The organism is Candidatus Pantoea floridensis (assembly GCF_900215435.1).
GTDB lineage: Bacteria > Pseudomonadota > Gammaproteobacteria > Enterobacterales > Enterobacteriaceae > Pantoea > Pantoea floridensis.
Genome location: NZ_OCMY01000001.1, coordinates 3,622,182 through 3,735,931, shown reverse-complemented (window position 1 = coordinate 3,735,931; position 113,750 = coordinate 3,622,182). Strand labels below are relative to the sequence as shown.

Sequence of the window (113,750 nt, the reverse complement as noted above, 5' to 3'; positions counted from 1 at the left end):
TCCGAGATGCCGGAAAGGAAAATGGCGCCAGGCAGCCCCATCAATAACCAGCCGCTCATATCGGAAGCGCCCGCCGAAAGTGCGGTTACCACGCTGCCTAAACTGCGGCCACCGAGAATATAATCATCGAAGCTTTTGGTTGATCGCCAGGCGATGAAACCGATTAACACCATCCCAAGGATATATACTACAAAGGTCACCAACATCGGTGTACTTACACTCATCTGTCTCTCCACTTATTATTTGATCCATCAAGAGAAATCTTGTTAATCAGCGCTGTCGGAACGGGACAGCAGCATGATTTCACCGCATCCAGAGAAAGCGATTTCTCTTAAGGCGCGGTATCCTGCCGCAAAGGACCAGTAGGCACAATGCATTTAACACAGCCGTCACAATGATGACACTAATGCTGCGTTTTTTCTGATGGGAGGTTGCACCGGATCACACTATGGTTGCACCCCGGTCGCCATGAATGGCGACCCTACGAAGCCAGACATTGTATGTAGGGTCGTCATTCATGGCGGCCTGCTGGCAACATAGGTTGCACAAAGTTGCAACATGAGTGATATTGCTGCCATGCAAGCGTTGAATCACTATTCGAGGACGAGGAAAGCATGGCAACCACCACCATGGGCGTGAAGCTGGATGAAGCCACCCGCGACCGCATTAAACTGGCAGCACAGAAGCTTGACCGCACATCACACTGGCTGATCAAGCAGGCGATTTTTAACTATCTGGAGCAGTTGGAAGCTGGTGAATCGGTGCCAGAAATTCCCCAGCTGCTGATCGATGCCGCCGCTGATGAAGGCGTGCCAGAAGAGGCGCTGCAGCCTTTCCTCGATTTCGCTGAACATATTTTACCGCAGTCGGTGAGCCGCTCCGCGATCACCGCCGCATGGCGCCGTCCGGAAACCGATGCGGTGCCGATGCTGTTGGAACAGGCGCGCCTCCCTGCGCCGCTGGCGGAGAAAACGCATCAGCTGGCTTACAGCCTCGCCGATAAGCTGCGCCATCAGAAAGGGGCAACCGGTCGCGCGGGCATGGTACAAAGCCTGCTGCAGGAGTTTTCCCTCTCCTCACAGGAAGGCGTGGCGCTGATGTGCCTGGCAGAAGCGCTGTTGCGCATCCCTGACAAGCCGACGCGCGATGCGTTAATCCGCGACAAAATCAGCAACGGAAACTGGCAATCACACCTTGGCCGCAGCCCGTCGATGTTTGTCAACGCGGCAACCTGGGGTCTGCTGTTTACCGGGCGTCTGGTGTCCACCCATAACGAAGCCAACTTGTCGCGCTCCCTCAACCGCATCATCGGCAAGAGCGGCGAGCCGCTGATCCGTAAAGGCGTGGATATGGCGATGCGCCTGATGGGCGAGCAGTTTGTGACCGGCGAAACCATCGCTGAAGCGCTGGCCAATGCGCGCAAGCTGGAAGAGAAAGGCTTCCGCTACTCCTACGACATGCTGGGTGAAGCGGCGCTGACTGCCAGCGATGCCAAAGCCTATCTGGTGTCGTACCAGCAGGCGATTCACGCCATAGGCAAAGCCTCCAACGGGCGCGGTATTTATGAAGGTCCAGGCATCTCAATTAAGCTGTCGGCACTGCATCCGCGCTACAGCCGCGCACAGTATGAGCGCGTGATGGACGAACTCTATCCGATCCTCAAATCGTTAACCTTGCTGGCGCGCTCCTATGACATCGGTATCAACATCGATGCCGAAGAGGCGGATCGTCTGGAACTGTCGCTCGATCTGCTGGAGAAACTCTGTTTTGAGCCGGAACTGGAAGGCTGGAACGGTATCGGCTTCGTGATTCAGGCGTATCAAAAACGCTGCCCGTTTGTGATTGATGCGCTGATCGACCTGGCACAGCGCAGTCGTCGCCGCCTGATGATCCGCCTGGTGAAGGGCGCGTACTGGGATAGCGAAATTAAACGCGCGCAGGTTGATGGGCTGGAAGGCTATCCGGTCTACACCCGCAAGGTTTACACCGATATTTCCTATCTGGCGTGCGCACGTAAACTGCTGGCGGTGCCAAACCTGATCTATCCGCAGTTTGCTACTCACAACGCGCATACGCTGGCGGCGATTTATCAGCTGGCAGGTAATAACTACTATCCAGGCCAATACGAATTCCAGTGCCTGCACGGCATGGGTGAACCGCTGTATGAGCAGGTAGTGGGGAAAGTGGCGGACGGCAAACTGAATCGTCCGTGCCGCATTTACGCGCCGGTGGGTACGCATGAAACGCTGCTGGCCTATCTGGTGCGTCGTCTGCTGGAGAACGGGGCCAATACCTCATTCGTTAACCGCATCGCCGATAACACCTTGCCGCTGGATGAGCTGGTGGCCGATCCGGTTGCCGCCGTAGAGAAGATGGGCGTTGCCGAAGGCGCGATCGGTCTGCCGCATCCGAAAATTCCGCTGCCGCGCGATCTGTATGGCGCGAAGCGTGTTAACTCAGCGGGTCTCGATCTGGCTAACGAACATCGCCTGGCATCGCTGTCCAGCGCCCTGCTCAACAGCGCCAGCCAGCCGTGGATCGCGCAGCCGCTGGTGGCAGGTGAATTAGGTGCAGGCGTTAGCCGTCCGGTGCTTAATCCTGCCGCACCGGCGGACGTGGTCGGCAGCGTGCGAGAAGCCAGCGAAGCCGAAGTGTCGGACGCGCTGGATGCGGCGGTGAATGCCGGTCCGATCTGGTTCGCCACGCCACCGCAGGAGCGCGCCGCCATTCTTGAGCGTGCCGCCGAAGCGATGGAGGGCCAGATGCAGCAGCTGATTGGTTTGCTGGTGCGTGAAGCCGGTAAAACCTACAACAACGCCATCGCCGAAGTGCGTGAAGCGGTCGATTTCCTCTACTACTACGCCGGCATGGTGCGTGACGATTTCGATAATGAAACCCATCGACCGCTCGGCCCGGTAGTGTGCATCAGCCCGTGGAACTTCCCGCTGGCCATCTTCACCGGACAAATTGCCGCCGCGCTCGCCGCCGGTAACAGCGTGCTGGCAAAACCGGCCGAACAAACACCGTTGATTGCCGCACAGGCGGTGCAAATCCTGCTGGATGCCGGCGTGCCTGCTGGCGTGCTGCAACTGCTGCCGGGCCAGGGCGAAACCGTTGGCGCGCAACTCACCGGCGACGAGCGCGTGCGCGGCGTGATGTTTACCGGCTCAACCGCCGTCGCCACGCTGCTGCAGCGCAATCTGGCAGGCCGTCTCGATCCGCAAGGCCGTCCAACCCCGCTGATTGCTGAAACCGGCGGCATGAACGCCATGATCGTCGATTCGTCGGCGCTGACCGAACAGGTAGTGGTAGATATCGTTGCCTCGGCATTTGATAGCGCCGGTCAACGTTGCTCAGCGCTGCGCCTGTTGTGCATCCAGGATGATGTGGCCGACCACACGCTGAAAATGCTGCGTGGCGCGATGGCCGAGTGCCGCATGGGCAACCCGGAGCGCTTATCAACCGATATTGGTCCGGTCATTGATGCCGAAGCGAAAGCCAATATCGAACGCCATATTCAGGCGCTGCGCAGTAAAGGCTTCAAGGTTTATCAGGCGGCGCAGGAAAATCCGCAGGACACTAAAGAGTGGAACAGCGGCACCTTTATTAAGCCCACGCTGATTGAGCTGGATCAGGTAGGCGACCTGGATAAAGAAGTGTTTGGTCCGGTGCTGCACGTGGTGCGTTTCACGCGAAACGCCTTGCCGCAGTTGGTCGAACAGATTAACGCCTCGGGTTACGGCCTGACGCTCGGCGTGCACACCCGTATCGATGAAACTATCGCCCAGGTCACGGCCAACGCGAAGGTCGGCAACCTCTACGTGAACCGCAATATGGTGGGCGCGGTCGTGGGCGTGCAGCCGTTCGGCGGCGAAGGGTTATCCGGCACCGGTCCGAAAGCCGGCGGCCCGCTCTATCTCTATCGTCTACTGGCCAACCGTCCAGACGGTGCGCTACGCATCACCTTTGATCGTCAGGATGCTGAACGTCCGGTCGACAGTTCGGTGCGCGCGCAACTGATGCGCGCGCATCAGGCGCTGCAACAGTGGGCAAAAGACAAACCTGAACTGCTGGCGCTGTGCCAGCGTTACGACGAACTGGCGCAAGCGGGTACCGTGCGTCTGCTGCCGGGTCCAACCGGTGAACGCAATACCTTCACTCTGCTGCCGCGCGAACATGTGCTGTGCATCGCCGATAACGAGCAAGATGCGCTGACGCAGTTAGCGGCGGTCACCAGCGTTGGCAGTCACGCGCTGTGGCAGGATGATGAACTGCATCGTGCGTGGCGTAAATCATTGCCCACCGAGGTACAAGCGCACATCAAGCTGGTGAAGGAGGTGCTGGCGGCCGAGTTTGATGCCGTGATTTATCACGGTGATGCCGATCAACTGCGCAGCCTGTGTGAGCAGGTGGCGGCACGCGAGGGCGCGATTATTTCGGTGCAGGGCTTTGCTCGTGGTGAAACCAATCTGCTGCTGGAGCGTTTGTTGATTGAGCGTTCATTGAGCGTCAATACCGCCGCAGCGGGCGGTAATGCGAGTTTGATGACCATCGGTTGACGATAACAGCCAGGTGCGCATCAATGCGCACCCTACGTGTAGGGTCGCCATTCATGGCGACCCATTTTTACGCCGCCGACTTATTCCGCTTTAAGCCAATCAGCGTTGGGAACACAAACAGCGACTGCCCCAACCCACGATTGGTGACCTGCCATACCGCGACTGAACACAGCGAACAAATCCCAACGATCGCCAGCGGATAGAAACAGGCCCACAGGATGGAGAACCATGCCTGCTCGAACAGGTGATGACGCTGGGCAAACAGAATCGCTGACATGCCGAAAAACTCAATGAAGATGCGGTGTATCACGTAGATTTGCAGCGTGTTGCGCCCAACCCAGTTTAAGTAGCTCATCTTGAAATGCGCATTCAACCAGCGGCACGCCGCTACGCTACCCAGTACCGCGAGAATACACATGAACAGGCTCTTATCCAGGCCAAAGATCATGTGAATACCGGACAATGCCGCCAGCAGAGCCCACGGCACGATGTTTTCACGACGCCATTCGCTCATACGCAGCATCATTGGACTCCAGAAAGCGCCCAACAGGAAGAACAGGAAGTACTGCGCCACGCTTTGGGGTCCCCAGAAGGGGATAATCTTCTCCACCGCCAGGTAGTTAAGTGCAATCGCCACCACCAGCAGCGCCACTTTCTGCTGCTTAAATATTTTTGCGCACAGGAAATAGAGTGCCAGGCCGTACAGATACCACGAGGTGCTCATCGCCATGAACGTCAGCTTGAGGAACTCCAGCAGCGAACCGGCATACGCCGCGTTAAGGTTCTGCGAAATACGCTGCCCGGTGATTTCCGTCGAAATTCCCACAATCGACCACCACTGAATAAACCCCCATAAAATATAGAGATAAAACAGATTAGTGATGCGGCTGGTAAACACTTGTTTCCACTGCCGATTTAAAATACCGTTGGTTGCCAGTAAGCCGGAAACAAAGAAAAATGCCGGCATACGTAGCGGCGATAAAACCGTATTAAACTGCACCCATATTTCTGCCGGGATCCAGCCAGCTGACAATAATTTAACGGTACCTTCGAAGCCAGGTAATACGGTGTGATACAACACCACCAGCAATATGCATGCTCCTTTAAGCGTATTTATCCATGCAATATCTTCTTTTTGGGTGTTATTCATATCATTGACTCCCGCTGCTGTTGCTGTGTAGGTCTTAAGGGGAAATAGGTTCTAATAAGTCATGAAGCATTTATGATTATTAGACGATTATTCAACAGGCCGAGCGGGCATGATGTAGCGAAAGTCTTAAATATTTTTTTGTGGTCCTGATATAACAATACTTTACAGATCCAGACAAAAATAGAACCCTGAACACACTAAGGAAATTTGCCTTAATTAGAGTCACTAAAAGAATATTAACCAGAAGAGGTATAGAAAACATTATGAGAAGAAATTAAGAACAATCCGCCCTATCGCATACCAAATTATTATCAAATTCCGGAAAAAAGAATATTTAATGTGGCAAATGGATAAGCAGGAATATTAGCCGTGTGCTTGTAGGGTCGCCATTCATGGCGACCTGGGATAAAACATATTGAGGACCAGCGAACTGGCCCGGCAGGATTATTTTTACTGCGGTTCACTTTTCGTTGCTAATACCGGTTTGCGCAGCAGGCGGGGATAAAGGAACAGCATGCGGCCCGGACCACGGTTGAGCAGCGTCCACACCAGCAGCGAAATGCTGGTACAAAGTGCAACGCCGGTAATTGGCATCAGCAGCGCCCATGCCCAGCTGAAGGTGGCATTGCCAAACCAGCCGTAGTGCAACGCCAGAGCAATCGCGCTCAGCCCTAATAGCTCAATAAAGATGCGATGCAGCACGTAAATTTGCAGCGTGTTGCGGCCAATCCAGTTGAGCCACGCCATATTGAAACGTTCGTTCAGGAAGCGGCACAGCACGATGCCAAACACGATGGTCAGCACGCTGTAGAACGGGTTTTTGTAGATGCCGCCGACATGATGCAGCATGCCAATCATCGCAATGCCACCCAGCAGCAGCCAGTGCTGGCGCTTCAGTTCGCTTATCTCAATTAATGCCTGGCTAAAGAACACCCCGATCAGGAAATAGAGGTAGTTCTGCGCCACGCTGGCTGGGCCCCAGCCGGGAATCAGGCTGAACTGCGCCGCATAAGTGGCAACCACCCCTAACGCCAGCAGCGCGATCTTCTGCTTGTGGAACAGCTTGGTGAACAGGAAGAAACCGGCCAGCGCGTAGAGATACCACAGGCTGGTCATCGAGGTCATCAGCAGCTTAATGAACTCAAACGGCGTATCGGCATAGGCGGCGTTTTTGGTGCTGGAAAGCCGCTCCCCCAAATGGGTGGAGATATAATGAATGCTGAGCCACTGAATCACGCCCCACAGCAGATAGAGATAAACGATGTTGCTGAACTTCTTGGTGAAGACCTCTTTCCAGCTTTTTTTAGTAATTGAGCTGGCCGCAAGCAAACCGGAAACGAAGAAGAAAGCGGGCATGCGCAGCGGTGAGAGATAGGTATTGAACGCCACCCACCAATGCGCAGGCAGCAGTCCGGCTGTCAGGTGGTGAAGTGAGGGAGCGAAGGTAGTGATGATGGAGTGATGCAGCACCACCATCAAAATACAGCCTCCTTTCAGCGTGTTGATCCAGAGGACCTCTTTCCTGGCAGTACTCATTAATTTGTCCTAATTGCGCCATGAATTTGTAAAGAATTATTTATAATTACAAAGATGTCTCAATCGGGACTTTCCTAATCAGGAAACAGAGGCACACTTAAAACCCTTCAATAACCATATCGTCATAAAAATCATGACATTATAAAATTAGCATGCAGCTATTTTAGGAAAAAACTGAGAGGCATTATGGCGAGCGAATTGCAGATAAGCGCCGCCATTGCTGACGACGCTTAAGATTATTGGTTAAGAAATTTGTCGAGAAATTGCCGGGTACGCGCCTGCTGTGGATTGCTGAACAGCGCTTTAGCTGCGCCCTGCTCTACAATTCGTCCCTGATCCATAAAGATGGCGCGATCCGCCACGTCACGCGCGAAGCTCATCTCATGGGTAACGATCACCATGGTGCGTTTCTCCTGCGCCAGCGCGCGGATGGTGCTAAGCACTTCCCCCACCAGTTCCGGATCGAGCGCCGAAGTAGGTTCATCAAACAGAATCACCTCCGGACGCATCGCCAGCGCGCGGGCAATTGCCACACGCTGCTGCTGTCCGCCGGAAAGACGACGCGGGAAGCTCTGTTCCTTACCGTGCAATCCCACTTTCTCCAGCAAGCCACGTGCTCGTGCAACGGCTTCGGCTTTCGGCTCACCTTTGACGATCACCGGCCCCTCAATGATGTTCTCCAGCACCGAGCGATGCGGGAACAGATTGAAGTTCTGGAACACAAATCCCACCTGCTGCCGCAACTGGCGCACCAGCTGCTTCTGCTTGCTGAGGCCGAGCGCCGCATCAATGGCGATATCACCCACTTTAATATGCCCACTTTCCGGCACTTCCAGCAGATTGATACAGCGCAGCAGCGTAGTTTTACCCGAACCGCTCGGGCCAATAATCGCCACCACTTCACCAGGTGCCACATCGAGATCGATACCGTGCAGCACCGTCTGGCCGTGAAACTGTTTCACCAGCTGACGAACTTCAATTGCACTCATTTACCCTCCCGATCCTGACGATTCACATGCGCTTCCAGGCGATTTTGCAATGCCGACAGCACGGTTGCCATCACCCAGTAAATCAGCGAGGCCGCCAGATACATGGTGAACACTTCCAGCGTACGAGAGGTGATCAGCTGCGCCTGACGGAACAGCTCCGGCACCTGAATGGTGGCGGCCAGCGAGGTATCTTTCACCAGGCTGATGAAGCTGTTGCCCAGCGGCGGCAGCGCGGTGCGCGCGGCCTGCGGCAGAATCACGCGGCGCAGCGTTTGCCACGGCGTCATACCAATACTGGCGGCTGCTTCCCACTGCCCGCGTTCAATCGCAGCAATTGCGCCACGCAATGATTCAGAAGCATAGGCGGCGGTATTCAGCGACAAACCAATCATCGCCGAGGGGATTGGGTCCAGCTCGATACCAAATTGCGGCAGACCGTAATAGATCATAAACAGCTGGGCGATGAGCGGCGTGCCACGGAATATCGACACGTAAATACGCGCCAGCCAGTTAATCGGCCAGAAGTGCGACAGACGCATCAGCGCCAGCACAAAGCCGAGTATCAGGCCGAAGAACATCCCGCCGATACTCAGCTGCAGCGTAAACAGCGCGCCTTTTAAGAGAAATGGTGCTGAATCCAGCACCAGTTGTAAGCTTTCCTGCATTATTTAGTGACGTCCGCGCCGAACCATTTTTCAGACAGTTTGCTCAGTGAGCCATCTTTCTGCATATCGGCGATGGCCGCGTCGATTGCCTTCAGCAGATCGTCGTTGCCTTTGCGCAGCGCCACGCCGGATTCCAGACGGGAGAATGCTGGCCCCGCTACCGCCATGGTATCGCCGGTTTTCTTCACCAGATCCAGCGCCGCTAAGCGATCCACCAGAATGGCATCAATACGTTTTGAACGCAGGTCCTGATATTTGGTTGGGTCATCATCATAGGTGCGGATATCCACGCCTTTCACGTTGTCACGCAGCCACTGTTCGTAGTTAGAGCCCAGACCGACACCGACTTTCTTGCCTGACAGATCGTCCGGCTTGGTGATGCCCGCCGCGTTTTGCTTCAGCGTCAGCGCCTGCACGCCAGAAATGGTGTACGGCGTAGAGAAGTCATACTTCTTCTTGCGCTCTGGAGAAATGGTTACCTGATTGATCACCACGTCGATGCGCTTAGAGTCCAGCGACGCCAGCATGCCGTCCCATTTGGTCGGACGCAGATCGGCTTTCACGCCGAGGTGCTGTGCCAGCGCCTGCGCGAACTCAACTTCAAAGCCGGTCAGCTGGCCTTTTTCATCCTGGAAGCTGAACGGCGGATAGGTGCCTTCCAGACCGACGCGCAGCTCGCCTTTACTCTTTACTTTTGCCAGCAGATCTTCTGCGGCGAAGGATTTGACGTTAACGCCCGCCACCAGCGCGACCGCCATCATGCCCATCACCATCTGGCGACGAATTGGAGAGAAAGTCATGTTTACCCCATTTATTGTGATGTGTTGTGTGCTTTGTTGGTGAATCGGTCGCCATGAATGGCGACCCTACGAAAACCGAGCCAATCCGTTGTAGGGTCGCCATTCATGGCGACCGTTTCTTAATAACCGCCGGATTATAAACCGTTTTTAAAATCTTTCTCAGACCGAAGGGTGATAAGCAAATAACGCTGGCGATCCGCCGGTATGCACAAACAACAACGGGCCTTCGCGGCGGAAGCGGTTTTGTGCAATGCCATCAATTAATCCTGCCATCGCTTTGCCGGTGTAAACCGGATCGAGCATGATGCCTTCGAGGCGCGCCAGCAGCTTAACCGCCGCCATACCCTCTTCGTTCGGCTCGCCGTAACGCGGCGCGAAGTAGTCATCCCACAGGGTAATCGGCGCTTTCGCCTGCACGGCTAACTGCTCGGCCAGTGCGCTACGTATGCGCTCAACCACCGGCAGCTGCGCCTCAGCGCTGCGCGATACGGTCACGCCCACCAGTTCGGTATCCGGTAACAGCTGCTCCAAACCAATGGCCAGCCCGGCATGCGTTCCGGCGCTGCCGGATGCGACTATTACCGCGGCGAAATCCACCACGCCTTCGCTCTGATGGGCGATCTCTTGCGCGCATTCCACATAGCCAAGCGCGCCGAGCGCATTGGAGCCGCCAACCGGCACAATATAAGGGCGGAATCCCTGCGCCTCGAGGCGTTCGGCCTGTTCTGCCAGCTGTTGATGAGGATTGTGCAGCGCGTCGACCATGACGATTTCCACATCCATCAAATCGAGCAGCAGGCGGTTGCCGTTACTGAGATAGTTTTCGGCAGTGGTACCAATTGGATTCTCCAGCAGCGCCACGCACTTGAGGCCCAGCTTAGCGGCGACGGCCGCCGTTTGCCGCACATGATTGGATTGAATGGCCCCCGCCGTCAGCAGCACATCGGCGCCTTCGCGCAGCGCATCGGCCGCCAGGAATTCGAGCTTACGCAGCTTGTTGCCGCCCAGCGCCACCGGCGTAAAGTCATCGCGCTTGATGAAGATATCGCGACCCAGATAATCAGAAAGCCGGGGCAAATGCTCAAGCGGCGTAGGCGCACCGAGTAATTCAAGACGGGGGAACTGGTGCAGAAGATGTAAGGACAATGCAGCCTCCAGGCAATGTGCAATTATCCATACAGTGTTGCAGAAGATGAGAAAAGTCGCACCCGGAAATCATCGTGCGTGCCCTTGTTGCTGTCATGCTCGACAACAACAAGGGGCGGATCGCCATCAGCCCTGCTGCCAGCCTAAAAACTGGTCATATTTACGCAGTGCAATGCGGTAATTGTTGTTACCCGCATCGGGCAGATCGTTCTCCAGACATTCATGCCAGCTATTACCGCGCAAACGATCTGCCGGGAAGTTTTTCGCCTTCAGCATGTCATCAAGCCGACGCAAACGCACCACATACTCACGTATGGTACTGTGGCTCATCTCGGTCTGCTCGAACAGGTATTGCTTAAACGCCATAATGTCGAAGTAATTCGGATGGGTGTTACAAAAAATATCGCTACAGAAACGACACAAGGCGGTCAATTCTGGCTGGAGTTTCATCCACACCTGATCGTCAATCATTTGGTCCATGCGTGCGATGGCCTCTTTATTGATGATCTGGCCGCGAAAGACTAACGCCATACGGTCTAAAACTTTGCCACAGTGTGAACAATTGCTTTGGCTGTGCTTATAGTCTTTAAGATAGCGACTTAAAGGTCTGGCTTTAACTTTGGCTCCCATTGCTGAGTCCCCGGTTTTATTGTTTTTTTCGAACGCCAGGAACTGAGTCTGTTAGCGCGCCCCCGATAATCGGGCACGCAGGCGTTTGATCGCCTGACTGTGCAGTTGACTGACGCGGGATTCTCCCACTTCCAGCACCGCGCCAATCTCCTTCAGGTTCAGTTCTTCCTGGTAGTACAGTGTGAGCACGAGTTTTTCACGTTCAGGCAACGCCTCAATCGCTTCAATTACGCGGTCACGTAGGTTTCCTTCCATTAACTGATGAAGCGGGTTGGCTTCCTCGTGCCCCTCCGTCACCAGCTCCGCACTGTCGCCGTGTTCTTCCCGATACTCGTCGTAGGAGAAGAGTTGGCTGTTGTTGGTATCGAGCAGAATCTGCCGATACTCCTCCAGCGAAACATTCAGTCGCTCAGCCACTTCCTGCTCGGTAGCCGAGCGCCCCAACGCTTGTTCTACCTGATGCATGGCACCGGCTACTTCGCGCGCATTTCTGCGCACGCTGCGTGGCGCCCAGTCGCGACTGCGCAGCTCATCCAGCATTGCACCCCGGATACGCTGCACGGCGTAGGTGGTAAAGGCGGTGCCCTGTAGCGCGTCGTAGCGCTCCACGGCATTCAATAAGCCAATGCCACCGGCCTGCAGCAGATCGTCAAGCTCAACGCTGGCTGGCAAACGTACCTGCAAGCGCAACGCTTCATGCCGCACCAGAGGAACGTAGCGCTGCCAGAGCGAATGCTTATCCATCACGCCATCGGCGGTATAGAGATCGTTCACGTTGACTACCCTGCGTTAATAAAGTTATCGGCATGATTATCCAATTCTGTAGGGGTTTTGATTGGCAGAATAGGCGGGCAAAAGCGAGGTTATTTCAAATTTGTTATGGATGGCGGTGAATCGCTCCGCCATCCGCGCAAGCCTTAGCGCATGTTACGCAGCCGCTGCCGCGTGCCCGGCGGCACCGCGTCCCATAATGCGCAAACCTTGCCCTCAAGTGCCTGATAAAAAGGGGTAATGAACGCTTCAGTTTCCAGCGCTGGATTAAACAACACCTGCCCGGTTTCCGCGTTGATGCTTATCATTTTGTTGATAAATAGCCGCTGCAGGTCACTGCGCAGGAACAATCCGTTGTCGGCGCTGTTGTCCGCGAGAAAACCCTCTTCGTTCTCTTGCGTATCAATATGGCAGGCTTCTACCCACGGCCAGCTGTGCCGCTCAGTCAGGCGCGTACCGGTAATGATGCAGGCGCCGTAACGCGCTTTGACCGCCGAGGTGAACTCCGCCTGGCTGGCGCGCTGGAACACTTTAGCCTTCACGCGTCGCCCCACTTCGGTGCCCGGCATCACGCCACTCGGCACTTTCTGCTGTGGCGTACTCAGCACCACCACGAACTGAATTTTGCGCGACAGCGGAAAACACGGGTGTGCTTGCGCATCAAACAGCTGCCAATACTCCTCTTCTTCGGTTTGGCGCATCAGCACCAGCTTATAGCCGCGGCTATTGAGCAGGTTTTGCGCCGCTGCGGAGTTGGGATCGAGCATGGCAAACACCTGGGTTTCGCCCACCACCTTCCAGCGCCCCTCCTTACGGCTTTCCTCGTTACGCCGGAAGTAGAGAAACGCCTGCTGACTTTTCAAATAGTGTTCGAAGCGACGCAGATAATTTTTGCGCTCGTTATCGTCTGAGACGAACAGCAGATCCTCCATCGGACTGTTAATCTCTTCCTGCGCGAACACCGCGCGGATCACCAAATTGCGAAAACTGGTCGACGGGCTCAGCAAGCCGCGCGCGGTAAGTTCTTTCTCGTCTGGATGCTGCTGCGTGTAGCGCAGGGCAATCTCTTCGAAGGTCAGTAGCTCACCCGGTAACAAGTCATAATTGAAGCGCATAGACACCCCAGAAACGGAAAAAATGTGGCGAAAAAATGGAAATGATTCTGAGGGGGATTATCGGCAGAAGTGAGGCGGACTGTAACACAATGGTTACTTTTCTAAGGTTGCAAGCGTTAAAGCACCAGCGGCTCCATCGTGCCGCTTGCCATAAATGGCGTAATGCTCGTCAGTTAAGCGTGAATCGGTCACCATGAATGGTGACCCTACGTGGATATCGCCGGGTTTTCGTAGGGTGCGCATTCATGCGCACCTGGAATAAAAGCGTGATGTTTAACGCCCCTGGTACAAGCATTACTTCAATAAATAAACCAGCGAAAGATCATCATTCACTTTGGTATGTTCGATCTCTTGCAGGAATGCTGCGGTTGAGATTTGATCGTGCTTGGTTACCGCATGGAAGCTGTAGAGGATATTGATCATGTCGTTTTCATCAATCTTGCCGGTCAAATCTGCACTGGCTGCCATCAGCGACTTAATCAGGAACCATTCCGCCACCAGCAGGTAAAGATTCGCCAGCGGCGTGATGGTGCGATCGGCGGGAAAACCATCGGTGTAGATGCGGTACTTTAGATAATTACTCATGATATGCGGATGCGCGGAGAGCCATGGCATTACCTTCTCATGCCACGCGCAACGTAATCTCTGCATTGGCTGCAGCATATCGTTTTGTTTCAAGCCTTCACTCTGAATATAAGCCAGCCGATGAGCATAATGATTCAGTGCGCCCCAACCGCGAGAAGTGGGTCGCGCGCCCAGATAGCCCTGTAAGCGCACCAGTAATGACCACTGTAGCTGATGGTCAGGCTCAATTTCATTGATGCTATTTTTAATATCACCACGCTGAAGAGAGGCAATGATATCGTAATAATACGCTTCTAATTTTTCATATTTCTCTGCGTCATCATCGAGTTTTTCCAGATAAAGGAACAGTAGCGCAATGCCATATAATCCCTCTTCAACCTCTGTTCCACTGCTATTGATGATGGTGGAGCACATCAAATTAATCAGCTGCGCGCCCTGATCCAGGCTATCCGTATTATAGCCATGAGGCTTCACGATTTTGCTTTCATTAAAGAGCATGGCTTCTGGTCCCGAAAGCAGCTGACGTACGGCTTCCGGACAGGACAAGGTCAGGCTCTTCTGAATATGGTATTTGAAGATGTTCTCGGCGCGCGGATAGATGGCGCAGGTAGGGCTTAATGCTGCAGCCCCCATGCTACTGTGGATGCTACACAGGCGATTTTCATCCATAAACGCGCAGCTCTTATTATCACTGACGTTAATCAAGCCCCACTTTTTATAACTTTTTTTGGTGGTGATAATATTTTCTGCCGCAATAGCACGAATCGTGGCATCCCGGGTTTTCAAATAGCGATTAACGGTAGGTTTATCCAGATCGATATTCCATCCTTTGCAGCAGTGGTCGCGGCACGCTCCACCCGAGCATTTAAACTGCGTAAAAAAAACGGGTTCGACGATGGAAATCTCTTTCATAACCAATCCTGCTGAAATTCAGACAATCTGAAAATTAAAATGGCGGCTAGCATAGCAATATTCAGGCGTATTCAATTTTGTCAAAAGCTGACAAGGCTATTGGCTATCCTGACAATAAAAAACCCCGCCAAAGCGGGGTTTCACACAGAACAGCGGTTTGCACTGTTTTTCACGTCGTTCGTTATGCCGCCTTTAACTGTTGCAGGCGCTTTTCACGGCGAATTTTACGCTCTTCGAATACGGCTACCAGCGCCATCAGGGCGATACAGCCGATTGCGGCCGCATCAAGCGCGGCAAAGGTTCCGGCCCAACCGGTCAAACCAAAAATTGGCGTGCCATCGGCGATCATCCCTAAGCCTAGCTTTGCGAAGCTATCACCAATCAGGTAAGCAAAGGTGCCTTTGATGCCATCGGCAGCGCCAATGGCTTTTTTCGGCACGAAGCCGACGGCGGCAACGCCAATAAGCAGCTGCGGACCAAACACCAGGAAACCAAGGGCAAACAGCGAAGCCAGATAGACGTACTGATTGCTGGCATGTTGATAAATACCGAGCGTGGCAATAATCAACGCCAACGCCACACATGCCACCAGCGCACGACGACCATTCGCCAGATCCGATAACCAGCCCCACAGCAGCGTGCCGACTAACGCGCCGACTTCAAACAGCGTGAAGCCCTGAATCGCCACCTCTTTCGACAGTTTTAACTCCTGATAGGCATATACCGTCGACCACTGATCGATACCAATACGCACCACATACAGGAAGATGTTGGCGAAACACAGCAGCCAAATCACTTTGTTCTTCAGCACGTACTCGACAAAAATCTGCCATTTGGTCATGGCCTGATCTTCGGTTTCTTTATCCTCTTCGCTGATCTCTTCACCAAACAGCTCTTCGGCTTTACCGAGCCCATAAGATTCTGGTGAATCACTGCCATAGCGCAGACCGATAAAGCCCACCACCAAAGCGATGATAGAGGGGAAAACGAACATGCCGACAACGTGGCCATCAAACAGATAGTTAGCACCAAACAGCGCCACGCCCGCAGCCCCCGCACCGCCCAGATTATGCGAAATATTCCACATTCCCAGATAACTGCCGCGCTTACGGCGTGGCGTCCATTTGGTGATGGTGGAGTAGCTACACGAGCCGCCGGTACTTTGGAAAAAGCCGCTAAGGGCATAAAACGCAATCATCAGGAAAAGGCTGACCGAACCCGCGCCCATGCTGGCGCTGAAGCCCAGCATGCAGATTGCCGAAAGGATCAGCATAAATGGCAGGAACTGCTTGGTATTTTTGCCATCGGCGTAGTAGGAAACCAGCGTTTTACCCACGCCGTAGGTGATGGAGAAACCCAGCCCAATCATCCCCAGCTGGGTCATACTCAGACCGTAGGTGGTGATCATGTCGTTTTGCGCAATGTTGAAGTTTTTGCGGATCAGATACATGGTCAGGTAGCCGATAAAGACCACCAGATAGGACTGCATAAAGGGTTTGAACCACATCTTGCGCCGCTCTTCGAGCGACAGATTCAGGGTCGGCTTGCGCACCTGATTTAAGAAAGCCAGCATGGAGTGCTCCTGATTAATGACCTGCGTAATGGCAGGCATTGTAAAAATCAGCAGCGGTTTCGGCCTGCGACAACCGCCCGGCAGAACCGGGAAAATTTCTTAGTTTTGGCGATGTGAACGTAAAAAGCGGGGATACATCACACTTCTTCGCGATGGCGCGGGGTTTGAGCATGTAAAAAAGGCAGCAGCAGCAAGGCCGAAATGCCCGCCGCACAGGCGATAACCGCGAAGAAACCGCTCCAGTGCCACACATCAATCACGCGCGCCAGCGGCCACCCGGAGAGCGACGCGCCCAGATAGGCAAACAGGCCCACAAAGCCGGTCGCCGCACCCGCAGCATCTTTGTGCGAGCACTCCGCCGCCGCCATGCCAATTAACATCTGTGGACCAAACACAAAAAAGCCGATGGTAAAGAAGCACGCCGCCTGCATCACATAGCTGGCAAACGGCATCAGCCAGAGCGATCCCACTGACAATAAAATCCCGGCGGCAAAGATCAGGTTCATTGGCCCACGATTGCCGTTAAATAATTTGTCCGATCCCCATCCCGCCACTAACGCACCGCCGAAGCCACCCAGCTCAAACATGGTAACCGCCGAGTTGGCCGTCACCAAATTAACGCCCAGCGTCTCAGACATGTAGAGATTGCCCCAGTCGTTGATAGCGGCACGCACCACGTAAACCAGCACGTAGCACAGCGATAGCAGCCAGATGTAGGGATTCAGCAATACATATTTGGTGAGGATCGCTTTGTGGCTCAGCCCTGCGCCCTCCTGTTGCTGCGCGATCTCCAGCGCATCGTGGCGCCAGTCGCCTACCGCAGGCAAACCCACCGTTTGCGGACGGTCACGCAGACGCCAGCAGAGAAAAATCCCGGCCACGATCGCCAATCCGCCGGCAATCATCATGCCCGCACGCCAGCCATAGTGCAGTGCGGCGGCACCGACAATCATCGGGATTAGCGCCCCACCGACGTTTTGCGCCGTATTCCACAGCGCCCACCAGCCGCCGCGCTCGGTGCGAGAAAACCAGCTGGTGAGCAGGCGCGCACAAACCGGCGATCCCCACCCCTGAAAAAAGGCATTCAGTACCCATAGCAGCGCGAACGCCCACAGCGAAGTGGAGAAACCGAACAGGATGTTCACCACGCCGGTGGCGATCAGCCCCATCCCCATGAAGTAGCGCGCATTGGAGCGGTCGCTGACGATGCCGGAGAAAAACTTCGAGAGACCATAGGTGATGTAAAACAGCGTCGCTAACAGGCCGATATCGGTACGCGTCATCACACCTGCTGCCAGAATTTCCGGCGATGCCGCGTTAAAACTCTTACGGGTGAAATAGAACAGCGCGTAGCCGAGCCAGATAGTGATCATGATATGGCGACGCCAGTAGCGATAACGCGCATCAATCGCCGCCTTATCCTGCAGCGGTGCAGCGCTGGCCGGCGCGTTGAGAAATCTGAATATCATCTTTTGTTGTCATCCATTGCGCAGCGGTAACGTGACGCTGACGCGCGTACCGTGGGTGCAGGAGATCCTCAGCGTGCCGCCCAAGGCCGAAACCCGTTCGCGCATCCCGGCGAGGCCAAAGCCTTGCTGCGGCGATCCCTGAGGCAATCCGCAGCCATCGTCTTCGATCACCAGCATGAGCCCTTCGTCCAGCAACGCGCCCTGCAGCGTCACCGCGCGGGCGCTGGCATGTTTAACCACGTTATTGAGCCCTTCCTGGCAGACACGAAACAGCGTGACGCGTTGCGCTTCGCTCAGTCGCCGTTCGTCAATGTGCCAGTCCAGATGACTAATAATGCCGTGCCCGTCCAGCTCCATTTCCCGCATCAGCGAGCGGATAGCCTGCTCCAGCGAGAGGTCGTCCAACTGGCGTGGACGCAAGCGTCCTAGCAGGCGACGCACCGAGTCATAAATGCCCAGCGACAGCTGTTCGATCAGCATGCCGCTCTGCTTTACGCCACTCTCCGGGCTGATACGCTGCATGATCCCGGCCTGAGTGCGAATGGCGGTGATGGTTTGACCGATATCATCGTGCAGCTCGCGCGCCACTTCGCGACGTACGCTCTCTTCGGTCTCGAGTAAGCGTTCCGTCAGGCGGCGATTGCGTGCCAGCTCGGTTTGCAGCGACTGATTGAGTTCACGCAGCCGCTGGATCCCCGCGCCCAGCAGCAGCCCGGTGAGGCTTTGCGCCAGCAGAGAGAGCAGCAGATCAACCGCGTGATCGTGCCAGGTTTGGCTGGCGATCAGCGCAATCGCATTCATCAACGTGGCGATCAGTGCGCCCTGCCAGCCGTAATGCCACGCCAGTGCGATAATCGGCAGCGCCAGGCAGAACGGCGTGAAGCGTGATAATTCATCGGGAAGCCCCAACTGCAACCACAAGCTGACGATAAACAGCAGCACATAACCAAACAGATGACGCACGCGCCAGTTAACCGGTTGTCCGACCAGCGAAGGGCCGAGCGGCTGCCAGCGCGTGCTGGTGAGATAGTGCCAGATAACCAAACAGGTCGGCGCAATAGTCAGCGCGCCAGTCAGCGTGAGCAGCACGACGTTCAGCGCCGCTGGCTGCGCGATCCACGGCAATGCCTGCAGCAGCGCTGCGCACACCATCGCACCGCCCTGCCACAGCAGCGTGTGCCAGTCGCGCTGATGGCGATAGCGGGAGATCAACGCCACCGGCAGCAGCGTCAATAGGCTACCGAGCATCAGCAGTGGAAGATGCGCCAGCGCCACTTCGCGGGAGAGCCAATACAGCTGCAACCACTCCGCAGCCAGCAGCACCGGCCAGTAGGCGCGTGGGCACTGCAACATCAACCCCAGACGCAAACCAAACGGAAACAACAATACCGCCAGTTCGGGACGATCGGCCAGGTGCAGGCTGATACTCCACAGGCAAAACCAAGCGGCGGAGAAGATACAAAAACTGGCGATGACGGCAATCAGCCGCGAAAAAAGTGGCTGCATTACCAGCCATCAAACATGCGGCGCGCCAGCTCAACATCATTACTGACGTCAAGTTTTTCCAGCAAATTGGCGCGGTGAACGTGAACAGTTTTTGGCGACAGGCCCAGTTCGGCGGCGATCTCTTTCACCGCCAACCCTTGCGCCAGTTTCTCGGCCACCTGACGCTCACGCTTAGTGAGCGGATCCTGACGGGCGGAGGCAAGTTTCAGGGCGATATCGGGCGTTAAATAGCAGCCCCCTTTAGCCACGGTATGCACCGCGGCGATCAGCTCATCGGGGCTGCAGCGTTTAGAGAGAAAGCCGCGCGCGCCGGCATTGAGCGCTTGCTCCACCAGCGCCGGACTGTCATGCACCGACAGCATGATGGTCGCCATGCCTTTTGGCAGCTGGCTTAACAGCTCCAGCCCTGAGATATCCGGCATCGAGATATCGCAAATGCACACCTGCACGCCGCGCCCCGGCAGCTGATTGAGGGCTTCGCGCCCGGAACCGCACTCGGCGACAACCTGAAAATCCGGCTCCAGCCCGAGCAACTGAGCAAAACCAGAACGGACAATCATGTGGTCGTCGATGAGCGCAATGGTGGTCATGGGGTTTCCTGGCGGCGAAAAAACGCGCTTACCTTAGCGATAAGCCGGGGAAGCTTCAAGCGGATTGCGTGGCAGAGTTAAGTTTGTGCAATGACGTATCGGTCGCCATAAATGGCGCCCCTACGCGGTTCTGTAGGGGCGCCATTTATGGTGACCGGCTTGTATCACTTGCAGTATTTACCAGCGAATTATGAGCAATTACCTGCATGTTCATAATATGCAGGTATAAAAAAACCCCGCCGAAGCGGGGTTTGATAAGCAAGGAGCTTAGCGCGATTAGCCCTGCAGCAGAGACAGAACCTGCTGTGGAACCTGGTTAGCTTTAGCCAACACTGAGTTACCCGCCTGCTGGATGATCTGTGCTTTAGACATGTTTGAAACTTCAGTTGCGTAGTCAGCATCCTGAATACGAGACTGTGCTTCAGACAGGTTAGTGGTGGTGTTGTTCAGGTTAGTTACCGCTGAATCCAGACGGTTCTGAATCGCACCCAGGCTTGAACGGAACTTATCGATGCTGCTGATAGCTGAGTCCAGAGCGGCCAGTGGATCGGTTGTTGCTGTACCTGCGCTGGTGGTGTCAGTGGTCAGTTTGCCGGTAGAGCTAACGTATGCAGTTGCACCTACATTAGCTGCATATTTACCAGTGCCAGTACCGCCAGAAACAGTTACTGAACCTGTATCTGCATCAACTTTATACTTGGTATTGAAAGATGCAGTGGTAGTCAATGCACCGTCGTTATCTGTGTAAGTATCAGTAGAAGTACCTGCAGTGAAGGTCGCAGTGTAGTTCAAGGCTTCTGAATTAAACTTGATAGTCACATCGGTTGGTGTTGCATCAGCTTTAACGTCAGCCAGCAGCGCATCAGATGAAACAGAATCTTTGTAAGTTACGCCATTGCCGCCGCTTGCGAAGTTGTAAGTTTTGTTATCAAAGCTAACGGTTGCTGCAGTAGCACCTGTATCCGCTTTAGAGAACAAATCAGACATGGTCGCCGCAGTTGCACCAGTAACGTTGTTGGTGGTCAGTGCGCCATCGGTAGTGATGTATGCTGCTGCGCCGCCGATGGTGATATTGCCTGATGCATCAGTATCGAAGTTAACTTTGCCGGTTGAAGAGGTGTAAGTCCCTGATTTAGTTTGACCTGCGTCAGCTTTCAAGCTTGCGCCAAGTGCAGTGGTATCGGCACCAGTAGCAACAGTTACAGTGGTAGAGAAGTTTTTGTTGGCAGCATCGTAAGTATAAGTACCTGCGTTAGCACCAGTAGCCAAAGTCACTGTGTCGCCGTCTTTCAGTTTAGCGAAGGCAGAATCAGCAGTTAATTTGTCGAAATCAGTAGTAACGGTGTATTCACCAGCAGCCAAGGTGCCGTTTGCTGCGGTCAGGTCGCTTACAGTTGCCGCTTTGTTAGCAATTGAACCCGTACCATTCACGTTGAAACCGTTCAGGCCCAGAGTCTTAGAGTCAATCTGCTTCAGGTCGATGTTGATGGTCTGGCCATCATTTGCGCCAACCTGAATTTTCAGGGTGCCGTCTTTAGACAGTACGTTCACGCCGTTGAACTGAGTCTGACCTGATACGCGGTCAATTTCGTCCAGACGTGATTTGATTTCGTCCTGAATTGAGTCCAGGTCAGACTGGCTGTTGGTGCCGTTCTGAGACTGTACGGTCAGTTCACGAACACGCTGTAAGTTGTTGTTGATTTCTGACAGTGCGCCTTCAGTGGTCTGCGCTGCAGAGATACCGTCGTTGGCGTTACGCGCCGCCTGAGTCAGGCCGGTGATGTTAGACTGGAAGCGGTTGGCAATCGCCTGACCTGCTGCATCGTCTTTTGCGCTGTTAATACGCAGACCAGATGACAGACGCTCGATAGAGGTAGAGAGCGCAGACTGGTTTTTGTTGATGTTGTTCTGTGTGATCAGCGAGAGGCTGTTGGTATTAATGACTTGGGCCATGATAAATATTCCTGTTAATCAAGTCTTTCGGTTAAGGTGTGGGCTTCAACCCGCCGGCTTCAGCGCCGTCAAAGTTGTTATCGTCTGCCCTTAAACAACCTTTAGATTTTTTTTAGTACCAGGTGAAAAATTTTCCCTTCAACCTGTCACGCTTATCTTTATCGCCCTACCCGACTACTTCTTTAGGCTAACCCGATCATTTTTCTAGCGCCCGAAATACCCTTCTCTATATACGCTATTCGCTTTATTACCCGCTGGTAAATAATTCTAAACTTTGCCCATAACGAGCCGATAACCGCGGTATTGATTCTCCGTGTCGACATAGAAAGGAAACAACATGACCACAATTTCTACCCTCGGTATCGGTTCAGGCCTCGATTTAAGTACCATCCTGGATAACTTAAGTACGGCAGAAAAAGCCTCTCTTACTCCTATATCTAATCAGCAGAGCGCTTATACCGCGAAGCTGAGCGCCTATGGCACGTTATCCAGCGCCCTGACCACCTTTCAGAGCGCCAATACCGCATTAAACAGCGCAGACTTATTTACCGCCACCAGCGCCACCAGCAGCAGTTCGGCGTTCAGTGCGACTACATCGGGCAGCACTATCGCCGGCAAATACAGCATCAGCGTGACGCAGCTGGCGCAGGCCCAAACCCTCACTTCCGGCGTGCAAAGCAGCAACACCACCGCGCTCGGCAGCTCCGATGCCAGCCGTACGCTATCCATCAAACTTTCAGATGGCACCAGCAAAGACATCACGCTGACCAGCGACCAAACCTCGCTGACCGGAATGCGCGATGCCATTAACAGCGCGAACGCCGGCGTCAGCGCCAGTATCATTAAAACCGGTGATGGCGCTTATCGTCTGTCACTGACCGCGTCGAAAACCGGTGAAGCCAATGCGGTTTCTTCCGTTACCGTGACCGGCGATGATACGCTGCAAGGCATTGTCGGCTTTGATGCCACAAAAACCGATGCGGAGAATCCGCTCACCGTTAGCGTAAAAGCGCAAGACGCCGAATTAACGGTCAACAATGTCGCGATCACCAGCAGCACCAACACCATTAGCGACGCGTTAGAAGGCATTACCCTGAACCTGAATGATGTCACCAGCGGCAACCAAACGCTCACCATCACCCAGGACACGTCTAAAGCCTCCACCGCGATCTCCAACTTTGTGGATGCTTACAACAATCTGCTGGACCAGTTCACCAGTCTGACCAAATACACCGCCGTTGATGTCGGTTCAGATACGCAGGACTCAAGTAATGGCGCACTGGTTGGCGACAGCACCCTGCGCACCATTCAAACGCAGATCAAAAGCCTGCTGACCAATACCGCCAGTTCTTCCACCTACAAAACCCTGGCGCAAATCGGCATCACCAGCGATCCCACTAGCGGTGAGCTGACGCTGGATTCAGACAAACTGAAAACTGAGTTGGCTAAAGATCCTGCCGGGGTAAAAGAGATGATTGTGGGTGACGGTAAAACCACCGGCATCACCACCAAACTGGCGACTAACCTGACCGGCTGGCTGTCGTCCACCGGTAGCATTCAGTCGGCGAAAGACGGTGTCAGTAAGACGCTGAACAACCTGACTGAGCAGTACAACAACATGAACACGCGTATCAACGCTCTGATTGCGCGTTACAAAACGCAGTTTACGCAACTCGACGTCACCATGAGCTCGCTGAACAGCACCAGCGATTACCTGACACAGCAGTTCGACAACATGACGTCGAGCAGCAGTTCTAAATAGTAAGGAGTGACCATGTACAGCGCTACAGGCACACAAGCCTACGCAAAAATTGGTGTCGAAAGCTCAGTGATGAGCGCCAACCAGCAGCAACTGATTACGCTGCTGTTCGACGGTGCGATCAGCGCCTTAGTGCGCGCGCGCCTGTTTATGCAGGACAACAATATCCAGGGAAAAGGTAACTCGATTTCCAAGGCCATTAACATCATCGAAGGCGGACTGAAACAGGGCCTCGATGAGCAATCAGGCGATGACCTGACCGATAACCTGTTAGGCCTTTACGCCTATATGGTTCGCCGTCTGGTACAGGCCAATCTGCGTAACGATGTGGAAGCCCTCGAAGAAGTTGAAGGCCTTTTGCGGAATATCGCTGATGCCTGGAAAGAAGTCGTACAACCTCAAAACCTTCAGGACGCCGTTTAATGAATATTGCACCGCCACTGATCACCGTTTACCAACAGTTACTCGATCTCAGCCATGGAATGCTGCGTTTGGCAGCAGAAGGCGAATGGGATGATTTGATTAGCAAGGAAGTGGATTATGTCAGTGCGGTGCAAAGACTGGCGCAAACAACCGAAGCCGCCGCACCGTCGCGTCAGCTGCAAGAGCAGCTGCGTCCGGTGTTACGCCACATCCTTGATAATGAGAGCGAAGTTAAACGTCTGCTGCAACTGCGCATGGACGAGTTGACACAGCTAGTGGGGCAATCGTCGATGCAGAAATCGGTGATGAGCGCGTATGGTAAGCAAGGCAGCGTGTATTTGCCGCAGGGTTGATTGGTTGCGATGTACTGCATGAAAAAAGGGTGAGAAGGTTATCTTCTCACCCTTTTTTTTCTGATTTCCAGGTCAACCTAAATGGTGACCTGAGGATTATTGTGCCGGCTTAGAAGACACCGAAACCGGGCGCATAATCTCTGGCTCGATATCCTGAATCACCGCTTCTTGCGGCCGCTTTGCCACTTCTTCCAGCGCCTGCTGGCACTCAACGGTTGGGCGATCCACCTTACGCAGACGCAAACCATCGTAACGCAGCTCACCGTTCTCCAGCACCAGCGGCATCACGCGCACCTGACGCGTCACGTTGACCCACTCATCGTCCAGACGCGTCAATTTACCCGGCTTGGCAATCACGCGCTGCCACTGTCGGCAATCCAGCGTATCGCCCTGCGCACCAATAATCAGGCTACCCATCGCCTGCTTGCTAATCAGCTTGCTCTGCGGGCCTGCGGTTTGCCAGTTGCCCTGCAGTTCCTGCGGTGCCGGGGTTTTCACGGCCTCTTCATAGTTGCTGATTTGCGCACAGCCACTCAGCGCCAGCGCAGCCAGTATCGTCCACTTTTTCATTCTCAGTCCCCAGACTCGCTTCAATGGCGGCTACGTTATAATTTTTCCAGTGAGTTACGCAAGATATCTACCGCCCCGCACGCGTTTTTCCCCACTCAGGCCGACACAAAAAACTCAAGCCGCTTATTAATGCGCCGATAACTCCTCCTGGAGTTAATGGATCTGCAAAAAATAATAATTACCTACTACATACTTATCTTCATTACGGAGAATACCGTTATGCGACTGACCCTTCGTGCGCGCTTAACCGCCATTGTCGGCCTGCTATGCATTTTACTGATTGTGGCCGCCATCTGGGGAATCATTGGCCTGCGCGCCGCCGACCAACGGGCGCAAAACGCCTACCAGAACGAATTATTACCGCTGCAATACTCCTCGCGCCTGTACCGCATGGTGCAGGAGCAATCCTCTACGCTATTTGATGCGCTGCGCTACTGGACCGACAGCAGCGAAGTGGAAAAACGCCTGGCGCGCATCGCGCAATACGGCGAGCAGATCGGCAAAGATCGCCACACCTGGCAACAGCTGGCGTTTGATGCGCAAACCAGGCCGCTGAGTCAGCAATTCATCACCCACCTCGACGGCTGGCAATCGGCGCTGAAAGACGCCGGCGAACTGCTGAAAAGCGGTAACCCTTCGGCGGCCTTAGTGGTGATTGAAACCCGCCTGCGCAGTGGTAGCCAGCTGCTCCAGCAGGATATTGATCGGCTGGATGCGCTGATGCGCCAGCATGCGGAACTCACCTACCAGCAAAGCAACAGCGATTACCAACTGGCGCGTAACAGCCTAATAGTTATCCTGCTCGGCGGGCTTAGCGTGGCGTTGGTCGCGGGCTGGCTGCTGATTCGCTCCATCAACCGTTCGATTGGCCAGGCGCGTGAGCTGGCCGAATCGATAGCCGCTGGGGAACTGAACCATGATATCGGCACCGTTTCGCGCGATGAGATGGGCGAACTGATGCAATCGTTACTGCGCATGGATGTGCGGCTGGCAGAGATTGTGCGTGAAGTGGGTGAAAGCGCCACGGCGCTCAGCGATGCGGCGCGCCAGATGGCCGACGGCAATGACGATCTCTCCGAACGTACCCATTCACAGGCCAGTTCGCTGGAGCAGACCGCCGCCAGCATGGAGCAGATGACCGCCACGGTGAAGCATAACGCCGATAACGCGGCGCAGGCCAACGAGCTGGCGGCCGACGTACGCCATCAGGCGGAACGCGGCAGCAGCGTGCTGCAAGATGCGGTGAGCGCAATGGCGGAGATTGAATCCTCCAGCAAGCGTATCGCAGATATTAACCGCGTGATCGATGAGATCGCCTTCCAGACCAACCTGCTGGCGCTGAATGCCGCCGTGGAAGCCGCGCGCGCGGGCGAACAGGGCCGTGGATTTGCCGTGGTGGCCGCCGAAGTGCGTCAGCTGGCGCAGCGATCGGCGGGAGCAGCGCATGAGATCAAAGCCCTGATCGATGCCAGCGTGGGGAAAGTTGAGGCGGGGAGCGCGCTGGTACAGCGCTCTGGCGCGATGTTGAATGATATCAATCTCGGCGTGGCGCGGGTGGTGGATATCGTCGGTGAAATCGCTGTCGCCAGCCGCCATCAATCCAGCGGTATCGAACAGGTGAATACCGCCGTGATCCAGATGGATGGCGCCACCCAGCAAAACGCCTCGCTGGTGCAGGAAGCCAGTGCCGCCAGCCAAACCGTCAGCGAACATGCTGGATTACTGGTGGAGAAGATGTCGTTCTTCCGCCTGCAACAGCGCTAAGGAGCCGCACTATGCGTAAACTTCTCGCCACGCTGCTGGCGTTGCCGCTGTTGAGCCACGCGGCCACCACGCTGAACATCGCCACCATCGCTAACGGCGATATGACGATAATGCAGCAGCTATCATCACGTTACGAACAGGAACATCCTGATATCAAACTGCAGTGGCACGTCATGGACGATGGCGCGCTGCGTCAGGCGGTGCTGTCGGCGATGAACAGCGGCCAGGCGCAGTTTGATGTCATCACCGTTGGCACCTATGAAGCGCCGCTCTGGGGTGAAAAAGGCTGGCTGGCGCCGCTGAATACGTTGCCGGCAGACTATGACAGCGATGATCTGATTGCCCCGGTGCGCAAAGCCCTGTCATGGCAGCAGACGCTGTATGCCCTGCCGTTTTACGGTGAAAGCAGCATGACCTACTACCGCAAAGACCTGTTTGCGGAGAAAGGCTTAACCATGCCTGACAATCCCGACTGGACCGATATTAAACGCTTCGCCGCCAAACTCACCGATGCGCAGAAAGGCATTTATGGCCTGTGTCTGCGTGGTCAGCCGGGATGGGGAGACAACGTGGCGCTGCTCACCACCATGGCCAACGCCTACGGCGCGCAGTGGTTCGATGAGAACTGGCAACCCACGCTGAATTCCCCGGAGTGGCGTGAAGTGCTGGGTGATTATCTGCAAATGGTGAAGCAGGATGGGCCGCCAGACACGGTAAAGAACAGTTTCGGTCAGATACTGCGTCTGACGGCGCAGGGTAAGTGCGCGATGTGGATCGACAGTACGGTGGCCGCAGGTTTGCTGGTCAATCCTCAGATCTCACTGGTGGCGGATAAGCTGGCCTTTGCGCCTGCGCCTGGCGGTATTACGCGTAACGGCTCGAACTGGTTGTGGTCGTGGGCGCTGGCAGTACCGGCCAATACCCCGAATCGTGACGCGGCCATCGCCTTTATTAGTTGGGCAACCTCAAAACAGTACATCCAGCAGGTGGCCGATACCGTTGGCTGGGGCGCAGTGCCACCGGGCAGTCGCAATTCAACCTATCAGCAAGACCGCTATCAGCGTTTGGCGCCCTACGCCGCGCAGGTGCGTGCAGCCATTGATTCGGCTACCGTGGAGCAACCCACGCTCAATCCGGTGCCGTATCAGGGCGTGCAGTACGTGAGCATTCCAGGATTTGACCAGATGGGCAATGCGGTTGGGCAGAACATGGCGGATATGCTGAGCGGCAAGTTGACGCTGGATGAGACGCTCGAGAAGAATCAGCAGGACGTTACGCGCCTTTATCAACAGCGGCATTGAGAGGGTTGTGGTCGCCATAAATGGCGACCCTACGGCCGACCCAGTGAGTTTTTTGTGCGATCGCCATAAATGGCGACCCTACGGCCAACCGGTGGGGATGTTGTAGGGTGCGCATTCATGCGCACCGACCAGCCTGACAACATCGCCCATGCACGTTACACTAGCGCGCAAGTTGATATGCAGGAACCGCGAATGAAAACCCCAGAAGAGTATTACGCTCAGGCACGCACCATGTTTTTCGCCGCCCATCCCGATTTCCAGGCCGCCCTGGATGAACTTACCGAGAGTGATGCGCAGCAGGCGAGCCTGTCATTAGCCGATTTACGCGCGTGGCATGCTGAACGAATTTACGCGGCGTTTTTACGTCAGAAGAAGCTGGACGGCATGCTTTTTTCTATTCAGCTGGCTGAGCCAGACAAAGCAGTGGCGGCGGATGCCATTGAAAAGTATCTAAAATCTCACGCGGAAGCGTTAGGCATGACGTGGGAAGCGTTCTGCATTAAAAACGAGCTTTAACCCCAACGTGATGAAAATGCATTAGGTAGATATCTCCAACCACACAAATCGATCAGGAAATAATTGTACAAGTCACTAAAACTTGTATAAGTTACTGCCTACGACATCAGTCGTAGATTGTCCTTGAACGAATGGTGCGGTTGCACCGCCTCTGGAAGTGTTGCTGGATTTCCACTTCCAGAGGTTATATTTTTTTACCCTTCTCGCTCTATCCCTTTGACTTCAATATAACTCGCCACTGCCAAAAGACGATTGACGTGCGTGAGCAGCAGATCAACATCCGACTGTAAAAACTCCTGCGACGCGCGTGATGCCGTAACAATTGCATCCTGCACTGTCTCGGAAATGGTGAGTGAATTATCCTCTTTTGCCTGAATTAGCAGTGCGGCAATCAGCAGTGACTGCGCCTCAACCTGCGCCACCAGCTCTTTTGCTTCCACATCCATTTTTGCCATTTTCAGCAAGATATCGATAACCAGTTGGCGCATCTTAACCCCCGTTAAAAATCTCAATCGACGAACAACCTGATGTGCTGGTACAAATTCGCCACCGTCTGCATGACGCAACAAAAAATGTCATGGTCGTGGCGTCACCGCTTGCCCCTGTTTTTATTTACAGTATTATGACGCACCCGATCCGCTGAATGGAACGCCCTGATGTTTGTGGAGCTGATTTACGATAAGCGCAATGTGGCCGGTTTACCGGGTGCACGCGAGATGATTTTGCAGGAGTTGGAAAAGCGTGTACAGCGCGTCTTTCCGGATATTGAGGTACGCGTCAAACCAATGGAGCGTAATGCGATTGATACCGATATGAGTAAGAACGACAAAGCAACGATTGCGCGGATTGTTGAAGAGATGTTCGATGAAGCGGAGATGTGGCTGGTGGCCGATTAGGCCACCAGAGCGATGCGAACTTAGCTTTCCTGCTCGGCATGGTTAACGGCGATTTCCAGGTCCTGAATCGCCTCATCAATATCATCCAGCAGCTTGCCTTGCTTGTTCAGCAACGTATCGAAACGTCCCGCATATTCGCTATCTTTATACTCACCCGCATCAAAGGCCAGCCAGTGGGCAGAAAGCGTCTCCGTGTTGGTCTGCGCGTAGTGGCGCATCTCTTTAAGCTGGGAGGTGACATCACGTAAGTAGTCAGTTTTGGTTTTTACAGTTTCTGTATCACTCATGCTATCTTCCTTCTCGCTTAATAAGCCGGTTTAAATAACGCTTGAATGATTAAAGGTAGTGCAAAATATCGAAGTCGCCTTAGGAATAATCGGAACTCTCTAAACCTGTTAATAAACAGGGGACATCCCTGTCCCCCCGGGCGAGTAGTTGTGCATTACAGATACTTCCTCGCCAGATCTATCAACTCATCTTTCGCGGCATCCCCCAATTTGATCACCCCCTGCTCTACAAAGCTGAAGGCCTGGGCAAAATCCTTCACGCCCTCCGAGACGTCCTGCCGCGCCTGACTGACCTCCTGCGCGGCGGCGGCCGGTACGGCTTCGGCTGCAGCGGGAGGAGAGACCTCCGTGGGGGCGGCGGGAACGGCCTCCGGTGCAGCGGCAGGTGCCGCCTCGGCGGCGGGTGCCGCCTCAGTGGCCGCTGGCGCCGCAGCAACTGACGCCGGTGCCGCCGTGGCAATTTCATTGGCGAAGTCCTCGGCGGGCGACGACGTTTGCGCGCTTGCCGCAGAGGCGCTGGCTACAGTGGTGCTGGTTGGATCGATTACAGTTTGATCGCTCATCGTTTTCTCCTTCTGACTTAATAAAGACCACAGTCGGCCAAGACTGGCTGCGATCCGCTGGATAATGCGCATAATGCCCTCCTTAACGCTTGGGTTGAGGCGGCGACGAGTCTCCTTCAGCCGGTTTACCCTTATCAGCGCGCGTGCTAACGGGATGGTTAGATAAATCGTCGAGCTTGTTTTGCAGCGTCACCAGCTGGTTGGTGAGCTCTGCCACGCGGGCTTCACGGCGTTCTGATATCGTCCGATATTGTTGGCGAATCTCCTCCACCCGCTGATTGGCACTGTTGCTAACGAACAAAAACAGCACCGTCATCGCGACGCACATCAGCGATAACATCAGCAGAAAGCCGCCGAGGAACAGTTGGCGCCGATGGTTTTTCACTACGTATTCACTGTTTATCTGCATCATCGCGACTCTCCTCCAGAGTGGTGATAAGTTGGTTGACCTGATGGCGGAACTTCTCACTGTGTTCGGCTTCTGTGGTGGCCAGCAAAATACTCAGCGCGTTTTTTATCAGCCGCAGATCGGTTTCCAGCGAAGAGATACGCCGCAGATTTTTGTCATGTCGAATGCGCAGCTCGTCATTTTCCTGGCGCATCAGTGCATGGCCCTCTTTGAGCAGCATCACCTGCTCTTTGTAGCTGGTGATGATCTCGCCGCCAGCGCGATTGCTGGTCACAATGGCGGCGATACCCGCCATTAATGGTTTCCAGAACACAGCTGCAGCGCCGCCGCCGAGAAGCAACGCACCTACGCTGGTGACCAAACTACTTTCCATGCTTCACCTCTCAACCCTGGCAAGGGTTGCGCCCCAAAAGCACGCTGACCACCCTTGCCAGCTTTGCGGTCAACGCCTGAATTTAAGTTTACTTTAACTTATGAATTTAAGTATACTTAAGTTAATTCTTCAGGAGATGTCAAGATGATGAAAAAAGAATCATCCGGTGAACGCATCCGGGCACGACGTAAAGCACTGCAACTGACCCAGCAAACCCTGGCGAAAGGGATCGGGGTGTCGCATGTCGCGGTATCGCAGTGGGAAAAGGAGGAAACCGTGCCGCGCGGTGAAAATTTGCTGCGCCTGGCGGAATGGCTGCAATGCACGGCAGCGTGGATCATTGATGGCGATGGCGAGGTGTTTACCGCTGCGCCCAGGCGCGCGCCGGTGACCGCGGTGCCATTAATTAGTCTTGCGCAAGCGTCGGAATGGTTGAGTGAAGCGCGCCTGCTGTTACAGCAGCAGGCCACACATTTTCTCTATCGGGAAGCAACGCTGAGCGATGCGGCGCTGGCGGTGACGGTGGAAGATCAGTCGATGCTGCCCGACTACCGGCCCGGGGACGCCTTAATCTTTGATCCACAGGTTGCGCCACAGCCTGGAGATGCGGTGCTGGCGTTAGTGGATGGCGTGGCAATGGTGCGTTTTTATCGCCTGCAAACGCAGCAGCATGACGAGAAAACGTTCGCGCTGCGCCCGGCTAATGACGATTTCCCGCACCTGCACACAGCAACATCCAGGCTGGAAATTATTGGCACGCTAATGGAATTGCGGCGATACCGCAGCCGTTAACCGCTTCGGTTAACCTATTATTTTAAAAAAAGTTTACGCCAGGCGCGACAAGCTCTGGACAGACCCGGGCGATTGCCTGTTAATGTAGCCACAAAATTAGAAATTAGCCGGACAATCGCCATGCTTACCACGATAATTTATCGCAGTCATTTGCACGATCACGTGCCGATCAAAACGCTCGAAGATATGGTTGCTAAAGCCAACAGTAAAAACAAAAACTTCGATGTCACCGGCATTTTGTTATTTGATGGCCTGCATTTTTTCCAGCTGCTGGAGGGGCCACGTGACGCCGTGCAGGGCATTTATCAGCGTATTTGCCAGGATGCGCGCCATCATAATCTTGTCGAGTTGATGCATGACTTCGCCCCAGAGCGCCGTTTTGGCAAGGTAGGGATGGAGTTGTTTGATCTGCGCGAACATGACAAAGATACCGTGCTGCAAGCGGTGCTGGATAAAGGCACCTCCCGTTATCAGCTGACCTACAAAGATCGCGCGCTGCAGTTCTTGCGAACCTTCGTAGTGGCGCGTGATAAAGAGAACTATTTTGAAATTCCCCCGGCCAATACCTGGGAATTTATTGCCGATGAAGCCGATGCAACGGAGCTCATCGATTTTGCTGATACCTTGCAGGATTGTCGTTTTGCGTTTCAACCAATTATCGATCCCTTTGCCCGGCGCGTAACCTCTTACGAAGCACTGATCCGCACCCCGACCGGCGGCTCTCCGCAGGAGTATTTTTCCGCCTTCGGGGGCGACGCCATTTACCATGCGGATATTCAATCCAAAAGCCTGGCGTTTAAGCTGGCCTATCACTTGGGTATCGGCGATCACCGTTTGTCGGTAAATCTCTTGCCGATGTCGCTGGTGGCGGTGCCCAATGCAGTGGATTTCCTGCTGGAAGAGATTGAAGCGAGTGGATTAATTCCCCAGCAGATTATTGTGGAAGTGACCGAAAACGAGATCATTTCACGCTCCGATGAATTCGCTGCTGAAGTCAGAAAGCTTAAGGCGGCGGGTATCAGTCTGGCGCTGGATGATTTTGGTGCGGGCTTTGCCGGCTTGTCGCTGTTATCAAAATTCCAGCCGGACAAGATTAAAATCGATCGGGAAATTATTCGTGATGTCCATAAAAGCGGCCCCAAACAGGCCATTATGCACGCGATCATTAAGTGCTGCGCGTCACTGGAGATTGCGGTGATTGCCGAAGGCGTTGAGCAAGCAGAAGAGTGGATGTGGCTGGAAGCTGCGGGCATTAGCCAGTTCCAGGGTTTCCTGTTTGCCTATCCGCTGTTGAATGGATTCCCGTCCGTGGCGTGGCCGGAAATTAAATAACCTTGCGGTCGCCGTGAATGGCGACCTAAGCAAAACCGCCGCATTCCTGTATAAGGTGCGCATTGATGCGCACCAAAATAACCGCACTAATAATAAGCCACTTCGATATTGCCGTACTGCTTGTCCATCACCTTACCTGCCGCGTCCGCAGTAATGATGTCGCAGTAATAAGGGACATGATTTTTATATTTGCACAGGTTGCTGACGGTTTTTATTTGATCGTTACGCTTTACCGTGGTGACCACATCCGAGATTTTTTTCTTATCCGCGTCCCGGACTGCGGTGGCACGCGACATTTCTTTTCCAGCTTGGGTAATACTTAACACCGCCATTTCACCGGCATTATTATAAGCCAGATGAAAAGCCACGTCGGAGGCTGGCGATGAGAGTTGCTCAACCAAACCCTGTTTGTTATAGGCAATATCCACGCTAAGCGCTGGCGTAACCTTCTTCACCATGGCGCAGTTTTTATCCAGCGTCACCACAACGTCCTGACCATTCTCGCTGCCGATTAACCGATCGCCTTCGCGCGACACTTCAATCACCTCGCCCTCTTTGCCGACGGATTTAACATGCGCAAGGCAGCCGTCGCGATCGAAATCGACATTCACGTCAAAGATTTGCTGGCCATCGGCAGTGAACAACGTTTGATGGGTATTTTTTACCTTGCCCGGCAGGGCTTCGAATTGATAGAGATAGGCGTAGTTTTTCATTTGCGGGTAATACGTCGCTTCATCCTTGTCGCATCCCGACAGCAGGACAACAGCGATTAACAACAGCAGGCCATTCTTCACGTGAGAATCCTCTTCTCTAAATAATGCCGCGCGTAAGGCCGGGCCCCCGGTTGCACACTGTAACAGCCCGCCCTTCCCGCCTGACACGACAACAATCACCGCGCGGAACTATACCTGAAACTACACCTGCATGTTCATGATATCGGTATACGCCGACACCAGTTTGTTACGCACCTGCACGCCCATCTGCATGGATATTGAGGATTTTTGCAGATCGACCATCACATCATTGAGCTGAATGCCCGGTTTGCCCATTTCGAAATCCTGCGCCTGGGTGCGGGCTGCCGTTTGGGTGTCGCTAATTTTGTCCAGTGCCGCTTTCATGGTGGCGCTGAAATCTACCTGATTGGTTGACTCAGCCTGCTTACCGCTGGCCTGTAAAGACGTCATTTGCAGCTGCTGCAACACGCCATCAATCGCCTGAATTGACATTGCCTGTTCCTCATTGAAGAAGGGATTAAATTTTCACGATGAGAAAGGTAACACAGTGTCAATAGGACAAAGGCGCTAAATGAACGCAAAAAACCCGGCTTATCCAACCATCGAAGTGACACGATTCATCAAATAATGCCCGCATTGAAGTGGAATTTATTCTTTTCCCCTGCCGATTTTAGGGGGGAAATATTAGGGAGTACGTTTTGTCACCACAACACCACACCCGGTCAATTATGTCAGGCAGGAAACGGTCATGAATGCGAGTGCAGCCGCTACACAGGATACAGCAAAGAAAGGCTTCAGTGACCTTCTCGCCCGCCTGCGCGCCAATCCGCGTATTCCCTTAATTGTTGCTGCCGCTGCGGTTATCGCGGTGGTTTTTGCGTTGGTGCTGTGGGCTAAAGCGCCTGATTATCGCGTCCTATATAACAACCTCTCTGATGAGGATGGCGGCGCGATTGTCACCCAGCTAACGCAAATGAATATCCCTTACCAATTCGCCGAGAACGGTGGCGCGCTGATGGTGCCCGCCGATAAGGTGCATGAGCTGCGCCTGCGCCTCGCGCAACAGGGTCTGCCGAAGGGCGGCAATGTTGGCTTCGAGCTGATGGATAAAGAGAAGTTCGGCATCAGCCAGTTCAGTGAGCAGATCAACTACCAGCGCGCGCTGGAAGGTGAACTTTCACGCACTATCGAGACGCTTGGCCCGGTAAAAAGCGTACGCGTACACTTGGCGATGCCAAAACCGACGCTGTTCGTGCGTGAACAGAAAGCACCATCCGCTTCGGTAACGCTGAACCTGCAGCCGGGACGTGCATTAGATGAAGGCCAGATTCAGGCCATTCAGCATATGGTCTCCAGCAGCGTGGCAGGTTTACCGCCGGGTAACGTGACGGTGGTCGATCAGTCAGGTCGCCTGCTGACGCGTTCCGACAGCGAAGGTCGCGATCTGAACGATGCCCAGCTCAAATATGCTTCGGAAGTTGAAGCGCGCTTCCAGCAGCGCATTGAAGCGATCCTGAATCCGATTGTTGGCCAGGGCAACGTACATGCGCAGGTGACGGCGCAGATCAACTTTGACCGCAGCGAACAGACCGACGAAAAATACCAGCCGAACGCCAATCCGAACAGCACGGCGGTGCGTTCGCGCCAGACCAGCAATTCCGAACAGAATGGCAGCCCCTATCCGGGCGGCGTGCCTGGCGCCCTGTCCAATCAGCCTGCGCCTGCAAACACCGCGCCGGTGACCAATCCGCAGAACAACAATAACAATAATGCCAACGGTCAGAATGCGAATGGGCAAAACGCCAACGCCAATGCGCAGAACAACGGCAGCACCACCAGCACCGCACAAGCGAGTGGCCCAAGCAGCTCCACCCGTAACGACACGGTTAACTATGAGCTGGATCGCACCATTCGTCATACCAAGCTGAACGTCGGTGACGTGCAGCGCCTCTCCGTTGCCGTGGTGGTGAACTACCGCGATGACGGTAAAGGCAAAGCGGTGGCGCTGAACGATCAGCAGATCAAACAAATTGAAGATTTAACCCGCGAAGCCATGGGCTATTCGCAAACGCGTGGCGACAGCGTCAATGTGGTGAACTCGCAGTTCAACATGACCGAGCCAAGCGGCGGCGACCTGCCATTCTGGCAGCAACAAGCGTTCTTCGATCAGCTGATGACCGCAGGTCGCTGGCTGCTGGTCGCGCTGGTGGGCTTCATCCTCTATCGCAAGCTGGTACGTCCTCAGCTGATGCGTAAGAAAGAAGAAGAGAAAGCGGCGGCCGAAGCCGCAGCAGCCCGCGCCGCGGCGATGGAAGAAGAGGAAGCCTATAGCGTGCAGCTCAGCAAAGACGAGCTGGATCAGGAGCGCAAATCCACCAATCGCATGAGCGCCGAGGTGATGAGCCAGCGCATCCGCGACATGTCTGAAAACGATCCGCGCGTTGTGGCGCTGGTTATCCGTGAATGGATGAGTAAAGAACTATGAGTCTGACCGGTACAGAGAAAAGCGCCATTCTGATGATGACCATCGGCGAAGAGCGCGCAGCGGAAGTGTTCAAACACCTCAATCAGCGTGAAGTGCAGCACCTCAGTTCGGCGATGGCCAGCATGCGGCAGGTGTCGCATAAGCAGCTCACCGAAGTGCTGCGCGAATTTGAAGTGGATGCGGAACAGTTTGCCGCGCTGAGCCTCAACTCGAATGAATACCTGCGTTCGGTGCTGATCAAGGCGCTGGGCGAGGAGCGCGCCTCAAGCCTGCTGGAAGATATTCTCGAGAAGAACGAGACCACCAGCGGGATGGAAACGCTCAACTTCATGGAGCCTCAGGCAGCGGCCGACCTTATCCGCGACGAGCATCCGCAGATTATCGCCACCATTCTTGTCCACCTCAAACGTGGTCAGGCGGCCGATATTCTGGCGCTGTTCGACGAGCGTCTGCGCCACGATGTGATGCTGCGTATCGCCACCTTCGGTGGTGTCCAGCCAGCCGCGCTGGCCGAACTGACCGAAGTGCTCAATGGCCTGCTGGATGGTACCAACCTCAAGCGCGCGAAGATGGGCGGTGTAAGGACCGCAGCAGAAATTATCAACCTGATGAAAACTCAGCAGGAAGAAGCGGTTATCGAAGCGGTACGCGATTTCGATGGCGAGCTGGCACAGAAGATCATCGACGAGATGTTCCTGTTCGAAAACCTGGTGGAAGTGGACGATCGCAGCATCCAGCGCCTGCTGCAGGAAGTGGAATCCGAGCAGTTGCTGATCGCCCTGAAAGGCGCCGAACAGCCGCTGCGCGAGAAGTTCCTCAAGAACATGTCGGCGCGTGCCGCCGATATTCTGCGTGACGATCTGGCCAACCGTGGTCCGGTACGAATGTCTGCGGTGGAGAACGAACAGAAAGCCATCCTGCTGGTGGTGCGTCGTTTAGCGGAATCTGGCGAAATGGTAATTGGCGGAGGCGAGGAAACTTATGTCTGATGCCTTTTCCGCCCGCGCCTGGCAGCGCTGGCAGCCTGATGATTTAGGCAGCCCCTTCAGCGCCGAACCGGAGCCGCAGCCCGCGGAGCCGGAAGAGGATGTTGAGCTGAGCGCTGAAGCTGAACAGCAACAGCAGCTGGAGCGCATGCAGCAGCAGATGCGGAAAGATGCGCAGACGCAGGGCTACAGCGAAGGCTACCAAAAAGGCTTTGCCGAAGCGCAGCAGAACGGCTACGACGCCGGTTTTCAGCAGGGCTTAGCCGATGCGCAGCAGCAACAGGCGCCGTTACAGGCGCGCATGCAGCAGCTGGTCACCGAGTTCCATCACACGCTTGAAGCGCTGGACAGCGTCATCGCCTCACGCCTGATGCAGCTGGCGCTGGAAGCAGCGCGCACCGTGATTGGCCAGGCCACGCAGGTGGATGGCAGCGCCCTGCTGCGTCAGATTCAACAGCTGATTCAGCAGGAACCCATGTTCAGCGGCAAACCGCAGCTGCGCGTCCATCCGGATGATTTGCAGCGCATCGAGCAGACGCTCGGTCCAACGCTGGATCTGCACGGCTGGCGCTTGCTGGCCGATAGCACGCTGCATCCCGGCGGCTGCAAACTCAGCGCCGAGGATGGCGACCTTGACGCTAGCGTGGCCACGCGCTGGCAGGAGCTGTGCCGCCTGGCCGCTCCGGGGACACTGTAATGACCTCGCGTCTCTCGCGCTGGCTCGGCGCACTCGATGCCTTCGAAGACCGCATTTCACAGGTGCAAACGGTGCGCCGTTACGGCCGCCTGACGCGCGCGACCGGCCTGGTGCTGGAAGCAACGGGTTTACAACTGCCGCTCGGTGCCACCTGCATCATTGAACGTAGCGATGGCAGCAAGATCACCGAGGTTGAGAGTGAAGTGGTCGGCTTTAATGGGCAGAAACTGCTGATGATGCCGTTAGAAGAGGTGGACGGCATTTTACCCGGCGCCCGCGTGTATGCGCGCGTGAGCGGTGATAACGGTCAAAGCGGCAAGCAGATGCTGCTGGGTCCGGAGCTGCTGGGCCGCGTGCTGGACGGCAGCGGCAAACCGCTGGATGGTCTGCCCGCGCCGGAAACCGGCTATCGTGCGCCGCTGATCACTGCGCCATTCAACCCGCTGCAGCGTACGCCCATTGAAGATGTGCTGGATACCGGCGTGCGCGCCATCAATGCGCTGCTTACCGTAGGTCGCGGCCAGCGTATGGGCCTGTTTGCCGGTTCTGGCGTAGGTAAAAGCGTGCTGCTGGGCATGATGGCGCGTTATACCAAAGCCGATGTCATCGTGGTGGGCTTGATTGGTGAGCGTGGCCGTGAAGTCAAAGAGTTCATTGAGAACATCCTGGGCGCAGAAGGCCGCGCGCGTTCGGTGGTGATCGCCGCGCCAGCGGATGTTTCACCGCTGCTGCGTATGCAGGGTGCCGCGTACGCCACGCGTATCGCTGAAGATTTTCGCGATCGCGGCCAGCACGTGCTGCTGATTATGGATTCCCTCACCCGCTACGCCATGGCGCAACGTGAAATTGCGCTGGCTATCGGTGAGCCACCGGCAACCAAAGGTTATCCACCTTCGGTGTTTGCCAAACTGCCAGCGCTGGTAGAGCGTGCCGGTAACGGTACCCACGGCGGCGGGTCGATTACCGCTTTTTATACCGTGTTGACCGAAGGCGACGATCAGCAAGACCCGATTGCCGACTCGGCGCGCGCGATTCTCGACGGCCACATTGTGCTGTCACGTCGTCTGGCGGAAGCCGGTCACTATCCGGCGATTGATATTGAAGCGTCAATCAGCCGTGCCATGACCTCATTAATTGATGAGTCGCACTATGCACGCGTGCGTCAGTTCAAACAGTTGCTCTCCAGCTTCCAGCGTAACCGCGATCTGGTGAGTGTGGGTGCGTATGCCGCAGGTAGCGATCCGATGCTGGACCGAGCCATCAAGCTCTATCCGGAAATGGAAGCCTTCCTGCATCAGGGCATATTCGAACGCAGCGACTACGACGATGCCTGTTTGCATCTGCAGGCGATGTTCGGTTAGCGCTTAGAAGCGAGGTTAAGCCATGAAAACGGCCAGTGCTATCAATAAGCTGCGCGATCTGGCAGAGCAAGAGCTGGAGAGCGCCGTGATTCATCTCGGCGATATGCGTCGCGGCGTACAGCAAGCCGATGAGCAGCTCACCATGCTGCTGGATTATCAGGATGAGTACCGCAATAAGCTCAATCAGGATATGTCCGGCGGCATCGCCAGCACCCGCTGGACCAATTATCACCAGTTTATTCAGACGCTGGAAAAAGCCATCGATCAGCATCGCCAACAGCTTTCGCAGTGGAATCAGCGTCTGGAAACCGCGCTGAGCAACTGGCGCGAAAAGCACAAGCGACTCAATGCCTATCAAACGCTGATTACGCGCGCTGAGGAAAATGCATTACGACAGGAAAACCGTCTCGATCAGAAACGGATGGATGAATTTGCCCAACGGGCCGCATTGAGGAAAGGCGAATGATTACGCTGCCAACAGTTGCAACGCAAACCTCGGGTTTAGGAGACGCAGACAGTTCAGTTTCCAGCGATCTTGTGCAAAGCGTGGATACGCTGCCGCAGGGATTTATTACTGAGCTGGGTAACCGCTTGCTAACCCTGGCGAAGCAACAAGGTGTTAACACGCAATCGTCTGATCTGACAGCAAAAGCTGATGAAAAAGACGTCACAAAAGCGTCATTAAGCGCGTTATTGCAGGCGCTGGAGAAACCCGAGGCGTTAAACACACTTTTACAGCCGGTTAACCCTAAAGCCACGCTGAATTCAGCCGATGATAAAGACAAGAGTGAGGCAAGTTCGTTAAGTGCCAGCGACTTACAGAATGTGCAGGCATTATTTGCCATGTTGCCGGTGGCACTCGAGAACCGCACCAGTCAGTCAACGGTAAGTAACAGCGTGAACGACGGCCATGCCGATACGCGCGCTTCGCTTAATTCGGCATTGTTAAGCAGTTCGCTGCAGGGTGCAGTAAAAGAAGAACAGGCGCAGCCGCAGAGTGGCCAGAAGAAGTCCAGCGATGCTGTAAACCTCTTAACGCAAACGGCTGCCAACACGCAGACCAGCAGCGCGAGCACCACGGCAAGCAACACCGGCGGGCTAACGCTGGATGAAAGTTTCAAACAGGTGCTGAATACGCTAAGCAAACCGGAAGAGCGCAGCGCGGCACAAAGCAGCAATGATCCGGTAACGCCGTTAACCAGCGCACCGCTAAGCAGCACCAGTTCGCTCATGACCAGCACCGCCTCGACCAGCACCACCCCGTCGACGCCGATGCTGAATGCGCAGCTCGGCAGTAACGAGTGGCAGCAGGCGCTGAGTCAGCAGATTGTGATGTTCAGTCGCAATGGGCAGCAGAACGCCGAATTGCGCTTACATCCGCAGGATCTGGGCGCTATCCAGATCAACCTGAGTCTCGATAAGGATCAGGCACAGTTAACAATGGTTTCCAGCCACAGCCAAGTGAGGGCCGCGCTGGAAGCGGCTCTTCCTCAGCTGCGTACAGCGCTGGCGGAGAGCGGTATAAACCTGGGACAGAGTAACGTCAGCAGCGACGCCTTCGCACAGGGCCAGAGTTATCAAGGCCAGCAGGAAGGACGTCGTGACGGACAGCACGGCAGCTTTACCCTCTCCCAGGACAATGACAACGAGATAACGCCTATTGCCGTCCCGGCAGCCCTTCAAGCGCGCGTGGCCGGTAACGGCGCTGTCGATATCTTTGCCTGACAGCCGCTAAACGCTGAAGGTAAGCGTAAAACCCGCGTCTTTTCTTCCCATTGTTTGACTTAAGACGCGGGATAATCTGTCCAGGTAAGCCGAGAGGCTTGCCCATAATTCACAGGAAGTAACTGCAAACATGTCTGATAACGCGAAAGCAAAAGGCCGCAAACGTTCACTACTAATTCCGGTGTTACTGATTGTAACGCTGGCCGCTTGCAGCGTGGCAGGCTATGCAGTCTGGCGAATGATGAATAAACACGAGGGCAGTCAAACGGAAGCGACGAAAGTCGAGCCACCGCCTGCTCCAGTATTTTTTGCAATGGATACGTTTACAGTAAACCTGGTCAATCCTGACAACGATCCCGACCGTGTGCTGTACGTGGGCTTCACCCTGCGTCTGCCCGATGAGGACACCCGTCGTCGGTTGAATGATTACCTGCCTGAAGTGCGCAGCCGTTTGCTGTTGCTGCTTTCGCGTCAAAGCGCAACCGTGCTGGCGACCGAGCAAGGCAAGCAGGCCCTGGTTGAGCAGATCAAACAGGTGCTGGCGCCGCCGCTGGTAAAAAATCAACCGACTCAGGTAGTCAGTGACGTGCTGTTTACCGCCTTCATTTTGAGGTGATTTAATGGGCGATAGCATTCTCTCCCAGGCTGAGATTGACGCGCTGCTTAATGGCGACAGTGACAGTGCGGAAGTAGAGAACAGTTCCAAAGGGGCAGATGGCGATATCCGTCCCTATGATCCCAATACCCAGCGTCGCGTGGTGCGTGAGCGTCTGCAGGCGCTGGAGATCATCAATGAGCGATTTGCCCGTCATTTCCGTATGGCGCTGTTTAACCTGCTGCGCCGTAGCCCAGATATTAGTGTGGGTGCGATCAAGATTCAGCCGTATCACGAGTTTGCCCGCAACCTGCCGGTGCCAACCAACCTGAACCTGATCCACCTGAAGCCGCTGCGCGGTACGGCGCTGGTGGTGTTTTCACCGAGCCTGGTGTTTATTGCTGTCGACAACCTGTTTGGCGGCGACGGTCGTTTTCCGACCAAAGTGGAAGGCCGTGAGTTCACCCATACCGAGCAGCGCGTGATTCGCCGCATGCTGAAGCTGGCGTTGGATGGCTACAGCGATGCCTGGAAGGCGATTTATCCGCTGGACGTGGAGTACGTGCGTTCAGAGATGCAGGTGAAATTCACCAACATCACCACCTCACCAAACGACATCGTGGTTAACACGCCGTTCCAGGTGGAGATTGGTAACCTGGTGGGTGAATTCAACATCTGTATACCGTTTTCGATGATTGAGCCGCTGCGCGAGCTGCTGGTCAATCCACCGCTGGAAAACTCGCGTCGGGAAGATAATCACTGGCGCGACAATCTGGTGAAACAGGTGCAGCACTCGGAGCTGGAGCTGATTGCCCACTTCGCGGAAACATCGCTGCGCCTGTCGCGCATTTTGCAGCTGAAACCCGGTGACGTCCTGCCCATTGAGAAGCCGGACCGCATCATTGCCCACGTCGATGGCGTACCGGTGCTCACCAGCCAATACGGCACCATCAATGGTCAGTATGCCCTGCGTGTAGAACATTTGATTAACCCGATTTTGAATTCGCTGAACGAGGAACAGCCCGATGAGTGACAGCAAGAAACCGTCCGACGACGACATCTCCGCGGACGATCTGTGGGCTGCAGCTATGAATGAACAAACCACCACCAGCGCGCCCGATCCCACCGAGAATGTTTTCAAATCCCTCGAGAATCCTGGCATTAGCGGTTCGCTGCAGGATATCGATCTGATTATGGATATCCCGGTCAAACTGACCGTGGAACTGGGCCGCACCAAGATGACTATCAAAGAGCTGCTGCGTCTGACGCAGGGTTCCGTGGTAGCGCTGGATGGGCTGGCCGGCGAGCCGCTGGATATTCTCATCAACGGCTATTTGATTGCGCAAGGTGAAGTGGTGGTGGTGAACGATAAGTACGGCGTGCGCATCACCGACATCATTACGCCGTCTGAACGTATGCGTCGCCTGAGCCGTTAAGCATGTTAAAAAACACGCAAACCGCACAGCCGGTTCACAGCCAGCCGGTGGTCTCTACCGGCTCGGTGATTGGACAAGTCAGCAGCGTGCTGGCGGTAATTGTGCTGCTGATTCTGGCCTGCGGCTGGCTGGCAAAGCGCCTGGGTTTTGCCCCGAAAACGGTGACGGGCCAGGCATTGAAAGTCAGCGCCACCGTACAGGTGGGTCAGCGTGAGCGTGTGGTGATTGTGGATACCGCCGATGCGCGTTTAGTGTTGGGCGTGACAGCTCAGCAAATCACGCATCTGCACTCTTTACCGCCGCTGCCCCCGGAAGAACAGACCGGGAACAGTGCGGCACCGCAGGATTTTCGTCAGCTATTCCAGAATCTGGTTAAACGTCCCGGAAAACCTTAATGATGCGTCGATTACTTCCTCTTCTGCCGCTGCTGTTGCTGGCACCGGTTGCCCATGCGCAGCTGCCGGGTTTAATCAGCCAGCCGCTGGCAAACGGTGGCCAGAGCTGGTCACTGCCGGTGCAAACCCTGGTGTTCATCACCTCGCTGACCTTTATACCAGCGGTGTTGTTGATGATGACCAGCTTCACCCGCATCATCATTGTGTTTGGTCTGCTGCGTAACGCCCTCGGTACGCCTTCCGCGCCGCCGAACCAGGTGCTGCTGGGCCTGGCGCTGTTTCTGACCTTCTTTATCATGGCGCCCACCTTCGACAAGATTTACTCCGACGCCTATGTGCCGTTCAGCCAGGACAAAATCAGCATGGCGGACGCCATTGATAAAGGGGCGCAGCCGCTGCGTGAATTTATGCTGCGTCAAACGCGTGAAGCGGATTTAGCACTGTTTGCGCGCCTGGCCAATACCGCGCCGATTCAGGGGCCGGAAGCGGTGCCGATGCGGATTTTGCTGCCCGCCTACGTTACCAGCGAACTGAAAACCGCTTTCCAGATTGGCTTCACCGTGTTTATCCCTTTCCTGATTATCGATCTGGTGGTGGCCAGCGTACTGATGGCCTTAGGGATGATGATGGTACCGCCCGCCACGATTTCCCTGCCGTTCAAGCTGATGCTGTTCGTGCTGGTTGATGGCTGGCAGCTGCTGGTGGGATCACTGGCGCAAAGTTTCTACTCTTGAGTGGCGTTCGCCCTCACCTTTCTTTCTCGAGGAGTGCAGCATGACACCTGAATCAGTAATGGTTATGGGCCAGGAAGCAATGCGCGTCGCCCTGTTGATGGCGGCACCGATGTTGCTGGTGGCCATGGTAAGCGGTTTGATTATCAGCGTGCTGCAGGCCGCCACGCAGATTAACGAACAGACGCTCTCCTTTATTCCCAAAATCATGGCCGTGGCGGCAACGGCGGTAATTGCCGGTCCGTGGATGCTCAACCTAATGCTCGACTATATCCGCACGCTGTTTAGCAACCTGCCTTACATCATTGGCTGATGATCAACCTCGATAGCAGCCAGCTGATCCATTGGGTCGCACAATTTTTCTGGCCGATGGTGCGTTTACTGGCGCTGTTTGCCAGCGCGCCAATGCTGAGCGAGAAATCGATCCCGAAGCGCGTAAAGATTGGCCTGGCGGTGCTCACTACCTGGATCATCATTCCGGTATTGCCGCCGGTGGAGGTCACCTTATTTACCCCAGCTGGATTCTGGTTGCTGCTACAACAGTTGCTAATTGGCATCAGCATTGGGCTGACCATGCAGTTCGCGTTTGCCGCGGTGCGTATGGCGGGTGAAGTGATTGGCTTGCAGATGGGGTTGTCCTTCGCCACCTTTTTTGACCCCGGTAGTCGATTAAACATGCCGGTGTTAGCGCGTTTTCTCGACATGCTGGCCATGCTGCTGTTTCTGACCTTCAACGGACACCTTTGGCTGATTTCACTGCTGGTGGACAGTTTTCATACTTTGCCGATTAACGATCAGCCACTCAACGCCAATGCCTTTATGGCGTTAGTGAAGTCCGCCGGATTAATTTTCCTTAATGGCATGATGTTAGCGCTGCCCTTAATAGTTCTGCTCCTCACGCTAAACATGGCACTAGGTTTGTTAAACCGTGTTTCACCACAACTCTCCATTTTTGCCATTGGCTTCCCGATTACCTTAACGGTGGGCATACTCAGCGTAGGGATGATGATGCCGCTGCTTGCTCCCTTCTGCGAACATCTGTTTAGCGAAGTCTTTGATTTACTCGCCCAGTTTATGTCAGAACTTTCCCGCGCAAGTTGATTAACTATTCTGTAGACGCCCTTAAGTAATAGTTAAGCAATCAAAATCAGTCTGTGCATTTTTCAAACCATATTTCTCAGAAATCAACTGAGGATATTCTGATAAATGCGCATTTTAGGTGAAAATTATTCTTATTAAACCGCGCTTCGCGTATTTTAGTCAGACGATTCTTAAGGTGACAAACCTTGGGGATTGGGTGTTGAAATGCTCAAAGGGCTGTTTTTAAACAAAAAAAAATTCACAGCGATTTTTCTTGTCTAAATCCCTTTTTTCCGGCATTGTCAACGCTCGCTAAAGCGTCACACTTTCGCGATTCAAATGTTTTTAAGAATTGTCCTATCAGATTTGTCTGTGATCTGCGCGATAGTGACAGGGCTCTCAAAACAGAGCGAATTAAACACTTAATACAAATTCTCAGCTATTCCCGCTATGGCTGGGTGAAGAGTGACGTGGATGTACTAAAAAAAAAACTTCGCAGCACGGTTCAGGGAAGAGTCATGATGGCGCATGGATAACTATCGCCAATCTGCCGAGCAGAATAAAAAAGTGTCTTTGGAAATTTCTCTCGTACCGCAAACGCGTATTCATCGTTGATTTAAACGGATAACAAATTGGTGAGGGTCGCTATAATGCCAACGATTATTATGGATTCATGTAATTACACACGCCTCGGATTGTCTGACTATATGTCTGCCAAGGGAGTTAAAAAGAAAAATATTACTCCTGTGTCTGACATTGAACAATTGCAGCAAAGATGTGAACAAATAAAGCCGGGCGTCGTGTTTATCAACGAAGAGTGCTTTATTCACGAATCCGATTCTAGCGATCGTATTCGTGCCATTATTATGCAGCATCCTGATACCTTATTCTTTATTTTCATGGCGATCTCGAATATCCATTTTGAGGAATACCTCTACGTTCGTAAGAACCTGATTATTACATCAAAATCGATAAAAACCTCGACGTTGGATTCCTTACTAGGAACCTACCTGCAAAAGAAACTCAACGCTTCGCCGCGTATTTCTGCTGGGCTCGACGTGCATCCGCTGACATTAAGTCAGACTGAATCTAATATGTTGAAAATGTGGATGTCAGGCCATGACACCATTCAAATTTCGGACAAGATGCAAATTAAAGCTAAAACCGTTTCGTCACACAAAGGTAATATTAAACGCAAAATTAAAACTCATAATAAGCAGGTTATTTATCATGTTGTCCGCTTGACTGATAATGTCACCTCAGGGATTTATGTTAACGTGCGATAATTACCTGAAGTTAATTTCCCAAAATAATTCAAGCGGCAGGAAGGCGGTAGCGGGATGAATTCCAGGGACTTACTCAAGTAAGTGGCTGGGGTAAACACCTGCAGCCATCGCGCCTGCAGCTTGAAGTATGCAGAGTAAAAGGGCTAATCGCGTGATTGGCCCTTTTACGTTTTGCGAGTTTGATCCCACTTTCCTGTCTAATCCTTTCTCCGGCCCTGCCGATGCTTACTCTCATAACACCTACCTACATGAGAGCAAGGATATGAAAACAGCATCGATTGATGAGCAATATAAGCTCAGCGTCTGGCAGAACCTGCGCCTGATGCCTCTGTTCAGTATGATCTTTGGTGGCATTCTGCTGCTTTTTGCCCTGTGCATTGGACTCGCCAGCTACTTTTTAATTCAAAGTAACAACTCCCTGAACGATGCCACGGAAGAGATTCAAATCCGTATGGGCATCTCTAATAGCTCAAACCACCTGCGCACCGCGCGTCTCAATGTACTGCAATCGGGTGCGGCCGCGCGTATTGGTGAAATGGACGGTTATCGTGCCGATTTAGCCCGCACCGAAATGCGGATTAAGCAGGCGCGTGAAGGCTTCAAGATTTATATGGATCGCAAGGCGAAAACTCCGGCTGACATTGCGCTTGATGAACCGCTGACCGCCAGCTTTAACGCCTACATCGATAAAGGCCTTAAGCCGATGATTGAATCGGCTAAGCAAGGCAGCTTTGAAGGCATCGTGGCGCAGGAAACGGACGTCACGCGCAAGCTGGATGATGCGTATAACGATGTGCTGTTGAAAGCGATTAAAATCCGCACCGACCGGGCGGAAACGATTAACGCTGAAGCCGCCCATCAATCACGCGTAGGATTTATTGCCATGGCGGCCGCTTTTGCCGCGGCTTTAGTGCTGGTACTGCTTACCTTTGTCTTCCTGCGTCGCGTGGTGATCTCGCCGCTGCGTCAATCCGTCGACCGTATCGAACGCATCGCTCAGGGCGATTTGACTGCGCCCGAGCAAGCCTATGGCCGCAGCGAGATTGGCAGCCTGCTGCATAATCTGCAATTGATGCAGGCATCGCTGGTGCGCACGGTAGGTACGGTGCGTGAAGGCGCGGTGGCGATCTATCAGGGCTCCAGCGAGATCTCTGCCGGCAACACCGATTTATCGTCGCGGACTGAAGAGCAGGCGTCGGCGCTTGAGCAAACCGCAGCCAGCATGGAGCAGCTAACTGCCACGGTGAAACAGAACGCCGAAAATGCCCATCATGCCAGCCAGCTGGCCGCAGATGCCTCAGGCAAAGCACGCAGCGGCGGCGATCTGGTCAATGGCGTGGTACAAACCATGAACAATATCTCCGGCAGTTCGAAGAAAATTGCTGAGATCACCAACGTCATTAATAGCATCGCTTTCCAGACCAATATTCTGGCGCTGAATGCCGCGGTTGAAGCGGCGCGAGCCGGTGAACAAGGCCGTGGCTTTGCAGTGGTAGCCAGCGAAGTGCGTAATCTTGCACAGCGTAGTGCGCAGGCGGCGAAAGAGATTGAAACGCTGATCGCTGAATCGGTGGGTTTAATTACCAATGGTTCACGTCAGGTAGGTGAAGCCGGTAACACCATGGGTGAAATTGTTGAAGCAGTACGCCGCGTCACCGATATTATGGCCGAAATCGCCGCCGCATCGGACGAGCAGAGCCGTGGCATTCAGCAGGTGAGCCTGGCGGTAACCGAAATGGATAACGTGACGCAGCAGAACGCCTCGCTGGTGGAGGAAGCCTCATCCGCGGCGGCTTCACTGGAAGATCAGGCAGGACGCTTGACGCAGGCGGTAGCGGTCTTCCGTTTGAGTGATAGCCCGGTGGCCCAGGCTGCTAAAGCCGCGCAGCCCACGTTGCGCACGCCGAACTTAGCGCCGCGCGCCGCTTTGGCGACGTCGGGAAATGATAATTGGGAGACGTTTTAAGCGTTGCTTTGAGGGAGGCCGCCGTAAATGGCATGCTCCCTCTCTACTTAGCAATCAATGGCGTATATTTTCAGGTGCGCATGAATGCGCACCCTACGAAATCCCAGCGAGATAGCGTAGGGGCGCCATTCATGGCGACCGTGCAACGCTAAACTGACAAGCATTACACCTTGGATGGCGATCCAACATTTATTCGGATGCGCATTGGTGCTCACCCGGAACACGGAAGCCATCAAGCCCCTTCATACGGCTCAACAAACACCCCTTCCGCATGCTCACTTTCATTAAAGAACCAGATGCCCAGCGGATAATCTTCCAGCGCCACCAGGTACATGATGCCTTCGTTAAATGCCTCAACGGCCAGCACCGTACCTACGCGACGCGGGCCACCGTCGGTTTTTACCGTAACGCGGTCATTCACCTTCATTGATTACTCTCCACAAATTGTCCTGCGACACAGTGTAACGGAAGATAATCAACAGCGCCTGATCGCGATCAGCGTCGTGCAATAACCCACACCGCATGCACGATGCCCGGAATGTAACCGCACAGCGTCAGCAGAATATTAAGCCAGAAGGCGCCACCAAAACCGACCTGCAGAAACACGCCCAGCGGCGGCAGTAAAATCGCAATCACAATACGAAGAAAATCCATACTAACTCCCTGATATCACTTATCAATAAGCGCTAAGCATAGACGCTGCTGCGCACAATGCACTTCAAACGAGGTAAAACTCTGTCAAGATGCGGCTTTTCGTTTTCTTTACGTTTCGCAGAGAGACTTTTGACGCGGGCTGCTCGTACACTTATTCGCACTGCACCAACCCCAAAGGCGCAGTCAACCTAAAAGTAACAAGGATTTTTGCCCGCGCAGCGCGGGCTTTTTTTTGCTTAAATCCCCCCGCCGCCCTCTTTGCATCAGCGTCTATACTGAAATGACAGCGGATCGCCTCTGGGAGGCCACCATGACTACGGCAAAAGAGTACAGCGAGAATGTGCAGCGCGAAGTGAATATTGATGTTGATGCTTTACTTGACGCGATACAGAAGAGAACCTCGGGCGAGGTAAAAGAGTTCATGGAAGCTGAGCAAGCCCATCGCGTCAGGGTAAACGGTGAGGCCTATGATTCTTACACTGAGCTAGCTGAAGCCTTTGAACTGGATATTCGTGATTTCGCCATCAGCGAAGTGAACCGTTGAAATCGATTTCAAAAAAATACCCGGCGGGAAGGCCGGGTAAAATAATTCAGTAAATTCGTTACACCAGGGAATTCTTAACACCCTGTCAGATTACGCTTTAGCTTACTTAAGACAAGTCTTAACCCTGCACGTAAATCGAACATTTTTGCATAACCTTTCAGCGGTAAAACCCTGCACGCCGCGTCACTGCTCACTATTTTCCATGCACGAAGTGCGCATAGATGATGCGGCTGCCTCTGTCATTTAAGAATTATCCTGGTTATCGCGGCCAGTAGCCCGGGAAAAAGTGTGATCGCGATTCCGCTATTATACTGATTACTCTTCGCTTTACGGATGCCACTGGCGTAAGGAGTGTGATGGTGCTGAGTCTTGACTCCCTAATGATCGTTACCGACCTTGATGGTTCGTTGTTGGACCATCATGACTACAACTGGGATGCCGCCAGTGAATGGCTGACACGCCTGAAACAACATCAGGTTCCGCTGGTAATTTGTTCCAGTAAAACCGCGGCCGAAATCATACCGCTGCAGAAGCGACTGGGCATTACCGGCGCGCCCTTTATTGCCGAAAACGGCGCGCGCGTGGTGCTAAGCGGCGCGCACACCGCGCCCACCGAACCCAGCGACGCCTATCGCGCGCTGTGCCAAACGCTCAAGGCTCTGCAATCCCACTTCCGCTTCAACGGTTTTCATGAATTTAGCGATGCTGAGGTCGCGCGTTTCACCGGGTTAACGTTGGCCGAGGCCAGCCAAAGCCGGCTGCGTGAAGCCTCCGAAGTGGTGTTGTGGCGTGATGACGAACACCGCTTAGCGGCATTTCGCAGCGCGCTGGCCAAGCATAATCTCGCGCTAACCCAGGGCGGGCGTTTCTGGCATGTGATGCCAGCAGGCTCGGGTAAAGGGATGGCGTTGGAGCAGATTCAGCAGCATGTCGCCCAGCAGGAAGGCAAAGCACGTATCACCTTAGGCTTAGGTGATGGCCCGAATGATATACCGATGCTGGAGCGCGCAGATTATGCCGTGGTGATAAAAGGCTTCAGTAAAACGCCGGTGAATTTGCAACGTAGTGATACGCAAAATGTTTACCACACCGCGCACGTCGGTCCACACGGCTGGCGTGAAGGACTGGATTATTTTCTGGCGCCGACTGAGTAACGACCTAACCCATACAGGATGAGACGATGAGTGATTTTTACCAGAATGGTGTCATTACTAATTTTCATAATCTCACCCACCGCAGCGTTGAATCGCTGGAAAAAGAGATGGTACGCTTTGCGCGCAAACGCAAAATGGGGCTCATTTTACCGTCGCTGTTCTCCGAGCTGGAAGGCCCTGCGCTGGACAACATCGTCAACGAACTGGCGAAAGTCCCCTATCTCGACGAGATTGTGATTGGTCTGGATCGCGCCGATCGCGACCAGTTTCTGTTCGCACGTGAATTTTTCTCGCGCCTGCCGCAGCGGCATCGCATTTTGTGGAATGATGGACCGCGGCTGAAAGCGCTGGATGCCGAGTTGGATAAAGAGGGATTATCGCCGAGCCAGCCCGGCAAAGGCCGCAACGTGTGGTTCTGTACCGGCTACACGTTGGCCTCCGATCGCACCCAGTGCGTGGCACTGCACGACTGCGATATCGTCACCTATGAGCGCGGTATGCTGGCGCGTCTGCTCTATCCGCTCGCCAATCCGGCTTTTCAGTATGAGTTCTGCAAAGGTTTTTATGCACGCGTGGCCGACGGCAAGCTAAATGGCCGCGTGGGGCGTTTGCTGGTGGGACCGCTGTTGCGCTCGCTGCAAAAGGTTTATGGCCATTCGGAGTATCTCGACTACCTCACCAGCTTCCGCTATCCGCTGTCTGGTGAATTTGCCATGCGTACTCACGTGCTTAACGGCATTAAGATTCCCGGCGACTGGGGATTGGAAATTGGCGTGCTTTCGGAGATTTATCGTAATTACACCACCCGCCAAACCTGCCAGGTTGAAATCGCCGATAATTACGACCACAAACATCAGCCGCTGGCTGAAGATGATGGCACCGGCGGATTAAAGCGCATGAGCAATGATATTGTGCAGTCGTTATTACGTAAATTGGCGACCATGGGCGTACCGCTCACCAGCGATTCGTTCCGCGTGCTGAAGGCAACGTACTATCGTAATGCGCTGGATATGATGGAGATCTATAACCACGAAGCCACCATGAACGGCCTCAAGTTTGATCAACACATCGAAGAAGCGGCGGTGGAGATGTTTACTCAGGCGATTCTCGATGCCGGACAGGCCTTTATTGAACGTCCTAACGAGAAGCCTTTTATTCCGAGCTGGAGCCGCGTGCAGTCGGCGTTTCCCGACATCCTGCAACGCATCTATCAGGCAGTAGAAGAGGATAATGACGGCAAGGTGTAGCCTGTGTGGGAGAACTACATTCGGGACGGCGCTGTTACCGTCCCGAATGTATTTAACTGGCCAGCTGCTGCGCGCCAGAAGAAGAGTGGCTGAGTTCGTCACTGTGAAATGCTTCACGGCGCACGCTATAGCCGTCATACCAACGACACTCGACCATTCCGCTGGCATAGCCGGTCACCACCATCGTGGGTCCGCCCTGTTTGTGCTGAACTTCGTCACTGATTGCAAAGATCATACCGCCCCCTCCTTTAACCGTTGAATGAACGATTTTAGGTATAGCAGCTGTGCACGTTTTTTTCCTATACGATAAATCTATTACTTCTACTAAATCAGAATAAGCAGTTAAAAATGCTGATAATAAAAAAAGCCGACAATTTTTATTGTCGGCTTTTAGCGCACGTCCTGGACAGGAAAATTAGATTTTGCAGCCTTCGCAATCCGCTTCATCGCTGAGATCTACAGGGACTTCGTTGGCTTTTTCTGCTGCTTTGGCCTCAGCCTGTTCCAGCTGTGCATCGATATCAAATTCAAACATATCGTCGTTCATCATCGTTCTCCTGACCGTGATTAGAAATTTACAGCGCTTTATAACCGCTAGCTGCGCAGCTTAGCAATCAGATTTACGCCCAGCAGCACGATCGACCCAATGATAAAGCCGATCACCAAATTAGCACCGTTGCTGAGCAGAGCGGAGATAAAACTGTTGAACCCGGCGCTGTATTCGCTGATGGCATGATGTAACGGCGTGATGCCGTGTACCACAATGCCGCCACCGACCAGAAACATCGCAAGGGTGCCCACCAGCGTCAGGATTTTCATCAGCCAGGGTGCCAGCGCCAGTAACACGCCACCTATTGCCTGCGCGACCGTGGAGGATTTCTCCTTAAGCCAGAAACCGAGATCGTCAATTTTCACAATCATCGCCACGATACCGTAAACGCCGATAGTGACTAAAATCGCCACGCCGGCCAGGATCAGCACCTGATTGAGCAGCGGCGCTTCGGAGACAATCCCCAGGGTTATCGCCACAATTTCCGCCGAGAGGATAAAGTCAGTGCGCACCGCGCCCTTCACTTTATCCTTTTCAAAGGCCCGCGCGTCCTGCTGCGCCAGCTTGTCCAGCCGCTGCTGCCGCGCCTCCGGGCTTTGTTCCGCCTTATCGTGGTTGAGGCTGTGCAGCACCTTCTCCACCCCTTCATAACAGAGATAGGCACCGCCAATCATTAACAGCGGGGTAATCAGCCACGGCGCAAACGCTGAAATAAGCAGCGCCAGCGGCACGAGGATCAATTTGTTAAGAAAAGAGCCCTTCGCCACCCCCCATACAACGGGCAGTTCCCGATTGGCTTTTACGCCGCTAACTTGTTGCGCATTGAGTGATAAATCGTCGCCCAATACGCCGGCGGTCTTCTTTGCCGCTACTTTGCCCATTACTGAGATATCGTCGAGCAAGGTCGCAATATCGTCCAGAAGCGTGAGTAAACTGGATCCTGCCAAAGTGGTATTCCTTATTTATTCCGGTTCGTGATCCTGACAACAGGGGCAACGCTCAACTGCCGTGACCGACATATCGGCAATGCCCACACAGTCCCATTCCACGCGTAACGGCCCGGTCAGATCGTCGGCATGCAGATACTTGCTTACCGGACTTTCCGTCATGCCGCTGATCTCTTCGGTGGCTACCAGCCGGTCGCCAAGATAAATGCGCGCTGTGGCGTGGGTATTCACCATCCGCTCATCGCGGAGTTGATACAGGCGCTTAACGGTAAGTTTGATGCTGCTCATGGCTCGATTCCGCGCTCCAGAGAAAAGGGAGATCTAAACTGTTATAACCGCTAAAAGCAACAATCACGCGTTAATCAACGCGATAGTGATGCAAACCCTGATGATCGATTTCGCTGCTGTCGTCAACCGCCAACAGCCACTCTTCCAGGCGTTCTATCAGCGCGCCGTCCTCCAGCTGCAGTTTGCCACGCAGCGCGCACTCCCAAACAATCAGTACTTTCCAGCCTCCTTCTCGCAGTTGTTGAATGTAACGTCGATCGCGTTCGACGTTACTATTGATTTTGCCACTCCAGAATTCAGAGCGCGTGGCCGGCATTTTGAAGAGATAGCAGTGATGGCGATGCCAGAAACAGCCATGCACAAAGATAATTGCTCTCTCCGCGGGCAAGACAAAATCAGGCCTGCCGGGCAGCGCCTTATCCTGCACGCGATAGGTAAAGCCGCGATCTTTCAAAATCAACGCAATGCGCTGCTCTATCGCCGTATCCTTATTACGAATGGCGCGCATGTTTTTGCTGCGTATAGCTTGCGAGTGGACGTCTGCCATGGCGTCTCCTTGTTTTGGCGCTCCTTCAACTTTAGCGGTTTAGCTCAAAAGCGAAAGCAAGCACCGCGCCAATTTCCTCGTTGCGTGATGAGTGTTAGCATAGCCGCCTCACTGTTAAGGAAATACGCATGCTAGCTCTCGACCCCGCCGCGCCCGTCCCTTCCACCTCTTCTCAGGATGACGCGACGTCGCTGTTACTGCAGGTGCTCGATATCTATGCCGCGCGTGATGTGGTGACCACGCTTAGCGAAGCCGGTGGCCTCGACTGGAGCGTGCCGCGTTTGAATCGCATCCGTACGGGCAAAAGTGTGGCACCGGCGCTCTCAAGCCGTGAAGTGGCCAGCCTGCAAGCCTTGCTCCCGGCACGTCCGGCCCACTATGATCACGCTACATTCCAGTTTATCGATCTGTTTGCCGGTATTGGCGGTATTCGCCGTGGCTTTGAGCAGATTGGCGGGCAGTGCGTGTTCACCAGCGAGTGGAATAAAGAAGCCGTGCGCACTTACAAAGCCAATTTATATAGCGATCCGCTTCAGCACCAGTTCAACAGTGATATTCGTCTGGTGACGCAACCGGCTGGCATCGATGATGAGCAGGCGATTTATCACTCTATCGATCGCGCCATTCCCGATCATCAGGTATTGCTGGCGGGCTTTCCTTGTCAGCCCTTCTCGCTGGCGGGCGTCAGCAAAAAGAATGCGCTCGGTCGCGCGCACGGGTTTGAGTGTGAAGCGCAGGGTACGCTGTTTTTCGATGTCGCGCGCATTCTTGCGGCCAAGAAGCCGCCGTTCTTTGTGCTGGAAAACGTCAAAAACCTTAAAAGCCACGATAAAGGACGCACCTTCGCCATCATCATGTCAACCCTGGATGAGCTGGGCTATGACGTGGCGGACGCCAACGACAGCGGCTTGCCGGATGCGAAAATTGTCGATTCGCGTCACTTCCTGCCGCAGCATCGTGAACGTATTGTGCTGGTAGGGATTCGCCGTGATAGCGGGCTCAGCAAGGGGTTTTCCCTGCGCGCCCTGCCCGCGCTCTATCCGCAACAGGTTCCGTCATTACAGAGCCTGCTGGAGCCACAGCCGGAGGCAAAATACACCTTGTCGCCAACCCTGTGGAATTATCTGTACCAGTATGCGAAAAAGCATAAAGCCAAAGGCAATGGATTCGGCTTTGGCCTCAACGATCCGCGTAAAGCCAATATTTGCGTGCGAACCCTATCGGCGCGTTATTACAAAGATGGCTCGGAAATCCTCATCGATCGTGGCTGGGATCAGGCTCAAGGCGAAGCGGACTTCCAGCACCCCGCAAACATGGCGCGTCGCCCACGCCGCTTGACGCCGCGCGAATGTGCCCGTCTGATGGGATTTGAAGCGCCAGGCGAAACGCATTTTCGTATTCCCGTCTCAGACACTCAGGCCTACAAGCAGTTTGGCAACTCGGTAGTGGTGCCGGTATTTGCTGCGGTCGCACAGCTGCTATTGCCGCTGATTGAACAACACGCGCGCCAAAACAGTTAGCGCTTCAGGACCACAATTTCATTTAGGGCCGCGCTTTATGCTGTTTTCAGCAGAATCGCGCCCGCTGTCACCAAACTGTCACGCACGCTGCCAATACTCCTTTTTTATTTTTTGGAGGCGTTCGATGTCACTCCTTTCCGTTATCGCGCTGCCGCTGCGGCTGCGCTCGCGCGTCTCTCTGCGCATCCCGCTATGGCTCACCAGTTTGCGAAGTCAGTTCCTGTTGTTCATTGTGCTGTTCTGTTTGCTGCAGTTTGCCGGCGTCCTGCTACTCAACGGGCAGGTAAACCAGACGCAGACATCGCTGCAGCAGGCTAATCAGCTGCGCGAACGCCTGGCGCTGTTGGATAAAGCCCGCATCGAACTGCTCACCGCCAGCGACAATAGCCACCGCGCCGGGATTTATTTAATGCAGGATCAGCAAAGTGGCTCGGTGGATAGCTGGAAAAGTCTGGCCGCCGCCGCCAGTGATTCGCTTAACCAGGCCGAGCGGCAATTTACCGCTTATCATGCCAGGGCTGACAGCCCGCTGGCACAAGGGTTTGCCATGCTGGCGGCAGGTTTACAGGAGCAGCTGAAAGGTCTGGCTGCCAACGACATCAATGCCTTCTTTATGGTGCCGATGCAGGCATTCCAGCAACAGTTCAATGATGCCTGGTTTAATGAGATCGAACAGGCCAATCAGCAACTCGGCAGCGTGAATCACAATACGCTAAGCACGCTGAAGCAGAGCCGTAATCTGTCGCTCATCGTTAGCGCGGTGCTGATGCTCTTGTTAATGCTGGCCTCCAGCCTGCTGATGCGCGGGGTCCTGCTGCCGCTGCGGCGTGCCAACGGACAGCTGGCACAGATTGCCACTGGCGACCTGATCGCCTGTCATGACACGCCGCGTCGTCAATCGCTCGAGACGCGCCAACTGTTCCAGTCGATTGATACCATGCGCAGCGGCCTGCAACAGATTGTTAGCGACATCAACACCGTGGCGGTGAGCGTCGCCGCCGGTGCCGAAGAGATGCAGCAACACAATGAGAAGGTGATGCAGCAACATCAGAAGCAAAACGCCAGCTTCCATCATCTGTCGCAGCGTTTAGATCGCGTCTCTGAAGAGGTGGAGATTGGGACCCAGTTTTCGCTGCAGGCTACCCAGGAAGCACAATCGGCGGATGATCTGATGCGCAATTGCGCCGTAGAAGTCGATAAAATGGAAAATCAGATGCAGCAGATTGTCGCCGCGTCAGGGGATATCGCCGGTATTGTCGGCATGCTGGATAGCCTTTCGATGCAAACACGCCTGCTATCACTGAATGCCGCGATTGAGTCCGCGCATGCAGGTGCTTATGGGCGCAGTTTCTCGGTGGTCGCCAAAGAGATGGGCTTACTGTCTCAGCAAAGCGGCGCATCAACGCGACAGATCGATGGACTGATTCAGCACACACAGCAGCACGTCAATGATGGTTTCGATAAGGTTAAGGCGTTGGAAGTGCTTTTTGCACAGATCGGCGGTGCGGTTTCCGGCATTGTGACGCAGCTGAACGAGCTGCAGCAAAACAGTTCGGCACAGAGCCATCGGGTGAAAAAAATAGCCCGAGAAGTGGTCGAGATGAGCGACCAGCTGCAGCAAAACGAAGCCCTGAATGCGCAACAGGTGCAATCTGCCGTGCAGTTGCGTGCGCTATCTGACCGTCTGGCGCAGCGCGCGCAGCAGTTCCGTATTCACGACATTTAACGCCGCGTAATAAAAAACCCGTCAATCGACGGGTTTTCTGCTTATTTCTTCTTCTTGCTTTTCTTCAGCAGCGCCCGAACCTGTTTCAATTCGGCGGCTGAAAGCTGTTCGGTACAGGCTTCTTGCGTATCCAGGCTGTCAATGGCCGGGTGCTCAACCGCATCTAAACTGGCCTGCAGGCGGTTAACGATCTCCTGACTCATGGAGATTTGGTTATCTGCGGCTAACTGCTTGATGTGATCTTTCAGCGCCGGGTCAATTTTAATGGTTAAGTTAACGGTCTCGGTCATTTTCATACTCCCTTTTGATTTACAACAACGTAGCGGAAGCAGGTGAAAGTTAACAGACTGTCATAAAAATTTAATATTAAGAGTGTATGGGGCTTAAATCTCTTAATACTGACTCGTCAATTGAGGTCAGGTTGCCTTGTAGTTCTGCGCAAAGTTTCCCCATGTAGTGCACCAGAAATTCCGCGTTATGCTCCGCCAGAAGACGCCCTGCTTCCGTCTGCATGGTTTGCGGTAAACCGAGCAGCTTTTTCTGAAAATGGTCCAGCGTCCACTTTACATCATCCAGCTCACGCTCTTTTCCCAGCGGGTCTTCGCTATCAAACAGCGGCCGTCCAAGCGCTCCTGCCGTGTAGAAAACGCGCGCCAGGCCGATAGCACCTAAAGACTCCAGACGATCGGCGTCCTGGACGATTTTCGCTTCCAGCGTTTGTGGCGCAATGCGGGCGCTGAAGCTGTGCGCCTGAACCGCATGGGCCACGGCATCCAGACGCTCAAACGGGAAATCGGGGAAATCCTGCTGCAGAATTCGGCGTGTCTCTTGCGCGGCATAGGTTGAGGCCAAATGGCGCTCAGGGTGGTTTTTAGGCAGGTTAACCACATCGTGGAAATAGCAGGCGGTGAGGACCACCATCGGATCGGCATCGCTGTGCTGCATGATGCGTTTCGCGCTCATCCACACGCGGCGCAGATGCGCGATATCGTGGGCTTTGTCATCGTGCAACCAGTTCAGCTGCAGCCAGTTCTCATAGCGTTGTTGCCAGCGGGTAAGTGACATCGTGCTTCTCCTTTTATTGCTGTTATTTAGCACTGCCTGTACAGGGTGCTGCTCCTGCGGACATCATAGCGGCTGGGTAATGACACTTTTTTTACATCATTCCTGGATGTGCTAAGCAAAAAAATGCGATCCCGATCATGTTATAGCGCTGTTAACGCCGCTTGCCCAGCGCCCATTACGCTTTCGGCATTTCCTTAGCGTCGTTTTAGTTAACTAACTCTGTTTAATGGCGGTAATCTATTTAGGTCATCAACAAATTTCGCGACAGGGTTTTATTCCAGTTAAATATGCTGTCTTTTTGCCGTTAAAACGGGTTATTCAACGCGACATAATCTGAAAAGGTTCCCATTCTGGCCTTTATAACGTACTGTATCTGGAAAAATTCTGGCTTCCGATTCTGTCGAAGTCTTTTTCAGCACACATTTTGCTTATGAACCATTTTTAAAACCTAAAATTGCAAGAATTGCCTGATACTGAGGCGACAAATTATTAAGCAAACTGATTCAAACCCATTATGCTACTCCTCTCATCTACGGATGCGGAGGATGCTTCGCACTTTCCGGGTTGGTGAAACAATATGAGGTATGCAATGAAAGAACGGCCGATTCTTTTTTCCGAACAGCGGGTGCGCGCCCTGCTGGTTGGCCAGCAGACACAGACCCGACGCATTATGAAAACGCAGGCCTTTGGTCCAGGCCAGGATCACCATGAAGGCGTACATGCGTTTGACGTCAGCGCTAACCACCTGCACGGCTATAAATTAATGTCGATGACCGATGTCAGCTCACACTGCCCGTATGGCCAGGCGGGTGACGGATTGTGGGTACGTGAAACCTGGCGTGGCCCCATCGTTCCTGAAGAGCAGCTGGCTGAATACGAGCGCGATCCGCTGCCGTTCCGCCATCCCGCCTTTTGCCAGTATCGCGCCGACAGCAACGAGCTGGGGCAACTGGATGAGCATTTGCACAATGCCGAGCAGTTTGGCTGGCAAACAGCAATACATATGCCGCGCTGGGCCAGTCGTATCGATTTGCGAATTACCTCAGTGCGGGCCGAGAAAATTCAGGATATCAGTGAAGACGACATTATGGCGGAGGGCGTCCAGACCGATACGCACTTCCTGAACAACTTCTTCACCATGAACATGAATGCGGAATCACCGAAAGAAGCCTATCGCAAAGCGTGGCAGAAACAGTATGGCGCCACCAGCTGGGAAGTTAATCCTTGGGTATGGGTCATTGCCTTTGAACGTATTGAACGCGCAGGGTAAAGTGTTTGCCATCAACTGCGTCATTTAAGGTCGTCATGCGTGGCGACCTCTCCCCTTCCGATCTTACTTCCCGGTTTGCCACCTTTATCACAGACACATCGCTAACTAACTGGTTGAATAGTCGGCTTTGATTCCGCGCTGGCAATTTTCTCTTCGCCGCGTCAGGATACTGTTTTCGCCCTGAAGAGTGAGTGATGCGATGTTCAAATGGCCGTGGCATGCGCAAAGAGAGACTTCAGTCGTAGCGCTTCCCTGGCAGCAGGCGCTGGCGCAACCGATCTTCTCCCTGCTCGATCACCAGGAACAGCACGCTCTTGTTGCCCTCGCGCAGCGCTTTCTGCAGCAGAAAAAAATCTCTCCACTGCAAGGCCTGCAGCTCAATGAACTGCTGCTCACCCGTCTGGCGTTGTTATTTTGCCTGCCGGTATTGAAACTGGGCGTCGAGTGGCTCGATGGCTTTCATGAAGTGCTGATCTATCCCGAACCGTTTAATGTTGACGATCGCTGGGAAGATGACAATGGTCTGGTGCATCACGCGCCCGCAGTGCATGCCGGACAAAGCTGGACGCAAGGCCCGGTGGTGCTGAATGCGCTCGATATTCAGGATTCCTTTGATCTCTCCGGATTTAATCTGGTGATTCACGAAGTGGCACATAAGCTCGATGCGCGCGGCAGCGGCTACACCAGCGGCATTCCGGTGATGGCACTGCGCGATGTCGCTAGCTGGGAAAAAGATCTGCAACACGCCATGGCTGAGATTGAAGCCGAAGTGGAGCTGGTGGGTGAACAGGCCGCCACCATCGATCCGTACGCCGCCAGCGATGCCGCAGAATGCTTTGCGGTGCTGTCGGAATACTTCTTCAGCGCGCCTGATTTATTGGCCAACCGTTTTCCAGTGATGTATCAGCATCTCCAGCAATTCTATCGTCAGGACCCGCTGGCACGCCTGGCGCAATTGACATCAGAACCTGCTTAAATCGCGATCGCTTTGTACTATTGCTAGCCAATTGAATATAAATACGTTTTAAGCTGTTGACACCTGACTGAGGCGCCATTAATATTCGCCTCGTTCACACGATTCCTCTGTAGTTCAGTCGGTAGAACGGCGGACTGTTAATCCGTATGTCACTGGTTCGAGTCCAGTCAGAGGAGCCAAATTCGAGAAGCCTGCTCAGGAAACTGAGCGGGCTTTTTTCTTTTCTGACATCTGTTCAAATGTTCCACAACAAATGTTCAATGACAGTCAACACCACAGAGAATAACTCACAGGGAAAGCAATCCGCGATGCGTCATCATTCTTTTATCAGACAAAGCACATTTCCTCTTTAATAAACTCTGATTGTGATGATGCCAGCCTGAAATGGGCAAGCGGGTAACTGATACCCACCCCGGACAACATTGCCTGACAAAAAAGCGCAATCAGTATCTCCTGCCAATGATATCGACCTGCTGATGCCTTATTTAACGCCGTAAAGCGTCAAAATATGACGTTAAAGCGAATCACTGTTAATAACGCATAAACAACGCCCTTTAGGGTCGCGTTTATTTTAACAACATTCACAACCCGGGTTGATAAATAACCTTAAGCCTGGATATGGATAAACTTTGCCATAATTAGTATTTCCCCTCGCAATAACCCTTTGTTATTCCTTTGGTTCCTGTTTGTATTGCTTTGAGAACCACCGTGGAAATTTATTGGTATCTGACCGCGCCAGACGGTCATCAACCCTGGGCCGCCTCCGGCAGCCGGCAGGTCAACTACGCCTATTTCCAGCAGGTCGCCCGCGCGGTAGATCATCTGGGTTTTACCGGCGCGCTGCTGGCGACCGGTGCACATGATCCCTGGATTCTGGGGGCGTCACTCATTCCCTATACCGAACGCATGAAATTCCTGATTGCTATCCAGCCGGGTCTGATCTCACCCACCCTGCTAGCCAAAATGGCCGTGACGTTTAACCAGTTTTCGAAAGGCCGGGTGCTTCTCAACGTGGTCAGCGGTGATAAAAATACGCTGGGCGCTTACGGCATGCACCTGGATCACGATGCCCGATATGATCTCAGTGACGAATTTTTGCAGGTATTACGTCCCTTGCTCAATCAGGAAAATGTCAGCTTCAAAGGGGAACACCTAGATATTGAGAACGCCAGGCTGGCATTGAGCAATGGCGGATATCCTCCGCCACCGCTGTGGTTTGGTGGCTCTTCTGAAGCGGCACAGGAAGTCGCGGCAAAGCACATCGACACCTATCTCTCCTGGGGCGAAACACCGCCGCAGGCCGCAGAGAAAATCGCCCAGGTGAGAGCCAGAGCCGATAAACACCTTCGCCAGTTACGCTACGGCATTCGTCTTTATGTGATCGTGCGCGAAACTGATGAACTTGCGTGGCAGGCAGTAGACGCACTTTATGCCTCAATGGACGACAGCGCCATTGCCGCCCGGCAGCATCTGGCCCGCGGGTCAGACTCCGTAGGTCAGTCCCGTATGAGTGCCCTGCACAATGACCAGAAACCCGCCGATCCGCGCGAGCTGGAGATCTACCCCGGACTGTGGGCGGGCATTGGCCTGGTGCGTCCCGGACCTGGCACCGCTATCGTCGGCAGTCCGGAAACGGTCGAACGCACCCTGCGAGCCTATCAGCAGGCGGGGGTTGAGGTGTTTATCCTATCCGGTTTCCCCTTGCTGGAGGAAGCCTATCGCTTTAGCGAACTGGTGATGCCACGACTGTCACTCACCACGCCGGATGACGCGGCAAAGAATACCTTTACCTGGGGAAATCTGTGGGATCGTCCGGTCAGAAGTGGAGATCCAGCACAATGAAAATCCGTCTGGGAAGCCATCCCAGTAATCTCTCGCTGTTTATTTTGCGCCATCGTGGTGTCATCGAACCTGCCGCCAGAGACCGAGGCTGGCAGCTGGAATGGTTCGACTATACCCAGGGCGCACGCAGCGGCGAGTGGCTGGCTGATGAACAGGTCGATGTGGTTGGCACCGGATCAACCCCGCCGATAAGTGCGCAGGCCACCGGGCTGGACGTCGCTTATCTCGCCAGCTCGCCGCCACGTAATAACAATTGCGCGTTGCTGACATTGCAAAGCAACGCTATCTCCTCGCTGCGTGCTAAGCGACTGACGGGCATGCCCGGTTCTTTCACCGATCATTTTCTGGCGCGTCTGCTGCAAAAACAGAACCTGCGCCGCACCGATGTCACACTGCTGGACCTGCAGGGGCAGGATGCCATGACTGCGTTACTCAATGGCGACATTGACGGCTGGCTGGCAATCGATCCCTGGCTGACTCGTGCGTTACAGATAAAGGATGTCGTTGCGCGCTCCGCCGTCGGCGATGAAATCATTAACCGTTCACTGTTCTGGACGCGTGCAGCCTGGCAGCAACGCTACCCCGAAGTAGCCGCCTGGATCGTGAAACAGTTGCGCGTAAATGATGCCTGGATTGAGCAGCATCCGGTAGGCGCCGCGCAGATTCTTGCCGACAAACTCAACCCGGCCATCCTGCCTGATGAGTGGCTGAAAACAATACGCGGGCGTCCCTGGGGTCTCACCCCTGCCAGTGACGCTCTGTTAGCCGAACAGCAGCAGCAGGCTGACGATCTTTTTGCCGTGGGTTTCATCCCGATGGCTTTATCCCTGAACGCCAGGAGACAGATATGACCCGCTGGATACCCCGTACCGCTGTTGCTGCACTGATACTGTGTGCCGGGATGGCGATGGCGACTGAACCGCTCACGCTGCGCATTGGTTTTCTGCGTGGCCCCACGGACTTAGCGCTGGCTAAAGAAAAAGGAACGCTGGAAAAAGCGCTGGCCGCGCATCAGGTGAACGTCGTCTGGTCGGGCCCGTTTGCGGCTGCCGCCCCTGCTTATGAAGCGTTAAATGCCGGTTCAATTGACATGACCACCGGCAGCTCCACAGCGTTTGTTACCGCCATCGCTGCGGGTTTGCCGTTGCGTTTTTTTGCTTATCAGGCCATGCCCGCCGAAGGTGAAGGGATTGTGGTACGCAATAGCAGTGATATCCATTCATTGCAGGATCTGCGCGGCAAAAAGGTGGCGGTGAATAAAGGCGGGACCGGCGAGTATCTGCTCTCACGCGCGCTGGATCGTGCCGGGATTCCGGAGCAGGAGGTGACCAAAGTTTATCTCAGCCCTTCCGACACCGGTACGGCATTTGTGGGGGGACATGTCGATGCCTGGGCGACATGGGACCCCTTCCTCTCTCTGGCCAGACAGAGTTATGACGCCCGCCAGCTGAGTACGGGTCAGCAGATTGGTTCGGAAAATGCAGCAGGTTATTTCGTCAGCGAGGCATTTTATCAGGCGAACCCCCAAGTGCTTAACTGGGTTTATGACGTATTGCAGCAAGAGAACCACTGGGCCAAAGCCCATCCGCTTGAGGCAGGTAAGATCTGGGCTTCACAAATGGGGCAGCAGGGAAGCACACTGGCGGCTCTGCTGGGCAGGGTCAACACCGTTCCCATCACGCCGGTCGATGACGCCGCGATAACCCATATCGGGCATATAGCCAACTGGTATCAGCAACAGGGTCTGATCGCCAGCCATCCGGATATTCGCCAGCATGTTGTCACGCTGACGCCTTAAAGCCCCGCTATGAGTAAAACAGAATGACGCAACCGGCTATCTCGCATATCTCGTTTCTGACACCGGGGAATTATCCTGATGACGCTCCACTTCAGGGTCTTGAACAGACGTTACAGCTGTTCGAACGCGGTGAACAGCTGGGTTTTAATGGTGCCTGGGTACGCCAGCGACATCTGGAACATGGCGTATCGTCAGCCAGCACCTTTCTCGCCGCCGCCACACAACGTACCCGCCAGATAGAACTGGGCAGCGCCGTGATTCAGATGGGTTATGAGAGTCCATTTCGTCTGGCCGAAGACCTGGCGACAGTGGATATTCTCGCCAGGGGACGGTTGAATGTCGGCCTGAGCGCAGGCGCGCCTAATCATCTTGAGTTAATCGGTCATTCTGTCTGGGGTGATGCCTGGCAGCAGCAGGATTTTTCTTACCAGCGCGTCCTGACTCTGCGCGATAACCTGAGTGGCCGCTTCTTCGGCGATGATAATACGGTCATTCTCTCACCCGGTAATACGCAACGCCCGCGTGTTCAGCCCTTTGCTGCCGGTCTGGTTGACAGATTGTGGTATGGCGGAGGATCACTTCGTTCGGCGCGCTGGGCTGGCAGCCACGGGTTTAATCTGCTCGCGGGTAATCTCACCTCCGGTGAAGAAACGGATGATTTTTACCAGGCACAGCGGGCGCAAATCCAGCTGTATCGTGAAAATCTTGCGGCTTCCGGTCGGCGTGCGGCGCGCATCGCCCTGGGACGCGTCATCATTCCCACCGACAGTGCGGATGCCACCACCCGCAGACATTATCAGCAGTTTGCCGCCAGCCGCTACCCACGCACTCTGGCACCCCAGAGCTCCCGACGCACCCTGTTCTCTCAGGATATCGTGGGCAGTGCGGAGCAGATTCTCGAACGGCTGTTTAACGATCCCGTCTTACGTCTGGTGAATGAGCTGAGAATCGAACTGCCTTATGAATTGCATTATGCGGAGTACAGCCAGATTATCAGCGATTTTGCGACGCTGATTGCGCCGGAGCTGGGCTGGACAGCACTGCCGCAAGTTTCGCACGTTGGGCGCGAATGAAATCCCGAAGAAAGTCAGCGGCAAATGTCCTTATCGCGGCATTCCGGCTTAACATGTAAAAAATAGCGCGGACGTCCAGATTCGTAACCGATCTTTTTATTGTGCCGTAACGTTGATCTGAGTCGCATTCTTGTAATAAAGAAAAGTATTCCCAAGCTTATCCATAAATAACATAAGGACATTTCGTTATTTGTTATAGCGTTTGATTGTTAGACACCGGATCAGGGGAAGATTAATTTTCAGTTTTTGTAAATGAACATTGCCATAATATTTTTGAGGGATCTCTTTTGGTCAGTTTAATAAACAAACAAAGCATGCAGTACAGACTTAAAATAGCACTCTTCAGCAGTCTGGCAGCTTTCAGCGCCATGACGTTTGCCGACGATGCCCTAAAAGAGGGTATCACCCCAGCCACCGATTCCAGCCAGATTCCGGCAGCGGCGAAATTGCGCAAAGACACGGTGGTGGCGGGCATTTCTGAACCTCAGGGGATTTTTAACCCTTACTTTTTTGTCAACGGCTGGGATGAAAATGTCACCAACGTCATTTTTTCACGCCTGATTGACTGGGACAGCCACGGCAATCTGGTGCCGGGTCTGGCGCAAAGCTGGACGGTAAGCCCGGATAACAAAGTCTATACTATTAAGCTTCGCCCCGATCTGACGTTCAGCGATGGCTCCCCACTCACCGCCAAAGACGTTGCCTTTACCCTTACCGTCCTCTACGACCCGAAATATGATGGTGACACCGACATCACCCTCGCGAATATTGCCGGGGGCGCGGAATATAAAGCAGGTAAAGCCGACAGCGTCAGTGGCCTGAAAGTCATCGATCCCCTCACACTCCAGATCACCACCACACAACCTGGCGCAACCACACTGGCAAAAATTGGCGGGCCGGTGCTGTCGGAAGCTTATTACGGCAAAGGCTATCAGCGTGGCAATCTTGACTATCTGCGCACACTGCATGGCAAACCGCTGGGCAATGGCCCCTATGTCTATGACAAATACATCCCCGGGCAGGAAATTCGTTTTCATGCCAATAGCCACTTTTATCGTGGCACACCGCCAACGCCTCGTTTTATTTATCGCGTCACTAACCCCTCAACCAATTTCCAGTTGTTCCAGACCGGTGAAACGGATTACGACGCCTTTACTTCACGACCGGATGATATTGAACAGCTGAAACTGCTCGGCTTTGCCAATATCAATCTCTACGGGTCCAGTGATTACAGTAAAGTCGAGTTCAACGTTCGCCGCCCGGCGTTGCAGGACGCGAAGGTGCGTCAGGCGCTGATATATGGGCTGGATCGTCAGAAGCTAATCGATGTGGTGTACCAGGGGTATGGCAAGGTTGCCATCGAACCTATCGCGCCCATCTCCTGGGCATATAACCCGGATGGCGTGAATCCCTACAAATACGATCCGGCACAGGCGAAAAAATTGCTTGATGAGGCGGGCTGGAAACCCGGTTCCGATGGTATTCGCGTAAAGGACGGCAAACGTCTTGAACTGACCTTACTGGCAAGTAAAAAAGTGCTGAACGACGCGCTCATCCCGATCGCCAAAGAGGACTGGCAACAAATTGGCGTGCTACTGAAACCCCAGGTGGTGGACTTCAATGCGCTGATGGCCCAGCGCAAAGCGGGCAATTACGACCTGGCGTCCTTTAGTACCAGCACGTTAAACGATCCGCATGACGGGGTATGGGATTACTACAGCACCGAGGCTAAGGAGTCCGGTTATAAAAATCCTCAGGTGGATAAGCTGATCAATGAAGGCAATGCGGTGCTGGATGTGGCACAGCGCAAACCGATTTACCACCAGCTGTACAAAGTGCTGGCAGATGACCCGCCGGTGATCCTGCTCGGTTATCGCCAGATCCTCTCCGCCAGCAGCGCCCGCGTGACCGGCTTTAAACCGGATATCTATAACGGCCTGACCGGCAGTCTGCCAGACGTCAGAATCGTTAAGTAACCTTGCCCACTGTTCAGCCGTCAGGACTTCCTGACGGCTGATATGAGAATACCATGAGAAATTTTATCCTGAGGCGGCTGCTGAACACCCTGCCCATGCTGCTGTTTGCCTCTTTTATCATCTTTATGTTGTTTGCAAAGACACCCGGTGACTTTATTGATGGCAACGTGACGCTGACAGCCGCGCGCGCGGCTGAGCTGAAGGCGATTTACGGCCTTGATCAGCCGCTGCTCACCCGCTATCTGCACTGGCTCGGCCAGCTGTTACGGGGTGATTTGGGTTTCTCACTGCAATACCAGATTCCTGTCACTCAGTTGCTCAATCAATACGTCTGGAATTCCTTCCTGCTCGCCAGTGTCGCACTGGTGTTTTACTGGGGAATTGGCCTTGCCGCCGGTATCGCGTCGGCAATCAAACCCAACTCGTGGTTCGATCATCTGGTCAGCGTGCTGGTGTTTGCCGCAATGTCTTTTCCGACCTTTTTTCTCTGCCTGCTGTTAATCAAATGGTTCGCGGTAGACCTGCACTGGTTGCCGGTCGGCGGCATGACCAACACCGGCAGTGATGACAGCGGCTGGGCCTATATTGTGCAGGTGGGGGCCCACCTGATGCTGCCGGTGCTGGCACTGGTGATGTTGCAGGCGGGCAGCCTGACGCGCTATTTTCGCGCCAGCATGCTCGACGTCATCAAAATGGATTTCATCCGCACTGCTCGGGCAAAAGGTTTACGCGAACGCACGGTGATCATGAAACATGCGTTACGCAATGCGCTGCTGCCGATCATTACCCTGCTCGGCTTTGAGCTGCCGGGATTGTTCTCGGGTGCCCTCATCACCGAAAAAGTCTTCAACTGGCCGGGTGCAGGACACATCCACATCGATTCGCTCGCTGCCCGTGACTATCCGGTGCTGATGGGTTTCACGCTGTTTCTGGCGGTATTAACTATCCTCGGCAATCTTCTGGCCGACGTGCTTTACGCGTGGGCTGACCCGCGTATTCGGGTGAGTTCATGATGATCAGTTCACTTTTTTCCACGCAACGCCGCCTGCGCAAAGCGGTAATCCCGGCACTGGCCCAGGCCACGTCCTCACCGTGGCGTCAGGCATGGCAGGCATTACGGCGTAATCCTCTGGCGATGGTGTGCCTGGTTTTACTGGTTGTCATGGCGATCTGGTGCGTGCTGGGGCCAATCTGGTCGCCGTGGCAGGATGACGCCACGGATGCCCTGATGATCAACAAACCGCCAGGGGCACAGCACTGGCTGGGAACCGATTTCCTGGGGCGGGATGTCTACACCCGTTTGCTCCTTGCCGGGCGCATTTCGCTGACCATTGGCCTGCTGACGATGTTGCTATCGGTGGCGCTGGGGTATCTGCTCGGTGCCGTATCGGGCTACGCGGGTGGCCTGACCGACAAGCTGATTATGCGTCTGGCCGATCTGGTCATGACCATTCCCAGTCTGCCGCTGCTGATTGTCGCCGGCGCCATGCTGTCGGAGCTCGATTTTTCAGCGGATGCGCGCATCTATATGGTGGTCATCATGCTGAGCCTGCTAGAGTGGCCTAAACTGGCGCGGCTGGTGCGCGGGCAAATCCTTTCGCTGCGCGAGCGTGATTTTATGCTGGCAACGCAGGTACTGGGCCTGTCATCACGTCGCCGCCTGTTTGGTCATCTGCTGCCCAATACCATCCCGATTCTGGTGGTCATGGCGACGATGGCTGTGGCGAACGCCATTCTGAGCGAGTCGGCGCTGAGCTATCTCGGTCTTGGCGTCGTCCCGCCGACCCCCTCCTGGGGCAATATGATGGATGCCGCCAATAGCCTGATCGACTTCCAGCGTCGCCCGTGGCTGTGGATGCCACCGGGCATCGCCATCTTTATCACCGTGGTTGCTATCAACGTACTGGGCGACGGCTTGCGTGATGCGCTCGATCCCCGCATGAAACGGAGCCAGAAATGAGCCAGCCACTGATCACCTTCGAACAGTTATCCGTCTCCTTTGCCGCCGAACAGGGGCGTGTGCAGGCCGTGCAGGAGGTCTCCTTTACTATTCATGCCGGACAGACCTTGGGTATTGTCGGCGAATCCGGCTGTGGCAAAAGCGTTACCGCCATGTCGCTGATGGGACTGTTGCCGCCGCAGGCCGCACGTATTGACGGCGGAGCCATCCGCTTCCAGGGGCAGGATCTGCTTACACTCAATCCAGCCAGGATGGCCGACCTGCGAGGCAACCAGCTGGCGATGATTTTTCAGGAACCAATGAGCGCCCTCAATCCGGTGCTGACCATTGGCGAGCAGCTGTGTGAGCCATTGATTCGCCATCGTGGGGAGTCGCCTAAAGCCGCCTGGCAGCAGGCGATCGCGCTGATTAGCCGCGTCGGGCTGGCGCGCGCGGAGAGTCTGATGACCAGCTACCCGCACCAGCTTTCCGGCGGCATGCTGCAACGCATCATGATTGCGATGGCACTCAGCTGCCAGCCGAAACTGCTGATTGCTGACGAGCCAACCACCGCGCTGGACGTCACCGTTCAGGCCCAGATTCTGTGTCTGCTGCGCGATCAGGCCCGTGCCAGCCAGATGGCGCTGATGCTGATCACCCATGATCTGGGCGTCATTGCCCGGATGGCGGAGCAGGTAGTCGTGATGTATGCCGGGCGGGTTGTTGAATACGGCCCCACCGCAGAGGTACTGCGTAATCCGCTGCATCCCTATACCCAGGGGCTGATCGCCTCCCGACCGGTTCCCGGCGAGCGGCGACGTCGGCTCTACTCCATCCCCGGCCAGGTGCCGGACCTTACCGCGCTGCCCGCATTCTGCGCTTTTTTTGACCGCTGCGATCGCGCCAGTGAAATCTGCCGGGCAGGCATACCACCGCTGGTGGGTACAACACGGCAGGCCGCCTGTTTTCACCGGGAAAAAGTGGAATCTTTCGCATGAGTTCTGAATACATAATTGAAGTGGACGCGCTGAAGAAGCACTTCCCGATACGCGATGGCCTGTTTGGTCAGGAAACCGGGCAGCTTCGTGCCGTTGACGGTGTCAGCTTTCGCATCCGCCCGGGTACCATCTTCGGTCTTGTCGGCGAATCCGGCAGCGGCAAAACTACCGTAGGCCGCACAGTGCTGGGGTTACATGATAAAACCGCTGGCACGATTAAGTACCGGGGGCAGGACCTGTCGACGCTGACGGCGCGGGAAATGCAGTCACTGCGGCCCAGAATCCAGCTGGTGTTTCAGGATCCCTACAGCTCCCTCAATCCGCGTATGCGTATCGGCGATGCCATTGGTGAGGCGCTACTGGCGCATAAACTCTGCACCCGAGCGGAGTTGTACGACAGGGTGATCGCGGTGATGAAGATATGTGGGCTGGCTCCACAGCATTACCCGCGTTTCCCGCACGAATTCTCGGGGGGACAACGCCAGCGCATTGGCATTGCACGGGCACTGATTCTCAACCCGGACTTTATTATCGCCGATGAGCCAATTTCAGCGCTGGATGTCTCCATTCAGGCGCAGATCATCAACCTGTTTTCCGATCTGCGCGATGACCATGGCGTCACCTTCCTGTTTATTTCGCACGATCTCGGCGTGGTGGAACATCTTTGCGATGACGTGGCTGTGATGTATCTCGGGCAACTGGTGGAGACCGCCAGCCGCGACGCCCTGTTTAGTCAGCCGCTGCATCCCTACACACAGGCGCTACTGGCCGCCGTACCGACGCTCGACCCACAACATGAACCCATCGCGGTGATTAACGGGGAGATTCCGGATCCGTCACGGCCTCCCTCCGGCTGCCGCTTCTCGTCACGCTGCCCGCAGGCAGAAGCGCAGTGCCATGCGACGGTGCCGGAATTACGTGAAGTGTCGCCAGGGCACCGGGTGGCGTGTCATTTTATTCAGTTTAACTAAGATTAAGCCTCACCAGACATCGCAAAGAGATGGCAATGGCGGTCACTTAATCTCAGTGATATCCGATCCCCAGCTTTGATCACGCTGTCACCCGGCAGGCGTCGCGTCAGCAGTTCTTTGATGCCGGGGATCTGATGATATGACAAGATTTCGTGGCTGGTTTTATACACCAACGCCGCATCAAAAGTCAGGTAGTACAGCTTTTCATTGGTCAGAATGAGATGTTCAGGTCAAAACCTATTTCAGAAAATCGACAACCCAAATTAAATTTTAAATGAATTTTCATAATCTTCACCATGTAATTAAACACATTTGAATGCATCTTTTAAACACCCCCAAATTTAGATTAACGCTTTGATGATACCTCCCAAAAAACAACCTTACGCTGCAGTATTTTTACAAAATGAGCACCACATATGCCTATTACCGCCAATAGCAACACACCAGAAAACATCGTTGAAAGGCTCATATTGACGGAGCTGGAGGCAATTAAATATCCCAAACCCTGTTGAGCTGACAAAAACTCGGCAACAACGGCTCCAATTAACGCCAGTGAAACACCAATCTGTAATCCAGAAAATATTTCACTGGCAGCCGATGGAAGTTTCACATGAATCAATAAGTAAACTTTCGAAGCTGAAAATGCCCGACAGGTATCTAACAATTCATTATCCGTGCGACGAATGCCATTTACGGTATTAACGAACAACGGGAAAAAACACACGAGAGTGACCAAGACTACTTTGGAGGCGATGCCAAAACCGCACCACACCAGAATAATGGGACCTAATGCGACTTTGGGCATCGCCTGCAAGGCGACCAGCAGCGGATAAACAAATCGTTCAAAGGTAGTGGATTCAGCCAGAACGATGCCGAGAGCGATAGCCAACAGACTTCCAAAGGTATAACCCAAGGCAATTTCACTTAATGTTGCAGCAATATGCGGCCAGATACTGGCATCCGCGAACCCCTGATAAAGGGCTAAGAACACCGCAGCTGGGCCGGGCAGAAGATAATCAGGAATAGCAAAAAGCCGTACCGAAAAGTCCCACAGCAGTAGCAGCACCGCCAAACTGATGGTCGGGCAAAGAAATGGCATAATCTTACGCATGAGTAAAATAGCTCCTCAAATGCTGGCATAACTGCATAAAGTCCCGGTCGGCAAGCGTTTCAAGCGTTCGCGGACGCGGCAACGGAATGATTAAATCTTCAACCAGCGTGCCAGGCCGTGGCGACATCACCAGCACGCGGTCGGCAAGAAACACCGCTTCCTGAATACTGTGGGTGATGAACAGCACGGATTTGCGCTGCTGTTCCCAGATACGCTGTAACTCCAGCATTAACGTTTCTCTTGAGAGCGCATCCAGTGCCGCAAAGGGTTCATCCATCAGCAATAGCTGCGGGTCATGTAACAGCATTCGTGCAATACCCACTCGCTGTTGCATTCCACCGGAGAGCTCAAAAGGATAGTTCGCTGCAAATTCCGCCAAGCCCACCAATTCCAGCATGTGGTAGGCTCGCAAGCGCGCTGGCGCGATAGCCAGACCCAGTGTACGCGCCGGTAGCAGTACATTTTCTAGCACCGTTTTCCATGGCAACAGATTAGGCTTCTGGAAGACCACGCCGGTCTGTTTGCCTGGACCTGACAGGGGATGGCCGCCAAGGGTTATCTCCCCACCACTGGCGGGTAATAATCCCGCCGCAAGTTTGAGTAAGGTCGATTTGCCGCAGCCAGAAGGACCTAGAATGGCCACAAACTCCCCTTCCCGCACGGATAAATTCACGTTCGACAATGCTTGGATCGTGCCGCGACGTGTCGGATATGTAAGTTCAATATCCCGAAGTTGCAGTGCCTCAATCATGACTGAGCCGATGTTGCAGCAGCTAAAAATACCAGTACCCGCTCCCAACTACGTTGGTTGGCTCGTGCATTTTCCAGCGCGGTGCCACCGCCATCAATGACAACGCCGGCCACCGGATGCACACGCGCGATGTCAGTCGTCGGAACACCAGGAAAGCCAATGGCGTGGCCCGCACCGTTATTCTCCACATGTTCCACAGGCCAGCGATGCCGATGAGCCCGCAGCGTTTCTTCAATGCGACGGCAATAATCACGAGAAGGCCAAAACCCGTCATCGCTGCCAGAGATGAGCAGCACCGGTCCGGCAATACGCTCAACAGGTATGCGTGCAGCTGTCAGGCTGGCAGCGTGTTGCTCAACGGCCACGAATGCAGGCGCCTGGCGGATAGGTGCACCGGGCTCCGGTGGATGATCAAAAGCATGCCAATCCGCTGCGGGGTTTTCCTGCCAGATGTTGCGTAAAGGTTGCCCCTGATAGGTCCAGGCGACGGCATCTCTTGGCTCGTCTGGGCGTCCAGCACGTAATGTGCCGTGCACTACAGCACTCGGCACATAACCCATCACCGCTGAAACCAGATCGGGATAAGTTGCACCTAACAGCAGCGCCAGCTCACCGCCTCGTGAGTGCCCTGCCACCGCGATAAAGTCAGCTCGCGGCTGTAATGCTTGCCGTGCCCAAATTAGCGCCTGCTCAAAATACTCAAGCGGCGTTTCGGATATGTAATCAGGTCTGCCTGGCGCTTTGAAATATCCCAGTGCCAGTGATTGATAACCCTGCGCCGCAAACAGCGCCGCACGGGATTCAGGCATACCGCCGCCAGAACCATTAAGCACAATGACCAAGGGGAAAGGCCCGGTGCCTGGGGGTGTGAACAGCGTGCCAGACAATCCTTGCTCGCGGACTTCGCGTCGGACAACGCCGTCCGCGAGAATACGCTGCGTCAGTGTTGCCGTAGCGACCTCATCTTTCGCATCATGCAGCTGCAATTTCAATTCGCGCGGCGCCAGACTTTCACTTGAACTGGGATCGGTAGGTCCAGATTGCTTTCGCAACGCCCAAATGAATGCTCCCGGTTCCGCTAGCGACCAGTCCCCCTCAATCGGTGCTGCCGTGTCGAGATTTAACACCCCCGATCCATCGATATCAAAGCGAGCAACACTTTGCCAAATGCTGCCATCAGCATGCACAAAGTCAGTGGTCAGCGTGGCGACGCCTTCAGCCAGACCCACTGCATGAATCTGGCGTGGTCGATCAATCAAATCGTCGGGGTGGTCGATGAATAATTGAGCGCTCATTTGGCCTCCTCGGCGCGTTTTTTCAGGGCTTGCTTATCAAAGTCATTAAAAGCGGCGACAAACTGGTTCGAGAAGATGCGATCGACGGGTACGTCAGCGCTGGGGAACTCACCGGCCTGGGCCATGGCGGTGATAGAAGAACGGATCACTTTCAGATCGTATTCACCTGGTGTCCGGCGCGAGCCGTCTTCCCTATAAAGCGTGCGATGCAGGCGGCGTGAAAGAAGCGTGGTTGCATCAGCAAGTGCTTTGGCATCGGCATTTGCCGGCTTGCTTTCCGGGTTCTGCCGCCAAAACGCCTGCACGCAATAGGTTGGATTGATTTCACACACATAGTGCGCTTCGGTATAGGCACGGCCGAAGCGGCGGATGAGATCCGGATTATCTTTAAAGGTATCCTCATGGGCGATAAAGCCATTGCCGGCACTTTCCTGAAACACGTCAGGGTAAGCGATACGTCGAATCGGTGTTCCCGACAATTCCAGAATATCGTCCCAGCTACTGTTAAAATTCAGTGCATCGACCCGCTTATTCCGTAAGGCAACAAATCCTGATCCCAGCGCTCCTACGGCGACGAACTTGACATTTTTACCGGGTTGAAATCCTGCCACCTTAAGCGCGGCTCTGCTGTTAGGAATCGTGCCCCACGTCAGTGCGCCTACACCAATATTTTTATCTTTGAGGTCAGATAGCGTTTTAATGGGTGAGTCGGCTAAAACCGCATATTCCATGGTTTGTGATGGCGTGCCGTTATAAAAAAAACGTAACGGAAGAGGATTTTTGCCGCTGAAATAGCTGGATATCACCGGCTCTGAAACAGGAAAACCAAAAGTCACGCGCTTGCTGGCAACTTGAGGTAATAAAGCGCCAGCACCCTGGAACACCACCAGATTTACCGCCAGATTCTGTTGCTTAAACAGTCCCAATTCCTGTGCTGCCGCGTAAGGTGCGCCATCATGTACGGCTAAGGGTATAGCCAGCGCAACCGTTACATTATCAACCGCTTTAGCCGGAACAACACCTGCACATAAAAGCGAAAATAAAACCCACTGCAGTCGCATCTTTTATTTCCTGGGTAATGAGTATTGGTCACCAGGGTAAAGGAGTGATTTTGAATCAAGAACAAATAACTTTATCTATTTATGTGCATTTCCTGGATGAAGTGGGATGCCCAGAATAATTAAAGCGAATTTATTCAGTAAAATGCTAAGTGTCTATGTGTGAGCAGCCCACACTATGCATTTTTATAGATTAGATTACTGATTTAATTATTAGGAAATGACAATATGTTTAATTAAGAATGCGCTAATTCATCTCTTCAACCTCGCCCTGTGAGCAGCTCACAAGGGCATACTGAGAGGCCAGCGTGACTGATTTTTTATCTCTAAGTGATAAGGCATACCATACGATTCGCCGCGATATATTGACCTGCCGCTTGCTGCCGGGATCGCTGGTGACTGAATCTGAATTGATGGAGCGCTATCACACCGGTAAAAGCACGATACGTCTGGCGTTGGCCCGGCTAAGCCATGAAAAACTCGTCATTTCCCGGCCGCGCAAGGGCTATCGCATTGCACCGGTTTCTGTGCAAGACGTAGAAGAGGTCTTCACGGTGCGCGCCGCGCTCGAACCCCTTGCAGCACGCCTTGCTGTGGGGAAAGTGGATATTGAATTGCTCAAATCGCTGGAGGCGCAGTGCCGCGTTGAAGTGGCTGCTCCGCTCTCTACGCGCATCGATGTTTTTATGAATGCTAATAAACGCTTTCACCTCACCATCGTGGAAGCAACGGGCAATCAACACCTGATTAATACCTTGTCAGGGCTGATGGATGAAATGTCGCGCCTGGTGGCGCTGGGATTTAATGTTCAGCGAATTAAACCCGAAATTAAACATGACCATAACGCCATGATTGAGGCGTTTATAGAAGGTGATGCAAAACGCGTTGAAACTATTGCACGCCGACATATTGAAACTTTCCAGGCGATGACGCTGGAAAAAATATATGCCACCCTGAGCAAGAAAGGCACCTTATTACCTGTGTTGCCGCGGGAGATATTTGAATGAGCGCGGCCATAAAGTTAAAGGATGTCAGTAAATCCTTCGCCCATCAGCCTGTACTGGAAAAAATCTCATTAAGCATTCAAAACGGAGAGATTGTCGCTCTGCTTGGTGCCTCTGGAGGTGGAAAAAGCACGTTGCTCAATCTCATTTCCGGTCTGCTTGATGCCGATGATGGCGACATTCTTATTCAGGGAACAGCAGCGAAGCATTTTCAGCAATGGCAACAGGTAGCCTACTTGTTTCAGGAGGACAGACTGCTACCCTGGCGCTCAGTCCAACAGAACGTGCATTTTGGCCTGGAAAATAGCGCACTGAGCAAATCTGAGAAGCAGCAACGCGTCAGTGATGCTTTAAAGCTGGTGGGACTCGCAGATTATGCCCAGCACTGGCCTCATCAATTGTCTGGCGGCATGCGCAGCCGTGTTGCGCTGGCGCGCAGCCTGGTGGTGCAGCCGCAAATCATGCTGATGGATGAGCCTTTTTCACGTCTTGATCCTCAAACGCGCAGTACATTACACAACGAACTCTTACGCATCCAGGCGCTAACGGCGATGACCATTATTATCGTGACGCATGATGTTGAAGAAGCCGTTGTATTAGCCGATCGGGTCGTTGTGCTGAAGCCGCACCCAGGTCGTATTCACTCGCAAACGGCATTGTCCTTACCGCGACCGCGCATTGCCACTCTCCCTGACGTCAATGAACAGATTCGTTTGCTCAGGCTGGAGGTGTGAAATGACCTTACTTTCACGCACGCTCAGTCTGCTCATCCAACGTCTGGTCCTGATGGGTATTTTTCTGCTGGCATGGTGGCAAGGTTCGCAGCACCTGCCGACGTTTATTTTACCCAGCCCTGGTGCGACCTGGCAGGCTCTGCTTGGGTTGTGGCATACCGGCACCTTATTTCATGACATTGGCGTAACGCTGGGGCGTGTGGTGTCAGGTTTTGCGCTGGCCGCATTTATCGGCACGCTTTGCGGCTTGGTGCTCGGTGCCAATCCGCGTGTCGCACGATTCTGTGAACCGCTGCTGGCAGTCCTCAATACGGTCTCTTCAGCCATCTGGGCCATTTTTGCCATCATCTGGTTTGGCATATCAGACGCCACCACGGTGTTCGTGGTGTTTATGACAGCGATGCCGCTGATTTTAACCAACGTCTGGCAGGGCGCGCTGAATGTGGAAACCCAGTTTGTGGAGCTGGCACGCAGTTTCCGCATGAGCCGCAGACAACTGCTGTCAAAAATTTATTTTCCTTCAATTTTGCCCTACTTCTTCTCCGGTGCGCGTCTGGCGTTTGGTTTCGGCTGGCGCGTGTCTCTGGTGGCTGAAACGCTCGGTTCATCGGATGGGATCGGTTACCGCCTGCGCCAGGCCGGCGACCTGGTGCAAACCAGCCAGGTTTTCGCCTGGACACTACTACTCGTCGCACTGATGTTGTTGCTGGAAGGTGGTCTGTTGAAGCCACTGGAGCGACACATTTTCCGCTGGAAAAAACGCATATAACTCATTCTTTTCATCAGAGGTATGTCATGAAAAAGCTGCTTGTCTTGTTCACGCTGCTGGCCACGCTGTTACCGCAGCTTAGCTTTGCCAACACAAAAATTCGTATCGGATACTGGACCTCGGGCGTCAGCCTCGGTTACGGCGCAGTGCTTGAAAACCAGGCTTTTCTTAAGAAGCGCGGGATCGATGCAGAGTTCGTGCATTTCCCGGATGTAAACGCACCGTTAAAGGCATTAGCTTCGGGATCGATTGATTTAGCATTCGGCGCACCGGTTGCTGGCGTATTTAGCATGGCATCAGAAGGTGTGCCGGTCAAAATCATTGCCGCTACCCAGCCCGCCGACGTGGCCTTTGTTGTGCCGCAAGGTTCGCCCATTACCTCGCTAGCTCAGTTGAAAGGTAAAAAAATAGGCATGTCTCCGGCAGGCTCATCGGTGGCGGTAATTGGCACCACTCTGTTACAGGAAAATGCCGGCATCACGGCCAATGACTTTGCCTTGATTGGTGGCAACGAGTCCCGCCTCGCGCAGTTCTTGTCGCAAAAACAAATTGATGCCGCAGCCCTGCGTACGCTGACCGTTCAGCAACTTCCAGAGCTGAAATTGCGCGTCATCGCGACCTATGCCGACGAATGGAAAAAGCTTACCCATAGCGATGCGCTGCCGTATATCGGCGTCGGCACCGCACGCAGCGAGCTGATCGCACAGCACCCTGAAGCCGTTGCCCAGGTTATTGCCGCCTTGCGTGACACGCTGGCGTGGGGCCGCACCCATCCCGATCAGGTCGTGAAAATTCTTCAGACTCAAGCAAATCTGCCGGAAGACCAGGCCCGTGCCTATGTCGGCCTGTGGGATCGCATGAACCAGATGTCATTTGAAACAGCCGACATTGACACGCTGAAGCGTGAGCATGCGGTACTGCTCAGTAGCGGCGCAGTCAAAGGTGCATTGAACAATCAGCTGTTTGATAACCGCCCTTACCTTCAATCCAAAACCCTGAACTAAACCGGAGTACAACTCATGAAAGCGCTGGTATTAAACCAACACGGCGACCTTGACCAATTGCAGATTGATCCTGACAAGCCCCAGCCACTTGTCCAGGCGGGCCACGTGGTGGTGCAGGTTCACTCTTCCTCTTTCAACTATCACGATGTGTTCACCGTTCAGGGCATGCCGGGCATCAAGATTCCGTTGCCGGTTGTGCCAGGGCTGGATTTAGCCGGCACCATCGCCAGCGTGGGTGATGATGTCGCTGACTGGGCCATCGGCGATCGCGTGTTGGTGAATCCACTGAAACCCGGCGTCGGTTTGATGGGCGAGATGATTGATGGCGGCATGGCCGAGTATGCGCTGGTTGAGGCCAGCCAGCTGATAGCCATCCCTGAAAAGGTGAGCTTCGAACATGCGGCGGCCCTGCCCGTGGCCTATGGCACGGCGCACCGTATGCTAATAACCCACAATACCGTGAAAACGGGTGACAAGGTGCTGATCTTAGGCGCCAGCGGCGGTGTTGGCACGGCCTGTGTAGTGCTGGCGAAACACCTTGGTGCGGAAGTGATTGCCTGTGCGGGCAGTGATGAAAAAGCCACAGCGCTGAAAGCTTTAGGTGCCGACCATGTGGTGAATTATCGCGAGCAGGACTTCTCGCGCTGGGCGATCGAAAAATATGGAAAACCGCAGCGCCGCACGCATGAAGGGGGCGTTGATGTGGTGGTTAACTTTACCGGTGGAGAAACCTGGCGCCCCTCGCTGAAGTGCCTGAAACGCGGCGGTACGCTACTGGTATGTGGTGCAACTGCGGGTTACGACCCAAAAGAAGATTTACGTTATGTCTGGAGTTTTGAGCTGAATATCAAAGGCTCAAACAGTTTCTATAAGGAAGATTTAACCGCGCTGCTGCACATGGTTGCCAACGGCCAGATTACACCATTAATCGATCGCGTTTTACCTCTTGAACAAGCCGCTGAAGGGTTACGTCTGATTCGCGATCGTGAAGTGCTCGGCAAAGTCATTGTTAATCCCTCATCAGGAGCTCAGTCATGAATGCACATGAAGTCGAACAAAAACTGCTGCAAGGCCCCTATCATCAATGGCTTGGATTGAAAGTATTCAACGTAGCGGAAGGGGAAATTACGCTACAGGTTCCGTTTCGCGCTGAGTTTGTGGTCAATCCTGCGGGTGGCTACATTCATGGTGGAATTCTGGCGACGCTGATTGACCTTGCAGCTGACTGGGCGTTGGTTGCCTGGACACAAAAAGGCGTGCCAACGCTGAATCTGCACGTGGATTACCATCGCCCTGCACGCGGTGATCTTACGGTAAGCGCCAAAGTCATCAAACACGGCAAACTCGCCTCCAGTGCGGAAGCCTGGATCCATGATGCGGAAGGTCGACTGGTCGCAAGCGGACGGGGTCTTTACGCCACGCCGGTCACACAGGGGGTAGCATGATCCTGCCATTGGATCATTTAGTGATTAATAGCCATTTTGCGCTGGATGACAGCGCAAAGCTGTTTGCAGACCTGGGCTTCCACTTAACCCCGCGCGGATATCACAGCCTGGGGTCGATTAATCATTTGATCATGTTTGAGCATCATTATCTGGAGCTGATTGGTCTGCCAGATCAGCGCGAACCCTTGCGACGCGAACTCCTGGAGAGCCCGGTCGGTATTGATGGATTAGTGTTTGCCACGACAGATGCCGCCCAAACTGAAAATACGCTACGTCAGTCAGGATTCGCCGTACAACCGGTACAACACTTCTCACGAGAGGTCGGCAGCGCTCAGGCCAGTGCCGAAGCACGCTTCAGCACGATGCGCCTGCAAGCCGGTAGCTTTAGCGCAGGTCGTGTTTACTTTTGTCAGCACCATACCCCTGAGTGGGTCTGGCGTGACGAATGGCTTCAGTCGGGCAGAATAAAGTCGCTGATTGTGGTCGCAAAAGAGGTTGTCGCTACCGCACAGCAATACGCGCGTCTTGGGCAAACCGATCTTTTACACGTCATCAGTCCAGCAGAATGGCACCAAGAATACGGTGTGCTGCTGCCGTCGGCGACTGAACGTGAAAGCTGGTTTGCTGCCATACAGATTTCGGGGCGAGACCTGACACTGGTATCACAAGTGGCAGCAGCGATTGGCCTTCCGCATGAGCAGCGTACAGGACAACTTCGTGTTGCGATTCCGGCTCTGCAAATGGTGCTGGAGTTTACCGATGACTAACAAGACATTTTTAGACTGGCCAGAAAACCTCGGCGTGTTTCACGCTAGCCTGTGTGAAAGCGATCGGATCGCGTTTCTGATGCCGCAGGATGAGCGACAAAATACCATCACATTCCGCACGTTAAATACCCGTGCAGATGCCATCGGACTTGGCTTGCAACAGTACGGGTGGCCAGCAGGGAGCCGCGTTGCGCTTCTGGCACGGAACTCGATTGAGTATATTGCTTGCCTGCTGGGCATCATGCGCGCGGGTCTGGTGGCGGTACCGATTAATTTTCGTTTTCCGGTTAGCACGATTGAACGCATTCTCACTGACAGCGGCAGCGAACTGCTGCTGGGTGACAGCGATCAACTTGCACGCGTCAGTACGGATTTGCCACAGGTAGCTTTTGGCAGCGCGCTGACTACGCTGGGACGTAACGGTGAATTCACCGCTTGGCTTCCCAAAGCCGATGATCTGGCTTTAATGCTCTATACTTCGGGTTCTACCGGCATGCCGAAAGGCGTTCGTTTAACCCACGCCAGTCACCGTTGGGTAGTACAAACCCGGTTGACCGCGCAGGAACTGACGGGCGAGAAAGTGCTGATTGCGGCGCCCTTCTATCATATGAATGCCCTTGCGCTGGCGTTATTAACGCTCGCCAGCCATGTCACCACCGTCCTGCTGCCGCAATTTGAAGCCCGAGCCTATTTACAAGCGGTTGATCGCTACCGATGCAGTTGGCTGACGGCCGTCCCCCCCATGCTGGCGATGATGTTGCAGGAAACAGCATTGTTAGCCTCAGTCGATCTCTCCTGCGTAAGGGTGATTCGCATGGGTTCAGCACCCGTCAGCGATAGCCTCTACAAGGCACTGCGTCAGTGGTTACCACAAGCGCGCATTATCAATGCCTATGGCACCACCGAGGCTGGACCGGTGGTCTTCAGTTCGCATCCTGATGGTTTGCCAACGCCGCCGGGGTCTCCGGGTTATCCTCATCCCGCCGTTAGCGTGAGACTGCAGAGCAGAAAGGATAAACCCGCACAAGAAGGCGTATTAGAGATGAAAAGCCCAGCGCTGATGCTGGGATATCATCAACGGCCTGATGTCTCCCCTCCTTTAACATCTGACGGTTGGTACATCACAGGGGATGTTTTCCGCCGTGATGAGCAGGGGTTTTACTGGTTTGTCGGTCGCCATGATGACATGTTTGTCAGTGGTGGCGAAAACATCTGGCCTGGTGAGGTGGAAAAGTTGCTCGAAAGCCATCCGCAGGTACAACAAGCCTGTGTCGTACCGGTGACAGATGATATCAAAGGGCAAAAACCGGTTGCGTGGGTCATTCCACGCGCGGGTGAGCAACTGGATCCCCAAGCGCTTAAAGCATGGGCTTTAGCGCATGGACCCGCCTATCAGCATCCGCGTCATATCTGGCTGACCGACGATTTCCCCCTTGCCGGAACCAATAAAGTGGACCGACGGGCATTGCAACTCACCGCTGAAGAGCGTGTGCATCAGAGGAAAGAGCATGGCTTTTAACTGGGAAAACCCCTATCTGACCGCACGCACGCCTGTTTTTGCGCGCAACGTGGTTTCGACTTCGCATCCGCTGGCTGCCCAGGCAGGCAACCGAGTCCTGCTGGAGGGCGGTAATGCGGTAGATGCTGCTATCGCGACAGCAGCTACCTTAACCATCGTCGAGCCTGTATCTAATGGATTGGGCAGCGATGCCTTTGCGCTTGTCTGGGCAGACGGGCAATTGCACGGTCTCAACGCGTCCGGCCCTGCCCCTGCCGCGTGGGATCTCAACTATTTCCGTCAACGTTATGGTGACAATGCCAGCGGACACGCTAATAGACCCGAACGCGGTTGGGACTCCGTTACTATACCGGGGGCCGTCGCCGGCTGGGATGCACTGCATCGCCGATTTGGCAAATTGCCCTTCTCCCGTTTAATGCAAAGCGCATTAGAGATCGCCGAGCGTGGCGTCACGGTCGCACCCATGGTGGCCAAGAAATGGCGGGCAGCCGTCCCGATTCTGGCGGAGCAGCCAGGTTTTGCAGACGCTTTTATGCCAAATGGCCGTGCGCCCCAAGTAGGGGAAGCGTTTCGTTTTTCTGCGGCGGCGAAAACGTTGGGCATTCTTGCTGACCAAGGCGCACGAGCCTTCTATGAGGGAGAATTAGCCGAAAAAATTGTGAAGTGGGCACAAAAAACCGGCGGCAACCTGACATTAGAAGATTTACGTCGCTATCAGCCAGAATGGGTAACGCCGGTCAGCCAGTCTTATCGTGGCTATGAGATGCATGAAATCCCACCCAATGGACAGGGTATTGCCGCACTGATTGCGCTGGGCATTTTGGAAAACTTTGACCTTGCCAGCCTGCGGCTGGACAGCGTTGATAGCCAGCACTTACAAATCGAGGCCATGAAGCTGGCCTTTGCAGATGTCTACCGTTATGTGGCTGACCCAACATCAATGGAAGTCACGCCGGAGCAGATGCTGGATCCCACCTATCTTAAACAGAGGGCTGCCCAGATTGATATTTCTCGCGCCAGCTTACCCGTGGCGGGGATCCCGCGCAGCGGTGGTACCGTTTATCTGACCACCGCAGATGAGAGCGGCATGATGGTGTCCTTTATTCAGTCTAACTATATGGGCTTTGGTTCAGGCGTGGTGGTGCCGGAATATGGCATCAGCTTACAAAACCGGGGGGCAGGTTTTTCTAGCGATCCTAAATCAGCCAATGTGCTAGCGCCGGGTAAACGCCCTTTCCATACCATCATTCCGGCGTTCCTCACGCAAAATGGTCAGCCACAGATGAGTTTCGGCGTAATGGGCGGGGATATGCAGCCACAGGGGCATGTGCAAACGGTGGTTCGCATGCTTGATTATCAGCAACAACCGCAAGCTGCCTGCGATGCTCCACGCTGGAAAGTGAATCGCGATTTCACACTGGACCTGGAAAACCGTTTTGACACTGATGTGACACAGCAACTAAAGGATCGCGGACATCAGTTGAAATCCATTTACGATCCCTACATGGATTTCGGTGCCGGGCAGTTTATCTGGCGACTTTCAGAGAGTCCTGACCACGGCTATGTCGCGGCCAGCGACAGCCGACGTGATGGGCAAGCGCTAGGATTTTAAGGTCAGCGCGGCACACATTTTGGCCTGCAGTACCCAGCTTTCAGAACGGTTCACTGCAGACCCAAATGGCCGCGTAAAGTGTCGTGTTCATAGGCTTCCCTGAAAATTCCTCTTTCCTGTAAAAGTGGAATAACGTGATTAAAAAAGGCATCTGCCGCCCCGGGCCAGGGTGGCATGATCACAAATCCATCCACTGCACGCTGCTGGTACCAAAGCGCCATGCGCTCTGCGAGGCTTTCAGCCGTGCCTGCCACAATAAAGCCACTTCTCGCTATCCATTTCGTGAACTGACGCAGCGTCATGCCCTGCTCTCTTGCGTGATCCAGCATCGGAGCAAAACGTTCACGTCGACTTAGATGGGGGAGAATATCCGGCATGGCTTCATCCAGCGAGTGTTGTGACCAGTCATAATCCATGGTGTTTGAAAGGTGCGTCAGCGTCGCCAGGGGATGATGCAACTGGCTGAGTTCAGCCAGTAACTCGTCTGCTTCCTTTTGTGTCGCCCCGATAATCGGCTGCAACCCCGGCAATACTTTTAGGCTTTTGGCGGAGCGTCCATACTGCACAACTTTGGCTTTGATTGCTGCGTAGTAGGCCTGCGCGGCAGCAAGACTGGGCTTTTCCGAAGCAAAAATGGCGTCCGCGCGCTGGGCCGCCAGCTCGGTAAAGGCCCCTGACCCACCAGCCTGAATCGTTACCGGGCGGCCCTGTGGAGCGCGCGAGAGGTTTAACGGTCCCTGTACGTTGAACCACTTGTTGCTGATGTCAGCGTAATGAATTTTACGGGCATCGGCATAAATTCCCTTTTCTCGATCGCCCACTATGGCACCATCTTCCCAGCTGTCCCATAAGCGGAACACCGCTTCAATAAAGGAACCGGCCTTATGGTAGCGTTGATGATGGCTCAGCAACGGCACCCCAAAGTTCCTGGCTTCACCGCCGCTGGTTGAAGTCACCACATTCCACCCTGCTCGGCCTTGAGAGAGATGGTCAAGCGTCGCCAGCGTGCGTGCCGCCGCAAACGGGCTAGCGAAGGAACTTGAGATCGTTCCCGCGAGGCCGATCTTTTCCGTGACAGCACTCAATGCAGAGAGCACCGAAAAAGGATCGGGCCGTTCGGTGACACGATGGGTGACGGCTTCCGCAAAATCATTGCCATAGATATCATCGACCGACAATTTATCGGCCATAAACACCAGATCAAACTTTGCCTGCTCGGCTTGCATCGCCAACGCTTTGAGCTGTTTGAAATCAGCGGGATGCGGTACAGGTTGAGATGAGGGCATACGCCAACCCGCATAATGGCAACCGGTGGTTTCGAGAAACAAGGCGAGGTGTAAAGAGGACATGATTAATTCTGCCCTCCTGCTGGCGCGTGACTGAGGTCCTGATCAAACCATTTTTCCGAAATGGATTTTAGCGTACCGTCATTACGCAATTGGACGAGCGCAGCATCCACTTTTTTCCGTAACTTGTCTCCTTGCGCATCTTTGCGGAACGGCAATGCCACCTGACGCACGCCAAAAGGCTCGCCTACGACTTTAAGTGGCAGTCCTTTTTGTTTGATTTGTCCCAGCAGGATGACCTGGCCTGAAATAAATGCATCGGCTTTACCTTGCGCGACCGCATTCACCACCACGTCCCTGCCTTCATAGGTCACCAGATTGATTTTATGCTCAGGATCTGACTCCTTTAATACGTTGGCGTAGTTAGAACCCAGTTCCGCTGCCACGGTTTTACCGTTCAAATCGCTCAGGCCATGCACCCAGTTATTGTTTTTACTGACTGCAAGCTGTGCCGCTGAATAGTAATAAGGTGTGGAAAAATTATAGGCTTTACGACGTTCTGGTGTGTCGGCGAAGTTACCCACGGTATCCACTTTTCCGGTCTGGAGAGACCCCAGCACACCGACCCAATCTGAAGTAACCCACTCAACTTTGAGTCCCGCTTTCTTCGCGACCGCGTTCAGCACATCGACGCTGAAGCCCTTAAGCTCACCGCCTTCCTTAAAGTAGTGTGGGTAACCATCTGGTGTCGCACCCACACGCAATACATCCTGAGCATCGCTCGTCTGCTTACTTTGATCGCATGCGCTCAACAACACTGCTGCACACAGGCACATCACCAATCCGCCTAACTTCATACCGACTCCTGAACTATTGTTGATAGGGTTTGCCCAGATGGGTTTCCAGTTGCCGCTGCAGTAATGAGAGCAGGAAGGTCACTCCCCAATAGACCAATGCAACAGCGGTATAAGCTTCGAAGAATTTAAGCGAGGCAGTGGCTTCAAGTTTTCCTGCCGACAGCAACTCGGTGACACCGAGTGTAAAAGCCAGTGAGGAGTTTTTAATCAGCCCGATATACATGTTGCCTGTTGCCGGGATCGCATTGCGACAAATTTGCGGAAACAAAATGCGCCAGCAAGCAACGGGTAGGCTTAAGCCGCTAGCCAGTGCAGCTTCAATTTGCCCGCGGTCCACTGAATCAATCCCCGCGCGGAATATCTCAGCCAAATATGCAGCAGTGTTAAAACTCAATCCGGCGATAACCGCGTAAACGGGCCCAACGGAATTCAATACTGGAAATAGTTGTGGCAAACCAAAATAGATAATCAATAATTGAACCAGTACTGGAGTGCCTCTGAAAAAGGAAATATACAGCCGAGCGACACCACGCAGTAGCTTTCCGCCACGCAGCATGAGCGCGAGTAGCAAACCCAGTAAGGTGGCTACAATGATGGAAGCTCCCGAGATCAGCAAAGTGATTGGCAGATAGCCCAGAATGGCGGGAATCAATTTGAACATATAGATCAGGTCAAAATTCATGGTCTAGTTTCCTGACTTATATTTCGTAGTCGTTTACAAAGGCGTCTATTCGGCTTCCCACATCACCTTGAATGATCTCATCGGGTGCACCCTGAGCGATGATTCTGCCTTGCTCCATAAAAAAGAGCCGATCTGAAATTTCTCGGGCAAAATTCATCTCATGAGTCACGATAGCCAGGGTGATATTCTGCGTCGCAATTTCGGCAATCAGTTTTAATATGCCGCGGCGCATTTCAGGATCAAGTGAGGAAGTGGGCTCATCCATCAGAATGACTTCAGGTTCCAGACTGAGCGCACGTGCAATTCCCACCCGCTGCTGTTGCCCTCCCGATAACATCGCCGGATATGATGACGCTTTATCATGCAGCCCGACACGATGGAGATATTCCAGGGCTTTTTCATCCGCTTCCTTACGACCTAGTTTTTTAGCGAAACGCAGGACCTCAGTAATATTTTCCTGTGCGGTTTTATTTCGAAAAAGATTGTAATGCTGGAAGACCATTGAGCTTTTACTGCGCAGCGTATTGATCTGTTTTCGCTGGACATGCTGTGCATCTATAGATGCGTTACCGATTGAAATCTTCCCCGAATCGGGCAGGACCAGAAGATTCAACGTACGTAAAAGCGTGGACTTTCCCGAACCTGACGGGCCAATGATGGAAACCACCTCTCGTGGCTGCACATCGAAACTGATATTGTCGAGTGCCTGGAAGCCGCGAAACGATTTACTTATCCCTGAGACATTTATCATTGATTTATCGGCATACATTAAGAGTCAGCAGCCGATTATCAACAGGTCATTAAATCAGACAAAATGCTTAATAGCGCGAAGCATATGTTTTAATTTGCTAACGAATATTAAGTTAACGAGAATTTACTCGCTTTCATTCGCCGCAATGATAATCGTTCGAAAGAGTGTATTAGCCCCTTTCTCTGACCATTCTGGCAAAATAGCTTCTGCCTCGTTGTGGCTAATCCCTTTTACACAAGGAATAAAAATAATAGCCGTGGGTGCTACACGTTGAATATAACAAGCATCATGGCCGGCCCCGGAGACCATATTGCTTTGACTGAACTCCAAATGTTCCACCGCCTTTTCAATGCGAGACACACAACACTGATCAAACTTAATCGGTGCATAATCAAAAATTTTCTCAACGTGAACTGTCAGATGACGATGGGATAATGTGTTCAGTGCATCATGCAAACCTGATTCCATGACTTCCAGACTCTTTGATTCAGGATGACGAAACTCAACGGTGAAGAAAACTTCACCCGGTACAACGTTACGGGAATTAGGCACCACCCGAGACATGCCAATTGTACCCCGACCATCCTTGCCGCTTTGTTGTGCAATCTTCTCGACAGCCAGCACAATTTCCGCAAAACCGCACATCGCATCCTGACGTAAATCCATTGGTGTCGTGCCCGCATGCGCGGCAAAACCCTGAAGGGTGACTTCAAACCATCGCTGCCCCATGGCGGCATGAACAATACCAATATCCGTGCGAGTTTCTTCGAGGATCGGGCCTTGTTCAATATGCAATTCATAGCAGGCATGAAGGTCAATTGGTTGTACTTTGTGACGACCTTGATAGCCGATCGTTTCCAACGCCTCAGCAACGGAGATACCCGCACTATCCAGGCGGCTCAGTGCAAAGGCCTTAGAGAAGACACCGGCCCAAACTCCCGAGGCCAACATGGCTGGCGCAAATCGCGCGCCCTCTTCATTGGTCCAGTTAACCAGCAGAATATCGCGCTCGGTTTGGATTTCGTGATCATTAAGGGTGCGCAACACCTCCAACCCGGCCAGTACGCCATAGACACCATCATAATTGCCTCCCTGCGGTTGTGAATCAGCATGAGAGCAGATCATGACGGGCGCCAGCCCGGCATTTTTACCGGGTCGTCTGATGAACATACTACCCAACTCATCAATCTCGCAGGAAAAACCCGCTTCAGCGGCCCAGCGCTTCAGGGTATCTCGCCCCTGACGGTCTTCTTCACTTAGCGTAAGACGCGTCACACCGCCAGCAGGGGTCGCACCAAAAGTGGCAAAGGTTTCGAGGGATTGCCACAGTCGTTGCGCGTTGATACGGGCTGTGATACTCATGATTTTACCCGATAGCGAAAGTCACAACGCGGCGCACCAGACATCACTGTGGTGGTGCGCGTTAGCTCAACTTCAGGTGCATAACCGACAATAAACTTGTCATCCCGCGCACAAGAAAGGAGATGCCCAATCTCGCCTAAGCCCATCTCGTGATACATCTCGGCATAGCGACAGCGGGTGACGTCATAGTTATAGCGTTGCCCGTCGTCATCGAGCACTTTAACGTCTAATGCATTGTCTTTTTCCCAGAGATATTGCAGATTGACGAAACTTCGCAGATCTGCCTTTTTGGGCTCTTTTTTGGCAAACTCTTGCCCCGCCTGGATAGCCGCGCTTTCAATGGCTTCTCCAATCAGCGCTTGCGCCTGAGCCTTCCCGAGCTCTCGCACCAGGATGTCATAAATCGGTTTGATAATTTCGGCTTCAATCTTACGCCGGGCAAGAATGCCCAGCTCTTCGTTTTGATGACAACTCATTATGTTCTCCCGTTACTTCGCAGCACCACCCACGACGGTCTGTGGCTGCCATTTACCGTTCACGACTTTGTAAACAGTGAAGGATGGATTTTTGAGGTTGCCTTGCGCATCAAAGGCGATTTGTCCGGTCACGCCGGAAAAATTGATGTTACGCAGTACCGGCAGGTATTGGCTTGCATCCACAGAATTGGCCTTTTCAATCGCAGCAATCAACACGCGTGTAGCGTCGTAGGCAAATGGCGCATGCAGTTCAATGTGAGTGTGATAGCGAGACTGGTAAGCTTGCTCAAAGCCTTTACCACCCGGCATTTGATCTACCGGTAAGCCCGGCTCCAGCGCAACAACACCGTCCCCTTCTTTTTGCGCCAGTGTCAGGAAGGTCTGACTAACAAACCCACCCGCACCCATTAATGTTGCGTTCATGCCAAGCTGTTTAATGCGGCGCGCCAGCGGTGCGGCTTGGCTGTCAACGCCTCCGAAAAACACCAAGTCAGCATTTTTGCTACGAATAGCCGTAAGTACTGCACTGAAGTCTACAGTTTTATCGTCCACATACTGGCGGTCAACGATTTTGACGCCCTGCGATTCCAGCGATTTGATGAACTCATCCGCCAGCCCTTGGCCAAAAGCAGTGCGATCGTCGATGACTGCAATACGCTTCGCTTTTAGCGTTTTAATTGCATACTGACCTGCATAGTTACCGCCATCATCATCATGACCCATGACGCGGAAGCTGGTATCAAAGCCTTGCTGCGTGTAGGCGTGCCCTGTGGCGACCGGGGCTACCTGCGCGATGCCAGCATCATGATAAATCCGCGCGGCAGGGATACTGGTTCCTGTATTCCAGTGTCCCACCACCCCGGCCACACCGCTGTCAACTAAGCGCTGTGCAACGGCAACCGCAACACGTGGATCAGACTGATCATCTTCCGACTGCAATTTGAAGGTCACAGCTTTACCACCCACGGTCGGGTGCGCTTTATTGGCATCATCGATCGCCAGTTGAGCACCGTTCTCCAAATCCTTGCCGATACGCGCTGAAGGTCCCGTGAGTGGGCCCGCCAGACCGATCAGGATGGTTTCGTCAGCATGTACAGGCACCGAAGCAGTCATACCCGCCAGAAGCAGTGCAGTGCTGATGGTACTCATTTTGATTGTTTTCATAGTGTTCCCTGATGTTGGTGAAGTTAAATGGGCAATTCGCCCAGGTAAATTTGTTGAATACGATCGTCGTTCAGCAACGCATCCGAGCGCCCCTGATAGGGTATGGTTCCACTGTCCATCACCCAAGCGTGGTCGGTGGCTTGCAAGGCCAACCGCGCGTTTTGCTCGATCAGCAGTAATGTGATGCCAGTGGTACGCAGAGAGTGGATAACCTCGAAGATGCGCTCCACCATGATGGGCGCCAGCCCCATGGAGGGTTCGTCCAGGATGAGTAATTTCGGATTGCTGAGCAGTGCTCGGGCAATCGCTAAAAGCTGCTGTTCCCCACCGGAAAGCAGCCCAGCCAACTGCTGTTTTCGTTCAGCAAGGCGAGGAAACTGTTCCATTAGCTGCGCAATGTGGTGGCGAACATGGGTGCGGTCACGGCGGTGCCAGGCTCCCATTTGCAGATTCTCCAGCACTGTCATGCGCGTAAAAATTCCGCGTCCTTCCGGTACCAGCACAATGCCTTTTTGGACCAACTCATTGGGATGCAAACCTTTGATGGATTGCCCCTGCCAGAAAATTTCGCCGGAGTAAGGCTGCAAACCGCAGATAGCGCGTACAGTGGAGCTTTTACCTGCGCCGTTCGCGCCGATAAGCGTGCCCTGCTCTCCCGGCTGCAAACTTATATTGATGCTTCGTACGGCCTGTATGCCGCCGTAATGCACGCTAAGATCCTTGATCTGTAACGCAGACTCAGACATGTGCATGGCCTCCCAGATAAGCTTTGATCACCGCAGGATGGCGACGCACCGTCTCTGGATGGCCAGATGCAATCACTTTGCCGTAGTCCAGTACCGAGATGTGATCGCACAATCCCATCATCAATTTCACATCGTGCTCAATAATCAGCAGCGTTTTACCATCGTCCCGAATGCGGCGCAGCAAACCACCTAGCGCGACTTTTTCTGCCGCATTCATGCCCGCTGCGGGTTCATCCAGCGCCAGCAGTTTGGGATCCGATGCCAACGCCCTGGCGATTTCCAACCGGCGCTGATGGCCGTAAGCCAGGTCGCAAGCGCGATAGTGGGCAAACTGAGCAATACCGGTGTATTCAAGCCACTGCCATGCCAGTGTTTCGGTCTCACGCTCTTCAGCACGCGCGCGGCGATGGCGGGAGAGAGCGGCCCACAAACCGTTACGTGTCCGGACATGCCTGCCGATCATCACGTTTTCCAGCACGCTCATCTCGTTGAATAAACGCAGATTCTGAAAAGTACGCGCGATACCCGCTTGCGTGACTTTTTCTATTCTTTGCGGGGTATAGGGTTTTCCCGCAAGGTCAAATTCGCCACTGTCAGCTCGGTATAACCCGGTGATGAGATTAAAACAGGTGGTTTTGCCAGCACCATTCGGCCCAATTAGCCCATAAATGTCGCCCGCCTTAACGTTCAGGCTGACATCATCAACCGCTTTAATACCGCCAAAGTGTTTATGCAAATGACGCACGCTCAGCAGATTCATGATGCCACCCCCGGATGACGCACCGGCCAAAGGCCATGCGGCCTGAACAGCATCACCAGTACCAGCGCCAGGCCATAAAACAGCTGACGTAAAATTTCCGGTTCAATGATCACGCTACCAAACAGTGCCTGCTGCAATGGAATCGCCTGGCTTCTCAGTACTTCGGGCAATGCAGAGAGCAACACTGCACCAAGAATGACGCCCGGCACATGCCCAATTCCGCCCAAGACCACCATGGCGAGAACCACGATTGACTCGTTCAACGTAAACGACTCCGGTGAGACAAACCCCTGGAAAGACGCGAACATCACCCCGGCTACGCCACCGAATGACGCCCCAAGCGCAAATGCCAGCAGCTTGAAGTTACGGACGTTGATACCCATGGCACGCGCCACATCCTCATCTTCACGAATTGCGTGCCAGGCGCGGCCAATGCGCGAATGTTGCAACCGTAAACAGATAAAGATGATGACCGCGATGAGCAGCGCGAAAAGGTAATACCATAAATAGAGTGCCGGAATTTTTTGGCCCAGCAGGTGGTAAGTGCCACTGAATTTCAGGCCAAACAGATTCAGGGAATCAATACCTGAAATGCCTTTTGCACCATTCGTGATATTGACCGGACGATCGAGGTTACGCATCAAAATACGGATGATTTCACCAAACCCCAGTGTGACGATCGCCAGATAGTCACCACGTAATCCCAGCGTGGGTGCGCCCAGCAGAATGCCGCAGATACCCGCAACAAAAGCGCCTAACGGCACCAGCCACAAATAGGAGGTATGCATGCCATGGGAGAACATGGACTGCAAGGCGGGAAAGGCATCCATAAGATGCGGTGACGCCAGAAGCGCCGCGAGATAGGCACCCACGGCATAAAAGGCAATAAACCCCATATCCAGCAGGCCCGTAAAGCCCACCACAATATTCAACCCTAATGCCAACATGATGTAGAGCAGAGTAAAATCAATCACCCTGACCCAGTAATTACCACCCGTGGCAGATGCAAGCCAAGGCGCAATGAGCATGCCCGCGATCAGTAATAACAGGCCTGAATTGAGGCGGCGTTTGGGTACATTTTCAAATGAAATAGCGCTCATAGTCTTATCCTCAGGCACGCTGTGCCACGCGTTCGCCTAACAACCCTGCTGGTCGGAACACCAACACCAGAATTAAGATAATGAAAGCAAAAACATCCTGATAATTACTGCCAAAGACGCCATGCGTTAGCTCTCCCAGATAGCCCGCGCCCAGCGATTCAATAATACCCAGCAGCACTCCGCCCACCATGGCACCACGAATATTGCCAATCCCACCCAGAACCGCAGCAGTAAAGGCTTTAATTCCCGGTAAGAATCCCATCGAGAATCCGGCATTGCCGTAGTTACTTGCCATCATGACTCCTGCTAAAGCGGCGAAAACACCCCCGATGGCAAAGGTCAACGTGATGATGCGGTTTGGGTTGACGCCCATTAGGCTGGCTACGCGAGGGTTTTCAGCAACGGCACGCATACCGCGTCCCAGCCGAGTAAACCCCACCAGCAACCACAACCCTGCCATGGCGCTCAAGGCCAGCAGGAAGGTGACAATACCGGTAACAGTAATAATGGCAGGGGGATGCTGTGCATCACCGGCGGTGATCGCTATCGGATCCATCGATAAAACTTGCGGGAACATCAGCGGATTGCGGCTCCAGATGATCATCGCGCAGGTCTGGAGCAGGACAGAAAGGCCAATACCACTGATCAACGGTGCCAGGCGCGGAGCATTGCGCAAGCGGCGGTAAGCAAAGCGCTCAATGCCCATTGCTAGTAGCGCGCAAACACCCATTGCCAGCAGAGTGGCAATCGTTAGTACGACCAGTGCATTTAAGTGTGGGAAATGTTGAGTAAGCAACTGCATCCCAGACAGGGTAGTCAGTGCCCCAGTCATCAAAATGTCGCCGTGTGCAAAATTAATGATGCGCAAAATTCCGTACACCATGGTGTATCCAAGCGCTATCAGGCCATAAATGCTGCCAAGCATCAGGCCATTAATCAGTTGTTGTATAAATGTATCCACAGTAGTTATCCGGAATTAGCTGTTGCGCGCTTAACATCCGATAACTGAGCAAAATTGTAAAATACGTATATATTCTTACTTATGGCAAAATTAATTACCTATAACCATATGATTTAAGTTAACTTATTTTCAACTAGAGAGTTCCCACCGCTGAGAAATAGTGGTTTATATGAGAAAAACAGAACAATCAATCGATGATGATTTCGCATCACATACAGCGTTTTCGGATGATCCACCTTTACGCGCTGTACGTGTGTTCGAAGCCATCGCGCGTTTAGGTAGCTTGAGTGCAGCGGCGCAAGAGCTAAATATCTCGCCTTCCGCGGTGAGCCATCAGCTTCGCGTGTTGGAAAACTTTTTGCAGCTGCCGCTAACCGATCGCCAAGGCCGCCGGCTGGTTCTTAGTTCGTCGGGCAGGGAATATTATCGCTCCATTCGTTCTGCATTTTCGGTACTCCGACAAGCGACAGGGCATATCATGGAGCAAAATCCCTCACGCAAAGTGACTATCAGCCTGATTCCCCTTTTTGGCATGAGTTGGTTTATTCCCAGACTGCCTAAATTCTCGAATATCCATTCGCAAATTGAAATTAACGTGGTGTATGCCAATCACCGTAATTATCACAGCGATGCCTCTGACCTTTCTATTCGCTTCGGTACCGGACAATGGGCGGGATACAATGCAGAAAAGCTGATCTCCGGGAAAATGGTGCCAGTTGCCAGCAAGGATTTTTTACGCACACATGGCTATATCGATACTCCTGAAATCCTGGCACAAACAAAAAAAGTGCATGATGAGGAGAGGAATGCATGGCAGCAGTGGTTCAACAGTCTCGATATCACGCATTTCAGGAAAGAGGGTCCCATCTTTGAAGATGGGTTACTGACGTTGGCTGCGGTGCGCGCAGGTCTGGGATGTGGCCTGTTGAGGGAGCCGATGATCGCCCCTTTTCTTGCATCAGGCGAACTGGTGAAGCTTTTCGACCACGAAATCGATGATGGCAGGGACTATTATTTATGTACTCGACAGAATATGGATCTGTCTGAAGACAGTCGATTACTGCAGAGATGGTTGTACGGTGAAGCAAAGGGTTCAGAGATGAATCAAATGATAATAAACGCTAAATAACTCACAGGTTGTCAGCGCAGCTGACAAGATTATACCTACATACACGATGCATTATATGATGATCAACCTATGTGTGACATGAATTCTATAAGCCTCGAAACGTTTGTGAAATCAACTCAACCGCGCCATCGGTAATGGCAGCCTCTCTTGACCTGCTTCCCATTGATTAACACACCGCAAGGTTAGCAATATCTTCATCCGTCACATGAGTACATCCTCATGAAGAATCCTTTTCCGACGATAATGTCATCAATATTGTCCGCGAGGCCGAACCCGGGGTTACGGCCCTGAAACTTTGCCGTAAGCAAGACCCCATCTGCCCCTGATATTGACTGATTAGACAACAAGCGGGTATACCGCATTTGTAACCTTAACGGCTGGGGTGTAAAACGCAGGCGACGCCGCAAGGGTCTGCCGACTGATTGCAGCTGACATGAAGCCGGTTATGCCTGGATCATATTCGGGGGCAGGGTCAACAACCCGATATTACAAACTGACGTTGTTATCTACTACTTGGGACGTCAGTGACAATAGTAGCGATCACCAAATGCACGAGGCCGCACACATCAGTTTGTAGAAACTGCTTCGATTGGTGGTCATTCTGGTGGTCTTGACAGGGAGAGCTTTCAGCATTAGCTTACTTATTAGCCAGTTACTGGCAAAGGCGATCCCAGTCAGAGGAGCCATATTTAGAGAAGCCCGCTTAGGAAACTAAGCGGGCTTTTTGCATTGTGGTTTCCGACAGCGTGAAGATACAAAACTGTTATCAACAACTTAAAAAAATCCCAGGTTTTCAAAATTACCTGTCGCTGGATCATACTTTTAATTAAACACGTATATTTTATGTGGATTTTTGGCTGTCTCACGTTTACTTTCAATTGCGAATGAGCCTTAGGGATTAAGGATACCACTCATAACAAAGGAAAGTCGGATATGTTAAAAGTCAGATTTTTTGATGCAAAAGTGAGAAGCGATTTTTGTAACTATGCTTCAGCTATTACTGGTTGCATCGCTGCGGTAGTTTTATTTAAGGATATCCCGCTAGAATATAAAGATATCGCAGGCGTGACATGCATTATCCTATTAATCCTGGTTTATCTTTTCATCTGGCGCAGGGCGAATAAGCTTAGAGCAATTAATTTGACCGTTGAAGGCAGCACGGTAACGATTAAAACGGGTGATGTTTTTGCGGAGCAAGGTCTCAAGGCGATTGCTTTTAACGAGTACTTTGACACGAAGGTAGATGATATCGTCATTGCTCGTCAAAGTCTCAACGGTAAGTTTATTACTGAGCATCTCTCCTGTTCGCGAGAAAAACTGGATGAACACATTGATAATTATGCCTTTGCAAGGGAGGATGTTGCCGCGCTTAATACCACTAGATTATCAGGTAAAAATCAAAGTTATAAGCTTGGAACCATCTGCGTCTGGGACGATTATCTGTTAACGGCTTTTGCCCGGTTTAATAAATTTAATGAAGCCCATTTATCAATGCCTGAATACCTGGCGTTTCTGATTAATTTTTGGGATAGCGTTAATCGTGTGTATGCCCAGAAAAGCGTCACGGTGCCTATTTTTGGGTCAGGCATCACAAGAATAAAGGGACACAAGCGGATCAATGATGAAGAACTGCTGAAAATTATGCTCTGGACTTTCCGAGTGAGTGAAATGCGCTTTAAACACCCCGCAAAATTAACCATCATGATTCATAAAGACAAGATCAGCCAAATCAACTTATTTGACCTCCAGTCAGCAAGAAATGGATTGTAGCGTAAAGCTTAACGCTCTGGTTAAGCGAGATGTATTCAAAATAACAAAGGAGTGATTATTTATGGTATACCGTACCAGAACCTATATTGCGGGCGAATGGGATGGCGATAAAGACGCCATCGATCAGTTACATCACTGGAATAAGAGTAAACATTGGGGTCTTTCTTTTACCGATGCACATGACTTAACACAAGCCCGCGACAGCAGTTTAAACTGCAGTATCAAATCCTCACTGGCAACAAGATTTAATTCATCAAAAAAATTTGTGCTTATTGTTGGAAAAAATACTAAAACGGCCCGCAGTGGTCGTTGTCAGTATTGCGCGAGTTACCGTAGTTGGACAAGCTCTTGTTCAAAAGGGCGGTCGGTAGATCACCGTAGCTACATCGAGTATGAGTGTGAGAAAGCAATAAAGGACAATCTTGAAATCATCGTGCTTTACAACGCGGCCTCAGTGAATAAAGATAAATGCCCTGATGCCATACGGAATACAGGTACTCACGTTGCTATGCGCTCCCTGAGGGAAGATACCTACTGTTGGGATTATCAGGCTGTAAAAAACGCGTTCAGTTAATGCCGCACATAAAAAAACCCGCTGGCCTAACAGCGGGTTTTTTATTCAACAGCGCACAGTTCATTCCAGTAGCTGTAGCGCATTACATGATGTAAGCGCTCATCTCTCATAGTAGCGATACACCGAGGGATGGAATTCAACGCCATACAGTTGGCTAAGCGGAATCAGTAGATCGATGTGGTTACTGAGATCGAACTCGCGCTCTTCTGCGAGTTTGGTCGCGCCGTTGAGTAGCTGGTTAAACCACTGCTGCAAGAAATTTTTCATGGTCAGCGTCTCCGTAAATGATTGACGCTGACAGTAAACCTCATCCCGCCATATAACCAAAACGATTAGTTGTGCGCTTCTTTGCCAGCTGATGCATATAAAAAAAGTGCGCATCAATGCGCACTCTACAAATCCATCACCACCGGAGGAAATCCCCCTATTCCCTGCTTTTGGCCATCATCTTGCGGTAATTGTTTAGCCATTTGCCGCTGTTCAAACGCCACCAGAAGCACAGGCCGCGCACCGTCCAATCGAGGAACATGCCGAGCCACACGCCCACCACGCCCATGCCCAGCACAATGCCGAGGAAATACCCGGCCACCACGCGTGCGCCCCACATACTGAACATCGACACATACATGGTGTAGCGCGCATCGCGTGCGCCCTTCAGGCTGGCGGGCAGCACCCACGAAGCCGTCCAAATCGGCATAAAGGCGGCATTCAGCCAAATCAGATGTTTCGTCACCGAGATGACTTCCGGATCGCGGCTATAAAACTGAGCCAGGGTTCCGGCGAGCGGCACGGTGATTAATGCCAGCGAACACAATCCGATCATCGCCAGCCAGAACACATGTTTGATTTGCCGTTCCGCCTGCATCACCTGATTAAGCCCCAGCCTTCGTCCCGTAATGATGGTTGAGGCCGATCCGAGGGCATTGCCCGGCAGGTTGATCAGCGTAGCAATCGAGAAGGCGATAAAGTTCCCGGCGATTTCATTGGTGCCCATACCAGCGACAAAAATTTGCGTCAACAATTTACCGCCGTTAAACAGCACCGATTCGATACTGGCGGGAACGCCAATGCCCAACACTTCCATCAGAATGTTGCGATCCCAGCGACGGAAATAGCTGGCGATGGAGATTTTCAATGCTGGAGCAATGCCGCGATACAGCACGTAAATCGCCGCCGCCGCACCAATATAGCGTGAAATGGTTAACCCTAATCCAGCGCCGACAAAGCCCAATCCTTCCCAACCCATACAGCCGTATATCAGTACGCTACTGATCACGATGTTGAGAATGTTCATGCCGCCGTTAATCAGCATCGGGATTTTAGTGTTGCCTGCACCACGCAGTGCACCGCTGCCAATCAGCGCAATCGCCGCCGCTGGATAGCTCCACGCCGAAGTTTGCAGATAGCTCAGCGCCAGCTCTTTCACTTTGGGATCCGCGCTGCCGGCAATCACATCAATGATCAGGTGTCCCCAGAACTCAATGGCGATAACCAGCACAAAAGCCAGCGCGGTCATCAGTCCTAGCGACTGACGCGTCGCCGCGCGCGCACGCTTACCGTTGCGCTTGGCCAGGCTAAACGCCACCACCACCGTGGTACCGAGATCGATTGCCGCGAAGAAGGAGATCACCACCATATTGAAGCTGTCGGCCAGACCCACGCCCGCCATGGCTTCTTTGCCTAACCAACTCACCAAAAAGGTACTGAGGACACCCATGAGCATCACACAGAGGTTTTCGATAAAGATCGGCACGGCTAAGGGGGTAATTTCACGCCAGAACAACGTGCGATAAGAGCGACGTTTGGGATACCACGCCGTATTTCTAACCGCCCGCATCATTACTACGCCAGGATTTTGCAAGGGATTTCCAAATCACTTTGGAGAGGAAGAAGAGTAATAATGATGATAGGCCACTGACAAATATGCAAAGTGTTTCCCATCACCATTTAATCATTATTACAAACTTTTTGTCGCCAGCACCGCAGGATCGGCTGCACCTCCCAGATAAGCGCTGCGCACGTCGTCGTTATTGAGCAACTCGGCCCCGCTTCCGCTGAGACGAATCTCGCCATTGACCATCACATAACCGCGATCCGCCAGCTGCAGCGCATGCCTGGCATTCTGCTCCACCAGAAACAGCGTCATTCCCTGCTGCGTTAGCTCGCGCAGGATGGCAAAAATCTGCTTTACCACAATCGGCGCGAGCCCAAGACTGGGTTCATCCAGCAACAATAATTTGGGGCGACTCATCAACGCGCGGGCAATCGCCAGCATCTGCTGCTCGCCACCGGAGAGCGTCATGGCGCGCTGCTTACGCCGCTCCAGCAGGCGCGGAAACAGCTGATACATGCGATCTTTATCCTCCTTAACAAAGCGTTCGCCAATGGCGATGGTGCCCATCAGCAGATTCTCTTCTACCGTCATATCGGGAAAAATGCGGCGCCCCTCCGGCGCCTGCGCAATACCGCTGGCGGCGATAAAGTGGGTTGAGCGCTGGCTGATCGCTTCGCCGCGTAGGCGGATCTCGCCGCTGGCGATGCGCGGCTGGCCAAAGATCGACATCAGCAGGGTCGATTTACCCGCCCCGTTGGCACCAATCAGCGCCACGGTTTCGCCCTGATTAACCGTTAATGAAACCTGTTTCAATGCCTGCAGCGGACCGTAAAACACATCCACCTGCTCAAACGCCAGCATCGGTTCAGCCATGGTCGCTCTCCTCTTCTGCACCCAGATAAGCGGCAATCACTTTGGCATCGTGACGAATTTGCTGCGGTGTGCCCTGCGCAATCACGTCACCGTGATCCAGCACCACGATGTGGTCAGAAATGCGCATCACCATCGGCATGTCGTGCTCAATCAGCAGTACGCTGATGCGATGGTCGGCGCGCAGGCGATGCAAAATCTGGCTCAGCGCCTCAGTCTCCACTGGATTTAACCCCGCCGCCGGTTCGTCCAGGCAAATCAATTCTGGTCGTGTACACATGGCACGCGCAATCTCCAGCCTGCGCTGCTGACCATAAGAGAGTGTGCCCGCCAGCCGGTTGGCAGTGGAGACCAAATCAACATTTTCCAGCCAGTAGAAAGCGCGATCGAGTGCACGATTTTCCGCTTGGCGATAGCCGCGCGTGTTCAGTACTCCCGCCAGCAGCTGGCGATTGACCTGCATATGCTGCGCCACCAACAAATTCTCAATCACCGACATCTCACGAAATAGCCGAATATTTTGGAAGGTGCGCGCCAACCCGGCGCGGTTCACCAGATGCGCGCCGCCAAACATCTTGTACCAGAGACGCGAGCCGAGCCGTGCCGGATGGATAAAGTCTGTTGCATGAATTTTTTGTCCCAACACCTGAATCACATCGGTGCTGCGCTGGTTGGCATTGAGCACAATGCGCCCGCTCGTCGCGCGATAAAAACCGGTCAGGCAGTTGAAGACTGTGGTTTTGCCTGCGCCGTTCGGGCCAATCAGTGAGGTCACCGATCCGCGCTCCACCGCCAGGCTAACATCATTCAACGCCTTAATGCCGCCGAAGCGCATCATCAGGTTGGTCACTTGCAGGATGGCATCACTCATGGCGCACTCCTTTGCGTAACGGCACACCGACGCGTGCAGTGCGCACCAGGCCGCGCGGCCGCCAGATCATCATTAGCACCATTAGCATGCCGAACAGCAGCACGCGATACTCGGCAAAGCTGCGCAACAGTTCGGGCGCCACCGTCAGGACAAACGCCGCCAACACCACGCCGAGCGTCGAGCCCATACCGCCGAGTACCACAATGGCGAGGATCAGCGCCGATTCAAAAAAGGTGAATGACGTGGGATTAACGAAGCCCTGATAGCTGGCAAAAAATACTCCGGCAATGCCCGCGGTGGAAGCACCCAGCATGAAGGCGGAAAGCTTAACCAATACGTGATTGAGCCCCATGGCGCGGCAGGCAATTTCATCTTCGCGCAGCGCTTCCCAGGCACGGCCAATCGGCATGCGCGTCAGGCGATGTTTGATCCACAGCACCAGCAGCACTACCAGCACCAACACAACGTAAATGAAAATAAACTTCATATTTGGGTTGTAGGTGACATGAAAGAACTCGTGATACGGCACGCCCCCCTCGCGCGCGCGCCGACCAAACTCAAGGCCAAAGAAGGTTGGCGACGGTACAGAAACGCCGTTCGGCCCTCCGGTAAAAGAGAGCCAGTTAGTCAGCACTAAGCGGATAATTTCACCGAAGCCGAGCGTAACAATCGCCAGATAATCACCGTGCATGCGCAGCACCGGAAATCCCAGCAGCGCACCGGCAAAAGCGGCCAGCAGCGCGGCGAGTGGCAGCATGCTCCAGAAGCCCAATCCAAGGTATTGATAGCCGAGCGCCAGGCCGTACGCGCCGATGGCGTAGAAGGCGACATAGCCCAAATCGAGCAACCCAGCGAGCCCCACCACAATGTTTAAACCTAGCCCGAGCAGCACGTAGATCAGGCCAAGAATCGCCACCGTCAGCAGGTATTTACTGGAAAGAAACGGAAAGGCCAGCGCCACGATCAGCAGCAGCGGCAGAATCCAGCGCAGGCGCGAGCGGTAGCCGGGATCGCGCACGTAAACGCCATCATCCCCGCCGGCAAACTTACGCATAACGCGCTGGCCAAAGGGGGCGAGGATAAACACGCTAAACAGCAAGCGTCCCGCCATCACCACGGCCACCAGCAGCCCCACGCGCTGCGGTGAGAGTGTGAAACTGTAACCATCAAGCACTACGCCAACGATCGGCCCAAAGACCACCAGCGCCACCAGTCCTGCCAGCAGCGTGTCGAGCAGTGCCTGGCGCAGCGGATTTTGCGTCATTGCCTTCATCAAAACGTCCTCACACTTTCGCAACCAGCGGTCGTCCCAGCAATCCTTGCGGGCGGAAGATCAAAATCACCACCAGCAGCGAAAACGAGAACACATCTTTGTAATCCGAGTTCACCATGCCAGCGAACTGCGCTTCCGCCACGCCGAGCAGCAATCCGCCCAGCATTGCGCCCGGCAGCGAACCGATGCCGCCGAGCACCGCCGCGGTAAAGGCTTTAATACCAATGATGAATCCGGCGTAGAAATCAAAAGTGCCATAATTCATAGTGACCAGCACGCCAGCTAATCCGGCCATCGCCGCGCCAATGACAAAAACCAGCGAGATCACCCGATCGGTATTAATCCCGAGAATCGATGCCATGCGCCGGTCCTGCTGCACCGCGCGGCAAATTCGTCCCAGCTTGGTGTATTGGATAACCCACGTTAGCAGCGCCATGCCGCACAAGGCCGCGATCAAAATGAAAATTTTAGTCCAGGTGATTTGCACCACGCCGCCATCAATCTCCATACGCAGCACGCCCGTCAGCAGCGTTGGAATCCCCTGCTGATTCGGTCCCTGGCTAAGCTGTACATAGTTTTGCAAAATCAGCGACATGCCAATCGCCGAGATCAGCGGTGCAAGCCGCGTTGAGTTACGCAGCGGCCGATAGGCAATACGCTCAATCGCCCAGCCGTAGGCCGACGTAACAATGATGGTGAAGATCAGTGTGCCGAAAATCAGCAGCGGAAAGGAGTGAATGCCAAAGAAACTGAGGAGCGATAAGCCAATTGCGCACAGATAGGCGGAGATCATATACACCTCGCCGTGGGCGAAGTTGATCATGCCGATGATGCCGTAAACCATGGTGTAGCCGATGGCGATCAAGCCATAAACCGCACCCAGCGTTAAACCGTTAATCAGTTGCTGTAAGAAGAAGGCGTCCATAATCTCGTCTCGTACTCAATGGGAGCGCACACCTCACGCTCAATCGCGAATAGCCCCGCAACGTGCGGGGCCGCGTGGCAGATTACAGCTGGTGGTATTTGCCTTTGTCATCCCACTGATAAACGACGTAATCCGAGACTTTGAGGTCACCTTTTGTATCCCACGCTTTTTTGCCCATCACGGTATCCACGCTGTTAGCTTTCAGCCAGTCGCTGGCTTTAGCGTTATCTTTACCGGCCGCTTTGTACGCGGCTGCCAGCGTCTGCACGGAAGCATAGGCATATAAGGTGTAACCTTCGGGCTCAAAACCGCCGGCGCGGAATTTCTCGATCACCGCTTTGCCATCGGCAATGGTGCGCGGATCGTTGCCAAAGGTCATGTACACCCCTTTGGTGTACTGCGGGCCGCCTGCCGCCGTCACCATCTCCTCGGTGACGATGCAGTCACCGGAGAAGAAGGCAGCATTCACGCCTTGCTCACGCATCTGGCGTACCAACGGACCGGCTTCCGGATGACATCCGCCGAAATAGACCACGTCAGGTTTCAGCGCGCCAATTTTCGTGACCAGCGCATTGAAATCTTTCTCACCCCGCGAAAGCCCTTCATACAGCACCTCTTTTACGCCGCGCTTCTCCAGCGAGGCTTTCGTGGCATCCGCTAAGCCCTGACCGTAGGTGTCCTTGTCATGAATAATCGCGACTTTTTTGGCTTTGAGCTTATCAATGATGTAATCGGCGGCAATTGCGCCCTGCTGGTCGTCACGACCACACATGCGGAACATGGTTTTCATACCGCGCTCGGTGATTTGCGGGTTGGTAGATCCAGGCGTAATCGCCAGCACGCCAGCCTCATCATAGACTTCCGACGCCGGCATGGTGGATGAGGAGCAGAAGTGGCCCACTACCGCCATCACTTTGTCTTGATCGACTAAGCGGTTAGCGACAGAGACCGCCTGTTTTGGCTCGCAGGCGTCGTCCCCCTGCACCAGCACGATTTTCTCACCGTTAATGCCGCCGGCGGCATTGATGTCCTCCGCTGCCTGGCTGGCGCCTTTCCAGTATTGCGCGCCGTAGGTCGCATTGGGCCCAGAGAAAGGACCGGCCACGCCAATTTTAATCTCTGCCTGAGCGTAAAAAGCCACGCTTAAACAACCTGCAATCGCCACCTTCATTGGGTGTTTTATGAATTTCAAAGACATGCTTTCAATCCTCAACGGGTCAGGAACGGAGCCATACCACGGCCTGGGAGAAATCAATTTCTGAAACTTCGGCGGAACAGCGTGCGGCCAATAAAATCCCCTGAGATCGCCACTCATGGCGATCTGCTTTCAGTCACGCATCAATGTGCGCCCTGAGCTCAACAGCTTAGGTTCATTAAGGCTACGGTTGAAAATCAAGCAATAATCTCGCCAACTTATTATAACGCGGGCGGTTTTTGCATTGGCATCGCGCCAGGACTGGAGACACGCGATGTAACATCCCTGCTGATCATAAACATAGCCAAGGTTACGCCACACACCAGCACCGCGATGGTGCAGAATGCGGTTGATCACAGATTCTTCATCGTCGTGAGGGGTTTATCCGCTATGCTCTGGTGAAAACGGTCCACGTTTCCTGAAGGAGAACCTATGAACACGCAACGGAACGGATTAAGCAGCCAGCAAGCGCTGGACGAATTAGAGCGTCTTTATGATGCGGCGGTTGACGCCCTGCGCAACGCCATTCGCGATTTCACGGCGACCGGACAAGTGCCGGATGAAGCCGCACGCCAACAAGGCCTGTTTGTTTATCCGCAGCTGCGTATCACCTGGCTGGGCGAAGGCCCGCAGAAAAATCGCACCCGCGCCTGGGGACGCTTCACCCATACGGGCAGCTACAGCACCACCATCACGCGCCCGGCGCTGCTGCGTCACTACCTTAGCGAGCAGTTGCACATGCTGGAGAAGGAGTATGACGTGCAGATTGAAGTGGGGCCATCACAGCAGGAGATTCCTTATCCGTATGTGATCGACGGTTTGTCGCTCGATCGCTCCATGAGCGCCAGCATCGCGCGCCATTTCCCCACCACCGAACTGTCGCAGATTGGCGATGAAACGGCAGACGGCCTATTCCACGCCAATGCCATTTTCCCGCTGTCGCACTTCGATGCGCTGCGCACCGATTTCTCGCTGGCACGTCTGCGTCACTACACCGGCACCAGCGTTGAGCATTTTCAGCCGTTCGTGCTGTTTACTAACTACACACGCTACGTAGATGAATTTGTGCGCTGGGCCATTGAGCAAGTGCAGGATCCCAGTACGCCGTATGACAGCCTGGCCTGTGCCGGTGAGGTGGTGATCACCGCCGAGACACCAGACCCAACGGCGATGATGTCCGATCTGGCGTGGAAGAAACACCAAATGCCCGCCTGGCACCTGACGTCACCGAATCGTCGCGGCATTACGCTGGTGAACATCGGCGTGGGTCCATCCAATGCTAAAACTATCTGCGATCATCTGGCAGTGATTCGCCCTCACGCCTGGCTGATGATTGGCCACTGCGGCGGCCTGCGTGAAAGCCAGACCATTGGCGATTATGTCCTCGCACACGCCTACCTGCGTGACGATCACGTACTCGACAGCGTATTGCCGCCGGATATCCCGATCCCAAGCATCGCCGAAGTGCAGCGCGCGCTGTATGACGCCACCAAAGCGGTGAGCGGCATGCCGGGCGAAGAGGTTAAGCAGCGCCTGCGTACGGGCACGGTCGTCACCACCGATGACCGCAACTGGGAGCTGCGCTACTCCGCTTCTGCGCTGCGCTTCAACCTGAGCCGCGCCGTGGCGGTCGATATGGAGAGCGCCACCATCGCCGCGCAGGGTTACCGCTTCCGCGTGCCGTATGGCACGTTACTGTGCGTGTCCGATAAACCGCTACACGGCGAGATCAAACTGCCTGGCCAGGCAAACCGCTTCTATGAAGGGGCGATTTCTGAGCACCTGCAGATCGGCATCTGCGCGGTGGAACTGCTGCGTGCCGAGGGCGATAAGCTGCACTCAAGGAAGCTCAGAACCTTCAACGAGCCGCCGTTTAGATAATCATGATGAGTTCCGGCCCTTGTGGGGCCGGAACAGTGCAGTAAAGCGCGTCATGACATTTTCAAAACAATATTCTGAACAAACCACGCCAACACCAGAAGGCAAGTCGGTAACATGATTTTCCAGGTAAGACTGTTGTTAAAGGCAGATATTTTTTCTTCCAGCTGATTGAATCTTTGATCAACTCTTTCGAACTTCTCATCAATCCTTGCGAACCGTGCATCTATTTTGTCGAACTTCAGTTCGGATTTCTCTTCCATCCGCTCAAACTTTTTATCGATACGTTGTTCAAGCGCCCCTAGCTCGCCCATAATCTCGACACGCATTGCCCCCTGCTCGGCTCGAACCTTTTCGATATCCGCCTTGGTAGAAAAATGTTCTGAACGCGCGGTTAGCACAGCCACATCCGTCTGAATCTGCTGCGTGTTTTTTTCCAGCTGTTCAACCCGCTTGGTTAACTGTTCCATTTGATGATCTCCTTTGTTACCAACATCAAAAATTAGCGGTGGGAACACGCGAGTTGTATTGCTTATGGGGTAATCCATTACCGAATCCTCTTCCATCGCTTTCGCACAATCTTTCCACCACTCTGTTAGTGAAACAGATTTGCGCAGCGTTAACATTCCACGATCCCGCCATTCGCAGCACTATTTTACAGGGCAGGATTAAACAACACGCACAGCCTAGGCCGACCCGAGAGGGAAGAGAAGTGAGCATCAAAAGGGATTGCGAGGTGTCACGCAGAAAATAAGCAGAGGATTGCAACAGCAGACACGGAAGCCCGATCGGGCTTCCGTTAAATAACCATTACGCGCTCAGCCAACCCAGTTTGATGACAAACAGAATTGACAGAATAATCAGCGCCGGATTCACCTCTTTGGTGCGTCCGCTCAGCAGTTTCACCACGGTCCAGGTGATGAAGCCAAAGGCAATACCGTTGGCGATGGAATAAGTCAGCGGCATGGTTAGCGCCGTCACGGTCACTGGCGCCGCAGTGGTGATGTCTTTCCAGTCAATATCCGCTAAACCCGAGGCCATCAATACCGCCACAAACAGCAGCGCAGGTGCCGTTGCATACACCGGTACGCTGCCCGCCAGCGGCGAGAAGAACAGGCTGAGCAGGAAGAGGATAGCCACCACAATCGCAGTCAAACCGGTGCGACCACCGGCACTAACGCCTGCAGCAGATTCCACATAGCTGGTGGTGGTTGAGGTGCCGAGCAGCGAACCGAACAGTGCTGCGGCGCTATCGGCAATCAGCGCACGGCCCATTTTCGGCACGTTGCCCTGCTCATCCGCTAATCCTGCACGTTTGGTCACACCCAGCAAAGTGCCGGTGTTATCGAACACATCCACAAACAGGAAAGCGAAAATCACGCTCACCAGGCCCACATTAAACGCACCAGCAATATCCAGCTGCATCAAGGTCGGCGCAATGGAGGGTGGCGCGGAGAACACACCGCCAAACGGCGTCAGGCCAATACCCATAGAAATGAAGGTGACCACCAGAATGCCGATCAGTACCGCGCCGGTTACGCGACGCGCTTCCAGCACCACAATGATAAAGAAGCCAAGCAGCGCTAACAGCGGGCCAGGTTTGGTCAAATCGCCCAGGCCAACCAGCGTTGCCGGATTGTCCACCACGATACTCGCGCCTTCCAGGGCAATAATCGCCAGGAACAGGCCGATGCCAGCACCAATGCCCGCACGCAGCGGCAGCGGAATGCTGTTAATAATCCACTCACGAATTTTGAAAAGCGACATGGCAAAGAAAATCACCGCTGACAAGAACACCGCGCCCAGCGCGACTTGCCACGTGTATCCCATGTGCAGAACCACGGTATAAGTGAAGAAGGCGTTAAGACCCATGCCCGGTGCAAGGGCAATCGGGTAGTTAGCGATCAGGCCCATCAGCACACAGCCAATCGCCGCCGCCAGACAGGTTGCGACGAAGACCGCGCCTTTATCCATGCCGGTTGCGCCGAGGATGCTCGGGTTAACAAACAGAATGTAGGCCATCGCCAGAAAGGTCGTGATACCCGCAATGATTTCCGTGCGGACCGTTGTGTTATGCGCTTTTAATTTGAAGAGTTTTTCTAACATCATCATCTCTCATGAGCGGAGTCGGCACCAATGCGCGTTCTCACTTGCCAATGTGGTTTACATGTTTATTTTTGTAGTGAAGGCCAGGCGGCGTTGAGTAAATCGTCCGCTTACCCTTGTCTCTAATAGCAATAGCTATGCCAGCCTCGTACGCAATCGATTACGTTTCTGATTACCTGTGAGGCTGAGATAATTCTGAACCATAACGAGGCGCGATTATGGTGCATTGCACCGCTGCCGCGCAATCGTTTTCCCTCCCCGCGATGATGACGGCAAAATGGTGCTGCACAGCACGCTTTCGTACTGTCACAGGCGATGGCGCTCACGTTTCTGGTGCTGGTTTCAGCAAGCAAAAAACGTCGGGTTACACTGCTTTTAACCCTTTCGTAACAAAAGAGGCGCCCCCATGAAGCCCGCGATTTTGGTGGTCGATGACGATCGTGCGATATGCGAACTGCTGCATGATGTCTTAAATGAACATGTTTTTACTGTTTACAGCTGCCATCAGGGCAAAGATGCGCTCACGCTGCTGGCACTGCATCCGGAAATCTCGCTGGTGATGCTGGATATGATGCTGCCCGATACCAATGGTTTGCTGGTGCTGCAACAGATGCAGCGGCAGCGTCCCGATGTGCTGGTGATCATGTTAACCGGCATGGGCTCGGAAGCAGATATGGTGGTAGGCCTGGAGATGGGGGCGGACGATTACATCGCCAAGCCGTTTAATCCGCGCGTGGTCGTGGCGCGTGCGCGGGCCGCATTACGTCGCTGCGGCCGGCTGGCGCAGCCGGAAATTCTGCAGGATGAGGGCTGGCAATTTAACGGCTGGCGTCTGGATGATGCGCGCTGCCAGCTCTTTAATCCGCAACGTGAAAGTGTGCCGCTTACCCAGGGCGAGTACACGCTATTGCGCGCGCTGGTGGCACATGCGCGTAAAGTGTTAACGCGCGATCAACTGCTGGAGCTAACGCACAGCGAAAGCCTCGACGTTTTCGATCGCACCATTGATGTGCTGATCATGCGGCTGCGGCGTAAAATCGAAGCCAATCCGCATCAGCCCAGCCTTATCCGCACCATCCGCGGACTCGGCTACGTTTTCTCCGCCGACGTCATGCGACCAGCCTCTTCGGCGCGCGAAACGCAGATCGCCTGATCCATCCAGCGCTGCATCTCGGCCAGTGGCCGGGTGCCGTCCAGCGCATTTGCGGCATGCAGATTAAAACTGGCACAGGTATGCGCCAGCTTCAGCGTTTCCGCTAGCGACCAGCCTTCATGGCTGGCATACAACACGCCAGCGCAGAACGCATCGCCCGCCCCCACGCTGCCCACAATCTCTTCTGGCGTTAAGCACCACGCTGGCTGCCAGCGCCCTTCCCCATTGGTTTGCTGTCCCCACGCGCCTTCCGGTGCATGGATCACCACACGCTGACGCACGCCCTGCTGCATCAGCCATGCCGCAGCGACAGCGAAAGCTTCCGGCGCAGCAAGACCATGCGCTGTCCGTAATTGCACGCCGGTCAGCGATTGCGCTTCCAGCTCATTGATCACCAGATAATCGAGCCAACGCAGCGCGGGCAGCACCAGCGGACGATATTCCCCCGCGCGCGAGACCAGATCGAGTGAGGTGAGGTAGCCGCGCTGCTGCATTTGCGCCAATAAACGTGCGCTGCGCGTGCCATAGTCGTCGTCGGGCACATCGAGACTATCCAGCAACAGCAAATATCCCAGATGGAAGATGCGGTGAGGCGTCACAACGGCGGCAAAATGTGCCAGGTCGAGCTGTGCATTCGCGCCGCGCGCGTGAAAGAAAGTGCGCTGGCCATCCGGCGCGGTCATCACCTGGGTCATCGCGGTACTGCTAAGGCGCGTTTGCTGCACAAACTGACGATCGATGTGATGTTCGTCCAGCCGTTGCACAATATACTCGCCATCGCTGTCTTCACCGACCATACCCACGGCCGCCAGCGGCAAATTCACCTGCATGCGCGCCAGCGTAAACAGCACATTGAGCGCCGCCCCACCGCTGCATTTTTCGCTGTGATGAATTTCCGTCAGCCAGCCCTGCTCCGGCCAGTGGCTGATACGCTGTACGTGGTCCACCAGCATGCTGCCCGCCCCGATGATGCCATTACGCGCCATCTTTCAGGCCCTCCCGGCGCTGCCGAACACCTGCATCTGCTGCGCCACCACGTTGGCGATATCACGTTCCACCGCCATCAACAGCTCGGCAAAGGCGTCATAGCGTGCATCACGCTGGCTAATCTGCGTTTCAATCGCGCCCAGCGCTGCCTGCGACATGCCGGTGTAGAAGTTAATTTTGTTGATGCCAAGGCTGATGGCACGACGGAAGTCAGCATCGCTGATCCCTGAACCGCCGTGCAGCACCAGCGGAATGCCCGCCGTGGTACGAATCGCCGCCAGCCGGTCGAAATCGAGCTTCGGTTCGCCTTTGTATTTGCCGTGTGCGTTGCCAATCGCCACCGCCAGGCAATCAATACCGGTTGAGCGGACAAAGTCAGCGGCCTGCGCCGGATCGGTGAATTTATCGCTGTCAGCTTCGCCAAACAGCGCACCGCCTTCATCGCCGCCCACCGCACCGAGCTCCGCTTCCACCGACACGCCGAGCGCGTGGCACATCTTCACCACTTCGCGCGTCTGGCGCACGTTTTCGTCGTAGCTGAGCGTCGATCCATCAAACATCACCGAGGTAAAGCCGAGACGAATCGCCTGCATCACCGCCTCAAAATGCAGGCCGTGATCGAGATGCAGCACCACCGGAATGTCGTGCAGCGCCGCTTCGGTGCGCACCGCCGCCACCAGATGTTCAAGGCTGACATATTTAAAATGCACCTCGGCGATGCTGATGATAAACGGTGAGCGCTGCTGCTCTGCCGCCTGAAAGAGCGCCCGCAGGAAATGCGTGTCGAGGACGTTGAACGCGCCGAGCGCGTAACTGTTTTGCTGCGCATGAGTTAACCCCTGCGCCAGGGAAATCAGTGCCATGATGGGCTCCTTTATGCCAGCCAGCGGTGATAGTCGTTACACAACAGCCAGCGCGGTTCTTCATCTTCATCAAGCGGATTAAAGCGCGCCAGCGGCGTGAGAAAAACATTGTCATGTTCGTCGTCGTTGGGCATTGAGACTTCACCCACCAGCACGTCGCCGTAACCCTCTTCGCCCCAGAAGCTGTGCCAGATGCCCGGCAGCAAGGTGACGCTTTCGCCGGGCGATAAGCGTAACTGCGAACCGGCGGCATGGGTTTGGCGGATGCCATCCAGCGTGACATTCACCGCCGTATCGGCCAGCTGATTGCCCGCCCGGTTATGCAGCGTGACGATCAGATTGCCGCCGCCGCGATTGATGATGTCTTCCATCTTTTGCGGGTGGTAATGCATGGGCGTGATCTGCCCTTCGCGCACATGCATGATCTTCTCGGCATAGGGCTTGCCCCACGGCCGGCCGCCGCGTGAGCCGTTGCGCAGGGTGAACAGGGTTAAACCGGTTTGCGTAAAATCGTCGGCACCGAAGCTGGTGACATCCCAGCCGAGGTGCAGCGCCAGCAGTTCATCGGCGGCCTGTTTATCCAGCGCGCGCCACTGCGCGAGGCCGAAATCGGCCCACGGCGGCAGATGCACATCCTGACGTATAAAAAATTCGCGGGTACGTTGTAAAATCGCATTCACTTCAGAGCGTTGCATGAAAGCTCCTCGCGTTTCGGGGTTCAGGTCGCCATGAATGGCGACCCTACATCTCTCGGGATTATTTCACCGTCCAGCCCTTGTAGCTGCTTACGCTATTACGATCGATCATCGTCACTGGGATCAACACCGGCTTATCCGGCGCTGGTTTACCCTGCAGAATGTCGTAACCGATCTCGACCGCTTTCGCTGCCATCACCTGCGGGTCTTGAGCCGGCGTTGCGACGAACAGTGAGCCTTTGCGTTTCAGCGCTTCTTCACCGTCTGGCGATCCATCGACGCCAACAATAAAGAACTCGTTACGCTGCGCCTGTTTCGCGGCTAAATCAGCCCCAATCGCCGTGGGATCGTTAATGGCGAATACCGCATCAATCTTCGGATTAGCAGATAGCAGGCCGGTCATCACTTCCAGGCCACCTTCACGGCTGCCTTTAGCGTTCTGGTTATAAGAGAGCAGTTTGATATCAGGATGAGTCTTCAGCTCGTTCATGCAGCCTTCGACACGGTTCTGCACCGCAGAGACCGGCGGCCCGTTGATGATCACCACGTTGCCTTTGGCTTTCA

The 113,750-nt window shown here is 53.9% G+C and carries 116 protein-coding genes and 1 tRNA gene (2 of these 117 cut by a window edge); 56 read left to right on the top strand and 61 right to left on the bottom strand.

The features are described 5' to 3' along the window. Positions 1-224, bottom strand: the 5' end (the start) of a protein-coding gene (putP, locus tag CRO19_RS17440; protein ID WP_097096966.1) for a sodium/proline symporter PutP. It extends 1,261 nt beyond the left edge of the window; the window shows 224 of its 1,485 coding nt (coding positions 1-224); the start codon lies at positions 222-224; its stop codon lies beyond the left edge, outside the window. A gap of 390 nt (positions 225-614) precedes the next feature. Between putP and putA the strand changes: the two genes are divergently transcribed. After that, complete coding sequence (gene putA / locus CRO19_RS17435) at positions 615-4,559, top strand: trifunctional transcriptional regulator/proline dehydrogenase/L-glutamate gamma-semialdehyde dehydrogenase (protein ID WP_097096965.1); 3,945 nt, start codon at positions 615-617, stop codon at positions 4,557-4,559. Positions 4,560-4,626: 67 nt separating this feature from the next. Here the strand turns inward: putA and CRO19_RS17430 are convergent, their stop codons facing one another. The 15 genes from CRO19_RS17430 to CRO19_RS17360 form a co-directional block, all read right to left on the bottom strand. Beyond that, a complete protein-coding gene (locus CRO19_RS17430; protein ID WP_097096964.1) occupies positions 4,627-5,709 on the bottom strand; it encodes an acyltransferase family protein in 1,083 nt (360 codons plus the stop codon). 450 nt (positions 5,710-6,159) lie between these two features. Then, positions 6,160-7,245, bottom strand: a complete 1,086-nt coding sequence (locus CRO19_RS17425; RefSeq protein ID WP_097096963.1) for an acyltransferase family protein — start codon at positions 7,243-7,245, stop codon at positions 6,160-6,162. A gap of 236 nt (positions 7,246-7,481) precedes the next feature. Continuing rightward, positions 7,482-8,234 (bottom strand): L-cystine ABC transporter ATP-binding protein TcyN, encoded by a 753-nt coding sequence (tcyN, locus tag CRO19_RS17420; protein WP_097096962.1) that lies wholly within the window; start codon positions 8,232-8,234, stop codon positions 7,482-7,484. After that, positions 8,231-8,899 carry a cystine ABC transporter permease gene (gene tcyL / locus CRO19_RS17415; protein WP_064739084.1) on the bottom strand — a complete coding sequence of 223 codons (669 nt, stop codon included), beginning with the start codon at positions 8,897-8,899 and terminating at the stop codon, positions 8,231-8,233. Before tcyL ends, tcyN begins: the two co-directional genes overlap by 4 nt. Continuing rightward, entirely contained in the window at positions 8,899-9,699 is an 801-nt protein-coding gene (tcyJ, locus tag CRO19_RS17410; protein WP_097096961.1) for a cystine ABC transporter substrate-binding protein, read from the bottom strand. The genes tcyL and tcyJ overlap by 1 nt, the downstream gene beginning before the upstream one ends. A gap of 159 nt (positions 9,700-9,858) precedes the next feature. Further along, on the bottom strand, positions 9,859-10,845 hold the full coding sequence (locus CRO19_RS17405; RefSeq protein ID WP_097096960.1) for a D-cysteine desulfhydrase: 987 nt from the start codon (positions 10,843-10,845) through the stop codon (positions 9,859-9,861). A gap of 126 nt (positions 10,846-10,971) precedes the next feature. Continuing rightward, complete coding sequence (fliZ, locus tag CRO19_RS17400; RefSeq protein WP_007891377.1) at positions 10,972-11,475, bottom strand: flagella biosynthesis regulatory protein FliZ; 504 nt, start codon at positions 11,473-11,475, stop codon at positions 10,972-10,974. A gap of 51 nt (positions 11,476-11,526) precedes the next feature. Continuing rightward, positions 11,527-12,249 carry an RNA polymerase sigma factor FliA gene (locus CRO19_RS17395; protein ID WP_097096959.1) on the bottom strand — a complete coding sequence of 241 codons (723 nt, stop codon included), beginning with the start codon at positions 12,247-12,249 and terminating at the stop codon, positions 11,527-11,529. A 143-nt stretch (positions 12,250-12,392) separates the two neighbouring features. Then, a complete protein-coding gene (locus CRO19_RS17390) occupies positions 12,393-13,361 on the bottom strand; it encodes an HNH endonuclease signature motif containing protein (protein ID WP_097096958.1) in 969 nt (322 codons plus the stop codon). Positions 13,362-13,655: 294 nt separating this feature from the next. Then, positions 13,656-14,858, bottom strand: coding sequence for a flagellin lysine-N-methylase (gene fliB, locus CRO19_RS17385; protein ID WP_097096957.1), 1,203 nt, complete (start codon positions 14,856-14,858; stop codon positions 13,656-13,658). Positions 14,859-15,039: 181 nt separating this feature from the next. Continuing rightward, a complete protein-coding gene (gene uhpT, locus CRO19_RS17380; protein ID WP_097096956.1) occupies positions 15,040-16,431 on the bottom strand; it encodes a hexose-6-phosphate:phosphate antiporter UhpT in 1,392 nt (463 codons plus the stop codon). A gap of 137 nt (positions 16,432-16,568) precedes the next feature. After that, entirely contained in the window at positions 16,569-17,897 is a 1,329-nt protein-coding gene (locus CRO19_RS17375) for an MFS transporter family glucose-6-phosphate receptor UhpC (RefSeq protein WP_141400272.1), read from the bottom strand. A gap of 12 nt (positions 17,898-17,909) precedes the next feature. Beyond that, entirely contained in the window at positions 17,910-19,406 is a 1,497-nt protein-coding gene (gene uhpB / locus CRO19_RS17370) for a signal transduction histidine-protein kinase/phosphatase UhpB (RefSeq protein ID WP_097096954.1), read from the bottom strand. Next, the gene (uhpA, locus tag CRO19_RS17365; RefSeq protein ID WP_097096953.1) at positions 19,406-19,996 is read right to left on the bottom strand and encodes a response regulator transcription factor UhpA; all 591 of its coding nucleotides are present in this window, start codon (positions 19,994-19,996) and stop codon (positions 19,406-19,408) included. The genes uhpB and uhpA overlap by 1 nt, the downstream gene beginning before the upstream one ends. 276 nt (positions 19,997-20,272) lie before the next feature. Continuing rightward, complete coding sequence (locus CRO19_RS17360; protein ID WP_097096952.1) at positions 20,273-21,949, bottom strand: FliC/FljB family flagellin; 1,677 nt, start codon at positions 21,947-21,949, stop codon at positions 20,273-20,275. Between the two features lie 337 nt (positions 21,950-22,286). Here CRO19_RS17360 and fliD point away from each other — a divergent pair, with 337 nt between their 5' ends. The 3 genes from fliD to fliT are packed head-to-tail and all read left to right on the top strand — an operon-like array spanning position 22,287 to position 24,484. Then, entirely contained in the window at positions 22,287-23,711 is a 1,425-nt protein-coding gene (gene fliD, locus CRO19_RS17355; protein ID WP_097096951.1) for a flagellar filament capping protein FliD, read from the top strand. A gap of 12 nt (positions 23,712-23,723) precedes the next feature. Continuing rightward, positions 23,724-24,131: a flagellar export chaperone FliS gene (fliS, locus tag CRO19_RS17350; RefSeq protein ID WP_097096950.1), complete on the top strand. Its 408-nt coding sequence runs from the start codon at positions 23,724-23,726 to the stop codon at positions 24,129-24,131. Beyond that, complete coding sequence (gene fliT / locus CRO19_RS17345) at positions 24,131-24,484, top strand: flagella biosynthesis regulatory protein FliT (RefSeq protein ID WP_097096949.1); 354 nt, start codon at positions 24,131-24,133, stop codon at positions 24,482-24,484. The genes fliS and fliT overlap by 1 nt, the downstream gene beginning before the upstream one ends. Positions 24,485-24,580: 96 nt before the next feature. On the opposite strand, the gene yedD is transcribed toward fliT, so the two are convergent. Then, positions 24,581-25,054 carry a lipoprotein YedD gene (gene yedD, locus CRO19_RS17340; RefSeq protein WP_097096948.1) on the bottom strand — a complete coding sequence of 158 codons (474 nt, stop codon included), beginning with the start codon at positions 25,052-25,054 and terminating at the stop codon, positions 24,581-24,583. A gap of 219 nt (positions 25,055-25,273) precedes the next feature. Between yedD and CRO19_RS17335 the strand changes: the two genes are divergently transcribed. The 3 genes from CRO19_RS17335 (at position 25,274) to CRO19_RS17325 (ending at position 28,635) form a co-directional block, all read left to right on the top strand. Beyond that, positions 25,274-26,818, top strand: a complete 1,545-nt coding sequence (locus CRO19_RS17335) for a methyl-accepting chemotaxis protein (RefSeq protein ID WP_097097690.1) — start codon at positions 25,274-25,276, stop codon at positions 26,816-26,818. Positions 26,819-26,829: 11 nt separating this feature from the next. Then, positions 26,830-28,119 carry an ABC transporter substrate-binding protein gene (locus tag CRO19_RS17330; RefSeq protein WP_097096947.1) on the top strand — a complete coding sequence of 430 codons (1,290 nt, stop codon included), beginning with the start codon at positions 26,830-26,832 and terminating at the stop codon, positions 28,117-28,119. A 192-nt stretch (positions 28,120-28,311) separates the two neighbouring features. Next, a complete protein-coding gene (locus CRO19_RS17325) occupies positions 28,312-28,635 on the top strand; it encodes a DUF6388 family protein (protein ID WP_097096946.1) in 324 nt (107 codons plus the stop codon). A gap of 194 nt (positions 28,636-28,829) precedes the next feature. On the opposite strand, the gene iraP is transcribed toward CRO19_RS17325, so the two are convergent. Further along, the gene (gene iraP / locus CRO19_RS17320) at positions 28,830-29,123 is read right to left on the bottom strand and encodes an anti-adapter protein IraP (RefSeq protein WP_097096945.1); all 294 of its coding nucleotides are present in this window, start codon (positions 29,121-29,123) and stop codon (positions 28,830-28,832) included. Between the two features lie 168 nt (positions 29,124-29,291). Between iraP and CRO19_RS17315 the strand changes: the two genes are divergently transcribed. After that, positions 29,292-29,531, top strand: a complete 240-nt coding sequence (locus tag CRO19_RS17315) for a DinI-like family protein (protein WP_007891408.1) — start codon at positions 29,292-29,294, stop codon at positions 29,529-29,531. A gap of 20 nt (positions 29,532-29,551) precedes the next feature. On the opposite strand, the gene CRO19_RS17310 is transcribed toward CRO19_RS17315, so the two are convergent. From CRO19_RS17310 to CRO19_RS17295, 4 genes are all read right to left on the bottom strand, one after another. After that, on the bottom strand, positions 29,552-29,818 hold the full coding sequence (locus tag CRO19_RS17310; protein WP_097096944.1) for a hypothetical protein: 267 nt from the start codon (positions 29,816-29,818) through the stop codon (positions 29,552-29,554). 155 nt (positions 29,819-29,973) lie between these two features. Continuing rightward, positions 29,974-30,453 carry a hypothetical protein gene (locus CRO19_RS17305; protein WP_097096943.1) on the bottom strand — a complete coding sequence of 160 codons (480 nt, stop codon included), beginning with the start codon at positions 30,451-30,453 and terminating at the stop codon, positions 29,974-29,976. Between the two features lie 10 nt (positions 30,454-30,463). Continuing rightward, positions 30,464-30,793, bottom strand: coding sequence for a hypothetical protein (locus tag CRO19_RS17300; RefSeq protein ID WP_176519165.1), 330 nt, complete (start codon positions 30,791-30,793; stop codon positions 30,464-30,466). After that, positions 30,774-31,163: a hypothetical protein gene (locus CRO19_RS17295; RefSeq protein WP_097096942.1), complete on the bottom strand. Its 390-nt coding sequence runs from the start codon at positions 31,161-31,163 to the stop codon at positions 30,774-30,776. The genes CRO19_RS17300 and CRO19_RS17295 overlap by 20 nt, the downstream gene beginning before the upstream one ends. Positions 31,164-31,307: 144 nt before the next feature. Between CRO19_RS17295 and CRO19_RS17290 the strand changes: the two genes are divergently transcribed. Both CRO19_RS17290 and CRO19_RS17285 read left to right on the top strand, forming a co-directional pair. After that, a complete protein-coding gene (locus CRO19_RS17290; protein ID WP_097096941.1) occupies positions 31,308-31,955 on the top strand; it encodes a S24 family peptidase in 648 nt (215 codons plus the stop codon). A gap of 120 nt (positions 31,956-32,075) precedes the next feature. Beyond that, positions 32,076-33,287, top strand: coding sequence for a diguanylate phosphodiesterase (locus CRO19_RS17285; protein WP_097096940.1), 1,212 nt, complete (start codon positions 32,076-32,078; stop codon positions 33,285-33,287). 86 nt (positions 33,288-33,373) lie between these two features. Here the strand turns inward: CRO19_RS17285 and CRO19_RS17280 are convergent, their stop codons facing one another. Both CRO19_RS17280 and fliE read right to left on the bottom strand, forming a co-directional pair. Then, entirely contained in the window at positions 33,374-34,081 is a 708-nt protein-coding gene (locus CRO19_RS17280; protein WP_097096939.1) for a YnfC family lipoprotein, read from the bottom strand. Positions 34,082-34,201: 120 nt separating this feature from the next. Then, positions 34,202-34,513, bottom strand: coding sequence for a flagellar hook-basal body complex protein FliE (gene fliE / locus CRO19_RS17275; RefSeq protein WP_097096938.1), 312 nt, complete (start codon positions 34,511-34,513; stop codon positions 34,202-34,204). Positions 34,514-34,769: 256 nt separating this feature from the next. On the opposite strand from fliE, the gene fliF reads away from it, so the two are divergent. The 15 genes from fliF (at position 34,770) to CRO19_RS17200 (ending at position 48,764) form a co-directional block, all read left to right on the top strand. Then, on the top strand, positions 34,770-36,506 hold the full coding sequence (gene fliF / locus CRO19_RS17270) for a flagellar basal-body MS-ring/collar protein FliF (RefSeq protein ID WP_097096937.1): 1,737 nt from the start codon (positions 34,770-34,772) through the stop codon (positions 36,504-36,506). Beyond that, positions 36,503-37,495 (top strand): flagellar motor switch protein FliG, encoded by a 993-nt coding sequence (gene fliG, locus CRO19_RS17265; protein ID WP_097096936.1) that lies wholly within the window; start codon positions 36,503-36,505, stop codon positions 37,493-37,495. Before fliF ends, fliG begins: the two co-directional genes overlap by 4 nt. Continuing rightward, on the top strand, positions 37,488-38,189 hold the full coding sequence (gene fliH, locus CRO19_RS17260) for a flagellar assembly protein FliH (protein ID WP_097096935.1): 702 nt from the start codon (positions 37,488-37,490) through the stop codon (positions 38,187-38,189). Before fliG ends, fliH begins: the two co-directional genes overlap by 8 nt. After that, the gene (fliI, locus tag CRO19_RS17255; protein WP_097096934.1) at positions 38,189-39,550 is read left to right on the top strand and encodes a flagellar protein export ATPase FliI; all 1,362 of its coding nucleotides are present in this window, start codon (positions 38,189-38,191) and stop codon (positions 39,548-39,550) included. The genes fliH and fliI overlap by 1 nt, the downstream gene beginning before the upstream one ends. Before the next feature lie 22 nt (positions 39,551-39,572). After that, entirely contained in the window at positions 39,573-40,016 is a 444-nt protein-coding gene (gene fliJ / locus CRO19_RS17250) for a flagellar export protein FliJ (RefSeq protein WP_097096933.1), read from the top strand. After that, on the top strand, positions 40,013-41,275 hold the full coding sequence (locus tag CRO19_RS17245) for a flagellar hook-length control protein FliK (RefSeq protein ID WP_097096932.1): 1,263 nt from the start codon (positions 40,013-40,015) through the stop codon (positions 41,273-41,275). Before fliJ ends, CRO19_RS17245 begins: the two co-directional genes overlap by 4 nt. Before the next feature lie 130 nt (positions 41,276-41,405). After that, complete coding sequence (gene fliL / locus CRO19_RS17240) at positions 41,406-41,891, top strand: flagellar basal body-associated protein FliL (protein ID WP_097096931.1); 486 nt, start codon at positions 41,406-41,408, stop codon at positions 41,889-41,891. Positions 41,892-41,895: 4 nt separating this feature from the next. Beyond that, complete coding sequence (gene fliM / locus CRO19_RS17235; protein ID WP_097096930.1) at positions 41,896-42,903, top strand: flagellar motor switch protein FliM; 1,008 nt, start codon at positions 41,896-41,898, stop codon at positions 42,901-42,903. Further along, positions 42,896-43,306 carry a flagellar motor switch protein FliN gene (gene fliN, locus CRO19_RS17230; protein ID WP_008105402.1) on the top strand — a complete coding sequence of 137 codons (411 nt, stop codon included), beginning with the start codon at positions 42,896-42,898 and terminating at the stop codon, positions 43,304-43,306. Before fliM ends, fliN begins: the two co-directional genes overlap by 8 nt. 2 nt (positions 43,307-43,308) lie before the next feature. Continuing rightward, positions 43,309-43,701: a flagellar biosynthetic protein FliO gene (gene fliO, locus CRO19_RS17225; protein ID WP_097096929.1), complete on the top strand. Its 393-nt coding sequence runs from the start codon at positions 43,309-43,311 to the stop codon at positions 43,699-43,701. A gap of 2 nt (positions 43,702-43,703) precedes the next feature. Then, positions 43,704-44,435, top strand: a complete 732-nt coding sequence (gene fliP / locus CRO19_RS17220) for a flagellar type III secretion system pore protein FliP (RefSeq protein WP_097097688.1) — start codon at positions 43,704-43,706, stop codon at positions 44,433-44,435. 40 nt (positions 44,436-44,475) lie between these two features. Continuing rightward, on the top strand, positions 44,476-44,745 hold the full coding sequence (gene fliQ, locus CRO19_RS17215) for a flagellar biosynthesis protein FliQ (protein WP_097096928.1): 270 nt from the start codon (positions 44,476-44,478) through the stop codon (positions 44,743-44,745). Then, complete coding sequence (gene fliR / locus CRO19_RS17210) at positions 44,745-45,533, top strand: flagellar biosynthetic protein FliR (protein WP_097096927.1); 789 nt, start codon at positions 44,745-44,747, stop codon at positions 45,531-45,533. The genes fliQ and fliR overlap by 1 nt, the downstream gene beginning before the upstream one ends. Before the next feature lie 629 nt (positions 45,534-46,162). Continuing rightward, positions 46,163-46,798, top strand: coding sequence for a transcriptional regulator RcsA (gene rcsA, locus CRO19_RS17205; protein ID WP_097096926.1), 636 nt, complete (start codon positions 46,163-46,165; stop codon positions 46,796-46,798). A gap of 262 nt (positions 46,799-47,060) precedes the next feature. Then, positions 47,061-48,764 (top strand): methyl-accepting chemotaxis protein, encoded by a 1,704-nt coding sequence (locus CRO19_RS17200; RefSeq protein ID WP_097096925.1) that lies wholly within the window; start codon positions 47,061-47,063, stop codon positions 48,762-48,764. A 232-nt stretch (positions 48,765-48,996) separates the two neighbouring features. On the opposite strand, the gene dsrB is transcribed toward CRO19_RS17200, so the two are convergent. After that, entirely contained in the window at positions 48,997-49,191 is a 195-nt protein-coding gene (gene dsrB, locus CRO19_RS17190) for a protein DsrB (RefSeq protein ID WP_097096923.1), read from the bottom strand. A gap of 68 nt (positions 49,192-49,259) precedes the next feature. Further along, the gene (locus CRO19_RS17185) at positions 49,260-49,418 is read right to left on the bottom strand and encodes a YqaE/Pmp3 family membrane protein (protein ID WP_097096922.1); all 159 of its coding nucleotides are present in this window, start codon (positions 49,416-49,418) and stop codon (positions 49,260-49,262) included. A 310-nt stretch (positions 49,419-49,728) separates the two neighbouring features. On the opposite strand from CRO19_RS17185, the gene CRO19_RS17180 reads away from it, so the two are divergent. From CRO19_RS17180 to CRO19_RS17170, 3 genes are all read left to right on the top strand, one after another. Beyond that, positions 49,729-49,962, top strand: coding sequence for a DUF2525 domain-containing protein (locus CRO19_RS17180; RefSeq protein WP_097096921.1), 234 nt, complete (start codon positions 49,729-49,731; stop codon positions 49,960-49,962). A 356-nt stretch (positions 49,963-50,318) separates the two neighbouring features. Next, complete coding sequence (locus CRO19_RS17175) at positions 50,319-51,116, top strand: mannosyl-3-phosphoglycerate phosphatase-related protein (protein WP_097096920.1); 798 nt, start codon at positions 50,319-50,321, stop codon at positions 51,114-51,116. 26 nt (positions 51,117-51,142) lie between these two features. Further along, positions 51,143-52,363, top strand: a complete 1,221-nt coding sequence (locus CRO19_RS17170) for a glycosyltransferase family protein (RefSeq protein ID WP_097096919.1) — start codon at positions 51,143-51,145, stop codon at positions 52,361-52,363. 52 nt (positions 52,364-52,415) lie between these two features. On the opposite strand, the gene CRO19_RS17165 is transcribed toward CRO19_RS17170, so the two are convergent. From CRO19_RS17165 to CRO19_RS17150, 5 genes are all read right to left on the bottom strand, one after another. Beyond that, complete coding sequence (locus tag CRO19_RS17165; RefSeq protein ID WP_097096918.1) at positions 52,416-52,598, bottom strand: YodC family protein; 183 nt, start codon at positions 52,596-52,598, stop codon at positions 52,416-52,418. A gap of 180 nt (positions 52,599-52,778) precedes the next feature. Then, positions 52,779-52,913 (bottom strand): hypothetical protein, encoded by a 135-nt coding sequence (locus tag CRO19_RS26250; protein ID WP_320204517.1) that lies wholly within the window; start codon positions 52,911-52,913, stop codon positions 52,779-52,781. A gap of 44 nt (positions 52,914-52,957) precedes the next feature. Then, a complete protein-coding gene (locus CRO19_RS17160) occupies positions 52,958-53,860 on the bottom strand; it encodes a DUF808 domain-containing protein (RefSeq protein WP_097096917.1) in 903 nt (300 codons plus the stop codon). A 15-nt stretch (positions 53,861-53,875) separates the two neighbouring features. Continuing rightward, positions 53,876-54,148, bottom strand: a complete 273-nt coding sequence (locus CRO19_RS17155) for a hypothetical protein (RefSeq protein WP_097096916.1) — start codon at positions 54,146-54,148, stop codon at positions 53,876-53,878. Positions 54,149-54,218: 70 nt separating this feature from the next. Next, the gene (locus tag CRO19_RS17150) at positions 54,219-54,695 is read right to left on the bottom strand and encodes a very short patch repair endonuclease (protein ID WP_097096915.1); all 477 of its coding nucleotides are present in this window, start codon (positions 54,693-54,695) and stop codon (positions 54,219-54,221) included. 128 nt (positions 54,696-54,823) lie between these two features. On the opposite strand from CRO19_RS17150, the gene dcm reads away from it, so the two are divergent. Together dcm and CRO19_RS17140 are read left to right on the top strand one after the other, a co-directional pair. Further along, positions 54,824-56,215, top strand: a complete 1,392-nt coding sequence (dcm, locus tag CRO19_RS17145) for a DNA (cytosine-5-)-methyltransferase (protein WP_097096914.1) — start codon at positions 54,824-54,826, stop codon at positions 56,213-56,215. A gap of 124 nt (positions 56,216-56,339) precedes the next feature. Next, a complete protein-coding gene (locus CRO19_RS17140) occupies positions 56,340-57,941 on the top strand; it encodes a methyl-accepting chemotaxis protein (protein WP_097096913.1) in 1,602 nt (533 codons plus the stop codon). 41 nt (positions 57,942-57,982) lie between these two features. Here the strand turns inward: CRO19_RS17140 and CRO19_RS17135 are convergent, their stop codons facing one another. Further along, entirely contained in the window at positions 57,983-58,231 is a 249-nt protein-coding gene (locus CRO19_RS17135; RefSeq protein WP_097096912.1) for a hypothetical protein, read from the bottom strand. Between the two features lie 76 nt (positions 58,232-58,307). Next, positions 58,308-59,006: a phosphohydrolase gene (locus tag CRO19_RS17130; RefSeq protein ID WP_097096911.1), complete on the bottom strand. Its 699-nt coding sequence runs from the start codon at positions 59,004-59,006 to the stop codon at positions 58,308-58,310. A 589-nt stretch (positions 59,007-59,595) separates the two neighbouring features. Here CRO19_RS17130 and CRO19_RS17125 point away from each other — a divergent pair. The 12 genes from CRO19_RS17125 to CRO19_RS17070 all read left to right on the top strand — a co-directional run bounded on the left by CRO19_RS17125 (position 59,596) and on the right by CRO19_RS17070 (position 71,849). After that, on the top strand, positions 59,596-60,276 hold the full coding sequence (locus tag CRO19_RS17125; protein ID WP_097096910.1) for an ASCH domain-containing protein: 681 nt from the start codon (positions 59,596-59,598) through the stop codon (positions 60,274-60,276). A 199-nt stretch (positions 60,277-60,475) separates the two neighbouring features. Next, complete coding sequence (mtfA, locus tag CRO19_RS17120) at positions 60,476-61,252, top strand: DgsA anti-repressor MtfA (RefSeq protein ID WP_097096909.1); 777 nt, start codon at positions 60,476-60,478, stop codon at positions 61,250-61,252. Positions 61,253-61,355: 103 nt separating this feature from the next. Next, positions 61,356-61,431, top strand: a tRNA-Asn gene (locus tag CRO19_RS17115). Positions 61,432-61,960: 529 nt separating this feature from the next. Continuing rightward, on the top strand, positions 61,961-63,094 hold the full coding sequence (locus CRO19_RS17110) for an LLM class flavin-dependent oxidoreductase (protein ID WP_097096908.1): 1,134 nt from the start codon (positions 61,961-61,963) through the stop codon (positions 63,092-63,094). Beyond that, entirely contained in the window at positions 63,091-63,945 is an 855-nt protein-coding gene (locus tag CRO19_RS17105) for an ABC transporter substrate-binding protein (RefSeq protein ID WP_097096907.1), read from the top strand. The genes CRO19_RS17110 and CRO19_RS17105 overlap by 4 nt, the downstream gene beginning before the upstream one ends. Further along, entirely contained in the window at positions 63,942-64,892 is a 951-nt protein-coding gene (locus CRO19_RS17100) for an aliphatic sulfonate ABC transporter substrate-binding protein (RefSeq protein WP_097096906.1), read from the top strand. Before CRO19_RS17105 ends, CRO19_RS17100 begins: the two co-directional genes overlap by 4 nt. Positions 64,893-64,915: 23 nt before the next feature. Continuing rightward, positions 64,916-65,965 carry an LLM class flavin-dependent oxidoreductase gene (locus tag CRO19_RS17095; RefSeq protein WP_097096905.1) on the top strand — a complete coding sequence of 350 codons (1,050 nt, stop codon included), beginning with the start codon at positions 64,916-64,918 and terminating at the stop codon, positions 65,963-65,965. A 314-nt stretch (positions 65,966-66,279) separates the two neighbouring features. Continuing rightward, positions 66,280-67,941, top strand: a complete 1,662-nt coding sequence (locus CRO19_RS17090; protein WP_097096904.1) for an ABC transporter substrate-binding protein — start codon at positions 66,280-66,282, stop codon at positions 67,939-67,941. Positions 67,942-67,994: 53 nt separating this feature from the next. Continuing rightward, a complete protein-coding gene (locus CRO19_RS17085) occupies positions 67,995-68,954 on the top strand; it encodes an ABC transporter permease (protein WP_097096903.1) in 960 nt (319 codons plus the stop codon). Further along, entirely contained in the window at positions 68,954-69,901 is a 948-nt protein-coding gene (gene opp4C / locus CRO19_RS17080; protein ID WP_176519219.1) for an oligopeptide ABC transporter permease, read from the top strand. The genes CRO19_RS17085 and opp4C overlap by 1 nt, the downstream gene beginning before the upstream one ends. Continuing rightward, complete coding sequence (locus tag CRO19_RS17075; protein ID WP_097096901.1) at positions 69,898-70,878, top strand: ABC transporter ATP-binding protein; 981 nt, start codon at positions 69,898-69,900, stop codon at positions 70,876-70,878. Before opp4C ends, CRO19_RS17075 begins: the two co-directional genes overlap by 4 nt. After that, entirely contained in the window at positions 70,875-71,849 is a 975-nt protein-coding gene (locus CRO19_RS17070; protein ID WP_097096900.1) for an ABC transporter ATP-binding protein, read from the top strand. Before CRO19_RS17075 ends, CRO19_RS17070 begins: the two co-directional genes overlap by 4 nt. A 346-nt stretch (positions 71,850-72,195) precedes the next feature. On the opposite strand, the gene CRO19_RS17065 is transcribed toward CRO19_RS17070, so the two are convergent. The 4 genes from CRO19_RS17065 to CRO19_RS17050 are packed head-to-tail and all read right to left on the bottom strand — an operon-like array spanning position 72,196 to position 76,067. Beyond that, positions 72,196-72,960: an ABC transporter permease gene (locus CRO19_RS17065; RefSeq protein WP_097096899.1), complete on the bottom strand. Its 765-nt coding sequence runs from the start codon at positions 72,958-72,960 to the stop codon at positions 72,196-72,198. After that, on the bottom strand, positions 72,953-73,711 hold the full coding sequence (locus CRO19_RS17060; protein ID WP_069729721.1) for an ABC transporter ATP-binding protein: 759 nt from the start codon (positions 73,709-73,711) through the stop codon (positions 72,953-72,955). The genes CRO19_RS17065 and CRO19_RS17060 overlap by 8 nt, the downstream gene beginning before the upstream one ends. Further along, positions 73,708-75,006 (bottom strand): acyl-CoA thioester hydrolase/BAAT C-terminal domain-containing protein, encoded by a 1,299-nt coding sequence (locus tag CRO19_RS17055; protein WP_097096898.1) that lies wholly within the window; start codon positions 75,004-75,006, stop codon positions 73,708-73,710. The genes CRO19_RS17060 and CRO19_RS17055 overlap by 4 nt, the downstream gene beginning before the upstream one ends. Then, entirely contained in the window at positions 75,003-76,067 is a 1,065-nt protein-coding gene (locus CRO19_RS17050) for an ABC transporter substrate-binding protein (protein ID WP_097096897.1), read from the bottom strand. The genes CRO19_RS17055 and CRO19_RS17050 overlap by 4 nt, the downstream gene beginning before the upstream one ends. A gap of 305 nt (positions 76,068-76,372) precedes the next feature. Here CRO19_RS17050 and CRO19_RS17045 point away from each other — a divergent pair, with 305 nt between their 5' ends. From CRO19_RS17045 to ggt, 9 genes are read left to right on the top strand one after another with little or no spacing between them, the layout of a single operon-like run. Further along, a complete protein-coding gene (locus CRO19_RS17045; protein ID WP_097096896.1) occupies positions 76,373-77,071 on the top strand; it encodes a GntR family transcriptional regulator in 699 nt (232 codons plus the stop codon). After that, positions 77,068-77,802 (top strand): ABC transporter ATP-binding protein, encoded by a 735-nt coding sequence (locus CRO19_RS17040; protein WP_097096895.1) that lies wholly within the window; start codon positions 77,068-77,070, stop codon positions 77,800-77,802. The genes CRO19_RS17045 and CRO19_RS17040 overlap by 4 nt, the downstream gene beginning before the upstream one ends. Position 77,803: 1 nt before the next feature. Further along, positions 77,804-78,571 carry an ABC transporter permease gene (locus CRO19_RS17035; RefSeq protein ID WP_320204491.1) on the top strand — a complete coding sequence of 256 codons (768 nt, stop codon included), beginning with the start codon at positions 77,804-77,806 and terminating at the stop codon, positions 78,569-78,571. A 26-nt stretch (positions 78,572-78,597) separates the two neighbouring features. Then, complete coding sequence (locus tag CRO19_RS17030; RefSeq protein WP_097096893.1) at positions 78,598-79,575, top strand: ABC transporter substrate-binding protein; 978 nt, start codon at positions 78,598-78,600, stop codon at positions 79,573-79,575. 15 nt (positions 79,576-79,590) lie between these two features. Beyond that, positions 79,591-80,613, top strand: a complete 1,023-nt coding sequence (locus CRO19_RS17025; protein WP_097096892.1) for a zinc-binding dehydrogenase — start codon at positions 79,591-79,593, stop codon at positions 80,611-80,613. Then, the gene (locus tag CRO19_RS17020; protein ID WP_097096891.1) at positions 80,610-81,020 is read left to right on the top strand and encodes a PaaI family thioesterase; all 411 of its coding nucleotides are present in this window, start codon (positions 80,610-80,612) and stop codon (positions 81,018-81,020) included. Before CRO19_RS17025 ends, CRO19_RS17020 begins: the two co-directional genes overlap by 4 nt. Beyond that, a complete protein-coding gene (locus tag CRO19_RS17015; RefSeq protein WP_097096890.1) occupies positions 81,017-81,787 on the top strand; it encodes a VOC family protein in 771 nt (256 codons plus the stop codon). The genes CRO19_RS17020 and CRO19_RS17015 overlap by 4 nt, the downstream gene beginning before the upstream one ends. After that, positions 81,780-83,306, top strand: a complete 1,527-nt coding sequence (locus CRO19_RS17010; protein WP_097096889.1) for a class I adenylate-forming enzyme family protein — start codon at positions 81,780-81,782, stop codon at positions 83,304-83,306. Before CRO19_RS17015 ends, CRO19_RS17010 begins: the two co-directional genes overlap by 8 nt. After that, a complete protein-coding gene (gene ggt, locus CRO19_RS17005; RefSeq protein ID WP_097096888.1) occupies positions 83,296-84,918 on the top strand; it encodes a gamma-glutamyltransferase in 1,623 nt (540 codons plus the stop codon). The genes CRO19_RS17010 and ggt overlap by 11 nt, the downstream gene beginning before the upstream one ends. A 50-nt stretch (positions 84,919-84,968) precedes the next feature. Here the strand turns inward: ggt and CRO19_RS17000 are convergent, their stop codons facing one another. From CRO19_RS17000 to CRO19_RS16950, 11 genes are all read right to left on the bottom strand, one after another. After that, positions 84,969-86,267: an NtaA/DmoA family FMN-dependent monooxygenase gene (locus CRO19_RS17000; RefSeq protein WP_097096887.1), complete on the bottom strand. Its 1,299-nt coding sequence runs from the start codon at positions 86,265-86,267 to the stop codon at positions 84,969-84,971. 2 nt (positions 86,268-86,269) lie between these two features. After that, entirely contained in the window at positions 86,270-87,061 is a 792-nt protein-coding gene (locus tag CRO19_RS16995) for an amino acid ABC transporter substrate-binding protein (protein ID WP_097096886.1), read from the bottom strand. Between the two features lie 13 nt (positions 87,062-87,074). After that, positions 87,075-87,743 carry an amino acid ABC transporter permease gene (locus CRO19_RS16990; protein ID WP_097096885.1) on the bottom strand — a complete coding sequence of 223 codons (669 nt, stop codon included), beginning with the start codon at positions 87,741-87,743 and terminating at the stop codon, positions 87,075-87,077. A 16-nt stretch (positions 87,744-87,759) separates the two neighbouring features. Beyond that, positions 87,760-88,494 carry an amino acid ABC transporter ATP-binding protein gene (locus CRO19_RS16985; protein WP_097097687.1) on the bottom strand — a complete coding sequence of 245 codons (735 nt, stop codon included), beginning with the start codon at positions 88,492-88,494 and terminating at the stop codon, positions 87,760-87,762. Positions 88,495-88,617: 123 nt separating this feature from the next. Then, a complete protein-coding gene (locus tag CRO19_RS16980; protein WP_097096884.1) occupies positions 88,618-89,856 on the bottom strand; it encodes a Zn-dependent hydrolase in 1,239 nt (412 codons plus the stop codon). Then, complete coding sequence (locus CRO19_RS16975) at positions 89,853-90,332, bottom strand: L-2-amino-thiazoline-4-carboxylic acid hydrolase (protein WP_097096883.1); 480 nt, start codon at positions 90,330-90,332, stop codon at positions 89,853-89,855. The genes CRO19_RS16980 and CRO19_RS16975 overlap by 4 nt, the downstream gene beginning before the upstream one ends. A 12-nt stretch (positions 90,333-90,344) precedes the next feature. Next, entirely contained in the window at positions 90,345-91,496 is a 1,152-nt protein-coding gene (locus CRO19_RS16970; protein ID WP_097096882.1) for a branched-chain amino acid ABC transporter substrate-binding protein, read from the bottom strand. 23 nt (positions 91,497-91,519) lie between these two features. Next, entirely contained in the window at positions 91,520-92,242 is a 723-nt protein-coding gene (locus CRO19_RS16965) for an ABC transporter ATP-binding protein (RefSeq protein WP_097096881.1), read from the bottom strand. Then, complete coding sequence (locus CRO19_RS16960; protein WP_097096880.1) at positions 92,235-93,002, bottom strand: ABC transporter ATP-binding protein; 768 nt, start codon at positions 93,000-93,002, stop codon at positions 92,235-92,237. The genes CRO19_RS16965 and CRO19_RS16960 overlap by 8 nt, the downstream gene beginning before the upstream one ends. Next, the gene (locus CRO19_RS16955) at positions 92,999-94,030 is read right to left on the bottom strand and encodes a branched-chain amino acid ABC transporter permease (protein ID WP_320204513.1); all 1,032 of its coding nucleotides are present in this window, start codon (positions 94,028-94,030) and stop codon (positions 92,999-93,001) included. The genes CRO19_RS16960 and CRO19_RS16955 overlap by 4 nt, the downstream gene beginning before the upstream one ends. A gap of 82 nt (positions 94,031-94,112) precedes the next feature. Beyond that, positions 94,113-95,063 (bottom strand): branched-chain amino acid ABC transporter permease, encoded by a 951-nt coding sequence (locus tag CRO19_RS16950; RefSeq protein WP_097096878.1) that lies wholly within the window; start codon positions 95,061-95,063, stop codon positions 94,113-94,115. Positions 95,064-95,232: 169 nt separating this feature from the next. On the opposite strand from CRO19_RS16950, the gene CRO19_RS16945 reads away from it, so the two are divergent. The 3 genes from CRO19_RS16945 (at position 95,233) to CRO19_RS16935 (ending at position 98,536) form a co-directional block, all read left to right on the top strand. Beyond that, complete coding sequence (locus tag CRO19_RS16945) at positions 95,233-96,192, top strand: LysR substrate-binding domain-containing protein (RefSeq protein WP_097096877.1); 960 nt, start codon at positions 95,233-95,235, stop codon at positions 96,190-96,192. A gap of 933 nt (positions 96,193-97,125) precedes the next feature. Then, positions 97,126-97,962, top strand: coding sequence for a macro domain-containing protein (locus CRO19_RS16940; RefSeq protein WP_097096876.1), 837 nt, complete (start codon positions 97,126-97,128; stop codon positions 97,960-97,962). A 61-nt stretch (positions 97,963-98,023) separates the two neighbouring features. Next, positions 98,024-98,536: a TIR domain-containing protein gene (locus CRO19_RS16935; RefSeq protein ID WP_097096875.1), complete on the top strand. Its 513-nt coding sequence runs from the start codon at positions 98,024-98,026 to the stop codon at positions 98,534-98,536. Between the two features lie 99 nt (positions 98,537-98,635). On the opposite strand, the gene CRO19_RS26120 is transcribed toward CRO19_RS16935, so the two are convergent. From CRO19_RS26120 to CRO19_RS16905, 7 genes are all read right to left on the bottom strand, one after another. Beyond that, positions 98,636-98,803, bottom strand: coding sequence for a hypothetical protein (locus CRO19_RS26120; protein ID WP_176519164.1), 168 nt, complete (start codon positions 98,801-98,803; stop codon positions 98,636-98,638). A gap of 157 nt (positions 98,804-98,960) precedes the next feature. Then, positions 98,961-100,373: an EmmdR/YeeO family multidrug/toxin efflux MATE transporter gene (locus CRO19_RS16930; protein WP_097097686.1), complete on the bottom strand. Its 1,413-nt coding sequence runs from the start codon at positions 100,371-100,373 to the stop codon at positions 98,961-98,963. A 120-nt stretch (positions 100,374-100,493) separates the two neighbouring features. Beyond that, a complete protein-coding gene (locus CRO19_RS16925) occupies positions 100,494-101,243 on the bottom strand; it encodes an ABC transporter ATP-binding protein (protein ID WP_097096874.1) in 750 nt (249 codons plus the stop codon). After that, positions 101,236-102,111 carry an ABC transporter ATP-binding protein gene (locus tag CRO19_RS16920; RefSeq protein WP_097096873.1) on the bottom strand — a complete coding sequence of 292 codons (876 nt, stop codon included), beginning with the start codon at positions 102,109-102,111 and terminating at the stop codon, positions 101,236-101,238. Before CRO19_RS16920 ends, CRO19_RS16925 begins: the two co-directional genes overlap by 8 nt. Beyond that, positions 102,104-103,384 carry a high-affinity branched-chain amino acid ABC transporter permease LivM gene (gene livM, locus CRO19_RS16915; protein WP_097096872.1) on the bottom strand — a complete coding sequence of 427 codons (1,281 nt, stop codon included), beginning with the start codon at positions 103,382-103,384 and terminating at the stop codon, positions 102,104-102,106. The genes CRO19_RS16920 and livM overlap by 8 nt, the downstream gene beginning before the upstream one ends. A 10-nt stretch (positions 103,385-103,394) precedes the next feature. Continuing rightward, positions 103,395-104,309: an ABC transporter permease subunit gene (locus CRO19_RS16910; protein WP_097096871.1), complete on the bottom strand. Its 915-nt coding sequence runs from the start codon at positions 104,307-104,309 to the stop codon at positions 103,395-103,397. 82 nt (positions 104,310-104,391) lie between these two features. Next, entirely contained in the window at positions 104,392-105,507 is a 1,116-nt protein-coding gene (locus CRO19_RS16905; RefSeq protein ID WP_097096870.1) for a branched-chain amino acid ABC transporter substrate-binding protein, read from the bottom strand. A 429-nt stretch (positions 105,508-105,936) separates the two neighbouring features. Between CRO19_RS16905 and CRO19_RS16900 the strand changes: the two genes are divergently transcribed. Then, positions 105,937-107,385, top strand: a complete 1,449-nt coding sequence (locus CRO19_RS16900) for an AMP nucleosidase (RefSeq protein WP_097096869.1) — start codon at positions 105,937-105,939, stop codon at positions 107,383-107,385. Positions 107,386-107,435: 50 nt separating this feature from the next. Here CRO19_RS16900 and CRO19_RS16895 read toward each other — a convergent pair whose 3' ends face one another. Beyond that, positions 107,436-108,008, bottom strand: coding sequence for a hypothetical protein (locus CRO19_RS16895; protein ID WP_320204490.1), 573 nt, complete (start codon positions 108,006-108,008; stop codon positions 107,436-107,438). 184 nt (positions 108,009-108,192) lie between these two features. Continuing rightward, positions 108,193-109,491 carry an NCS2 family permease gene (locus CRO19_RS16890; protein WP_320204512.1) on the bottom strand — a complete coding sequence of 433 codons (1,299 nt, stop codon included), beginning with the start codon at positions 109,489-109,491 and terminating at the stop codon, positions 108,193-108,195. 403 nt (positions 109,492-109,894) lie between these two features. Between CRO19_RS16890 and CRO19_RS16885 the strand changes: the two genes are divergently transcribed. Then, positions 109,895-110,641 (top strand): response regulator, encoded by a 747-nt coding sequence (locus CRO19_RS16885; protein ID WP_097096868.1) that lies wholly within the window; start codon positions 109,895-109,897, stop codon positions 110,639-110,641. On the opposite strand, the gene CRO19_RS16880 is transcribed toward CRO19_RS16885, so the two are convergent. From CRO19_RS16880 to CRO19_RS16865, 4 genes are all read right to left on the bottom strand, one after another. Continuing rightward, complete coding sequence (locus tag CRO19_RS16880; RefSeq protein ID WP_097096867.1) at positions 110,578-111,627, bottom strand: carbohydrate kinase family protein; 1,050 nt, start codon at positions 111,625-111,627, stop codon at positions 110,578-110,580. The genes CRO19_RS16885 and CRO19_RS16880 overlap by 64 nt on opposite strands. A 3-nt stretch (positions 111,628-111,630) precedes the next feature. After that, positions 111,631-112,491 (bottom strand): ketose 1,6-bisphosphate aldolase, encoded by an 861-nt coding sequence (locus tag CRO19_RS16875; protein WP_097096866.1) that lies wholly within the window; start codon positions 112,489-112,491, stop codon positions 111,631-111,633. A gap of 11 nt (positions 112,492-112,502) precedes the next feature. After that, positions 112,503-113,186: a D-lyxose/D-mannose isomerase gene (locus tag CRO19_RS16870; protein ID WP_097096865.1), complete on the bottom strand. Its 684-nt coding sequence runs from the start codon at positions 113,184-113,186 to the stop codon at positions 112,503-112,505. A 61-nt stretch (positions 113,187-113,247) separates the two neighbouring features. Continuing rightward, on the bottom strand, positions 113,248-113,750 hold the 3' portion of the coding sequence (locus CRO19_RS16865) for an ABC transporter substrate-binding protein (protein WP_097096864.1). The gene runs 436 nt beyond the window's last position; the window shows 503 of its 939 coding nt (coding positions 437-939); the start codon falls outside the window, past its right edge; its stop codon occupies positions 113,248-113,250.

Excerpts from the sequence above, each read along its gene's own strand:
- CRO19_RS17335 (WP_097097690.1), top strand. The coding sequence starts at position 25,274 with ATGCGACTGACCCTTCGTGCGCGCTTAACCGCCATTGTCGGCCTGCTA.
- CRO19_RS16870 (WP_097096865.1), bottom strand. The coding sequence starts at position 113,186 with ATGCAACGCTCTGAAGTGAATGCGATTTTACAACGTACCCGCGAATTT.
- fliH (WP_097096935.1), top strand. The coding sequence starts at position 37,488 with ATGTCTGATGCCTTTTCCGCCCGCGCCTGGCAGCGCTGGCAGCCTGAT.
- putA (WP_097096965.1), top strand. The coding sequence starts at position 615 with ATGGCAACCACCACCATGGGCGTGAAGCTGGATGAAGCCACCCGCGAC.
- CRO19_RS17100 (WP_097096906.1), top strand. The coding sequence starts at position 63,942 with ATGACCCGCTGGATACCCCGTACCGCTGTTGCTGCACTGATACTGTGT.
- CRO19_RS16890 (WP_320204512.1), bottom strand. The coding sequence starts at position 109,491 with ATGATGTTAGAAAAACTCTTCAAATTAAAAGCGCATAACACAACGGTC.
- CRO19_RS17290 (WP_097096941.1), top strand. The coding sequence starts at position 31,308 with ATGATGAAAAAAGAATCATCCGGTGAACGCATCCGGGCACGACGTAAA.
- CRO19_RS16955 (WP_320204513.1), bottom strand. The coding sequence starts at position 94,030 with ATGCTCATTGCGCCTTGGCTTGCATCTGCCACGGGTGGTAATTACTGG.
- CRO19_RS17020 (WP_097096891.1), top strand. The coding sequence starts at position 80,610 with ATGAATGCACATGAAGTCGAACAAAAACTGCTGCAAGGCCCCTATCAT.
- CRO19_RS16905 (WP_097096870.1), bottom strand. The coding sequence starts at position 105,507 with ATGTCTTTGAAATTCATAAAACACCCAATGAAGGTGGCGATTGCAGGT.
- fliZ (WP_007891377.1), bottom strand. The coding sequence starts at position 11,475 with ATGGGAGCCAAAGTTAAAGCCAGACCTTTAAGTCGCTATCTTAAAGAC.
- CRO19_RS17310 (WP_097096944.1), bottom strand. The coding sequence starts at position 29,818 with ATGAGTGATACAGAAACTGTAAAAACCAAAACTGACTACTTACGTGAT.
- fliJ (WP_097096933.1), top strand. The coding sequence starts at position 39,573 with ATGAAAACGGCCAGTGCTATCAATAAGCTGCGCGATCTGGCAGAGCAA.
- CRO19_RS16945 (WP_097096877.1), top strand. The coding sequence starts at position 95,233 with ATGAGAAAAACAGAACAATCAATCGATGATGATTTCGCATCACATACA.
- fliQ (WP_097096928.1), top strand. The coding sequence starts at position 44,476 with ATGACACCTGAATCAGTAATGGTTATGGGCCAGGAAGCAATGCGCGTC.
- fliG (WP_097096936.1), top strand. The coding sequence starts at position 36,503 with ATGAGTCTGACCGGTACAGAGAAAAGCGCCATTCTGATGATGACCATC.
- CRO19_RS17095 (WP_097096905.1), top strand. The coding sequence starts at position 64,916 with ATGACGCAACCGGCTATCTCGCATATCTCGTTTCTGACACCGGGGAAT.
- CRO19_RS16970 (WP_097096882.1), bottom strand. The coding sequence starts at position 91,496 with ATGAAAACAATCAAAATGAGTACCATCAGCACTGCACTGCTTCTGGCG.
- CRO19_RS17170 (WP_097096919.1), top strand. The coding sequence starts at position 51,143 with ATGAGTGATTTTTACCAGAATGGTGTCATTACTAATTTTCATAATCTC.
- CRO19_RS17130 (WP_097096911.1), bottom strand. The coding sequence starts at position 59,006 with ATGTCACTTACCCGCTGGCAACAACGCTATGAGAACTGGCTGCAGCTG.
- fliP (WP_097097688.1), top strand. The coding sequence starts at position 43,704 with ATGCGTCGATTACTTCCTCTTCTGCCGCTGCTGTTGCTGGCACCGGTT.
- fliF (WP_097096937.1), top strand. The coding sequence starts at position 34,770 with ATGAATGCGAGTGCAGCCGCTACACAGGATACAGCAAAGAAAGGCTTC.
- fliL (WP_097096931.1), top strand. The coding sequence starts at position 41,406 with ATGTCTGATAACGCGAAAGCAAAAGGCCGCAAACGTTCACTACTAATT.
- CRO19_RS17330 (WP_097096947.1), top strand. The coding sequence starts at position 26,830 with ATGCGTAAACTTCTCGCCACGCTGCTGGCGTTGCCGCTGTTGAGCCAC.
- yedD (WP_097096948.1), bottom strand. The coding sequence starts at position 25,054 with ATGAAAAAGTGGACGATACTGGCTGCGCTGGCGCTGAGTGGCTGTGCG.
- CRO19_RS17090 (WP_097096904.1), top strand. The coding sequence starts at position 66,280 with ATGCAGTACAGACTTAAAATAGCACTCTTCAGCAGTCTGGCAGCTTTC.
- fliT (WP_097096949.1), top strand. The coding sequence starts at position 24,131 with ATGAATATTGCACCGCCACTGATCACCGTTTACCAACAGTTACTCGAT.
- CRO19_RS16910 (WP_097096871.1), bottom strand. The coding sequence starts at position 104,309 with ATGGACGCCTTCTTCTTACAGCAACTGATTAACGGTTTAACGCTGGGT.
- dsrB (WP_097096923.1), bottom strand. The coding sequence starts at position 49,191 with ATGAAGGTGAATGACCGCGTTACGGTAAAAACCGACGGTGGCCCGCGT.
- CRO19_RS16995 (WP_097096886.1), bottom strand. The coding sequence starts at position 87,061 with ATGAAGTTAGGCGGATTGGTGATGTGCCTGTGTGCAGCAGTGTTGTTG.
- CRO19_RS17360 (WP_097096952.1), bottom strand. The coding sequence starts at position 21,949 with ATGGCCCAAGTCATTAATACCAACAGCCTCTCGCTGATCACACAGAAC.
- CRO19_RS17135 (WP_097096912.1), bottom strand. The coding sequence starts at position 58,231 with ATGACCGAGACCGTTAACTTAACCATTAAAATTGACCCGGCGCTGAAA.
- CRO19_RS17425 (WP_097096963.1), bottom strand. The coding sequence starts at position 7,245 with ATGAGTACTGCCAGGAAAGAGGTCCTCTGGATCAACACGCTGAAAGGA.
- CRO19_RS16930 (WP_097097686.1), bottom strand. The coding sequence starts at position 100,373 with ATGCGGGCGGTTAGAAATACGGCGTGGTATCCCAAACGTCGCTCTTAT.
- CRO19_RS16975 (WP_097096883.1), bottom strand. The coding sequence starts at position 90,332 with ATGAGTTGTCATCAAAACGAAGAGCTGGGCATTCTTGCCCGGCGTAAG.
- CRO19_RS16940 (WP_097096876.1), top strand. The coding sequence starts at position 97,126 with ATGTTAAAAGTCAGATTTTTTGATGCAAAAGTGAGAAGCGATTTTTGT.
- fliD (WP_097096951.1), top strand. The coding sequence starts at position 22,287 with ATGACCACAATTTCTACCCTCGGTATCGGTTCAGGCCTCGATTTAAGT.
- CRO19_RS17430 (WP_097096964.1), bottom strand. The coding sequence starts at position 5,709 with ATGAATAACACCCAAAAAGAAGATATTGCATGGATAAATACGCTTAAA.
- CRO19_RS17150 (WP_097096915.1), bottom strand. The coding sequence starts at position 54,695 with ATGGCAGACGTCCACTCGCAAGCTATACGCAGCAAAAACATGCGCGCC.
- CRO19_RS17185 (WP_097096922.1), bottom strand. The coding sequence starts at position 49,418 with ATGGATTTTCTTCGTATTGTGATTGCGATTTTACTGCCGCCGCTGGGC.
- uhpT (WP_097096956.1), bottom strand. The coding sequence starts at position 16,431 with ATGCTGGCTTTCTTAAATCAGGTGCGCAAGCCGACCCTGAATCTGTCG.
- CRO19_RS17040 (WP_097096895.1), top strand. The coding sequence starts at position 77,068 with ATGAGCGCGGCCATAAAGTTAAAGGATGTCAGTAAATCCTTCGCCCAT.
- CRO19_RS17325 (WP_097096946.1), top strand. The coding sequence starts at position 28,312 with ATGAAAACCCCAGAAGAGTATTACGCTCAGGCACGCACCATGTTTTTC.
- CRO19_RS16935 (WP_097096875.1), top strand. The coding sequence starts at position 98,024 with ATGGTATACCGTACCAGAACCTATATTGCGGGCGAATGGGATGGCGAT.
- CRO19_RS17175 (WP_097096920.1), top strand. The coding sequence starts at position 50,319 with ATGGTGCTGAGTCTTGACTCCCTAATGATCGTTACCGACCTTGATGGT.
- CRO19_RS26120 (WP_176519164.1), bottom strand. The coding sequence starts at position 98,803 with ATGAAAAATTTCTTGCAGCAGTGGTTTAACCAGCTACTCAACGGCGCG.
- uhpB (WP_097096954.1), bottom strand. The coding sequence starts at position 19,406 with ATGCAGCCACTTTTTTCGCGGCTGATTGCCGTCATCGCCAGTTTTTGT.
- fliN (WP_008105402.1), top strand. The coding sequence starts at position 42,896 with ATGAGTGACAGCAAGAAACCGTCCGACGACGACATCTCCGCGGACGAT.
- CRO19_RS17285 (WP_097096940.1), top strand. The coding sequence starts at position 32,076 with ATGCTTACCACGATAATTTATCGCAGTCATTTGCACGATCACGTGCCG.
- CRO19_RS17010 (WP_097096889.1), top strand. The coding sequence starts at position 81,780 with ATGACTAACAAGACATTTTTAGACTGGCCAGAAAACCTCGGCGTGTTT.
- CRO19_RS16965 (WP_097096881.1), bottom strand. The coding sequence starts at position 92,242 with ATGTCTGAGTCTGCGTTACAGATCAAGGATCTTAGCGTGCATTACGGC.
- CRO19_RS17065 (WP_097096899.1), bottom strand. The coding sequence starts at position 72,960 with ATGCGTAAGATTATGCCATTTCTTTGCCCGACCATCAGTTTGGCGGTG.
- uhpA (WP_097096953.1), bottom strand. The coding sequence starts at position 19,996 with ATGACCACCATTGCGCTCATCGACGACCACATGATTGTCCGTTCTGGT.
- fliE (WP_097096938.1), bottom strand. The coding sequence starts at position 34,513 with ATGTCAATTCAGGCGATTGATGGCGTGTTGCAGCAGCTGCAAATGACG.
- CRO19_RS17030 (WP_097096893.1), top strand. The coding sequence starts at position 78,598 with ATGAAAAAGCTGCTTGTCTTGTTCACGCTGCTGGCCACGCTGTTACCG.
- fliI (WP_097096934.1), top strand. The coding sequence starts at position 38,189 with ATGACCTCGCGTCTCTCGCGCTGGCTCGGCGCACTCGATGCCTTCGAA.
- CRO19_RS16920 (WP_097096873.1), bottom strand. The coding sequence starts at position 102,111 with ATGAGTGATGCCATCCTGCAAGTGACCAACCTGATGATGCGCTTCGGC.
- fliS (WP_097096950.1), top strand. The coding sequence starts at position 23,724 with ATGTACAGCGCTACAGGCACACAAGCCTACGCAAAAATTGGTGTCGAA.
- CRO19_RS17060 (WP_069729721.1), bottom strand. The coding sequence starts at position 73,711 with ATGATTGAGGCACTGCAACTTCGGGATATTGAACTTACATATCCGACA.
- CRO19_RS16960 (WP_097096880.1), bottom strand. The coding sequence starts at position 93,002 with ATGAATCTGCTGAGCGTGCGTCATTTGCATAAACACTTTGGCGGTATT.
- CRO19_RS16980 (WP_097096884.1), bottom strand. The coding sequence starts at position 89,856 with ATGAGTATCACAGCCCGTATCAACGCGCAACGACTGTGGCAATCCCTC.
- tcyL (WP_064739084.1), bottom strand. The coding sequence starts at position 8,899 with ATGCAGGAAAGCTTACAACTGGTGCTGGATTCAGCACCATTTCTCTTA.
- fliO (WP_097096929.1), top strand. The coding sequence starts at position 43,309 with ATGTTAAAAAACACGCAAACCGCACAGCCGGTTCACAGCCAGCCGGTG.
- CRO19_RS17180 (WP_097096921.1), top strand. The coding sequence starts at position 49,729 with ATGACTACGGCAAAAGAGTACAGCGAGAATGTGCAGCGCGAAGTGAAT.
- CRO19_RS17055 (WP_097096898.1), bottom strand. The coding sequence starts at position 75,006 with ATGAGCGCTCAATTATTCATCGACCACCCCGACGATTTGATTGATCGA.
- tcyN (WP_097096962.1), bottom strand. The coding sequence starts at position 8,234 with ATGAGTGCAATTGAAGTTCGTCAGCTGGTGAAACAGTTTCACGGCCAG.
- CRO19_RS17075 (WP_097096901.1), top strand. The coding sequence starts at position 69,898 with ATGAGCCAGCCACTGATCACCTTCGAACAGTTATCCGTCTCCTTTGCC.
- ggt (WP_097096888.1), top strand. The coding sequence starts at position 83,296 with ATGGCTTTTAACTGGGAAAACCCCTATCTGACCGCACGCACGCCTGTT.
- CRO19_RS16900 (WP_097096869.1), top strand. The coding sequence starts at position 105,937 with ATGAACACGCAACGGAACGGATTAAGCAGCCAGCAAGCGCTGGACGAA.
- CRO19_RS16875 (WP_097096866.1), bottom strand. The coding sequence starts at position 112,491 with ATGGCACTGATTTCCCTGGCGCAGGGGTTAACTCATGCGCAGCAAAAC.
- CRO19_RS17390 (WP_097096958.1), bottom strand. The coding sequence starts at position 13,361 with ATGCGCTTCAATTATGACTTGTTACCGGGTGAGCTACTGACCTTCGAA.
- fliB (WP_097096957.1), bottom strand. The coding sequence starts at position 14,858 with ATGAAAGAGATTTCCATCGTCGAACCCGTTTTTTTTACGCAGTTTAAA.
- CRO19_RS17035 (WP_320204491.1), top strand. The coding sequence starts at position 77,804 with ATGACCTTACTTTCACGCACGCTCAGTCTGCTCATCCAACGTCTGGTC.
- CRO19_RS16925 (WP_097096874.1), bottom strand. The coding sequence starts at position 101,243 with ATGGCTGAACCGATGCTGGCGTTTGAGCAGGTGGATGTGTTTTACGGT.
- CRO19_RS17295 (WP_097096942.1), bottom strand. The coding sequence starts at position 31,163 with ATGGAAAGTAGTTTGGTCACCAGCGTAGGTGCGTTGCTTCTCGGCGGC.
- CRO19_RS17105 (WP_097096907.1), top strand. The coding sequence starts at position 63,091 with ATGAAAATCCGTCTGGGAAGCCATCCCAGTAATCTCTCGCTGTTTATT.
- CRO19_RS16885 (WP_097096868.1), top strand. The coding sequence starts at position 109,895 with ATGAAGCCCGCGATTTTGGTGGTCGATGACGATCGTGCGATATGCGAA.
- fliR (WP_097096927.1), top strand. The coding sequence starts at position 44,745 with ATGATCAACCTCGATAGCAGCCAGCTGATCCATTGGGTCGCACAATTT.
- rcsA (WP_097096926.1), top strand. The coding sequence starts at position 46,163 with ATGCCAACGATTATTATGGATTCATGTAATTACACACGCCTCGGATTG.
- CRO19_RS17305 (WP_097096943.1), bottom strand. The coding sequence starts at position 30,453 with ATGCGCATTATCCAGCGGATCGCAGCCAGTCTTGGCCGACTGTGGTCT.
- fliM (WP_097096930.1), top strand. The coding sequence starts at position 41,896 with ATGGGCGATAGCATTCTCTCCCAGGCTGAGATTGACGCGCTGCTTAAT.
- CRO19_RS17140 (WP_097096913.1), top strand. The coding sequence starts at position 56,340 with ATGTCACTCCTTTCCGTTATCGCGCTGCCGCTGCGGCTGCGCTCGCGC.
- CRO19_RS17155 (WP_097096916.1), bottom strand. The coding sequence starts at position 54,148 with ATGAGCAGCATCAAACTTACCGTTAAGCGCCTGTATCAACTCCGCGAT.
- CRO19_RS17165 (WP_097096918.1), bottom strand. The coding sequence starts at position 52,598 with ATGATCTTTGCAATCAGTGACGAAGTTCAGCACAAACAGGGCGGACCC.
- tcyJ (WP_097096961.1), bottom strand. The coding sequence starts at position 9,699 with ATGACTTTCTCTCCAATTCGTCGCCAGATGGTGATGGGCATGATGGCG.
- CRO19_RS17125 (WP_097096910.1), top strand. The coding sequence starts at position 59,596 with ATGAAAGAACGGCCGATTCTTTTTTCCGAACAGCGGGTGCGCGCCCTG.
- livM (WP_097096872.1), bottom strand. The coding sequence starts at position 103,384 with ATGAAGGCAATGACGCAAAATCCGCTGCGCCAGGCACTGCTCGACACG.
- dcm (WP_097096914.1), top strand. The coding sequence starts at position 54,824 with ATGCTAGCTCTCGACCCCGCCGCGCCCGTCCCTTCCACCTCTTCTCAG.
- CRO19_RS17300 (WP_176519165.1), bottom strand. The coding sequence starts at position 30,793 with ATGATGCAGATAAACAGTGAATACGTAGTGAAAAACCATCGGCGCCAA.
- CRO19_RS16895 (WP_320204490.1), bottom strand. The coding sequence starts at position 108,008 with ATGTTAACGCTGCGCAAATCTGTTTCACTAACAGAGTGGTGGAAAGAT.
- CRO19_RS17085 (WP_097096903.1), top strand. The coding sequence starts at position 67,995 with ATGAGAAATTTTATCCTGAGGCGGCTGCTGAACACCCTGCCCATGCTG.
- CRO19_RS17200 (WP_097096925.1), top strand. The coding sequence starts at position 47,061 with ATGAAAACAGCATCGATTGATGAGCAATATAAGCTCAGCGTCTGGCAG.
- iraP (WP_097096945.1), bottom strand. The coding sequence starts at position 29,123 with ATGCGCCAACTGGTTATCGATATCTTGCTGAAAATGGCAAAAATGGAT.
- opp4C (WP_176519219.1), top strand. The coding sequence starts at position 68,954 with ATGATCAGTTCACTTTTTTCCACGCAACGCCGCCTGCGCAAAGCGGTA.
- CRO19_RS26250 (WP_320204517.1), bottom strand. The coding sequence starts at position 52,913 with ATGATGAACGACGATATGTTTGAATTTGATATCGATGCACAGCTGGAA.
- CRO19_RS16880 (WP_097096867.1), bottom strand. The coding sequence starts at position 111,627 with ATGGCGCGTAATGGCATCATCGGGGCGGGCAGCATGCTGGTGGACCAC.
- CRO19_RS17025 (WP_097096892.1), top strand. The coding sequence starts at position 79,591 with ATGAAAGCGCTGGTATTAAACCAACACGGCGACCTTGACCAATTGCAG.
- CRO19_RS17315 (WP_007891408.1), top strand. The coding sequence starts at position 29,292 with ATGTTTGTGGAGCTGATTTACGATAAGCGCAATGTGGCCGGTTTACCG.
- CRO19_RS17245 (WP_097096932.1), top strand. The coding sequence starts at position 40,013 with ATGATTACGCTGCCAACAGTTGCAACGCAAACCTCGGGTTTAGGAGAC.
- CRO19_RS17015 (WP_097096890.1), top strand. The coding sequence starts at position 81,017 with ATGATCCTGCCATTGGATCATTTAGTGATTAATAGCCATTTTGCGCTG.
- mtfA (WP_097096909.1), top strand. The coding sequence starts at position 60,476 with ATGTTCAAATGGCCGTGGCATGCGCAAAGAGAGACTTCAGTCGTAGCG.
- CRO19_RS17050 (WP_097096897.1), bottom strand. The coding sequence starts at position 76,067 with ATGCGACTGCAGTGGGTTTTATTTTCGCTTTTATGTGCAGGTGTTGTT.
- CRO19_RS16985 (WP_097097687.1), bottom strand. The coding sequence starts at position 88,494 with ATGATAAATGTCTCAGGGATAAGTAAATCGTTTCGCGGCTTCCAGGCA.
- CRO19_RS17000 (WP_097096887.1), bottom strand. The coding sequence starts at position 86,267 with ATGTCCTCTTTACACCTCGCCTTGTTTCTCGAAACCACCGGTTGCCAT.
- CRO19_RS17070 (WP_097096900.1), top strand. The coding sequence starts at position 70,875 with ATGAGTTCTGAATACATAATTGAAGTGGACGCGCTGAAGAAGCACTTC.
- CRO19_RS16990 (WP_097096885.1), bottom strand. The coding sequence starts at position 87,743 with ATGAATTTTGACCTGATCTATATGTTCAAATTGATTCCCGCCATTCTG.